Origin of the sequence: Curtobacterium flaccumfaciens (assembly GCF_013359815.1) — a bacterium.
GTDB classification, from domain to species: Bacteria; Actinomycetota; Actinomycetes; order Actinomycetales; family Microbacteriaceae; genus Curtobacterium; species Curtobacterium flaccumfaciens.
Genome location: NZ_JABMCF010000035.1, coordinates 113,035 through 227,895, shown reverse-complemented (window position 1 = coordinate 227,895; position 114,861 = coordinate 113,035). Strand labels below are relative to the sequence as shown.

Sequence of the window (114,861 nt, the reverse complement as noted above, 5' to 3'; positions counted from 1 at the left end):
CACCTCCCACGCCTCGATCGTCACCGGCGCCGAGCGACGGAGGACGGCGGGATCGACGCGGTCGCGCACGAGGCGGGCGATCCGGGCCTCGACGAGCGGTTCGTCCTGGTGCATGTGCTTCCTTTCGAGAGTGTGCCGGCGTGGACCGGCGGATCAGCCCTTGATGCCGCCGGCGAGGGCGTTGCCGCCGCCGAGGCCTCGGGACACGATCACGTAGAGGGCGATGACGGGCACGGAGTAGACGATCGAGAACGCGGCGAGCTGGCCGTACGCCACCGCCCCGTTCTGCCCGAAGAAGTTGAAGATGCTCACCGCGGCGGGCACCTTCTCGGGCGAGAGCAGCAGGACGAACGGGACGAAGAAGTTCCCCCACGCCTGGATGAACACGAAGATGAACACGACCGCGATGCCCGGACGCATGAGCGGGATCACGATGCGGGTCAGGGTCGTGAGCATCGAGGCGCCGTCGGTCCACGCCGCCTCTTCCAGCGAGATCGGCACCGAGTCCATGAAGTTCTTCGCCATCCAGATCGCCATCGGCAGCGACGTGGCGGCGAGGAAGAAGATGCAGCCCCACACGTTGTCGATCAGGTTGAGCGACACGAACAGTGCGTAGACGGGCACCATCATCGCGGTGATCGGCAGGCCGGTGCCGAACAGGATGCTGTACAGGAACGGCTTGTTGACGCGCATCTTGTACCGGGACAGCGGGTACGCGGCGAGCAGGGCGAACACCACGGTGACGACCGCGGTGCCGCCGGAGAGCAGCAGGCTGTTCGCGAGCGGGATGAACGACAGCTCGGGGGTGAGCACCTTCGCGAAGTTGTCGAGCGTGAACTGCGAGGGCAGCTTCACCGACAGCGACGCCTGGGTGTCGAACGAGGCGAGCACGAGCCAGAGCAGCGGCACCGCGAAGCACACCGCGATGACGAGCAGCACGACGTTCGACACCCACCGCATGGTGCGGCCGCGCGGGGACGTCATGTGCATCGACCCCGGTGCGGTCACCGAGCGGGTCGTGGTCTGGTCGAGGGACGGGGCTGTCATGGTCATCAGTCCACCTCCGGCTTGAGTGCCCGGATGTAGATGATCGAGAAGACCGCCCCCACCACGAGCAGGATGGTCGCGATCGCCGTCCCGAAGCCGAGCTGCGAGAACTTGAACGCCTCCTGGTACGCCAGGATCGGCAGGGTCGACGAGTTCGTGCCCGGGCCGCCGCCGGTCATCACGAAGATCAGCGTGAAGACCGACAGGGTCTGCAGCGTCGTGAGCATGAGGTTCGTCGAGATGCTCCGGCGGATCACCGGGAGCGTGATGTAGACGAGCCGCTGCCAGCCGGTGGCCCCGTCGACCTCGGCGGACTCGGTGATCTCCTCGGGGACCTCCTGCACGGCGGCCGAGTAGACGAGCATCGAGAACGCGGTGCCGCGCCAGATGTTCGCCAGGATCACGGCGAGCATCGGGTACGTGTAGAGCCAGTTCGCGCCGGTGATCCCGATCGACGCGAGGAACGTGTTGAGCGTCCCCTCGTCGTTGAAGAACGCGTACGCCGCGAACGACGCCACGATCTCGGGCAGGACCCACGCGGCCACCACGAAGGTGCCGACGATCGCCCGGACGGCTTTGTTCGCCGAGCGCATGAGCAGGGCCAGTCCGAGGCCGAGCACGTTCTGTCCCACCACGGCCGAGGCCAGCAGGAAGACGACGGTCAGGATGACGGACTTCGGGAAGTCCGGGTCCTGGAACAGCTCGACGTAGTTCTGGAAGCCGACGAACTGCTGGTCGGCCGCGCTGGCACCGGTCAGGGCCGAGTTGGTGAACGACCCGTAGAACGACGAGATGACGGGGCCGAGCAGGAAGATGACGAGGAGGACCAGGGCGGGCAGGAGCGGGACCGCTCGTCCGACGTTCCGCAGTGGTCGCCGCTTGCGCGGCACGGGTGGATCGGTGCGCTTCGGCGCACCGGGCGCCGACAGCGTCGGCGCGAGGGGGGTGCTGGACACGATGGGTGCCTTCCGGGTGCGGAGGGGTTCCGAAGGTGGGGAAGAGCGGACGGGAGGCGCGGTGCGGGACCGCCCCGCGCCTCCAGTCCGTCAGTGGGTGACGTCCGTCAACCAGCGGAGACGGTGTTCTCCTTGCCGACCACCTGCGTGACGGCCTTGTCGTAGGCGGCAGCCGCGTCCTTCGGCGACTGCTGACCGGTCATGACCGCTTCCATCGCGACCTGGATCGCGTTGGACACCTGCGAGTAGTCACTCGTCGCCGGGCGGAAGTTGGTGTTCTCCACCAGCCCCGAGAAGAACTTGAACGTCGGGTTCGCCGCCGTGTAGGCCGGGTCGTCCGCGACGTCCTTGCGGACGGCGATCTGGCTGTTCTCGGTGTCGTACTTCAGCGAACCGTCCTTGTCGAGGAAGCTCGTGATGAAGTCGAACGCCGCCTGCGGGTTCTTCGACTTCGCGCCGACCGCCAGGGTCCAGCCGCCCGACATCGAGTTGTAGCCGGGAGCCTGCCCGTTCTGGGTCGGCATGGGTGCCTGGCCCATCACGTCGTTCCACTCGGGCCACGGCGCGGTGCCGGACTTCAGCCACGTGCCGGACTGCCACGAACCGTCCAGGTCGATCGCGAGCTTGCCCTTCGGCAGCCACGTCTGGGCGATGGTCGTGCCGACGTTCGTGTCGAGCGCCTGCTGCGGTGTCGGGCCGAGGCCGCCCTGGTAGACGTCCTTCACGAACTTGAGCGAGTCCTCGAACTGCTTCGAGCCGGTGACCCACTTCTTGTCCTTGTACAGGGTGTTGCCGGAGCCGTCGGCGCCGTACAGGAGCATCTCGAAGCCCTGCATGGTCGAGGCTTCGCCCTGCGCCTTGCCCGAGTAGATGTTGAACGGGATGACGTCGGGCTGCTTCTCCTTGATGGTCTTCGCCGCCGCGAGCACGTCGTCCCACGTCTTCGGCTTCCACGGGACGTCGAGCCCGGCCTTCTTGAAGATGTCCTTGTTGTACCAGAGGGCTCGGGTGTCGGTGCCCATCGGGACGCCGTAGATCTTGCCGTCGTCACCCTGCCCGGCCTGCTTGGCGTTGTCGAAGAACTGGTCCCACTCGTCCCACTTGTCCGTGTACTTGTCGAGTGGCAGCAGGTAGCCCGCCTCGGCATCGGCCTTGACGAGGAACGTGTCCTCGTACATGACGTCCGGGGCGGTGGCCGGCGCCTTGTTCATGAGCGCGAGCTTGGTGTAGTAGTCGTTGCCCTGTGCCTGGATGGGCACGAGGGTGACCTTCTTGCCGGGATTGTCCTTCTCGTACTGCTTCTTGACGACCTTCATCTGGGCGTCGAGCTGCTGGAAGGCACCGAACTTCTGGTACGCGATCTTGATCGTGTCGCTCGAGGCGGACCCCGAGCTCGAGCAGCCAGCCAGACCGACTGCGGCCACGGCCACAGCTGCGAGTCCGGCGATGATGCGGGTGCGTTTCATCGGTGCTCCTTTGCACGGGTGATGTCCGCGGGCACCATCGCCCGCGCGCAGGATTAGTCCACCGTATTGACTTAACCCTGTCAAGGAGTTTCTCGCGCGGATTCGGGCGTACCGGGTCGAATCGGGCGTACCGGGTGGAATCGGGCGTACCGGGCGGAATCGGGCGTACCGGGTCGGAAGTTTCGACCAGGTACGCCCGATTCCACTTCCCATCGCGTGCGTTCTGGGAAGGAACGTCCGTCAGGAGATCGGCGTCGCGCTCCCCGTCACCGTGATCCCGCCGGCCTCGGGCACGTCCACGAGCAGCAGACTCGGACGCCCGACGTGCCGCCCCTGCCGGATCGTGATGCGGTCGCCCGGCTGCACTGCACCGATCTGCCGCAGGTACGCCCCGGTGGACGCCGCTGCCGATCCCGTCGCCGGGTCCTCGGTGATGCGCCCGGCGGGGAACAGGTTGCGGGCCTCGTACTCCCGGTCGCCGGTGCGGTGCAGCACCGTGACCGTCCCCGCCCATCCGGCCTCGCGCTTGAGCTCGGCCAGGGCCCCCGGCGCGAACCGGAACTGGTGGAAGAGCTCAGGGTCGTGCAGCACGAGCACCGGGTGCCAGTTGCCGGCGAAGGACTCCAGCACCGGGAACCCCGGAGCGATGTCCGCCGCCTCGAGCCCGAGCAGGTCGAACAGCCGCACCAGCAGACCCGGCTCGATGTCCCGTGTCGCCGGCTCGACGCTCGTCATCGCGACCTGCACCGCTCCGTCCGCACCGACGGTCGCATCGAGCGCGACCTCGCCGGCCAGGGTCGTGAACACCCGGCGGCCCGGTCCCTCGCGCTCGGCCAGCGCGACGGCCAGGGCGACGGTGGCGTGCCCGCAGAACGGGACCTCGGCGCTCGGCGAGAAGTAGCGGACCCGCGGCCCGGTCGACGTCGCACCCACGACGAATGCGGTCTCGGGGTACCCGACCTGCCGGGCGACCGCGAGCATCTGGTCGTCGGACAGTCCGGCCGCGTCGAGCACGAGCCCGGCGGGGTTGCCACCGCCCGGCTCGGCGGCGAACGCGGTGTACCGGAGGATCTCCTGCTGCATGCCCCGACGCTACTGCGGTGTCACGACCGGGTGCGCGGGCCGATCACCGACGGGTGGCCCGGACTGCTGCGGCGCTGCGGGCGGCTCCGAGGGCAGCGCGAGGAACACGGCGAGCACGATGTAGCCGGCGGGCACGAAGGAGAGCAGGACCCACCACCCGGAGCGGTTCGTGTCGTGGAGCCGCCGCATCGCGATGGCGATCCAGGGCAGCAGCGACGCGAGCCCGACGACCACGAAGACGCCCAGTGCGACCTTGGCGAAGACCGGCAGCGACGTGAGCAGGAACCACCAGACCGGGAACGGGTTGAAGGACTGCATCGCCTGGTCGATGACGCGTGCCTCGTCCGGGCTCGGCATCGGCGGCGGCGTGGTGAAGAGTCCGACGCCGTACACGATGTTGATCGCAGCGGAGATGATCGCCCACCACAGCGCCCACCACCAGAACTCGGCACGAGCGGCACGACCGCGGAACACGACGTACCCCCGCCAGAACCGCGAGAACGAGGCGGGGAAGGTGGCCTGGTGCCAGGGGACCCCGACCGGTGGCTGCTGCGTCTGGTGCACCGAACCTGCTTACCGGGGCGACCTGGGCACTCCTGAGCACTCCTCGGCAGGCCCGGCGTACTGCGGTCCCCGGGTGGGGGTAACCCCCGACCACTTCCGGGTGCGCACGTGATGTTTCAGCGTCGCCTCCGTCGTGAGACTGGATCCATGAGCACCGACACGCGCCCCACCACCGCCCGCCGCACCCTCCGGATCGCCCTCGCCTCCACCGCCGCGGTGTCCGCCCTGCTGCTGACCGCCGGCTGCAGCGCGATTCAGGACATCGTGCCGAACAAGACCCCGCAGAAGCACTTCGACGCGTACTCCGACGCCCCGCGCTCCGGGGAGTCCGAGGACCTGGCCTTCTTCATGCCGAAGTGGGTGCCGGAGGACGCGAAGGACATCGACGTCCGCCTCCACGTCTCGCAGCCCGGGTACGTCATCGGGTTCGCGTCGAAGGACGGCGTCGACGTGGACGACTGCACCCCGCTCGACGAGTCGTACGGCGGCACGGCGATGACCGCCGACTTCCTGCCCGAGGAGCTCCCGACCAAGGGCCTCGTCACCTGCGGCGACGGCCGCGCGGTCACCGAGATCGACGGCCGCTGGTACGGCTGGACCACGAAGGACGCCATCCCCGGTCAGGACGACACCCAGACCATGCACGGGTCGGCGGACTGACCGCAGCCACCCACCGGCCTGGAGGCGCGTGGCGGCCCCGCCCCGCGCCTCCCGTCCGTCGCGCGGTCGCGCCCACCGCGCATGGTGAGCAGCAATGGTCGGGTCCGCTGTGCGAACCCGACCATTCCTGCTCACGAAGTGCGCCCGGGGGGCGTGGGGACTACTCCGCAGCGGCCGCGGTCCTGCGGCGACGCACGATCAGCACACCCGCACCCGCCGCGAGCAACAGGAACGCCACCAACGCACCGGCACCGAGGCCCACAGCGCCCGTGAATGCCAACTGCCCATCCGTGGTGATCGTGATCGGGGTCCACCCGATCAGCCTCCCGTCCGCAGCCGTCACCGCCAGACGATGCGCACCAGCCACCGTGTCCGCCGGGATCGTCACACGAACCGTCCCGTCAGCAGCAACCACGGCCGTGCCGATCAGCGTCGGCTCCGAGAACAACCACACGTTCACCGTGTCACCGGCCGAAGCAGTGCCGACCGTCACCGTGATCGTCTCCCCCGCACGAGCGGTCGCCGGAGCCGACACCCCACCACGGTTCGCCTCCGTCAACAACGACTCCGACGGCGCCACCGGAGCAACCGGGGCAGCCGAGGGACCCGGGGTCGGGACCGCGGTGGGCGTCCCACCCGGGTTCGGAACCGGGGTCGGCGTCGTGCCGCCGTCGCCCGGGGTCGGGGTCGGCGTGGGCTCCGTGCCCGGGCCGGTGTCGCCGCCCTCGCACGGGTACGTCCCCGTGCGGAGCGAGAACCCGTCCGTGTCGTTGTCGTCGGCGTAGAAGGTCGCGCGCTCCCCGTCGGTGCAGACGCCCGAGATCGCGAAGCCCTCGTTGGCGAGCGTGCGGTCGGTGGCCGAGGGCGCCTCGTACAGCGTCGAGGCGGTGAATGCCCCGTCGGTCACCTCGTACAGCGCGGTCCGACCCGAGCACACCTCGTCGCAGACCACCCAGAGCGCGTCGAGCGTCGGGTCGAACTGCACGTCGGCGACGACGGCGAGCGAGGTCGCGATCGTGGCGACCCGCGCCGAGGACCCGTCGTCCATCAGGGCGTAGGCGTACACGCTCGCGGTGCCCTCGACCCCGACGAAGAAGAGCCCCTCGCCGTGTCCGGCGTAGCTCGACGGTGCGTAGGCGGCGCCGGTGCGCTCGTCGGTGAAGCCGTGCGCGGTGAGCCAGGTGTCCGGGATCCAGGTGACGCCCTCGAGCCCGGCGTTCGCGCCGAGCCCGGGGAAGTCGGCGGCGAGGTTCCACTCGTCCGTGGCCCGCAGGGTGCCCTCGGAGCCGTCGGTCGTGGCGTAGCGCAGGACCGACGGGCGGCTCGTGCTCGACACGTCGTTGTTCCGCTCGGTCGACACGTAGACGGCACCGGGGTCGTCGCTCGTGACGGTCACGCCCTCGGCGTCCGGGGTGCCCGTGCCGTCGGCGTAGCGCAGGTCGGTGCCCTCGGCGTTCGAGGGCGCCCAGCCGCCCGCGCCGGCCGAGGTCAGGTGGTAGAGCAGGCCGTCGCCGTTCTGCACGGCCCAGAGCTGCCCGTCCCGCGAGCTCCCCGAGGTCGTCCAGTCGAGGCCGCTCAGGTCACCGGTGAAGGTGTCCTCGTCGTCGAGCACGGTCTCGTCCGGGCCGCCGGGCCAGGCCTCGGCGGTGACGACGCCGGCGAACCGGTTCGCCGCGCCCTTCGTGGGTGCTGCCGTCTCGGCGAAGTCGCCGGTGCCGTCGGGGTTGCGGCCGTACGTCGTGGCGGCGTGCGCCGTCCACGAGGTCGAGTCGACGACCGCACCGCGGGCGTCGAACAGCCGCGCGGAGTCCGCCTTGCCGAGTCCGAAGCCGAACGCCGCCTCGTCGAGGACGGTGAAGCCCCCGGCCGCGACGGTCGTGCCCGCGGGGATCGCGTACGTGTGGTCGTCCTCGCTGTCCCGCAGCACGTACCCGCCCAGGTCGACGGTGGTGCTGCCGGTGTTGGTCAGCTCCACCCAGTCGCCGGGGGTGCCGTCCTGCGACTCGACCTCGTTGATGCGCACGGGTGAGGAGCAGTCGTTCGCAGCGCCCTTGGTCGAGGCCGTGGTGTCCACGAGCGGTCCGACGCCGTCGGCGCAGCGACCGTAGGTGACACCCGCGTGGGTCGTCCAGGCGTACCGGAGCACCAGGTCGCCGGCGGGGTCGTACAGGCGCGCGGTGTCCGCACCGCCGAGCCCGAAGTCGAAGCCGGGGGCGGTCGCGGACAGCTGGTCGACGACGAAGTACCCGCCGGCGGCGATCGTCGAGCCGCTGGGCAGCACGTACGCGTCGTGCGAGTTGTCGGAGTCGAGGAACGCGTACCCGGTCAGGTCGATCGCGGTGCCCGAGGTGTTCTTGAGCTCGACCCAGTCGGTGTCGTCGGCGTTCGACTCGACCTCGTTGACGACGAGGCCGTTCGCCGCGACGGCACCGACGGCCGGGTCGTCGTCACCGACGGCGGCGAGGGCCGGGCTGGCGGTGACGACACCGGCGACGACGACCAGGGCGGTCGCGACGGCGGCGCCGATGCGGAGTGTTGGCGGGCGCAGGGTGGGCGGGCGCAGGACGGGAGCGCGCATGCAGGGTCCTTCTCGGGGGAGCGAGCGGGCGGAGACCTGCACGACTGTTCAGCATCCACGCGACCGGCCGGTGGCCGCGGGGTGAACGCACGGTGTCCCGGGTCGCGCCCGGCGCCCTGGACCCGCCGCGTGCGGACGGGAGGCGCGGGGCGGCCCCGCACCGCGCCTCCCGTCCGCCCTGCGGTCGCGCTCACCGCATCCGGTGCGCAGAAGACGTCGGGTCCGCACTGCGAACCCGACGTCTTCTGCACACTCGTTGCTCGAGGTGTCAGCGCTCGGTGACCTCCGAGAAGTCCGGCGTCCCGTCGGGCAGCGCGGGCAGGGGCGTGCCGTCGACGTAGCGGGGCCAGGCCAGGGCGCGGGAGGCCGACGGACGGGACGCGTAGCGACGCCCGTCGGACGCGACGACCGTCTCGGGCGCGGGACCGGGGGTGGAGGCGCGAGCGGGAGCGGGCGCAGGAGCGGGCGGCAGCGGCAGATCGGGTGCAGGAGCGGGTGCGGGAGCCGCGGGCGTCGGCGTCGCGCTCCACGCCGGCTGCTGCTCGGGAACCGGCCACGTCGCCGACGGCAGCGTGGCTCGCGGACGGAACAGGGCGTTGCTCAGGGGCACCACGACGGTCCCGAGCAGGTCGAGGATCACCACCACCCAGACGAGCCGCCAGTAGCCGCGGGCGTAGTCGACGTCCGGCGCGAGCAGCGGGATCGAGAGCAGCAGTGTGAGCAGGGCGATGACGCCGACGGTGGCCTTCGCGACGACCTGCAGGACGGGCGTCGGGTACCGCCGGTGGATCACGAGGAGCAGGTGGACGTGCAGGAGCGCCACCCGGGCGACGCCGACGAGCCAGATCCAGTGCCAGAAGTGCTCCAGGACGAACCAGATGCCGTCACCGGAGATGCCCGTCGGCACGATCCACACCTTGTACAGACCGGCGACGAGCAGGTACATCGACGTGGCGATGCTCGCGAACGCGAAGATCCCCGACCGCCTGGACGACACGTCGGCGTCGTACCAGGACAGCAGCGCGAAGACGACCACGACGACGATCGTCAGGAGCAGCTGGACCGCGACCATGCCGAAGTCGCCGAGGAGCACCGCGGCGATGCCGACCAGGCCCGCGGCGACGACCGCGCCGATGATCGTCCGGAACACGAGTGGACGCACCCTCGCCCACCGCGGGTCCATCGTGCCGTCCGTGCCGTCCTTGCCGCCCGCGCTGTCCGTGCTGTCCGTCATGTGTCCCCCGTCGATCCCGCACACCTGGCGGCTGCGTCGGATCGCAGCGTAGCGGGCCGGGGCGGAGTGCTCCGGCCGGGCAGGGCGCCGGGCGACGGCGCCGTGCCGTCAGCGCCGGATGAGCAGGGTGCTGGCCCGCGGCGAGAGCGCGGCGTCGAGTACCAGGCAGGCGGCACCCACGGCGGCGACGTCGGCACCGCGGTCGCTCTCCACCACCTGCACGGCGTGCTTCGGCACGAGCAGCGGCGACCCGACGATGGCGGTCCGCGCAGCCGGCAGGGCAGCGCTCGCGATGCGTGACCAGAACGGGCCGCCGAACACCACGCGGTCGATGTCGAGCAGGTTCACGATGAGGACGACGGCGTTGCCCATGACCGTACCGGCATCGGCCGCGAGCGTGACGGCGGTGTCGTCCCCGTCCGCGATGGCCGCGGCGAGCTCGTCCCACGCGGCGTTCACGGCGTCGACGTCGGCGGCGTCGGCGGCGTCCGTGGCATCGGCGGCGTCGGTGGCACCCGCGGCGTCTGCACCAGCATCTGCGTCGGCGACCGCGCCGCCGCCCGACAACGCCAGACCCCGCGACCGCGCGACCCGCACCAGCCGGTCCGGCGCGACGGCTGCACCGACCTCGCCGCGCGTGCCCGAGCCGTCCGGGGTGCCCGCGAGCGACCCCTGGTCGACCATGATGTGCCCGGCGTCACCCGCGTTCGACCCCACCCCGCGCACGGGTTCGTGGTCGACGACGAGCCCGACGCCGAACCCGGTGCCGAAGTACACGAACGCGAAGTTCCGGGCCGAGGACTCCCCCGCCAGGAACATCTCGCCGACCGCGGCTGCCGTGACGTCCTTCTCGAGCAGGACCGGGTAGCCGGTGGCCTCGGCGAGCGCATCGCGCAGCGGCACGTCCCGCCACCGGGGCAGGAACGGCGGGTCGACCACGATGCCGGCCTCGACGTCGATGGGTCCGGGGCTCGCGATCCCGACGCCGAGCACGCTGTCGACGGCCACCCCGGCGTCGGCGACGAGCCCGTCGACGGCCGAGGCGATGGTGCGCACCACCTCGGACGGGTCGTCGGCGGTGGGGGTCGAGGTGGTGGACGCGGCGACGACGGTGCCGGCGAGGTCGAGCAGCACGTAGGTGACGACGGCCGGGTCGACGTGCACGCCGACCGCGTACCGGCTGCCCGGTTCGAGCCGCAGGATGGTGCGGGGCTTGCCGCGGCCGGACACGACGGTGCCGGACTCGACGATCATGCCGGCCTCGATCAGGAACCGGGTGACGTTCGACACCGTCTGCGCGCTCAGTCCGGTGCGGGCGGCGAGTTCGACGCGACTCAGGCCGTCGGGCGAGCGGCGGACGGCGTCGAGGACCACGGTGCGGTTGAACCCGCCGATCGACGGGAGGTTCGCTCCGCGTCGATGCTCTGCCATGCCGCGACCATACCGCGACGCCGCTCGGGCACCCGCTCGCGTGGTCCGGTCAGAGCGCCCTGTCCTGGATCAGCCCGCCGGACGTCCGGTCGACGACCGCACCACGAGCGAGACCGGGAGCGTCGCGCCCTGCAGTGCCCCGTCGCCGATCGCCGCGAGCAGCCGCTCCACGGCCACGGTGCCCATCAGCGCGGTCGGTGAGTGCACGGTCGTCATGGGCGTGGGCAGCTGCGCCACGACCGAGATGTCGTTGTAGCCGACGATCGACAGGTCGTCGGGCACGCGGAGGCCGCGTTGCCGTGCGGCGCCCATCACGCCGATCGCCGCGGTGTCGTTGACGGCGAAGATCGCGGTCGGCGGGTCCGACAGCGAGAGCAGCGTGTGCGCGCCGACCACGCCTCCCTCGACCTCGAAGTCGCTGTGGACGACGAGCGCGTCGTCCACGGCGAGGTCCCGCTGCTCGTGCGCCAGGCGGAACCCGGCCACCCGCTCCACGGCGGTGCTGGCGTGGCGCGGACCCGCGATGACGCCGATGCGGCGGTGCCCCAGCGCGAGCAGGTGTTCCGTCGCCATCCGGCCGCCCTCGACGTCGTCACCGACCACGGCGGGCATCCAGTCCCCGGGGTGGCGGTTCGTCGCGATGACCGGCACGGGGAGGTCCATCAGCCGAGGGTTCGGGGACGACAGGTGGAGCGAGCTGACGATGAGGCCGTCGACCTGTCGGGAGAGCAGGAAGTCGACCGCGTCCAGTTGCGCTCCCATGTCGTCCGGGGGCGTCGTGAGCAACAGCTGGTACCCGGCAGATCGGGCGGCCGACTCGACGGACTGGCAGATCGTCGCGATGACCGTGTCGGCGAGCCGTGGCATCACGACGCCGATGGTGTTCGACCGCCGGGTCCGGAGCGATGCTGCGAGTCGGTTGGGGCGGTACCCGAGCTCGGCCGCCGCCGCGATCACCCGCTGCGCCGAGGCGCTCCACCCCTTGGTCGGCTCCGCCTGTCGGAGCACGCGCGACGCCGTCGAGATGTGCACGCCGGCGAGCGCGGCGATGGCCTGGAGGTTCACGTCACCACGACGATCCTGCTGACCGTGTCCGGCCGGGTCGTCGCTCGTACTGCCCATCCGTCGAGTCTAGGTGACAGATCGTCGTCACACCGGACGGCGCGAACGTTTGCGGGCGCCTCGCCCGACGACAGCCCGGACGAGCCGAAACACACTGGTTACACGGTTGGACGTCGATCGAAACAGTCGACTGTCAGGATTCCGGTCAATGCAAACGATTGCACGAATTGCAGCAACGACGAGAGACGGTGTCCCATGGTGAAAGAGATCTTCGTGTCCTTCGGCGTCGACATCGACGCGGTCGCAGGCTGGCTCGGCTCCTACGGAGGGGCGGATTCCCCCTCGGACATCCAGCGCGGGATCTTCGCCGGACGGACCGGCGTCCCCCGTCTGCAGAAGGTGTTCGACCGCGCCGACATCGCGGCGACCTGGTTCATCCCCGGCCACTCGCTCGAGACCTTCCCGGACCAGTGCAAGGCCCTGTTCGACGCCGGCCACGAGATCGGTGCGCACGGGTACAGCCACGAGAACCCCGTGGCGATGACCGAAGCGCAGGAGGACGCGGTGATGGAGCGCTCGGTCGAGCTGATCACGCGACTCACGGGTCAGCAGCCGACGGGCTACGTCGCGCCGTGGTGGGAACTGAGCAGCTACACGCCCACGCTCCTGGAGAAGTTCGGGTTCAGCTACGACCACAGTCAGCAGCACAAGGACTTCGTCCCCTACTACTCGATCGTCGGCGACCAGTGGACACCGATCGACTACTCGCAGGACCCGCACACGTGGATGACGCCGCTCGTCCACGGGAGCGAGATCGACCTCGTCGAGATCGCGGCGAACTGGTACGTCGACGACCTGCCCCCGATGATGTTCATCAAGTCGAGCCCGAACAGCCACGGCTTCGTCAACCCGCGCGACGTCGAGCAGATGTGGAAGGACCAGTTCGACTGGGTGTACCGCGAACTCGACTACGCCGTCTTCCCGATCACGATCCACCCCGACGTCTCCGGGCGGCCGCAGGTCCTGCTCATGATCGAGCGGCTCATCGAGTACATCGGGGGCCACGAGGGCGTCCGGTTCGTCACGATGAACGAGATCGCCGACGACTTCCGCGTCCGCTTCCCGTTCGCGCAGCCCGAGCGCCCACGCGAGTACTGATGTGCGGCGGATGTGGCGGCAACGGCGGGCACCGTGACTGGTACGCCGCCGGTGTCGAGGACACCCCCGCGGCGCGCAAGCGGGCGCAGCTCCGGCTGGCCGCCTGGGCGACCCGGCTCTTCGCGGACGATCGGATCCGCGTCCACGAGGTCCCGGGCACCGTCCGGCTCGTGATCGTCGGGCCGACCGGCAAGCGCGTCGTGGCCCAGGGCGTCGACGGGGTCCTGGACGCGGTCGAACAGGTCGGCGCCGGGCGCACGGACTGGACGGCCGTCGCCACCCGCGTCCGCAGGGCCGACCCGCGTGACGACACCGACTGGGAACACCACAGCCTCGCCCGCGCGGTCGATCGACGAAGGGACACCCTGCCGTGACGGACCCCACGCTCCCCCGGATCGTGTACCTCGCCCTCGGCGGGACCATCGCGAGCGCCACCTCGGGCGATCCGCGCGACTGCGGCGCCGTTCCGCGGATCGCAGCCCGCGACCTCCTCGCCGGCGTGCCGGCCATCGCGCAGGTCGCACGGGTCGAGGCCCGCCAGCTCGGCATGGTGCCCTCGCCCTCGCTCGACTTCGACGACGTGCAGCGGGCGCTCGACGCCGCTCGGGACGCCGTCGGCTCCGGAGCCTCGGGCGTCGTGCTGTCGCAGGGCACGGACACCATCGAGGAGACCGCGTACCTGCTCGACCTCGCCTGGGACCGCCCCGAGCCCCTCGTGGTGACCGGAGCGATGCGCCACGCCTCCTCGCCCGGTGCGGACGGCCCGGCGAACCTGTTGGCGGCCGTGTGCGTGGCCGCGGCACCGGCAGCAGTGGGACGTGGCGTCCTCGTCGTGCTCGACGACGAGGTGCACGCCGCCGGGACGGTCCGCAAGACGCACACCTCGTCGACCGGTGCCTTCGCCTCACCGGGTTCCGGTCCGCTCGGACGGGTCACCGAGGGCTCGCCCGTCTTCCACGCTCCGGCGTCCCGAGCGCCCGCGCTCACCACACGCGTCGCACCGCTGCCTCCGGTGGCCCTGCACCGGGTCACCCTCGCCGACGACGGCCGGGTCCTGTCGACCCTGGACGGACTCGGGTACCGCGGCGCGGTCATCGAGGGCTTCGGCGGCGGGCACGTCGCCGAGCGCACGGTCGACGCCGTCCGCGCCCTCGCCGCGCAGATGCCGGTCGTGCTGGCGTCGCGGACCGGCGCCGGTGCGACGCTCACGACGACGTACGGCTTCGCGGGCGGCGAGATCGACCTGCTCGGCGCCGGACTCGTCCCCGCCGGCAACCTCGACGGCCTCAAGGCGCGTCTCCTGCTGGCCGCGCTGCTCGCCCTCGACGCCCCGGACGACCGCATCCACGCGGCGTTCGCCGCCCACGGCCGGGGCTCTCCCCCGACCGGCCACCCCTGACCGCACCGACGCTCCGCCTCCGCCCGTCAGCCCGCGCCGCGACACCGTCGCAGCGCCGCACCGCCGTACCGAGAGGAAGACCATGTCCACCACGACCATCCACGAGCCCGAGGACCTCGAGCTCGCCACCGGGACGTTCCCGACGATCGGGCCGAAGGAGACCAAGCGCGGCGCGACCCTGGCGTTCTTCGCCTGGACCCTCGCCGTCTACGACTTCATCATGTTCGGCACGCTCCTCCCCCGCATCGCCGAGGACTTCGGGTGGAACGAACAGACCGCCCTGCTGGCGAACACCCTCGTGAGCGTCGGTGTCTTCGTCGTCGTCGTCCTCGTCGGTCTGTTCGTGGACCGACTCGGCCGGCGCCGCGGCATGATGATCACGATCGGCGGCGCGGCCCTGTCGTCGCTGCTGACGGCGGCGTCGACGGGGGTCGCCTCGCTCGTCGGCTTCCGGGCCCTGAGCGGCTTCGGGATGGCCGAGCAGTCGGTCAACTCCACCTACCTCAACGAGGTCTTCGCGCTCACCGAGCTCGAGGGCGTCAAGAAGCGTCGCGGCTTCTTCTACAGCCTCGTCCAGACCGGGTGGCCGATCGGTGCGCTCCTCGCCGCCGCGTTCATCGCCGGCATCAACGGGCTCTTCGGACAGGAGTCCTGGCGGCTCGCGTTCCTCATCGCCACCGTTCCGGCGCTGTTCGTGCTGTTCCTGCGCAAGGGCATCAAGGAGACGCCGCAGCACCGTCTGAACACGTACCTGCGGCAGCTGCGGAAGTCCGGTCGCACCGAGGAAGCCACCGAGGTCGCCGCCCGCTTCGGCATCGTCGACGAGGGTCCGAACCCGCTGCGGGCGATCTTCGGCCGACGGTACGCACGCAACACCGTCGTGCTCTCGATCGCGTGGATCGTGAACTACTTCGGCATCACCACCACGAGCGTGCTCGGGACGACGATGCTCGAGGGCGTCAAGGGTGTCGACGCGAGCATGTCGCTGCTCATCATCGTGCTGTCGAACGTGGTCGGCGCCGCCGGCTACCTGTTCCACGGCTGGCTCGGCGACATCATCGGCCGCAAGACCACGATCGTCGTGGGCTGGGTGCTCGCGGGTGTCTGCTGGACCCTCTTCGTGCTCGGTCCGGACGACTTCGGCTACGTCCTGGTCACGTACATGCTGACGCTGTTCTTCCTGCTCGGACCGTACGCGTCGCTGCTCTTCCTGCAGGCGGAGTGCTTCGACTCGAGCTGCCGCGCCACCGGGTCCGCGTTCGTCACCGCGATGGGACAGCCCGGCACCATCATCGGCTCGGCTGTGCTGACGGCCCTCGTCGCCGGGAGCATCGGGCTCGGCCCGGCCGCCCTCATCGTCGGTGCGGGCGGCATGGTCCTCTCCGGTCTGATCATGCTCGGGACGAAGCGCGTGGCGGTGATCGACCATTGAGCGCCACGACACCGACCGGCGTGTACTCCGAGTTCTCGGGGAGCGTGGTCGTCATCACCGGCGCCGCGAGCGGGATCGGCGCGGCCCTCGCGGTGCAGCTCGCCGAGTACGGCGCGAACATCGTCATCCCCGTGTTCGCGGGTGACCCGCACGATCCCGCACCCGTCGTCGACGCCGTCGAGGCGGCCGGGGGCAGTGCGCTGACGGTCACCGCGGACGTCCGCAGCACCGAGGACGTCGACGCCGTGTTCCAGGCGGCCGTCGACCGCTGGGGTCGCGTCGACCACGTGGTGGCGGGAGCGGGGGTCCTCCGTCGGCAGCCGCTCGACACCATGACCGACGCGGCGTGGGACGACATCCTGCAGGTGGACCTGCACGGTGTGATGCGCACGCTCCGGGCCGGTGCCCGGCACCTCGACCGGGGCGGGTCGATGGTGGCCGTCTCCTCGATCGCGGGCGGCGTGTACGGCTGGGTCGCACACAGCCACTACGCCGCGTGCAAGGCGGCGGTGATCGGCCTCGCCCGGAGTGCGGCAGCCGAGCTGGCACCGCGCGGGATCCGGGTGAACACCATCGTCCCGGGGCTCATCGAGACCCCGCAGTCCTCGGACGCGCAGAACTCGCTCGGTCCGGCGGGCCTCGCCGCCGCGGGTGCGCGGATCCCGTGGGGTCGTGTCGGCCACGCCGACGAAGCCGCCGCGGCCATCCGGTTCCTGCTCAGCCACGAGGCGCGCTACGTCACCGGGCAGGAACTCGTCGTCGACGGCGGCCTGACCATCCTGATGGCCGACTGATGCCCGACGGGACGGTGTTCGACCTCGCCGGGACGACCGCCCTGGTGACGGGTGGCGCGAGCGGCATCGGTCTCGCGATCGTGGAGACCTTCGTCGCCGCCGGAGCGCGGGTCGTCGCCGCGGACCTCGACGCCGACGGCCTGGCGGGCCTCGCCGAGCGGCTGGGCGTCCGGACCATCGTGCTCGACGTCACGGACGAGGACGGGGTCGAGGCCGCCGTGGCATCGGTCGACGAGGAGTCCGGCGGGATCCAGGTCCTGGTGAACGCCGCCGGCGTGCTCACGCAGGCACCGCTCGAGGAGCTCACCACGGCGGACTGGGCGCGCGTCATGGCGATCGACCTGACCGGGGTCTTCCTGGTGATGCGAGCAGTCGGTCGGCGGATGCTCCGCGACGGGCACGGGCGCATCATCAACCTCGCCTCCCAGCTGGCGATCAAGGGCGGCTCCGAGGTCGCGCACTACGCGGCCGCGAAGGCCGGCGTCATCGCGCTGACGAAGAGCGCCGCGATCGAGTGGAGCGGACGAGGCGTGCTCGTCAACGCGATCGCACCCGGCCCGATCGTGTCCCCGATGACGGACCGGATGACGGCGCAGTGGCGGACGGACAAGGCCGCCGAGCTCCCGATCGGACGTTTCGGGGTCCCCGCCGAGGTCGCTCCGACCGCGCTGCTGCTCGCGTCGTCGCCAGCGGGTGACCTGTACACCGGGCAGACGCTCGGCCCGAACTCGGGTGACGTCATGCCGTGAGCACCACACGCCGGTCGGCCGCCCGGTTCCGCCGCGGCAACGGTGCGGTCTCGGTCTGCCGTCGTCACTGGCTTCCGCAGGGTCTGCACCGTTAGCCTGGCCGCATGTCCGACCTGCGCCTGGAAGAACTCTCCGCGAAGACCGCTGCCGCGGCCAACTCCCTGACGCTCAAGCCGGGCCAGGAACAGTTCGTGCAGCCGACCACCTACGGGGTCGCCGAGTCCGACGTCAAGCCGAGCTCCGCGTGGACCCGTGTCGTCCTCGACGACGACGAGGTCCTCGGCCTGATCATCGGTTCGTTCGACGCCGACAACGCGCAGGAAGAGCTGCGCAGCTGCATCTGGCGCGTCAACGTGGCGGCGAGCGCGCAGGGCCGGGGCGTCGGTCGCTTCGCCGTGCACGGTCTGGCGGACGAGGCACGCAGCCGTGGGTTCGAGCGGCTGACGGTCGTGTACGAGCCGGGCGGCGACGACAGCCCCGAGGCGTTCTTCCGCGCCGTGGGCTTCGAGGTCGTGCGCGAGACCCAGTACGGCGACCACTTCGCGGTCCTGACGCTCTAGCGCGCTCCGACGACGTGCCCTCCGACGATGCCGCTGTCGACTTCGGCGCCGCCGTCGCCGAGGTTGTGCGGATGATCCCGCCGGGTCACGTCATGACGTACGGCGACGTCGCCGCAGCCCTCGGGTCGCGGGCATCGCGTGCCGTCGGCAAGGTGATGGCGCACGAGGGCGCCGACCTACCGTGGTGGCGCGTGGTGCGCGCGGGTGGGCACCCGCCGCTCCACCACGAGGCCCGAGCACTCGAGCACTACCGCGTCGAGGGGACGCCGCTCGTGCAGGGGACGACGGCCTGGAGGCTCGACATGCGTCGTGCCCGCTGGTCACCCGCCACGGACGCGGACGACCCGTTCTGATCCCCGGCCGCGCAGGTCGGCCCGCCAGGGTGCACCGCCAGGGTGCACCGTCAGCGGTCGAAGCGCGCACCCTTCGGGTTCGCGGGCAGCAGGCACAGCACGTACACGATGAGCGAGCCGAGGCCCGGCAGCACGTGCAGGAACTGCCAGAAGCCGGACAGGTTCGCGTCGTGCAGCCGTCGGGCGCCGAGCGCGAGGGAGCCGATGAGCGTCGCGAGCACCCACAGCATGAACAGGTAGGAGCCGACGGGGTTCTCGAGCACCGGGGTGTCCGGCGTGAACACCTGCGGCACGAGCTGCAGCACGAGCCCGATCGCGAACGACGTCAGCCACCACCACCAGAACTCGGCGCGCGATGCCCGTCCGGTGAACACGGTGTACTTCCGCCAGAACCGTCGGACGGCCTCGGTGAAGGGGGCACCGTAGAAGGGGTCGTGCAGGGCGACGCCGCCGGGCTGCACCACGCTGTCGTTGCTCATGGAGCAAGCCAACCACGTGGTGCAGCCCGACCGGGGCCTAGACGAGCGAGTCGCGCCAGGCCGCGTGCAGCTGGGCGAACCGCCCGGTGCCGGCGATGAGGTCGGCGGGGGTGCCGTCCTCGACGATCCGGCCGTGCTCCATCACGAGCACCCGGTGGGCGATCGCGACGGTGGACAGCCGGTGCGCGATGATCACCGCGGTGCGGTCGGCGAGCAGGGTCTCCAGGCCCTCCTGCACGAGTCGCTCCGAGGGGATGTCGAGCGACGCCGTGGCCTCGTCGAGGATGAGCACCTTCGGGTCCGCGATGAACGCCCGCGCGAACGAGAGCAGCTGCCGCTGACCCGCCGAGACACGGCCACCGCGCTTGTTCACGTCGGTGTCGTACCCGTCGGGCAGCGCCATGATGAACTCGTGCGCGCCGACGGCCTTGGCCGACGCCTCGATCTCCTCACGCGACGCACCGGGCTTGCCGAGCGCGATGTTGTCCGCGACGGTGCCGGAGAACAGGTAGGCCTCCTGCGTGACCATGACGATCGCGCGACGCATGTCCTTCGTGTCGAGGTCGCGCAGGTCCACACCGTCGAGCTTGACCGAGCCCTGGGTCGGGTCGTAGAAGCGCGCCATGAGCTTGGCGAGCGTCGACTTGCCGGCACCGGTGGACCCGACGAGGGCGATGGTCTGCCCCGACGGGATGTGCAGGTCGAACTCCGGCAGCACGACCTTGCCCTTGTTGTAGGCGAAGACGACGTCGTCGAAGTCCATCTTCCCGGTGGCGTCCGCCAGACGGGTGGGCTTCACGGGGTCCGGCACGCTCGGCCGTTCCTCGAGGACACCGGAGATCTTCTCCATCGCCGCCGACGCCGACTGGTACCCGTTGTAGAACATCGCGAGTTCCTGCGCCGGGTCGAAGAAGCGCTTGGCGTACAGCGCGACCGCGAGCAGGGCACCGACCTCGAGCGTCCCGCCGACGATCCGGAAGCCACCGACGATGACGACCGCGGCGAGCGTGGCGTTGCCGATGAGCACGAGCACGGGGTCGAAGGTCCCGAACAGGTTGAACACCTTCGTGTTCGCCACCCGGTAGTCCTCGACGTAGCCGCCGTACTCGTCACGGTTGCGGGACTCCTTGCGGAACGCCTGCACCGCGCGGATGCCCGTCATCGTCTCGACGAAGTGCACGATGACGCGCGCAGAGGTGACACGGGTGGAGCGGAACAGCGTCTGCGAGTTCGTCTGGAACCAGCGGATCAGGAACCAGAGCGGCACGAGCGACACCGCGAGCACGAGCCCCGACGTCGGGTCGAGCAGCACCAGGGCCACAGCGGTGAACGCCATGTACAGCACGCCCTGGATGAGCTGGTTCAACCCGGAGTCGAGCAGCTCGCGGATCGAGTCGAGGTCACTCGTCTGGCGCGAGATGATCCGGCCGGACGTGTAGGTCTCGTGGAACTCGAGCGAGAGCCGCTGCGTGTGCAGGAACACCCGCTTGCGCAGGTCGAACAGGATCGCCTGGCTGATCCGTGCCGCGAGCACCGTGTACCAGGCGGTGAGCACCGCACCGAGGACGGCCACGACGATGTACGTCGCGACGACGCCGAACGCCGGCACCCAGTCGTTCTGGTCCATCACCGCGGGCAGGGCGTTGTCGATGCCCCACGCGATGAGCGCCGGACCCGCGACGGTGCCGGCGGTCGAGACCACGACCACGATGCCGAGCAGCACCAGCCGGAGCTTCAGCGGTGCGGCGAGGGACCCGAGCAGGGCGAGGGACCGGCGCCGCAGGCGCTTGCTCTCGGCCTTCGTGAAGTCCTCACGCTCCTCGCCGCGCACGCCCATGGTGGTGATCGAGGCGGTGACGGGGGCGGCAGACTGCTCGTCCGGAGCTTCCTGCGGGACGGACGCCGTTCCTCCCGGCAGGTTCTGGTCGGTCTGCTGGCTCATGCCATCGCCTCCTGTCGTGCGGTCGCGTCGTCGTCGTCGAGCGACGAGATGACGTAGCGGTAGTGCTCGTTGGTGGCCATCAGGTCGTGGTGGGTCCCGACGGCCGTGACGACGCCGTTCTCCATCAGGGCGACCCGGTCGGCCAGCGTCACCGTCGACGGACGGTGCGCCACGATGAGCGACGTGGTGTCGGCGAGCACACGTCGCAGGCCCGCCTCGACCCGCGCCTCGGTGTCGACGTCGAGCGCCGACAGCGGGTCGTCGAGCACCAGCACCGACGGCCGCGCGGCGATCGCGCGGGCGAGTGCCAGGCGCTGGCGCTGCCCACCGGACAGCGACAGCCCCTCTTCACCGACCCGGGTGTCGACGCCGTCGGGCAGGTCGTCCACGAAGGACGCCTGCGCGATGTCGAGCGCCTCGCGCATGAGCGCCTCGGCCTCGGCACCCTGCACGTCCGGTCGACCGAGCAGCACGTTCTCACGCACGGTCGACGAGAACAGGGTGGCGTCCTCGAAGGCGACGCCGACGTGCCGGCGCAGCTCTTCGCGGGTGAGGTCGCGGATGTCGACCCCGTCGATCGTCACCGAACCGCCGGTCACGTCGTACAGGCGCGGCACGAGCGAGAGCAGCGTCGTCTTGCCGCAGCCGGTGAGCCCGACGAGCGCCATGGTCTCGCCCGGCTGCAGCTGGAGTTCGACGCCGTTGATCAGGTCCGGGTACTGCGGTGCGGAGTCCTGGTACCGGAAGTGCACGCCGTTGAACGACAGGGCACCGTGCGGCTCCGCGATCGTCTTCGGGTGCTCCGGGTCCGTGATGGTGTTCTCGGAGTCCATGACCTCGAAGAAGCGGTCGACCGCCGTGCGGGTGTCGAACGTCATCGAGAGCAGGAAGCCGATCGACTCGATCGGGAACCGCAGCACCGTCGCCGTCGCGAAGAACGCGAACAGCTGTCCGACGCTGAGCTGCCCCTGCGACGCCAGCCAGATGCCGGCGAGCAGGCACAGCGCGAACGCGACGTCCGGCACGAGCAGCAGCCACAGCCAGATGCCCGCGATGGCCTTCGCCTTCTTGATCTCGGTGCCGCGCAGCGCCTCGGCCTGCTCGCTGAACTCCTCGAGCTTGGCGCCGCCGCGACCGAACGCCTTGAGCACGCGGATGCCGTGCACCGACTGCTCGACGCTCGTGGCGAGGTCACCGACCTGGTCCTGGCTGCGGCGTGCGACAGCGGAGTACCGGCGCTCGAACAGCAGGCCGTTGATCCACAGCGGGATCGACGCGATCAGGAAGATCAGCCCGAGGATCCACCCGAAGGTGAACAGCACGACGAAGCCGACGACGATCGTCACGATGTTGACGACGAGCAGGACGACGCCGAAGGCCAGCCAGCGCCGGATCAGCGACAGGTCCGACACGGAGCGGGAGAGCAGCTGCCCGGACTCCCAGCGGTCGTGGAACGCGACCGGCAGGTCCTGCAGCTTCGCGTAGAGCGAGTTGCGCATGCTGGTCTCGATGCGGGTCGAGGGGCGCATCACCAGCCGGCGGCGCGAGGCGATGAAGAACGCCTCGAGCACACCGAGGGCGAGCACCCCGAGCCCGGCGGGCCAGATCTGTGCCGAGTCGCGCGACGACAGCGGACCGTCGACGAGCCACTGCAGCACGTAGGGGATTGCGAGCGCCACCAGGGAGGCTCCCATCGCTGCGGCCATGCCGCCGATGAGGCGCCCCTGGTAGGGCTTCACGTAGGGGTAGATCCGCGCGATCGCGCGGAAGGTGGACGGGCGCGCCGTGGTGGGCGACTTGGACATGCGTTGCGTCCTCATGCGTCTGCCGGGTCCCCGGGTCGCGCTGCGCGGTGCGTGCTCGCTGCTTGCTGCTTGCTGCTTGCTGCTTGCTTGCTGCTTGCTTGCTCGCGTCGCGCGGCTTCGGCCTGGAGGCTCGGTGTGGCGTTGCGTGGTGATCATCGGCCGGGCGCGTGGTCGCGTCTCCGCCGTCACTCGCGTGACGTCGGTCGGGCCGGAGGCACCGAGGGACAGTCGTCCCCCGGGTTCAGGCGGGTGGTTCGCGGACGCCGGTGGTGCTGCGCCGCGGGGCCGTGGGAACGGCCCGACTAGACGGCGGCCGCGGCGCGGGGCCGCGGTGCGATCAGGGATCGCCGTGCGGGAGTGGTCCCCACGACGGACACGAGACCTGCACGGGCGGCCGTCGCCACGGTTCCGGTCATGTTGTCCATCGTCACTCCAGTCGTCGTCTTCGTCACCGTTGTGTCCGCGGTGCCGCCGGTCCCGAGGGATCGTCGGCTGCCTGCCGCGGAGCCTTACAGACTATTCACAGTGACTCACGGCGCGCAATGGTTCGCCACCGATTGTTCACATCAGTGGAAGAAGTGGCGCTCGCTCGTGAAGTACATCGTGACGCCGGCGGCCTTCGCCGCGGCGATGACCTCGTCGTCGCGGACGCTGCCACCGGGCTGCGCCACCGCACGGACACCGGCGTCGAGCAGCACCTGCAGGCCGTCGGCGAACGGGAAGAACGCGTCCGACGCCGCGACGCTGCCGGTCGCACGGTCACCGGCACGGTTCACCGCGAGGTGGCAGGAGTCGACCCGGTTGACCTGGCCCATGCCGACACCGACGCTCGCGCCCTGGTTCGCCAGCAGGATGGCGTTCGACTTGACCGAACGGCTCGCCTTCCACGCGAAGGCCAGGTCGGCGAGGGTCTGCTCGTCGGCGGGCTCGCCGGCGACGAGGGTCCACGTGGACTGGTCGAAGCCCGTGAAGCGGTCGGCGTCCTGCACCAGGAACCCGCCGGAGATCTGCTTGACCTCGCGGTCGGCGAGCGCGAAGTCGGCCGGGAGCGTGAGCAGGCGGATGTTCTTCTTGCGCGACAGGATCTCGAGCGCCTCGGGGTCGAACCCGGGGGCGACGACGACCTCGGTGAAGATGTCCTTCACGGTCTCGGCCATGGCCACGGTGACCGGGCGGTTCGCGGCGATGACCCCGCCGAACGCCGAGAGCGGGTCGCAGGCGTGCGCGGCGGCGTGGGCCGAGGCGATCGGGTCGGCGGATTCGGCCGGGGCGATCGCGATGCCGCACGGGTTGGCGTGCTTGATGATCGCGACGGCGGGCTCGTCGAAGTCGAACGCTGCACGGACCGCTGCGTCGGCGTCGACGTAGTTGTTGTACGACATCTCCTTGCCGTGCAGCTGCGTCGCCTGCGCGATGCCGGTGCCGTCCGACGTCGTGTAGAGCGCCGCGGCCTGGTGCGCGTTCTCGCCGTAGCGCAGGGTCGCCGACAGCTCGGCCTCGACCGCCAGGTGCTCGTCGAACGCACCGGGGGTCCGGATGTCGCCGGTGGTCGTCGGGGCCGCAGCGGCGGTGACGACATCGCTCGCGAAGTACGACGCCACCGCGGTGTCGTAGGCGGCGGTGTGCGCGAACGCCTGGGCGGCGAGGCGCTTCCGGAGCTCGAGCGTGGTGCCGCCGGCACGGACGGCCTCGACGACCTCGGGGTAGGACGCCGGGGACACGACGATCGCCACGTTCGGGTGGTTCTTCGCCGAGGCCCGGACCATCGCGGGGCCGCCGATGTCGACGTTCTCGACCACGGTCGCGGTGTCGGCACCCGACGCCACGGTCTCGACGAACGGGTAGAGGTTCACGACGACGAGCTCGAACGGCGCGATGTCGAGGTCGGCGAGCTGCTGCTCGTGCGACTCGAGCCGCAGGTCGGCGAGCAGGCCGGCGTGCACCGACGGGTGCAGGGTCTTCACCCGGCCGTCGAGCGACTCGGGGAACCCGGTGACGCTCGCGACGTCGGTGACGGCGTAGCCGGCGTCACGGATGGTCTGCGCGGTGGAGCCGGTCGACACGATCTCGACCCCGGAGTCGGCCAGTGCGCCGACGAGCTCGAGCAGGCCGGACTTGTCGCTCACCGAGACGAGTGCACGGCGGACCGGGACCACGTCACGGTCGCGGTAGAGGCTGGGGTCGGCTGCGTGCACGCTCATGCGCTCGGGGTGCCCTTCAGGTCGGTGGTGCCGTTGGCGATGTCGAGGATGGTCTGGATGAGCAGGCGGCGCTCGACCGGCTTGATGCGGTCGTGCAGCGTCGACTCGGTGTCCCCCGGCAGCACCGGGATGCGCTCCTGCGCGAGGATCGGCCCCGTGTCGACGCCGTCGTCGACCGCGATGACGCTCGCACCGGTCTCGGTGACCCCGGCGGCCAGGGCGTCCCGCACGCCGTGGGCGCCGGGGAACTCCGGCAGGTACGCCGGGTGGGTGTTGATGATCCCCGGGGCGAACTCGGACACCACGGCCGGGGGCAGCAGGCGCATCAGGCCGGAGAGGACGAGCAGGTCGGGCGACCACGGGCGGATCTGCTCCGCCAGGGCCTGGCCCCACTCGGCGCGGGAGTCGTAGCGGGTGAACGGCACCGTGAAGGTCGGGATCGAGAACTCCTCGCCCAGGCCGAGACCCTCGGCGTCACGGTCGGCACCGATGGCGACGACACGGGCGGGGTACTCGGCGTCGAAGGTCGCTTCGAGCAGGGCTCGGAGGTTCGACCCGGTACCGGAGATCAGGACGACCAGTTCGAGCACGGCACCAACCCTACCGGCAGGCACGCACCCGACGGGCGCTGTTACCGGTCGTCCTTCGGCTGCCGCCACCAGGGCAGCTCGTCCTCGGGGATCTGGTCGGTGACGTCCCACTTCGCCGGGCGGGACGGCTCCGCCGGCTTCGAGGCGGGCGCTCGGGTGTCGAGCGCGACGTCCACGCGGTCCGCCTCGGCCGTCTCGTCCACGTCGTCGCGGCTGGCCACGAACTCCTCGGTGCTCCACGGGAACGCCGGCTGGGCGTCGGTCGGCACCGGGGCGGGTGCGGGGCGGGACGCGGCTGTCTGGGCTGCAGGCCGCTCAGAGCCGGGCTGCTCCGGCTCGGCGTCGGAGCCGGTCACGCGGTCGCGGAGTGCACCGGCTCGTCCCCGGACGCCCTCGGCCGCACCGGCCAGGCGGTCGCGGAGGCCACCCAGGGCTGCTCGTCCGGCACTGCGGCGCTCCGGTTCGGGCTCGGCGGCCAGGCGGTCGGCGGCCACCGCGTCGGTCTTCGCCCAGTCGGGGAGCTCGACGTCGTGGTCGGTGTCGCCGGCGCGCGGTGCGACGGGCGCGGGTGTGACGGGCGTGGGTGCGGAGGCGGGCCGTGCGGGTGCGGAGGCGGGCTCGCTGCCGATCGGCGCGCTGCTGACCGGCTCACTGCTGACCGGCTCGGTCACGTGTTCGGTCGTCGCACGGGGCCGTGCAGCGGTCGACCCGTCGTGGGACTCCTCGACCACGAAGCGGTGCACGTCGGTGGTGCGCCCGGCGCCGGCCTGGTCGAGCGCGGCGAGCAGGGACCCCTCGCCGACGTCGACACCGGCGCGCGCCGTGTCGTGGGCATCGTCGGGTTCGTCGGCCTCGGTCCAGCGCTCCCGCGTCCACCCGCGGTCCGGCAGCCGGACCAGGTCACTGCCCGCGGCGAGGGCGATGATCGCCGGCAGGCCGATCTCGAGTGCGGCGAACCCGCCGACCGCGAGGGCGTTCGGGCCGACGTCGGCAAGGCGCCCGGGGCCGAACGAACCGGAGGACACCCAGGCGATGAGCCCCGTGAGCACCCCGGCCACGAGTCCCGCGACGACACCGCCGAGCGCACGGTGCAGCGCGGAGTCGGCGGCGCCAAGGACCCGCACCAACCGCGGCCGCATCGAGCCGCCGATCGCGAACCCGGCGATGACCGGCACGAGGATCCAGACGAGTCCGAAGGTGTGACCAGAGGTCGGCAGCGCGCCGAAGACCGGCAGCCCGGGGATCGGGCCCAGGGTCGTGGCGATCGGGGACACGCTCGACCCGGTGCCGATCGCGAACCCGGGGCCGACCAGCCACGAGGTGGCCCACCCGACGAAGTCCGGCAGGAACGCGAGCTGCCCGACGGTGAGTGCGACGCCACCGATGACCCCGGCGTGCGACTGCTCGTACAGGGTGATGACCTCGGCGAACGAGGTGAAGAGGAGCAGGCCGACCAGCACCGCGGCCACGCCGACGACCACGGCGGTCGCGGCGGTCCCGGCGCGCAGGCCGAACCCGGCGACGGACCGCCAGACGGCGGGGATGCGGTCGACCAGGTCGATGATGCGCTGGGTGCCGGCGTCGGCGGGCAGGTCACGGCGACGACGGCAGACCTCGGAGGCGGCGAGTGCGGGGATCCCGAACCAGAGCGCCGGCAGCACCACGGCCTGCCAGAGCGTGGGGCGGGTGGCAGCCGAGGTCGACGACAGGGCGACGGCCAGACCGAGGAGCGCGACGACGGCGGTCCCGACCAGCAGCCCGGTGGTGCGGTGCTCGGTCTCCGCGAACCGACGTCCGGCGCGGGCGCCGAGCCAGGCCGTCACGACCGCGAACCCGAGGGCCGCCAGGGTCACGTGGATGGGGTCGGCTGCGCCGCTGACCCCGGTGCTCTTGGCGAGTGCGGACCCGAGCAGGAACGAGACGTCGACGCCGTGCCCGACGAGCCAGACGCTGCCGGTGGCCTTCCAGAACACGTCCCAGTCGACCTGCAGGCGGTACTCGAACCCCCAGAGCAGCGTCAGGGGCACGAGGGCGATCCCGATGCCGACGCCGACCGTCACGACCGCCTCGATCGCGGCGAGCAGAGCGGTTCCCAGGCGGTTCATCGCAGCGAGGATACGTGAGCCGCAGCCGGAACGACGGGAGGCTCGGCGCGGAACCCGCACCGAGCCTCCCGGCTTCGTCCCGACCGTCTGTCGGGCGCTGGCCGTTAGCGAGCGGCGACGACCTCGCGCAGCAGCGCGGCGGTCTCGGACGGCGTCTTGCCGACCTTGACGCCGGCGGCCTCGAGCGCCTGCTTCTTCGCCTCGGCGGTACCGGCCGAACCGGACACGATCGCGCCGGCGTGACCCATCGTCTTGCCCTCGGGGGCGGTGAAGCCCGCGACGTAGCCGACGACCGGCTTCGTGACGTGCGCCTTGATGAACTCGGCGGCACGCTCTTCGGCGTCGCCGCCGATCTCGCCGATCATCACGATGGCCTCGGTCTCGGGGTCGGCCTCGAACGCGGCGAGCGCGTCGATGTGCGTGGTGCCGATGACCGGGTCGCCGCCGATGCCGATGGCGGTCGAGAAGCCCAGGTCCCGGAGCTCGTACATCATCTGGTAGGTCAGGGTGCCGGACTTCGAGACGAGCCCGATCGGGCCCTTGCCGGTGATCGTCGCCGGGGTGATACCGACGAGGGACTCCCCCGGGGTGATGATGCCGGGGCAGTTCGGCCCGATGATCCGGGTCGTGCCGCCCTTCGCCTTGGCGTGCGCCCAGAACTCGGCCGAGTCCTGCACGGGGATGCCCTCGGTGATGACGACGACGAGCGGGATCTCGGCGTCGATGGCCTCCATCACCGCGTCCTTCGCGAACGCCGGCGGGACGAAGACGATCGAGACATCGGCACCGGTGGTGTCGATGGCCTCGCGCACCGAGCCGAAGACCGGCAGCGACACGTCGCCGTGGGTGACGGTGGTGCCGGCCTTGCGGGCGTTCACGCCGCCGACGACGTTCGTACCGGCCTTGAGCATCAGGGCGGTGTGCTTCGTGCCCTCGCCACCGGTGATGCCCTGGACGATGACCTTGGAGTCCTTGTTGAGGAAGATCGACATGGTCAGTCCCTTCAGGCCGCTGCGGCGGCGAGTTCGGCGGCCTTCTCGGCCGCATCGTCCATGGTCGCGGCGACGGTGACGAGCGGGTGCGCTGCCTCCGCCAGGATCCGGCGACCCTCTTCCACGTTGTTGCCGTCGAGGCGCACGACGAGCGGCTTGGTGGCCGCGTCACCGAGGATGCCGAGCGCGGCGACGATGCCGTTCGCGACGGCGTCGCAGGCGGTGATGCCGCCGAAGACGTTCACGAACACGCTCTTCACCTGCGGGTCGCCGAGGATGACGTCGAGGCCGTTGGCCATGACCTCGGCCGAGGCGCCGCCGCCGATGTCGAGGAAGTTGGCGGGCTTCACGCCGCCGTGGCGCTCACCGGCGTAGGCGACGACGTCGAGCGTCGACATGACGAGCCCCGCGCCGTTGCCGATGACGCCGACCTGGCCGTCGAGCTTGACGTAGTTCAGGCCGTGGGCCTTCGCCTCGGCCTCGAGCGGGTCCTCGCTGGCGGTGTCCTCGAGCTCCTTGTGGCCCTCGTGGCGGAAGTCGGCGTTCTCGTCGAGCGAGACCTTGCCGTCGAGTGCCAGGATCTGGCCGTCGCCGGTGCGGACGAGCGGGTTCACCTCGACGAGGGTCGCGTCCTCACCCTTGTAGACGTCGTAGAGCTTGACGAAGACGTCGGCGACGGCGTCCTGCAGCTCAGAGGGGAAGTTCGCCTGCCGAGCGATCTCGAGCGCGGCGGCCTTGTCGATGCCGGTCAGCGGGTCGACCTCGACCCGGGCGAGCGCCTCGGGCTTCTCGACGGCGAGCTGCTCGATCTCCATGCCGCCCTCGACGCTGGTGAGCGAGAGGTAGGAGCGGTTGGCCCGGTCGAGCAGCACGGAGAAGTAGAACTCCTCGGCGATGTCGGCACCCTGGGCGACCATGACGCGCTGGACGGTGTGGCCCTTGATGTCGAGGCCGAGGATGGCCTGCGCGTGCTCGAACGCCTCGTCCGGGGTCTTCGCGACCTTCACGCCGCCGGCCTTGCCGCGACCGCCGACCTTCACCTGCGCCTTGACGACCACGACGCCACCGATCTTCTCGGCCGCCGCCTTCGCCTGCTCGGGGGTGTCGGCGATGATCCCCTGCAACACGGGGACGCCGTAGGACTCGAAGAGGTCCCTGGCCTGATACTCGAAAAGATCCACGCTGTTCTTCTTCCCGCACGGTTCGTGCGATCGGCATCGGTTTCCCGGTCGCGCACTCCACATCGAGGGTCGCTCGATGTCGAGACAACGGCCGCCACGCAGCCTAGCGCTGCTCGGTGGACGGCCGGTGCACGGATGCCAGGCCCCGGTCCGCTCCGACGCGCATGAGCCGCTGCGCGCACCGCTGGGACCGGCCCGAGCTGGCGCTCGGCACTGTGGATCGGTGCACCCCGAACTCCGTACCCGCGCCACCGAGGTCTTCGGCTGGAAGCTCCGCCCCGACCAGGAGTCCGTCATCGACGCGGTGCTCGAACACCGCGACGCCCTGGCGGTCATGCCCACCGGATCGGGGAAGTCCGCGATCTACCAGGTCGCCGGCCTCGGGCTGGACGGCCTCGTCGTGGTCGTCTCCCCGCTCGTGGCGCTGCAGGAGGACCAGGTGGTCGGGCTCGAGCACCATCCCGACGCGCCCCGCGCCGTCGCCCTGAACGCCACGAAGAAGGCACGGGACGTCGCCGACGCGTGGGACGCCGTCGCCGCGGGCGAGGTCGGCTACGTGTTCCTGGCCCCCGAGCAGCTGGTGAAGGACGACGTGCTCGAGCGACTCCGCGACGCCGGGGTCGCGCTGGTCGCCGTCGACGAGGCGCACTGCATCTCGTCGTGGGGTCATGACTTCCGACCGGACTACCTGGCGCTCGGTGAGGTCGCGGAGCGCCTGGGCCGACCGCCGGTGCTCGCCCTGACCGCGACGGGCTCCGCTCCGGTCCGGGACGACATCGTCGAGCGGCTCGGCATGCGCGACCCGTTCGTGCTCGCCTCGGGGTTCGACCGTCCCGGCATCCGGCTCGAGGTGGTGCGGCATGCCGAGGACGCCGAGAAGCGCCAGGCCGTGGTCGACCAGGTCGCCGAGCTCGACGGGCCGACCGTCGTCTACGTCGCCACCCGCGCGGCGACGACGGAGTACGCCGACGCCCTCGCCGCCCGCGGTCGCCGCGCGCAGCCGTACCACGCCGGCATGCGGGTGGCGGAGCGCGAGGCCGTGCACACCGGGTTCCTGGACGGCGACGTCGACGTGGTGGTCGCGACGAGTGCCTTCGGCATGGGCATCGACAAGCCCGACGTCCGGTACGTCGTGCACGCCGACGTCCCCGAGTCGATCGACGCCTACTACCAGGAGATCGGGCGGGCCGGGCGGGATGCCGAACCGGCCGGCGCCACCCTGCACTACCGCGCCGAGGACTTCGGCCTGCGCACGTTCTTCGCGTCCGGCTCGCCGCGACCCGCCTCGGTCCGGGCCGTGTTCGACGCCGTCCCGGCGACCGGCTCGATCGCCCGCTCCGCACTGGTGGACGCCGCTGGCCTGTCGGCCCGCACCGCCGGTCGCGCACTGAACGCCCTGCTCGACGCCGGCGCCCTGCGCGACGACGTCGACGGTGTCTCCCGGGTGCCGGACGGCCCGCAGGACGCCGACCGTGCGGCACGTGCGACAGCCGACCGTGCCGCCGAACGGGAACGGGTCGAGGAGTCCCGCATCGCGATGATGCGCCAGCTCGCCGAGACGACCGGGTGCCGCCGGCAGTTCCTGCTCGGCTACTTCGGCGACGAGCTGCCGGAGCCGTGCGGCAACTGCGACACCTGCTCGTCCGGCACGGCCCGTGAGGCCTCCGCCCACGTCGCCGACGGCGCGAACGACGCCGCCTGGCCGCCGGATGCCCGCGTCGAGCACGCCGAGTGGGGCACGGGCGTGGTGATGAGCACGGAAGAGGACCGCATCACGGTGTTCTTCGAGTCCGCCGGGTACCGCACCCTCGCACTCGCCGACGTCGAGCAACGCGACCTGCTCGAACGCGTCTGACAGCGGCACGGACGAAGCGCACTGGCGCCCGGCGCACGGCCCCGGACAGCCCGGACGACCCGGGCGGGGAAGGCGCGGTCGCTCGACCACCCGTCGGCGACCGCGCTCCACTCCCCCGAGCATCGGCGATGCTGCCGTGGCGGTGTGACCGGAAGGTGACGCCCGGGTGAACACGACACGAAACCGGACGGCCGCCAAGCGCCGGCGGGTAGGCAGGAAGCCCGCAACGGAAAGGAACCACCATGAGCGACCCCGGCATCAGCCCCGTCGACGACTTCGAGTCCCAGCAGCGTCGCGACGACGACATCGACCGTGAGCACGTCGGCCCGTACGAGGTGGACGAGGCCGAGGAGTCCCTCGAGACGGTGACGAACGACGCGGTCGCCGGCGAGACGGTGGAGCCGCAGCCCGGTGACGGCTCCGACGACGGTCCGACCGGTGGCTCCCCGCGCGAGGGCTCGCCCGACCTGTGGGAGCACGAGAACGAGCAGGACGAGGACCGCGCCGACCTCGGCAACGACCTCGGCACGAAGCCGCTCTGAGCGCTGACCTGATCAGGCTCTCCCGGAACACGGCTCGGTAGCATCGGGCCGTGTTCCGACGAGTCCGCTCCAGCGTCCACAGCATGCCCTCGGCAGCGCGGTTGCTGGCGGTCGCGGCGCTGCTGCTGGTCGCCGCCGCGGCACACCTCGCCGCCCGCTCGGAGCCCGGTGGCCGCTGGGTCCCGCTCCTCGTCGTCGGCGTCGTCGGTGCGGTCGTCACCGGATCACCGACCCGCCTCTGGCCGCTCCCCGCGATCTGGCTCGTCGCGACGCTCCTCGCCCTGACCGGTGACGCGCCCGTCGGTGCCTCGTCCGCACTGGTCGCCCTGGTCGTCGGCGCGGTCGCGCTCCTGGCGGCGATCGCCGCGGACCTGTGGCCCGTCCTGCGGGCGCGACGCCGACGGGGTGCGGCGTGACCACCCCACGGCCTGGAGGCGCGACACACGACCCGCACCGTGCCTCCCGTCCGCCTGCTGGTCGCGCGCACGACCGTCACCTGCGTCGGTTCCTCGCCGACAGCACCCCCGTGGCCGCGGGCGGCCGCGCCATCCTGCTGCAGATCGCCGACCCGGTCGTCGCGGCCGGTGTCCGGCGGCACTCGGACTTCGCCCGGCGACCCCAGCAGCGGCTCGCCCACACCCTGATGTTCGTCTACGCCGTCGTCATCGGCACGGAGACCGACTCGGCGACCGCAGCGGGCTTCGTCAACCGTGCGCACCGGCCCGTCGCCGGCGCCGACGACGTCGACCGGCAGCTCTGGGTGGCCGCGACCCTGTTCGACTCCGCGCGGCGGGCGCACGACCTGTTCGGCACACGCGTCTCCGCGGCCCGCGCCGAGCAGGTCCTCGCCGCCTACGCTCCGATCGCCACCGCACTGCGGGTGCCGCCGGAGCGTTGGCCGACCTCGGTGGCGGCGTTCGACCGGTACTGGCAGCGGACGTTGGAGGGGCTCGAGGTCACCGAGGACGCCCGTGGGGTCGTCCGTGACCTGCTGCACCCGCGGTTCGCGCCGCTGTGGGTGCGGGCGGCGATGCCCCTCGTCCGCATCGTGACCGTGGGGATGCTGCCGGAACGGGTGCGCACGGCGTACGGCTTCGCGTGGGGGCCGCGAGAGGAACGGCGCTTCCGGCGCACCGTCCGGGTGGTGGCCGGGGTGCGGGCGCTCGTGCCGAGGGTGCTGCTGCGGCTGCCGGGTCCGCTGCTGCTGCGGGCGATGCGGCGGACCGCGAGGCGACACGCCACGGTACGGTAGCGGGCATGTCGGTCGACCACTTCGCCATCACGGTCCCGCGGTCCTGGTTCGAGCTCCCGGTCGAACCGGAACGCCGTGACGACCGGATCAGCGCCCTCGTGCAGGAACGCATCGAGGACCACCGGGAACTGTGGGACCACCGCACCGAGATCATCCGGGTGCTCCGCCGGTTCGCCCGCTCGGCGTGGGACAGCGGCGCGCGGTACTGCGCCGCGTTCGCCGAGCCGAGCGAGGACGGCATCGTCTCCGGTGCCCTCACCGTGACGGTCCTGCCCGCGCCCGAGGCCGGCGGCGACCCGCTCGCCGCGCTCACCGACCACGTCGCCGCACTCGGCGGGGACGACGACGGCATGCACGTCGACGTGCACGAGGTCCCCCGCGTCGGCCGGGTGCCGCGCGTCTGGGGTGTCTCGACGGTGCAGGCACCGGACGGCCGCGGGTCGTTCGACGTCGTGCTCATGCAGACGTTCGTGCCCGCCGGCGACCAGGTCGCCCTGGTCAGCGTCTCGTCGCCCGCGACCGACCTGGCCGAGCCCCTGTACGAACTGTTCGAGACCGTGACCGACACCTTCGAGCTCATCGACTCCGCCGCGGTCGGCAGCGAGGCGTCCTGATGCGCCTCTGGCCGTTCCGGAAGAAGCGCAAGGTCGTCGAACCCGTCGTCGAGCGGGTCGACGAGCGTGACCTGGCACAGATGGCCCAGCGCGGCGAGCTCGCCCGGTCGGTCACCACACCGCCCCCGGCTCCGCGTGCGAGTGCCGACCGGGTCCGGGCGACCGTGGCGCAGCTGCCCGGCCGACCGCTCGGGTCGTCCGGCGGATCCACCGCCCGTCGTGACGCCGCCCCCGCCCGCCAGGCAGCGGCTGCCGTGCTCGTCCTCGACGGCGCCCAGCGGGTGACCGTGTCGGGCGGCGGGCTGATCGGCCGTGACCCCGCGAGCGCCCACCCGGACGGCGGACACGCCCACATGATCGCTCTGGAGGACCCGGAGCGGCTGCTCAGCCGCACCCACCTGGAGTTCGGGTTCGGCGCCGAGGGCTCCCTCTGGGTGCTCGACACCGCGTCGGCGAACGGCGTCGAGCTGCAGCGTCCGGGGTTCCCCGCGGCGATGCTCGTGCCGTCGCAGCGCACGACCGTGCAGCCCGGCGACACCGTGGTGTTCGGCGGGCACACGCTCCGCGCCGAACCCGCCGTCGGACTCGTCAGCGAGACGCCGCTGGGCTGAGCAGGCCCCGGACCGGGCCGGCTCCGGGGTGCGCAGGCTCCGTGCTGCGACCCCGCGGCCGGCGCCCCGCGGCCGGCGCTAGTCGCCCGCCGGTACCTGCACGAGTCGGAGCGCCTGGTCGGCGTCGTTCAGCAGCGCCCGACCCGCGACGCGGTCCTGGGTGACCAGGCTCTTCGACAGCTTCGTGCCGATCAGGTCGCCGTCGACGGTGCTGAGCGGCGCGAGGAGCATGCCCCGACGGGCCTTCTTCGCGTCGACCTGCCAGCCGCGGAACCCACTCGCCACGCCCTCGACGTCACCGGCCAGGACGAGCCCGACCGAACGACCCCGGTCGGAGTCCATGATCGCCCGGAACACCGGTTCGGCCGGCGACTCCTTCAGGGCCTCGGCGTCGTCGACCAGCACGAGCGTGAAGCCGTCTGAGCCGGTGTCGATCGCGGCGGACAGCCCCTCGGCGCCGATGCCGCCGTCGGTCACGACCGTGACGCGAGGGGCTCCGTCGAGTGCTCGGAGCGGGGACTCCCGCGGTGTCACCGCGACGACCGACCCACCTGCCGACAGCACGTGGCGGGCCATCGCGACGAGCGCGGTGCTCTTGCCCGAGCGGGGGCTGCCGCCGACGATGAAGACCGGGGTGTCCTGCACGAAGTCGTGCGTGAACAGCCGGAGCTCGTCGCCGCCGACGCCGAGTGCGACCCGGCCGACCGATGCCTCGGCCGACGGCAGGTACCGCACGGCGTCCGCGAAGGTGATGGAGCGCGGGAGCACGTCGATCCGGAACGGCTTCGGGGCGTCGGCCGGCACGTGCGCACGGACCTCGTCACCGATGCCCCGCAGCGCGGCGGCCTGGTCTCGGCCCCCGAGTCCGCCGGGCAGCACGGCGACCTGGGTCTCCGTCGCCGTGGCGTTGCGGAACCCGCGCCCCGGTGGGATCGACTCCGGCAGCTTCTTGCCGTTGATGCCCTCGTAGTTGTAGTCGCCGCGGTCGGCCAGGGCGAGCAGCAGCTTCCGCTCCACCTGGCTCGACATCCGGCCGGACGTCAGGGTGCGGTCGCCGGAGACGACCAGGTGCACGCCGACGCCGACGCCCTCGCGCAGCAGGGTCTGGACGGCGTCGTGCAGCGCACCGTTCTCCGCGTCCGCCAGGGTCGCCATGAAGCTCTCCCACTGGTCGAGGAACACGACGATGTGCGGCATCGGCACGGTGCCCGCGTCGGTCCGCTGTTCGGCGATCGACGAGTACCCGCCGGCGGCGAACGCGGCCTGGCGCTCCTGCACCGTGCGGAGCAGGATGCCGAGCAGCCGCGAGACCCGGTCGGGTTCGTGCCGCTGCACCACGGCACCGCAGTGCGGCAGCGCCCCGAGGGCCAGCAGCGCGCCGTTGCCGCAGTCGATCCCGTACATGTGGACGTCGCCGACGCCGAGCCGCAGGGCCATCGCCCCCGCCAGGGTGCGGAGCGTCTGGCTGCGGCCCGAGCGCGGCGAGCCGATGACGAACAGGTGACCGTCCGCGTCGAGGTCGAACACCGCCGGGCGCTGCCGCTGGTCACCCGGGTGGTCCTCGACGCCCCAGGCGACCGCCAGTGGTGCCAGGTCGCCGGTGCCGGTCGCCTCGACGTCGTCGAGCCCGACGACCTCGCCGAGCGGCGGCAACCAGGGCTTCCGCTGCTCGGGGGTGCCGAGGGCGCGGGTGGCGTCGTCGATCGACGCGACGAGGACGCTCAGGTCGGTGACCTCCACGTCGCTGGCCGCGGCCTCGACGGCAGCCGGGCGGGGGGCTGGATCGCTGTACGAGGCGAACGTGAGCTCGCGGACCAGGGCGGGGCGGGCCTCCTGGTCGTCCGAGCCGGGCCGGCGCCCACCCACACGACCGGACTGGAACGGCAGCAGCGAGGCAGCGCCGAGCCGCACGTAGGCGCGCCCCGGGGTCGACTTGGCGATCCGCGCGGCGTCGTTCGCGCCGATGACGTCCTGGCTCTCCGACTGGTCGGTGACGCGCAGCGCGATCCGGAGGTTCGTGTTCGCGCGGATCTCGGGCGACACGACGCCGCCCGGACGCTGCGTGGCGAGGATCAAGTGGATGCCGAGCGAGCGACCGCGCTGGGCGATGTTCACCAGGCCCTTGACGAAGTCGGGCAGCTCGCGGGCGAGCGAGGCGAACTCGTCGATGACGATGAGCAGCCGCGGCAGGCTCGGGATCGTGTCCCCGTTCGCCGCGCGCTTGGCCTGCAGGTCCTGGTAGTCCTCCAGGTCCTTCGCCCCGACCTCGGCGAGGGCGTGCTCCCGGGTGCGGAGCTCGGCGCCGAGCGACTCGAGCGCGCGCTCGACCTGGTGCGTGTCGAGGTCGGTGACCATGCCGACCGTGTGCGGCAGGTCGACGCAGTCCTTGAAGGCCGCGCCGCCCTTGTAGTCGACGAGCACGAAGTTCATCTCGTCCGGACGGTTCGCCACGGCGAGGGACGCCACGATCGTCTGCAGCAGCTCGGACTTGCCGGAACCGGTGGTCCCGGCGACCAGGCCGTGCGGGCCGTCGTTCCGCAGGTCGATCGCGAACGGCCCGTCGATCGACGCCCCCACCACGGCGGTGGTGCTGCGGCCGCCGAGCAGCCAGCGTGCCTGCACGGCCTCGGACGTCGGCGGTTCGAGCTGGAGCACGTCGAGCAGCCGGGCGGACGACGGGATGGCGCCGTCCTGCACGTCCGGGCTGGCGTCGACGATCGGCGACAGCGACCGGGCGACCCACTCGAGCCAGTCCTGGTCGACCAGGTCCGGGCGTGCGTCGTCGATGCGCTCACTGCGCTGCTGGGTGACCCGCACCCGGTCGTCGCGGACGACCACCACGGCGTCGCACTCCTCGGGCAGGAGCCGCTCGTCCAGGTCGAGGCAGATGCTGAACACCCCGACCGACGGCCCCTCCTTGAGCACCTGCACGAGCGAGGGCATCGCGCGGAGCCGGCGCGCGCCGTCCATCACGACGACGATCTCGTCGGCCGGCGGGGTCTTCTTGCCGATCCCGGCTTCCTTGCGGGCGTCGATGATCGCGGCGAGCTCGGCGATCGCCCGCGCGGTCGACGCGGCGTTCGAGGCGATGCTCGTCATCGGCTGGTCCGCACCGTCGCGGCGGACGTGCGGCAGCCAGGACATCCACTCCCACAGCGACGTGCGTGTGGTGTCGGTGAGCAGCGTGAAGGTGACGTCCTTCGGGCTCTGTAGCGTCGCGAGCTGCGCGACCACCCAGTTCGCGAGTCGTCGGGCGTCGTCGTCCGGGCCGGCGATGCCGATCACGCCGCGCTCGGCCAGGCGGATGCGCACCGGCACGTCCGTCGCGTCCCACGCGACGGTCCGCTTGTGGGACAGCTGCTCCGGGTCCTCGATGGTGACCTCGGAGCGCTGCGTCGCCGTGCCGACGCGGACCAGCAGGTGGTCCGGGTCCGTCCGGCGCCGCTCCCACAGGCGCGGCAGGGGCGTGACCGCCGTCTCGTAGACGGCGGCGGGGTCCGGCGCGCTCGCGATCCAGCGTGCACGTTCGGACTGGAGGCTCTCGGTCGCGTCCGCCTCGATCCGCGCCTTGGTGTCCTCGTACTCCACGACGCGTTGCCGGTACGTCTTCTTGCCCTGCCGGCGGCCCTGGAGGCCCGTGATGATCATCAGGATCGGCGACAGCAGGGCGATGAGCAGGTAGATCCAACGCCCGGTGGTCGACACGAACATGACCGCCATGCCCATCGGCGCCAGCGCCATCAGGATGGGGAGCGCACGGGCCGGGGGCTCGGTCGGCGGCGGGGGCAGCTGGTAGCGGGTGTGCTCGTCCGGCGGCAGGATGCGCGGGGGCCGGTTGTACTCGAGCGACATGCCGTCGTCCGCCAGGGACAGGTGGGCACCGCGGTTCGGGGCGCGGCCGAAGCCGAGCAGGACCCCGCCGACCGCGAGCTGTGCGGTCTCGGGCCAGTCGGTCTCCTCGGTGACCGGCTCGCCGTCCAGCAGCGCGCCGGAGTAGCCGTTCGCCGGGCGCACCTTCGCGCCGTCGGCCGTCACCGTGACGAGCAGTGCGATGTCCGGCACCGTGTCGGACCCCGACGCCTCGGCCTCGACCTCGTCCGTGGTGCTCACCGGTACCCGCACGTGCGCGGACGGCGCCGTGCCGATGGTCACCGTGCCGGTGCTCACCCGCACGATCGTCCCCGCGTGCAGCCCGGACACGATCCGGACCTCGGCGTCGGTCAGCGGGCGGAGCGGCGGCGGTGGCACCTGTTCGAGGCTCCGGCGCACCACCACGCCCTCGCGGACGCCCGACTCGGCGACCGACGCCGAGAGGTCGAGCGGCTGCTCCCCGACGAAGTACACGGGGGTCCGGCCGGAGGCGACGACGTCCGTCGCGATGAGGCGCTCGGCCTCGGCCACCAGCTCGCGCACCGCCCGGGAGTCGTCGCCGTCCACGTAGACGTTCGCGGTCTGGCCGCTCTCGCGGTCGACCATCGTGAACGTGAAGGTCATGGCATTCCCCCGTAGCGTTGACTTCGTGTCGCAGGACGATGGTAGTGTCCCCTGCAACACGCCCCGTTGGGGGGACAAACGAAACTCCGGGGAAAGGGAGTCACACCGTGGCGAACATCAACGTCTCGTACGCAGACCTCGAGGCAGCAGCCTCCGACCTCAAGGCGGGCCAGGCAGACATCGAGGACCGTCTGTCGGCACTGCAGCGCAAGATCCAGCAGCTCATCTCGGACGGCTACGTCACCGACAAGTCGTCGGTCGCGTTCGGCGAGTCCTACGACGAGTTCAACCGTGGCGTGACCCAGACGGTCCAGGGGCTCGAAGGCCTCTCCACGTTCCTCTCCAAGGCCTCGCAGACCCTGTCCGAGACGGACGAGTCGCTGGCCTCCGGCCTCAAGGGCTGACACCGTCGTCGACCCCGTGCCCCGCGATCGCGTGGGGCACGGGGTCGTCGCGGTTCCTGTGGCGCCGTCCTGACGGCGCCGGTTCGTGATCGGGGAGGGATTGTTCCGTGGCAGGCAAACTGCTGGTTGACCTGATGGGGCTCGGGGAGCTCCAGAACGACCTGACGACCGTGCACAGCACGCTCGAGCAGGCACACAAGCGTGTCGACGCGTCCGACGACGAGATCGGTTCGGGGACGGTGCAGAACGCTCTGCACGACTTCGACCACCGCTGGGGCGACAAGCGGGACAAGATCAGCGAGTCGACGAAGGCGTTGGCGGACATGCTGAGCTCGTCCATCGAGACCTACACCGAGACCGACGAGCAGCTGGCACAGGCCCTGCAGGTCAACGACGAGAACGGCGGCGGCGGACCCGCTGCCTCGAGGGCGCAGTAGTCGTGGGGCGGCCGTCGGGGTGGGACGTCGTCGATCAGGGTGATGATCCGGTCAAGGGTGATCCGTCGACGTTGCGGATGATGGCGCGGGAGTACCAGCGCATCTCCGACGCGGCCGATGACGCCTCGACCAGGCTGAAGTCGGTGAAGGGGTCCGGGTGGCTGACCGACTGGGAGGGTGAGGCCGCTGACGTGTTCGTCGACGCGATCGAGGACACCCCGTCGGACCTGACCAAGCTCGTCGATTCGTACGAACTCGCCGCGACGGCGTTGTCGGGGTGGGCTGACACGGTCGATGACACCCAGTACCGGGCCGATGGTGCGTTGGCGGACGCGAAGGACGCCACCGGGGACCTCGCCGCAGCGCAGGACCGGTTGGCGGATGCGCAGTCGACGCTGTCGCACTACGAGTCCGCGTCGAAGGACCTGTCGAAGGTCGCCGACGAGTACCCGGCAGGCTCCGACGTGCCGGACGGGGTGGATGTTCCCTCGCCGGCGCAGTTGCGGGCAGCGTCCGACAACGCTTCCGTCGCACAGGGGTCCGTGAGCTCGGCGCAGGGAGACATCTCGGCGGCGCAGTCGCGGATCGATGCGGCGAAGCGGCTCGTGGCGGACGCGAAGGGTGACTGGCAGGACGCGGAGCAGCGGACTGCGACGAAGATCGGTGAAGCTGCTGACGCGGGCCTCGGGAAGCAGTCCACGTGGGACAAGATCTTCGGGTCCGAGGCGTGGGAGACCATCGTGTCGGTGGCGAAGGTCGTCGTGGCGGTGGGTGGGATCATCGCGATGATCATCCCGGGGCCGTGGACGTTGATCATCGCGGCGATCGCGCTCGTGGTGTTGGCGGACACGTTGTACAAGATGAGCAAGGGTGAAGCCGACGGGTGGGACCTCGCGTTCTCCCTGCTCGACTGCGTCCCCGCAGGCGGCGCGGTCGCCGCTGCAGCTCGAACCGCGCGTCTTGCTGAGGGAGCGACCAAGCTCGCAGCACTCTCCAACACTGCTGCGCGCGTCGTTGGAGCGGGGCAGAGAGCGATCACGGGCATCCGAGGTCTGAACACGGCGCTGAAGACCAAGGCATCCGTCGTGATCGAGCGCATGACTCAGGCGTTCCAGAAGGGCGAGCGCGAGCGTGCGTCAGTCCAGGGGATGGGGCACTCCTACTTCGACGCAACGAGCTACCACGCCTACTACGAAGCCGGCGACAGCACCATCGGCGCTCCCGGCGGGCCTTTCTTCCTCATGCCAGAAGAGGACGCTCTGCAGTACGTGCACAACCCCATCGATGCCATGGTGCAGACAGGCTTGGCCCCCTCTGTACGCCAGGCTGTGATGCACAATGAGCCTGTGTACGGGATTCGGTTCCCTCTGGAAGGAACCTCCCCCCGGCTCCCTTCGGCAGCGGATGCTGGTGGGAACCTCAACTACACGCCCGGGGGGCACACCGCCGTGGCGTTCGAGGAAGGGCACATGATCAACGAGACACGCGAGTTCGTGATCGACGGTGGTCGCCCAGTTCCGGCAGGGTCTGAGGTGTTCCAGCTCATGGACAACGGAGAACGAATGGTGGTCCGCCGCTTTGGATGAAGCTGCCCAGGTAGAACCCCGCAACCGGTTGGAACAGCTGATCCTTGAGGGACGGGCCGGGCGAGCGGACCAGTTTGTCGTGGCGGACGCGGTATGGAACACGCCGATTGCGGTGTCGTCAGCGACTCCCGCCAAGGGTTTCGAGGATCTCGCACCCGTGCTGTTCGACCGTGACGGAACCCCGATGGTGGCGGCGTTCTCCGATCCACGCCGGATCGGTGAGGTCGGGGAGAAGGCCGGCTACTTCTTGCTCATGACGGGCGGGGAGCTTTTCCGCCGACTGCGCCCCGAGTTCGGCGTCGTCCTGAATCCTCGGACGTTCGAACTCGGCATGGAATTCCTGCCTACCTCCATTGCTGACTACATCCGGCGGCTGGGTTGAGGCCAGCGGCCGGACTCATCGAGCCAGGGTGCTCCGTCTGCACCGCGGCGACGCAACGTCACGGCCGCGTCGAGCTCTCCATCGGGGTGAGTCGGGTGCAGCAGAGTGAGTACTTCCGCTGCGTGGCTTGCGATACCTACTGGAGCCTGTACGACCGATCACTCGTCGTCGTTGGGGAAGAAGACATCCCTGACGACCTCCAGACATCCTGGCGCGATGACGACGGTAACCTCCGCGAAGCACCGCTCCCGCCCTACGTTCCTTTCGCGCGACACGCCGAACTACCTGCGGAGATCACCACCAGTACCCCGGTCCATGTCAAGAACTCGGGCGGCACTACCGATCTCCCCTTCACGCACGACCTCGTCCGCGAGATCCCGGCCGGACCACTTGCGTCCCGGATCGCCCTCTGCCTAGTACTTGCTCGCTTGGCGGATGTCTTGTCTTCCCCCAGCGATACTGCCCAGGTGCCGCGGACCTTCCAGCGAGTCGAGTACGTCGACACTCTTGGTCACCTGCATGTTGGATACGGGGCTCGTCTGGATGGGAGAGCTCGATTCGAAGACGTTGCGCCGCGAGTTCGCTTCCCGACGTTCGGGCGGAACGTTTACTCCGCGACACCTCGCAATCATGTGAGCGACCCCGATTCCGGAATGCTGGTGAGGATCGGGCCAGGGGCGGACCTCGATCTCCCCGGAAGCCCGTTCAACGCCCTGCTCCTGAGCGGCGAATCGTGACCGCAAGTCCCGTTGCTGATGCCGATGCCGATGCCGATGCCGATGCGCATCGACACCCATCGTGCACCGCCACGCGCGACAGCAGGTCCTCGACCGATCGCGGGGAGTGCCAGATGATCCGCGAGTGCCTGCCGAACGTGCTCGTGGTGGGGTATGCCGTGAATCGAGAGTTCGCCGACGACGGACGACTGGTCGTCGACATTGTGCTCAGCCGATCACGACCCCAGGAGGCGCGCTCGTGCACCCGGGCATCCCCTTCGTCCATGCCCTGCGGCTCGGTGAGTGACATGACGACCTACGAATTGACGGAGTCGATGCAAAGCGAAACGCGCCCGTTCTACACGGATCACTGATCTTGGAACGTATCCCCGCGGTAGCTGTCCCCGACACGCTCCACCTCGCAGTGGGCTCAAGCGGCGAGCGCGTCACCGAACCGTACGACCGGGGCGTCATGGTGGAGTTCGCCTACTCCATTGCAGGCGATCGGCCCGCTGGGCGGGGCACGTCCGCTCGGCAGGTGAGCCGTCAATCACTCATCGACGATGAGACCAGCGGTCGGTACATCGTCCAAGTCGACGCAGCAGCAGATCGTTTCGAGGGGCTCCCAGTCGTGGACAGACCCGTTCGTCATCATGGGCTCCTGCCGATCCCGACCCGCGCAGTTCATGCACTGCCGATCACAGCGATCCAGGGGATCTGGGCCGAGATCGTCCGCAACACGGCACGACCGCAGTCGGCCTGGCGGTTGTTCGAATCTGCTTCCCGTCCGACGCTGAACCTGGTGATCGACCGCGATCCTGCCGAGTGGCGGGCGCGGGCGACCACGGCGCTGGGGCGGAGGCCACACCCGGAGATAACGGTCGTCGAGGACCTCGACGAAGTTCCGCGAATCTGGCGCAATGCCGCCCGTCATCTCCTGGCCGCCGAGGTGAGCGCTTGACGCCCTCCACATTCGACCGCCGACGACGCGCAGGCTGGAGACGAGTTGTCGATCTCGGTTTGTGGGTGCTCGGGACGGAAGACGGTGTGCGCGCCATGGCCTCGCTGCGGCTCGGTGCGTGACATGACGACCTACGAACGAACCGCTCACCGGAACGGCACGAGCGCGCCGTCGACCGTGATCGTCGAGATGGACCTGACGAACCCCGATCATCAGGTGCGCTACACCGTGACCGTGTTGCTGCTGGGCACAGAGCACGCGGCCACGGCGTACGACGCCTTCGAGGCGCTGAGCCTGGTGCGCGAAGCGCTCGACGACGAGGGCTGGCTCCTGGGCGTGCAGGGGGCGCGCGTGGACGTGTGGCCGAGTGGGATGGCGCGACAGCAGGGCGGTGGCATGCGGGCGTACCGACTCCGCCGCGGTCGTCGTCCTCGGTCCAAGGACCTCGTCGATGTTTTCGCCCCGGCCGACGAACACCTCGGCACCGTGCAGGCGCAACGCGCGTTCGTCGAAGCGAAGTTCCCCGACGCCTGACCGGCTGCCGGCGACGACCGTCCGTGACTCCCTGAACACCGAGCCCCCGCGCACGGTTGGGTGGGTACATGTCCTCTGCCCCGCTCTCCGGTGACGACTCCCTGCACCTGCCCGAGTTCGACAACCCGCCAGCGTCTCCGCTCGACCTCGCTCGCGAGTGGCTGTCCGCGGCGAAGGACCGGGAGGTCTCCGAGCCACTCTCGATGACCCTCGCCACGGCCGGTTCCGACGGCCGCGTGTCCGCTCGCACCGTCGACGTGAAGCGCATCGAGGCGGGCGGACTGGTCTTCGGCACGTCGGAGGACAGCCCGAAGGGCCGGCAGCTCGCCGAGAACCCGCACGCAGCCCTGCAGGCGTACTGGCGCGAGACGATGCAGCAGCTCCGGTTCGAAGGCCACGTCGTCCGACTGTCGGACGCCGAGTCCGACGCCCTGTTCGCGGACCGCTCCCCGAAGTCACGGGCCGCGACGGCGATCGCCGATCAGTCCGCCGTGCTCGAACCTCGCACCCTGCAGGACCTGATCGACGACGCGAACGACCTGCTCGACGACTCCGGCGACGACGTCCCCCGACCTGCACGATGGGTTGCCTGGCGGCTCGAGCCCGACATCGTGGAGTTCTGGCACGGCAGCCGTGACCGGATGCACCGAAGAGTGCAGTACGCACTCACCGAGGGCGCCTGGACGGCCACACGCCTCCAGCCCTGAGGCCGACGGTCGGCGTTCAGTCCCTGGACCACCACGCAGGCTGAGCGGGTTCGACTCGGACCGTGAGCGATCGAGCATCGTTCGATCGTTCCGCGATGACGAAGCGGCTCTCCGCTCGGTCGACGGTACCGATCCGCCACACCGGCCACGAGTGCGGCCCGAGTTTGGGATCGAACCACGGCGCGGGCCCGTTGTCGTCCTCGCGCAACGCGCGCCGGACGCTCTTCGGATCGAGCTCCGGGAACCCTCCGGCGCGTCCCGCCAGGAGCATGCGCTCTGCTGCGGCGTCGACGGCGGCGGACCGTTCCGCCCGTGGGTTCCGGGTGATCCAGTAGGCGGCGAGGTACCCGATCACCACGAGGCCGATCGCCGCAAGGGTCACGACCCACGGTCCAGCGTCGGGATCGACCGTGGGGATGCGATCGATGCCGGAGACCCCGACGATGAACCCCAGGACGCCGAGCACCCATCCGAAACCCGCGACGCGTTCGGCGCGTTGCGACGCTCGAGCGAGGACGCAGCGTGCCTCGGCGACGTCCTCGATCGCAACCGAGATCGCCCCCGCACCCGCGCCCGCACCGGTCTCCATCGGACCAGTCTCGCTCACGGCGCACGCCCCTACCGCCCGATCGGGTTCACCATCGCTCCCGCCCGGATAAGCGACGCGGACTGGTCCGCCAGGTCCACCATCGACAGGGTGTTCCGCAGCTGCAACCGGTTCAGGCACGAGTGCTCGAACGTCGGCACCCGCAGGTCCAGGGGACGCCGGCGGTCCGGGTGCGCGGCGGCGTGGGCGTCGATGCACTCCCCCACGACCTGCCAGAAGCGGGACTCCGGCAGCACCGCGTCGTCGTCGAGGATCGCGGCGACGAACCGCAGCACCCCGTCGAACACGTCGGTGAACACCGCGAGCGCGGCCTCGTCGTCGGTCACCGGGTGCACGATCCGGTCGATGTCGGCGGGCACCGGGCGGTCGTCGTGCCGACCGAGCACGGCGGCCTCCTCGCCGATGTCCTTCATCACGGCGCGGACCACGACGCCGTCGCGCACCACGAGCACCAGGTTCTCGCCGTGCGGCATGAACACCAGGTCGTGCACGGTCAGGCAGTGCACGACGGGCAGCAGGTAGGCGTCGAGCCAGCGCCGGACCCAGACGTCGGCGGGCAGACCGGAGGCCTCGATCAGCGCCGAGACCACGGCGTTCCCCGAGGCGTCGCGGTGCAGCAGCGCCGCCATCGTCAGCAGTCGCTCACCGTCCGCCAGCCGCGGCAGCGGACTCTCCCGCCACAGTGCCGCGAGCATCTTGCGCTGCGGCGAGGACACGTCGACCCGGTGGTAGGCGTCTCCCGTGTAGCCGATGGCGGCGTGTTCCCGGAGGACCGAGAACCCGGCGGCGGCGAGCGTGGGGTCGGCGGAGACGATCGACTCGACCCAGTCGTTCACGGCCGGGGTGTTCCGCATGTACGCGGGCGACATCCCCCGCAGGAACCCCATGTTCTGCACGGCGAGCGCCGTCTTCACGTACGAGCGTGCCGGCTCGGTGCGGTTGAACGCGGTGCGGATGGACTGCTGCGGCTGGTACTCGTCGGGTCCCTCGCCCAGGTCGACCAGGTCCTGTCGGCCCAGGTCGGGTGCGAAGGTCACGGCGATCCGGTGCTGCCACTGCCACGGGTGCACGGGCAGCCACACGTAGTCGTCGGGGTCGAGCCCGCGACGTTCCAGCGTGGCACGGAACCCGGCCACGACCGCCGCCGACAGCTCCGACTCCCAGTGCGCCTGCTCGGTCCGGTCCGCGGCGAGCGCCAGGTGCGTGTGCTCGCGTCGGGCGGCGAGCCACCGGTACCGGAACCGTCCGCCGGACTCGGGCGCGAACGCCCGGTACTCGTCGAGCCCGAACCCGATCCGCCCGTTGGCGGCGACGAACGCCGGGTGCCCCTCGGTCATCGCCGCCTCGACGTCCTGGAACGACGCGACGACGTCCTCGACGGACCCGGTCGAACCGGACGAACCAGCCGAATCGGTCGCACCGGACGCCCCGGACGCCCCGCCCGACCCGGCCCCGCCCCGCCCCCGCGCCAGCTGCCCAGCCGACGGCCCGCCCCGCCGGTGCTTCGCCGCGGCACTCGCCAGCGTCGACGAGATCTCCTCCAGGTACGTGCCGAGCAACTCGTCGGGGATCCCGAGCACCTCGTGCAGTTCGAGCACGAGCTCCTGCGCGCTGAGCGGCGCCGGCGCCCCCGCACGGGTCCGCGTCAGCGAGGCCTCGTCCATCGACCAGTGCTCGAGCACGTGCTGCCGCGCCCGGAACCGGTAGGTCGACTCCCCCGCCTCGAGCCGCCAGCCGTCCCCGTCGGGCACGGGTGCGATCAGCCGTTCGTGGGTGAACTCCGCGATCGCCTTCGCGACGAGGTGCCGTTCGGCGGGCTCCAGGTGCTCGGGCCGGAGGTGCACGGCCGGCCCGTCGTCATCGGGGACGCCGATGCGATCGGTGTCGAGCACCGACAACAGGGCCCGCTTGCCGTCGACGTCCACCTGTCGCAGGGCGCGGAACCCGACCTCGGCGTTCTTCGCCTGCACGGCGGTGTTCCGCACGTCCGGTTCGACGACGACCCGGCGCGCGCCGAGGGCGTCCCGGCAGTGCTCGACGACGGCACGCATCACCGCGCTGGTCAGGCCGTGGACACGACGGTCAGCGGGCGCCGGCGCGACGAGCAGGTGCATGCCGACGTCGCCGGGTTCGGCCGCCCACACGTCGGTGAGCAGGACGGCGGAGGGGTCGTAGGTCTCCGCCAGGAAGCACGGCTCGCCGTTCCGGCGGCCGAGCCACGCTGCCTGCGCGGGGTCCGCCTGCACGCCGGCCAGGTAGGCACGCACGCCGTCCACGTCGAGGTCACCCATCTCCCACCACGACGACGCCGGGTGGGCGAGCCACGACTGCACGACGGCGGCGTCGCGTTCCGGGTCCACGGGTTCGACGGTCAGGAGGCCCGGCTCGGCTCCCCCAGGCGCGGTCGCGTCCGGTGCCGTGGTGGTCACGGTCGTGCTCATGCGGAGACCTCCGTGCGCTCGGTCGCGGGGCGGGCCGGCGCGCACTCCGCGGCGCCGGGGTGCGCCGTGGACGGCGCTGCTGTTGACTGCCCCGAGGCGGGCAGGCCGAACTCCTGGAAGGCGATCCGAGCCTCCAGGCCGTACACGGGGCGACCCGTGACGGACCGGATGATCGACGCGTTCCGCCACGCACCCATGCCGAGGTCGGGCGCGGTCAGGCCGTGCGTGTGCTCCTCGGCGTTCTGCACCCAGATGCGTCCGCCCAGGGTGTCGACGTGGTGGTCGCGGGCGACGGCCAGGCGCCCGCGGGAGTCGCGGGCGACGAGGTGCTCGACCGGGTCGAGGAACCGCGGGGCCCGCGGGGTGTACCCGGTGGCCAGCACCAGCTGCTCGACCTCGTGCTCGTACGTCTGGTCGAGCTGCTCGTGCCGGAGCGTCAGCCGGTACGTGCCACGGTCGGCGAGCCAGGCGGCGTCGACGACGCTCGTCTCGGTCCGGAGCGTCGTCGGGACTGGGCCGCGCGCACTTATCCGGTAGAGCTGGTCGTACAGGTCGTCGACCAGGTCGGCGCTGATGCCCTTGTACAGACCGCGCTGTTCCCGCCCCAGGCGGTCGCGGACGGCCTCGGGCAGCCCGTGGAAGTGGTCCGTGTACTCCGGGCTCGTCATCTCGAGGGTGAGCTTGGTGTCCTCCATCGGGAAGAACCGGGGCGACCGCGTGATCCAGTCGAGGCGGTAGCCGTCCCGCCGGATGTCCTCGAGCAGTTCGCGGTAGACCTCGGCGGCGGACTGCCCGCTGCCGACGACGGCGATCGACCCGGCGTCGCGCAGGGCATCGCGGTTCGGCAGGAACTCGGCGGAGTGGACCGCCGGTCCGCCGATCCCGCGCAGCGGGGCGGGGACGGACGGCTCGGTGCCGATGCCCACGACGACGTGGTGTGCGCGGTACGTCTCGGGACCCTGATCGGTCTCGGCGTGCACCGTGAACGTGTCGGTGACCCGGTCGTGCTCGACGGTGGTCACCCGGCGGCCCCACCGCAGGGTGTCGAGCCGGTCGGCGGCCCAGCGGCAGTAGGCGTCGTACTCGCTGCGCAGGGGGTGGAAGTCCTCGCGGATGTAGAACGGGTACAGGCGCCCGGTCTCCTTGAGCCACGCGAGGAACGAGAACCGCGAGGTCGGGTCGGCCATCGTCACCAGGTCGGCGAGGAACGGCACCTGGATCGTGGCGTCGTCGAGCATCATGCCGTGGTGCCAGGCGAAGCCGTCGGCCGCGTCGAGGAACACCGCGTCGAGGTCGGCGATCGGGTCGGTCAGGCAGGCGAGGCCGAGGTTGAACGGGCCGATGCCGATGCCGACGACGTCGTGCACGGGCTGCTCATCGCGGTTCATCGGTTCGCTCCCTCGGTCTTGGTGGTCGTGGCTCGGACGCGCGCGGCCGTCGCGACGACGTGCTCCAGCGACGCGCGCATCTGCTCCGGCGTCGTCTCCGGGTTGAGCAGCGTGAGCTTGTTGCACGGCCGGCCGTCGATGACCGTCTTGGCGATGAGCACCCGGCCCTCGGCGAGCAGGCCCGAGCGGATCGGGGCGACCAGCGCGTCGGCGGCCTCGTCGGTCATGCCGGCGGGCTGCCAGCGGAACAGCACCGTGCTGAGCTGCGTCGGCGCGACGAGCACCAGGTCCGGGTGCTCCTCGACGATCCGGTGGGTGGCCGCGGCGAGGTCGATGACGGCGTCGAACGCCGCACCGATCGCGTCGGCACCGGTCGCCCGCAGCGTGGCCCAGAGCTTCAGGGCGTCGAACCGGCGGGTGGTCTGCAGCGACTTGTCGACCTGGTTCGGCTCGGCGGCGTCCTCCGGGTTCAGGTAGTCGGCGTACCACGCGGTGCGCCGCAGGTCCTCCGGGCGCTGCACGAGCAGGGCGCTCGACGACACCGGCTGGAAGAACGACTTGTGCAGGTCGGCGGTCACGCTCCGGGCCCGTTCGACGCCGTCGAGCAGGTGCCGCCGGGCCGGGGACACGAGCAGCCCGCAGCCGTACGCGGCGTCGACGTGCAGCCACACTCCCTCCAGATCACAGACGTCCGCGATCGGCTCGAGCGGGTCGATGACCCCGCGGTCGGTGGTGCCGGCGGTGGCGACGACGGCCATCGGCGTCTGCCCGGCTGCGCGGGCGGCGGCGATCGCCTCGGCGAGGGCGGCGGGCACCATCCGGCCGGCGTGGTCGGTGGCGACGGTGACCACGGCCTCGAGCCCGAGCAGCCGCGCCGACTTCGCGATGCTGAAGTGGGTCTCCGCGGTCGTGAACACGGTGCCGCTGCTGCCGAGGGCCTCGCGCGCCAGCAGCAGGGCCTGCAGGTTCGACTGCGAGCCGCCCGAGGTGAAGATGCCGTCCCCCGCGGCGAACCCGATCCGACCGGCGAGCCAGGCGACGACGTGCCGCTCGATCTCGGTGCCGATGCGGGACTGGTCCCAGGTGTCGACCGACGGGTTCACGGCGGCCAGGACCGACTCGGCGGCGACCGCGGGCAGCGCGACCGGGCAGTTCAGGTGCGCGAGGTACGCCGGGTCGTGGAACCACACGGCCTCGCGGACGAACAGCTCGTCGAGTTCGGCGAGTGCGCGGTCCGTCCCGAGGGGTTCGGCGTCGAGGTCGACGTCCTGCACCCGGGCCCGGAGGACCTCGGGAGCGGTGTCGGTCGTCGGACGGTCGGCGGCGGCGAAGCGGTCGGCCAGACGGTCCACCGTGGACGTCACGGCGGAGCGGTAGCGCTCGGCGGTGGCGGTGGTCAGGAGTTCGATGGGAGGTGTCACGTTAGGTAAGGCTAACCTCACAAAGCGTGATCGTGCCACCCGAACGAGGGGCGCGCCGAGCGGCCGGGCGTGTCAGACGCACGTCTGCCGGGCAGCCCGAGCCCCCACCCACCGCGCGGGTCAGGCGTCCGCCGCCGGACGTCAGGCGTTCATGAACTCGCTCGGCTGCAGGGCCCGGCCGACGACGCGCACGTCGCCGATCGACCCGACGAACACGTTGTCGAGCTTGTCGCCGTAGCGGTACCCACCGAGCAGCCACGGCTTGCCGACCGTGCTGAGACCGCGGTTCGGGGTGGATGGGTTGCGCACGACCGGGCACCCGTCGACGTACAGCACGGTGTGCGTCCCGTCGTTCACCACGGCCACGTGCCACCAGGCGCCGAGCGGCAACTCGTGTCCCCAGTTCGTCAGTGATCCGTCCTGGCTCGCCGGGTACACGCACCACTGCAGTTCGCGGTCCCCCGACAGGCTCAGCGTCACCGCGGGTTCGTCCGGGTCACCGTCGGCTCCGGTCGCTTTCCCCACCTGGCCGGCGCTCGAGTACTGCGACAGCAGGGCACTGAACCCGTTCGCGCTCGGGTCGAAGGTGGTCGGCAGCGCGAAGAACGCCTCGACCGTGTAGCCGCGGGGGAAGTGGGTCCGGTTGAGCGGTGCCGTGTCGACGGTCTGCAGGTGGTCGCCGCCGGTCTTGCCGCCCTGCAGCGCGAGGCTGCCGGCGCCCGGCTGGTCGGGGTGGTGCGCCGCCGTCCAGCGCAGCGCCCCTGCGACGGCACCGGTCCGCCGGGCGACCACCAGGTCGTTGCCCTTGCCGCTCTGGTCGCGCACCCGCGTCGTCGGCGCGAGCGCCGCCCCGTCCGGGTTGCCGTCGAACCGCCAGTACGCCAGCGTCCCCGGCACCAGCATGCGTGCCGCCGGCCGGGAGGCCCGTGGTGCGACCGGCGCGAACCCCGCGAAGCGCGCGTCGAAGTCCACTGCCATGGTGAAGCGGTCGACGTCGCCGCTGAGCGCGGTCTCCTGCGCTGCGAGCTCGTTCGCGTCGCCGAGTCCGCCGGCGAGCAGGAAGGGCGACAGCGTCTCGACGTCGATGACGTTCCGCTCGAGGTCGACGTGGTACAGCCGGATCATGGCCGCCCCGCCGTAGTAGCGGTTCTGGTAGTTGGTCAGGTGCAGGGCGACGTCGTGCCCCACGGCGTTCTTCACCGTCATGCGTCCCGGCCCCCAGTAGTGCCCGTTGAGCGTCAGGAACACCTGGTCGTGCTTCGAGATGAAGGAGTCCCAGAGCTGCTGGCCGTAGGGGTCGAACGCCGCCCCGCCGCTGGCGTCCGAGTCGACGAGGGCGTGCGTCGTGAGGATGACCGGAGCGTGCGGCCGGGCGGCGAGCACGGAGCTGGCCCAGGCGAGCCCGCTCGCGCTCGTCCGCCAGTCGAGCGCCAGGACGACCCACTCGCGGCCGGCTGCGGTGAACCGGTGGGCGGTGTTGTAGCCGTCGGGGCTCGAACCGATCCAGCCCGGGGCCTTCCGGAACCGCTGCGGACCGAACACGTCGAGGTACGGGGTGCGGCCGCGCTGGTCGTCGGTCGAGGAGTCGACGTCGTGGTTGCCGGCGAGCACGCTGTAGGGCGCCCCGGCTCGGTCGAGCACGTCGAAGACCGCACCGGATGCGCGCATCTCGGACGCCGCACCGTTCTGGGTCAGGTCGCCGAGGTGCACGAGGAACACGGTGTTGTGCCGGGCCTGCTCGCGGACGACGTACTCGAGCGAGGCCCGCATCGGCGCGGGGTCGACCGCGGCGCCGTCGAACATGTACTGCGTGTCCGGCATGACCGCGACGGTGAAGCGTGGCGAGGTCGTGTCCGGGCGCCACCGTCCGGTGTGGCCGCGCACCACCGCTGCCTGCGCGACCGCGGCCGATCCGCCCAGCGCCGCCGGGGCCACGGCGGGTGCCGCGGTCAGCGCATCGGCGACAGCCGGGGCGCTGCCGAAGCCGTTCGACGCCACGAGTCCGGCGGCACCGGCGAGTCCGGATCCGACCAGGAAGCCCCGGCGGGAGACCGGGATGCGCTTGCTGCGGTCTCCGGCGTGGTCGTGGGCGTCGTCGCGGTCGTCAGGGCTGTTCTGCACAGCACCGCACCGTACGGATCGCGGGGGAACGCCCCGGGTCCGTTCCGTGAACTCCAGACCGGCCGCGGCTGCCGGTTCGGTGTGGACCGGTGAGGGCTCCTACAGCTTCTCGATCGGGGCGATCTTGATGAGGAGCTTCTTGCGGCCCGCGGAGTCGAACGCGATCTCGGCGATGCGCTTGGCGCCCTGCCCCGTCACCGCGGACACCGTGCCCTCGCCGAAGTCGACGTGCTTGATGCGGTCGCCGGCGACGAGTTCCATGTCGCCGTTGTCGCGCACCTGCCCGGACACCCGGTTCGCCCACTCGGTCTTCGGACGGGTCTTCGAGGCCGCCGCTGCGCGGTCGTACGAGCCGCCGCCCCAGCCACCACCACCGCGGTAGCCACCGCCGCCGCCACCTCCACCGCCACCGCCACCGCCACCGAAGCCGCCGTCGCGCTTGGCGTTCAGGGCGCGGGGCTGCGTGCCACCACGGCTGTTCGCCATGCCCGGGGACTGCTTCCACTCGATGAGCCCCTCGGGGATCTCCTGCAGGAAGCGCGAGGGCATCGCCACGTTCACGTCGCCGAACTGGGCACGGGTCATCGCGAGGGACAGGAACAGGACCTTCTTGGCGCGGGTGATGCCCACGTAGAACAGCCGGCGCTCTTCCGACGGCCCGCCGGGTTCGTTGGCGGACATCCGGTGCGGGAGCAGGTCTTCCTCGACGCCGGTCAGGAACACCGCGTCGTACTCCAGGCCCTTCGCGGTGTGCAGGGTCATCAGCGAGACCGTGCCCGAGGAGTCGTCGAGCTCGTCCGCCGCGGCGACCAGCGAGACCTCGGTCAGGAAGTCCGACAGCGTGCCCTCGGGGTTGTTCTTCTGGAACTCACGCGTGACGGCCACGAGCTCGTCGATGTTGTCGGCACGGGCGGCGTCCTGCGCGTCGGGCGACTTCCGCAGGTTGTCGAGCAACCCGGAGCCGTCGAGCAGCTGCGTCAGGGTGTCGACCACCGGCTGCGTCGGGGCCTTCTCGGACACGGCGTCGAGCAGCGCCGCGAACTCCGTGATGGCGTTGCGCACCTTCGGCCCGAACCCGAGCTCGCCCGCGTGGCGCAGGGCGTCGCGCATGGTGGTCTCGTGCTCGTCGGCGTAGCGCTGCAGCGTGGTCTCGGTGACCGAGCCGATGCCGCGCTTGGGCACGTTGAGGATTCGGCGCAGGGCCATCGGGTCGGCCGGGTTGGCGACCGTGATCAGGTACGCCATGGCGTCCTTGATCTCGGCACGCTCGTAGAACTTGGTGCCACCGAGCACCCGGTACGGGATCGCCGCACGGATGAAGATCTCCTCCAACGCACGTGTCTGCGAGTTGGTCCGGTAGAACACCGCCATGTCGCGGTAGTCCATGCCGTCTTCACGCAGGCGCTGGATCTCGTCGGCGACGAACTGCGCCTCGTCGTGGCCGGTGTACCCGGTGAAGCCGACGATCTTCTCGCCGGCGCCGACGTCGGTGAACAGGCTCTTCGCCTGGCGGTCGAAGTTGTTCGCGATGACGGCGTTCGCCGCGTCGAGGATGTTCTGCGTCGAGCGGTAGTTCTGCTCGAGCAGGATCGTCTTGGAGTTCGGGAAGTCCCGCTCGAACTCGACGATGTTGCGGATGTCCGCCCCGCGGAAGGCGTAGATGGACTGGTCGGAGTCACCGACCACCGTCAGGGACGCGGGGGCGATCGAGCCGTCGGTCTCGCGCATCCGGGCGACGTGCTGGCCGGAGTCCTCGAGCTTGTCGACCTGTTCGACCGGCACCGGGCGGGTGAGCTCGCGGATCAGGGCGTACTGGGCGTGGTTCGTGTCCTGGTACTCGTCGACCAGGATGTACCGGAAGCGGCGCTGGTACAGGGCGGCGACGTCCGGGAATGCCCGGAACAGGAACACCGTCTGCCCGATGAGGTCGTCGAAGTCGAACGCGTTCGCCCGGCGGAGTTCGTTCGTGTAGCGCCGGAACACCTCGGTGAACATGACCTCTTGCGGGTCGTTCACGTTGATGTTGCGCGCGTAGGTGTCGATGTCCTGCAGCTCGTTCTTGAGCTTCGAGATCTTCGACGCCGCGGCGCCGACGGTCAGCCCGAGGGAGTCGGCCTCGAGCTCCTTGATGATCCGCTTCAGCAGCGCCTTGGAGTCGGCGGAGTCGTAGATCGTGAACGACTGCGGGAACCCGAACCGCTCGGCTTCGCGTCGCAGGATGCGCACGCACGCCGAGTGGAACGTGGAGATCCACATCCCCTCGGCCTCGCCCCCGACCAGGGCCCGGACGCGCTCGCGCATCTCGGCAGCGGCCTTGTTCGTGAACGTGATCGCCAGGATCTGCGACGGCCACGCTTCGCGGTTGGCGAGCAGCAGCGCGATGCGGCGGGTGAGCACGCTCGTCTTGCCGGAACCGGCGCCGGCAACGATCAGCAGGGACTCGCCGCGGTACTCGACGGCTTCCTTCTGCTGGGGGTTCAGACCCGCGGTGAACGGGTCTTCGTACGCGCGGGCACCGGCGCCCGGCTCGGGCGTCGATTCGAAGGGGTCGAGCACGATCGTCATGTTCGGGACATTCTAGGCGAGACCCCCGACAGCGACCTCGTGCGGCAGGATGGCGCCGTGGCGATCACACCGGACCGACCTGACGTCTTCGTGCTCCCTGCGATGTCGGCCGCGGTTCCCACCACCCAGGACGTCCTCTGCATCCTGCCTCCGGACGGGCGCGACGACCCCGCCGCGATCGTCGAGAGCCACCGTCGGGCCCGTGCTCAGCGGTCTCGACAGGACACGGCGGGGTGCCTGGTCCCGCTGTCGGTCGGCCTGGTCACCGCTGGGCTGTGCTTGGCCGTACTCGGGGCCCTCGCTGCGTCGACGTTCCCGAGGAGTGCCCGGCTCCTCGTCGCCGTCGTGGTGTTCCTCGTCGTCTCGTCCGCCGTCGCGGTCCTCGTCGATCGACGGCGGCGCCGACAGCCACCGGTGCAGGCCCTCCCGGTGACACCGATCGACCCTCGGGTCGCCCGTCTCGCGCCCGGGGACCTGCCCGCGGCCGAGGTCATCCGTGCCTCGGCAGTCCTGCAGGCGCTCGACCGTGCGCGTGCCGACCTCCGGAAGGGCGAACACGACGCCGACCTGACGGACGCGCAACGGACGGTCTCGCCCGGCGATCGGAGCTCGTGGTTCTACCGGCCCGAGGACCTGGCCGGGCTCCGCGCCGCTGCCACGTCCGCACGCGATGAGGCCGCCGAGGTCCTCCGGTCAACCGGCATCCCGCTCGAGGCGCTCGAGGACTGACCGGGCACGCACCGCCAGGTCGGGGTGATCGGCGAACACCCCGTCGAGTCCGGTGCGGATCACGGACGTGAACCACCGCTCCCAGTCGCCGAACGCCGCGACGTCGCCACCACGACGCAACGGCGACGGCAGGAACCGGTTCTCCGGCCGGAGGGTCCACGTGTACACCGCGAGCCCCACGGCGTGGGCCCGGTCGACGATCGCGCTGCGCACCGGCGTCGGATCGTCGAGCGCGACGCTGTCGACGCCGGCCATCAGGGTGCCGAGGTCGACGCTGATGCCGTGGAACTCGGTCGCGAACGACGCGAGCGCGTCCTCGGAGCGCTCGGCGGCGTAGGTGGGGGCGAGCGACCCGTGGGACGCGACCTCGTCCGCGGCGCTGCCACGGGCCTCCTGGAGGTATACGAGCCGACCACCGGTCCCCCGCTCGCGCAGGTCCCGCAGCACGCCCTTCTCGAAGCTCTCCACCGTGAGCCGCTCGTCCTGCCGCCACCCGGCCTCGCCGAGCGCGGCGTCGACGAGTGCGCCCATCGGGAACCCGGCGCGGTCGAAGGACGCGGCGTGCTTGACCTCGGCGACGAGCCCCACCGGGCGGGGCGCCGCGTCGAGGATCGCGAGCAGGTCGACGAGCCGCAGGATCGGCTGCGCACCGTCGTGCTCGGCAGATCGCGGACGCAGCACCGGCAGGCGCTCGCGGGTGCGGAGCGTCTGCAGCTCGGCCCACGTGAAGTCCTCGGTGAACCAGCCGGTCAGGGTTTGGCCGTCGACGGTCTTCGTCGTGCGCAGGTGCCGGAACTCGGGGTGGTCGGCGACGTCCGTGGTGCCCGAGACCTCGTTCTCGTGCCGGAGCACCAGCACGCCGTCCTTCGTGGGCACCAGGTCCGGTTCGATCGCGTCGGCGCCGAGTTCGATCGCGAGCTCGTACGCGCTCCGCGAGTGCTCGGGACGGTAGCCGGACGCACCGCGGTGGGCGATCACGAGGGTCATGGCGCGACCCTACTTGCCGCGGGTGACCAGCGGGGCGCCTGTGTCGCGGGACACACGCGTCGCTCCCGCGACCATCGTTCCCAGCGACGACGCCGAGCATCACCGCATGACCGTCCGTTCGCTCTCCACCGCCGTCGAGGCCCGGATCGACCGCGCCGCACGCCGCGTGCTCGACGCCGGGCACCAACCGCACCGACCCGTCCGGGTGTTCGCCACCGAGTTCCTGGTGTTCGGCGCGAAGCAGGCCTGGGCGTGCGCGTTCGGGGCGCTGCTGCTCGCGACCATGGCCGTGGTGCACCTGACCGTGCCGGCGGCGATGCGGAACGACCTCCTGACGATCGCGGCCGTGCTGCTGCAGGTCGGGATGCTCGTGTTCGGGCTCGAGACCGTGCGGGAGCTCCGGGTCGTCCTGCTGTTCCACGTCGTCGGGACCGCGATGGAGGTGTTCAAGACCCACATGGGCTCGTGGACCTACGAGCCGGGTGGGCTGTTCGTCGTCGCCGGGGTGCCGCTGTTCTCGGGGTTCATGTACGGCGCCGTCGGGTCGTACATGGTGCGGGTCTACCGGCTGTTCGACCTGCGGTTCGACCGGTACCCGCGGCAGTGGCTGCTGGCGGTCGTGGCGGGCGGGATCTACCTGAACTTCTTCGGCCACCACTTCGTCGCCGACGCCCGGTACGTGCTGCTCGCGCTCGTGCTGCTGCTCTTCGCCCGCACGACCATGCACGTCCGGATCCACCGGGCGACGCTGCGGATGCCCGTGCTCGTCGCGATGGGACTCGTCGCGGTGTTCATCTGGGCGGCCGAGAACGTCGCGACCTGGGCCGGGGCGTGGAGCTACCCGGCGCAGCTCGCGGTGTGGCAGCCGGTGGCGCCGACGAAGATCGTGGCGTGGTTCCTGCTCATGACGATCTCGGTCGCGCTCGTCACCTGGCTCTACCCGGCGCTGCCGTCGGGACGGGCGCGCTCGACGGGCTCGACGGGCTCGACGGCGGACTCTCGACGTCCTCGGGGCGCGCGTGCAGCGGGCGACCCTAGGCTTCCCTCGACGGGGCCCGCTGGGCCCGCGTCCGCTCGCCGCGAATCCTCAGCCTTCCGCGACCGAGCGCCCCTAGGCTGAGAGGACTCGAATCTCCTAGGAAGAGGACACCATGGCCTTCAAGCCCGGTTTCGACCAGTCCCCCGCCTTCAACGCACAGGGGGCAAACACCTGGGGCGGGCGCGGTGCTGGTCAGCAGCAGGCCGGCTGGGGACAGACCCCGCAGCAGGCCCAGGGCGGCATGACCCCCGAGCAGCTGCAGTACATGTACGACCGTCCGACCGCGTCCCCGGTGGACACCGACCGCATGTCGTACGAAGACACCATCGTCAAGACGCTGCTCGCGTTCGGCGTGCTCGTCGTCGGCGCGGTGGCCGGTTGGAACCTGCCGCCGGTCGTCTGGATCGTCGGCGCGCTCGTCGGGTTCGTCCTGGCGCTCGTGAACACCTTCAAGAAGAAGCCGTCGCCGGGTCTGATCCTGACGTACGCGTTCTTCGAGGGGCTGTTCGTCGGCGGTATCTCGAACTACTTCCAGACAGCGTTCCCCAAGGCCGACGGCATCGTCGCGCAGGCGGTGTTCGGCACGCTCGGTGTGTTCTTCGTCACCCTGCTCCTGTTCCGCTCGGGCAAGGTCCGCGCGACCCCGAAGGCCACGCGCTTCTTCCTGATCGCCATGGTCGGGTACATGGCGTTCTCCCTCGTCAACCTGGTCCTCATGTGGACCGGCGTGACGCAGAGCGCGTTCGGCCTGATGGGCGTGACGCTCTTCGGCATCCCGCTCGGTGTGCTCATCGGCATCTTCGTGGTCGTCATGGCGGCGTACTCGCTGATCCTCGACTTCGACCAGATCAAGACGGGTGTCGAGCGCGGGGCACCCCGCATCTACGCCTGGACCGCGGCGTTCGGCCTGATCGTGACGCTCGTCTGGCTGTACCTCGAGATCCTGCGCATCCTCGCCATCATCGCGAGCAGCTCGCGCAACTAGTACCACCGCACACACGAAGGGCCCCGGCGCTGCCGGGGCCCTTCGTCGTTCCCGGGCCGGTGGACGCGCGAGCGGCAGCCGGCGGTCCCGGCGGCGGCCCCAGCGGTCACAACACCCCGCCGGTCGCCCGCCGAGTGGTCACGAAGTGTCGCCCGGGCCGGGGCCAGCCGACAGTTCGTGACCCCTCGGCGTCGGGCCCGCGGGGTGTCGTGACCACTCGACAGCCCCGGCATCGCCCACGCCCCCGACTCCAGCCGCCCGAGGTCGCCCAACACGCCGCACGCGCAGCGCCCGGGTCGCGCGGACTGCCGTCACACGTCCCGGCCGACGGCAGTTCGTGCGACTCCGGCACCGTCCCCGGCACCGACTCGCGCGCCGCCCACGGACGCACGAAGGCCCAGCACGCGTGACGCGTACCGGGCCTTCGTGACTCAGGGGAGCCCTACTCCCACTCGATCGTCCCCGGCGGCTTCGACGTGACGTCGAGCACGACCCGGTTGACGTCGGGCACCTCGTTCGTGATGCGGTTCGAGATCTTCGCGAGGGTGTCGTACGGCAGACGCGTCCAGTCGGCGGTCATGGCGTCCTCGGACGAGACCGGACGGAGCACGATCGGGTGCCCGTAGGTCCGGCCGTCGCCCTGCACGCCCACGGAGCGGACGTCGGCGAGCAGCACGACCGGGCACTGCCAGATCTCCTGGTCGAGGCCGGCCGCGGTGAGCTCTTCGCGCGCGATCTTGTCGGCCGAGCGGAGCAGTTCGAGCCGCTCCTTCGTGACCTCGCCGACGATGCGGATGCCCAGGCCCGGGCCGGGGAACGGCTGGCGACCGACGATGACCTCGGGCAGCCCGAGCTCGCGGCCGACCGCACGGACCTCGTCCTTGAACAGGGTGCGCAGCGGCTCGACGAGCTCGAACGTCATGTCCTCGGGCAGGCCGCCGACGTTGTGGTGCGACTTGATGTTGGCGGTGCCTGCTCCTCCGCCGGACTCGACGACGTCGGGGTAGAGCGTGCCCTGCACGAGGAACTTGACCTCGGCATCGGAGTCGGAAGCCTTGGCCTCGAGCACGAGTGCCTCGGCCGCGCCCTCGAACGTGCGGATGAACTCGCGCCCGATGATCTTGCGCTTCTGCTCGGGGTCGCTCACGCCGGCGAGGGCGTCGAGGAACTGCTGCTCGGCGTCGATCGTGATGAGCCGGACACCGGTGGAGGCGACGTAGTCCTCTTCCACCTGCTTCCGCTCGTCGGCACGCAGGAGCCCGTGGTCGACGAAGACGCAGGTCAGCTGGTCGCCGACGGCCTTGTGCACCAGGGCTGCGGCGACGGCGGAGTCCACACCACCGGAGAGCCCGGCGATGACCCGCGCGGAGCCGACCTGATCGCGGATGCGGGCGACCTGCTCCTCGATGACGTTGCTGGAGTTCCAGTCGCCGGGCAGGCCCGCGGCACGGTGCAGGAAGTTCTCGAGCACGGCCTGGCCGTACACGGAGTGCTTGACCTCGGGGTGCCACTGCACGCCGTAGAGCTTGCGCTCGTCGGACGCGAACGCCGCGACGGGCGTCGATGCGCTCGAGGCGAGCACCTCGAACCCGGCCGGTGCCTTGGCCACGGAGTCGCCGTGTGACATCCAGGTCACCTGGTCCGCCGGCTGGTCGCCGAGCAGGGTGCTGGTGCCGGGGGCGAGGGTCACGTCGGTGGCGCCGTACTCGCGCAGACCGGTGTTCGCGACCTCGCCACCGAGGGCGGTCGCCATGGCCTGGAAGCCGTAGCAGATGCCGAGCACAGGGACGCCGAGGTCGAGGATGTCACCGTCGAGGGACGGCGCGCCTTCTTCGTACACGGACGACGGACCACCGGACAGCACGATGGCTGCCGGGTCCTTGGCGCGGACCTCGTCCGCGGTGATGGAGTGCGGCACGATCTCGCTGTAGACGTTCGCTTCACGGACCCGACGCGCGATGAGCTGCGCGTACTGGGCCCCGAAGTCGACGACGAGGACGGGACGCTGTTCGGTCTCGCTCACCGAGCGGCCTCCTTCTCACGCTGCTGGGCAGCGATCAGCTCGTGGTAGGTGTCCATGGCCCGCTGCTGCATGCGGTGCTCGACCACGAAGGACATGAACGGGATGATGCCCCCGAGGGCGATGAGCAGGAAGCGTGACGGCCTCCAGCGCATGATGCTCCACAGACGGAAGTCCGTGAAGAGGTAGAGCACGTACAGCCAGCCGTGGGCGATGAGGATCGCGATCGACAGGTTGAACGTGCCCGGGGTTTCGCCCGCCGTGCCGTTGGGCACGAAGAACGGGCCGTTGCCGAGCTGCATCTCGAGCTGCAGCGGCGTGTACTTGATGATGACCTCGACCACCAGGGCGAGCAGCAGCACACCGGTGATGTACGCCGAGACGCGGTACCACTTCACCGCCCCCGGGATCTTGGGGATGTCACGGGTTCGGACGGTCAGGGCCATGCCGGCAATCCTACCGTCGGAGCGCGTCGGCTTCGGTGGCGAGGGCTACCTCGCGCTCCTCTTCCTGCTCGCGCTCCCAGGCGTCCTTCACGAACCGGTACCAGAGGAACACGGCGAAGCCGGCGAAGACGACCCACTCGATCGCGTAGAAGAGGTTGAGCCAGTCGAACTGGACCTCGCGCGACGGTGCCCGGTCGGCGATGGTGCCGAGGTCGGCGGCCTTCGCAGTGGTGCCGTCGGCGACCACGTACCCGAGGTACATGCGGTCGTCGAAGGCCTGCCAGGTGTTCACGAACCGGGCGGGGGCGACGGCTGAGTACTCGCCCTTCTTGTAGGCGTCCTGGTCGGGCGACTCCGCCGGGTAGTAGCGGCCCTGGATCGTGAGCGTCTGGCCGTCCGCCAGGCGCTCGCCCCCGTCGACGGCGGCCGACCGCTGGTCGGACCACCCGATGACGACCGGGAGGCTCGCCCCACCGTCCGAGTCCACCAGGTGTCCGACGGTCTGGTACTTCCCACCCCCGGTGCGGCCGGTCAGGACGGTGGTGTCGTCGGCGACGAAGGTGCCGGTGACGGTGACCTTCTGCCCGGCGAGACTCTCGCTGACGGGGCGCTCGGGGGTGGTGACCGCCTCGAGCGTGCGGCGGGTCTCGGTGGTCGCCGGCAGGGGCTTGCCGTTGGCGATCGACCGCTCGAGCTGCCACTTGCCCAGCCCGGCGAACACCGCCGCCAGCACGAGCGCCAGCAACAGCAGCGCGATCCACCTCGGTCGTCGGGCAACGGCCCACATCTGTATCAGTACTCCGGATCGCGCTGTCGGACCGGGCGCTCGGGGCGCTCGGCGGGGATCTCGACCGGCGACGTCACGGGTGCGGACGTCGGCTCGGACCCCTCATTGTCTCGCTCGTCCCTGCCAGCCGCCTCGACGAGCGCGAACTCCTCGGCGAACTGGCGGTCCCGCTCGGCCTTCCGCGCCGCGGCGGTGGCGTCCGCCTCGGCCTCGGCCGCTTCGGCGCTCTCGGCAGCGGCTGCGGCGGCGACGGCACGTCGACCGCCCAGGCGTCCGCGCAGGCGGATGAGCCGGCCCGGGCGCACCACGAGGCGGCCGATCCGGTCCGAGTTCACCGCGAGCAGCGGCCCGAGGACGGCCATGCAGAGGACGTAGAGGCCCGCGAAGGCGGTGATCCGCGCCTCCAGCCCGGCGGCGGCCGACAGCGTCGCGAGGATCAGCGCGAACTCGCCACGGTTCACCAGGATGACGGCGGTGTTGATGCCCTGCTGGACGTTGAAGCCGTTCATGCGCGCGACGATCTGGCCGGCGACCGCGTTGAGCACGACCGTCATGCCGATGGCGCCGAGGACGGGCCAGAGCACCTCGCCGAAGGTCGACAGGTCGAGGCTGAGCCCGAAGTTCACGAAGAAGAACGCGGCGAAGACGTCGCGCATCGGCAGGGCGAGCTGTTCGATGCGATCGCGGTACCGGGTCGCTCCGCAGAGCAGGCCGATGACGAAGGCACCGATGGCGTCGGTCACGCCGAGCAGATCGCCGATGCCACCGAACATGACCGCGAGTCCGAAGAACAGCACCGTGAACAGCTCGTCGTCACGGGTGGCGAAGATCTTCGAGACCCACTTGCCCGCGAAGCGCGCGAGCGTGAACATCACGATGAGGAACCCGAACGCCAGTGCCAGCTTGCCGACGACGGCCCAGACGTTGGTGTCGCCGGACAGCACGACCGAGACGATCGCCAGGTAGACGGCGATGAAGACGTCCTCGATCACGGTGACGCCGAGGATCATCGGGGTCTCGTCGTTCGCCAGGCGCCGGAGCTCGATGAGGAGCTTCGTCACGATGGCGCTCGAGGACGTCGCCGTCATGCCGGCGATGATCAGGGCTTCGCGGGTGCCCCAACCGAGCGAGAACCCGAAGGCGAACCCCACGCCCATGTTGATGACGACGTAGGTGCCGCCGGACACCAGGAGCTTGCCGGCGTTGCCGTAGAACTCCTCTTGGTCGAACTCGAGCCCGAGGTTGAACAGCAGCAGGATGAGCCCGAACGTCGCGATGAGCTCGATCGTGTGGGACTCGACGCTCAGCCCGAACCACGGGGTGTTCGGACTCGCGACGAGTCCGACCACCATGTAGATCGGGATGGCCGGCAGACCGATGGTCTTGCCGAGCCGGCCCAGGACGTAGGCGATGACGAAGAGCACACCGATGGTGAGCAGCTCACCACCCAGGTGCATGCGCTAGCTCTTCCGCGGGGCCTCGGCCGAGGCGGCCGCAAGCTCTCCGCTGCGGTAGAAGGAGAACGCCTTGGCGACCTTCTCGGGGGATCCGGCGACGACGATCGTGTCTCCGGGGAAGACGACGAAGTCCGACGAGGGCGCCGGGTTGGCGCTGTCGCCCCGGACCACGGCGACGACGGTCAGGCCGATGAAGCCCGAGTCGTGCAGGTCGCCGAGGGGCTTGCCCGCGATGGCGTCGTCGTAGTCGACGGAGAACCAGTCGATGGACAATCCAGGGATCTCGTCGAGCTTGTCGAGGCCCTCGGTGATCCGGGTGCCGCCGAGGAGTTCGGCGAGCGTGTGCGCTTCGTCCTCGCTGAGACGCAGCGAGACCTTCTCGGACTTGTCCGCGCCGTCGGAGACGTCGGCGAACGAGATGAGGTCGGAGTGCCCCGACCGGTGCGTGATGACACCGCACTTGCCACCGTCGTCGGTGTAGAAGCTGTGCAGCACGCCGACTCCGGGGAGTTTGACGCGATGGACGTCGACCATGATGGCTCCCTCTTCGAGTACCCCCATGCTAACCACCCGGTGACCCCGCGCATTCCTCCCGCTACTGTTCTGTGGATGGGGAGAACACGGATCGTCGTGGCCGTCGTCGGGGTGCTGGTCGTGACGCTGTACGCGGCCTTGCTCGCGGTGCAGCAACTCGTGCTGGATCCGCTCGCGGCGGTGCCGGGCACCTCGCTGGACGCGATCCACGCGCACCTCGAGGGGCAGGGGTTCGACGTCCGCGGTGACGTCGTCGCCGTCCTCGTCACCGCGGCGATCGGTGTCGCGCTGGCGCTCGTGGTCGCGACGGTGACGCTCTGGCGGCGCGTGGAACCGCACTTCGTCGTCGCCTGGATGCTCGGGATCATCGCGGCGGGTGCGGTCCCGTTCTTCGTCGCCGGCTTCCAACTCGGCATGGACGTCGCCGACGGCTACGGGGTCAGCGGCGGCGCCCACACCGCCTGGGCCGGCGTCCTGTACGCCACGAGCCTGATCGCGTTGGTCGCGATCCCGGTGGTGATCGTGTTCGGCGAGCGGCGACGCGCCCTCCGGGCCACGTCGGGACCGCAGGTCGCCTGACGGACGCAGGTCGCGCCTCCAGTCCGTTCGTCAGCCTGGAGGCGCGACACCCGTATCGACGCCGGTCGCGTCCGACCCGGGGTCGGTCCTACTCCGGCTCGCTCGTCTTCTCCCCCACCACCTGCTCGTCGGACGCCTTCGCGCCCTCGGCGCCGTCCGAGCGACCGCCGCCCACGACCACGTCGTCCTCGTCGAAGCCGAACGCGATGTCCGGGGCTTCGAGCCGCACGCGGTCCGCGCTCTCGTCGTCGGGCTGCAGCTGCGACTCCCGCTCGGCGGCGACGCGCTTCAGGTAGTTCGCGACCTCGTGCTCGGTCGTCTCCTGGTCCCAGCCGAGCACGTCCGCCATGAGCTTCGCGGCGACGGGCGCTGCTGACTCGCCGCGGTCCCAGGCCTCGATGGAGATGCGGGTGCGGCGGGCGAGGACGTCCTCCAGGTGCAGGGCGCCCTCGTGCGAGGCGGCGTAGACGACCTCGGCGCCGATGTAGTCGTCGGCCCCCGGCAGCGGTTCGGCGAGTGCCGGGTCCTGCTCGACGAGCTGCAGCACCTCGGTCGCGAGGGTCCCGTAGCGGTTGAGCAGGTGCTCGATGCGGACCTTGTGCACGTTGAAGCTCCGTGCGGTGCGGGCGCGTCGGTTCCACGCGGCGGGGTACCCCTCGGCGCCGAGGAGCGGGATGTCCTCGGTCGTCGACTCGGGGATCCTGCCGTCCATGGCCGCGACGGCCTCGTCGATGGCGTCCTTGCCCATCACGCGGTACGTCGTCCACTTGCCGCCGGCGACCACGACGAGCCCGGGCACGGTGTGCGCGACGACGTGCTCGCGGCTGAGCTGCGAGGTCTGGTCGGACTCCCCCGCCAGCAGCGGGCGGAGGCCGGCGTAGACGCCCTCGACGTCCTCGCGGGTGAGCGGGACGGCGAGCACCTTGTTGACGTGCTCGAGGATGTAGTCGATGTCCGCCGCGGTCGCTGCCGGGTGCGCCTTGTCGAGGTACCAGTCGGTGTCGGTCGTGCCGACGAGCCAGTGCCGGCCCCACGGGATGACGAAGAGCACGCTCTTCTCGGTGCGCAGGATCATGCCCGTGTTCGACTGGAACCGGTCACGGGGGATGACGAGGTGGACGCCCTTCGACGCCCGCACCTTGAACTGTCCGCGGGTGCCGATCATCGCCTGGGTGTCGTCGGTCCAGACCCCGGTGGCGTTGACGACCTGCTTCGCGCGGATCTCGAACCGTTCACCGGTCTGGATGTCGTGGGCCTGCGCGCCGACCACGCGCTCCCCGACCTTGATGAACCCCTCGATGCGGACGCGACTCGCTGCCTCGGCGCCGTACGAGGCCGCGGTGCGCACGAGCGACGCGACGTAGCGGGCGTCGTCGACCTGGGCGTCGTAGTACGTCATGCCGCCGACGAAGGCGTCCTTCTTGAGCCCGGGCATGTTCCTGAGCACCTGCTTCCGGCTGAGGTGCCGGTGGTGCGGGACGCCGGGCGGACGGCCGCCGGACCAGCTGAACACGTCGTACATCGCCATGCCGATGCCGATGTAGAAGCGCTCCCAGACCCGGTGGTTGAGCGGGTAGAGGAAGCGCACGGGCTTCACCAGGTGCGGGGCGATGCGCTGGAGCAGCAGGCCACGCTCGATGAGGGCCTCGCGGACGAGGGCGAAGTTGAGCTGCTCGAGGTAGCGGATGCCGCCGTGCACGAGCTTGGACGACCGGCTCGACGTCCCCGAGCCCCAGTCGCGGGCCTCGACGATGCCGACGCTCAGGCCGCGGGTCACGGCGTCGAGCGCACTGCCCGCACCGACGATCCCGCCGCCGATGACCAGGACGTCGAGCTCCTTGGTCTTCAGCGTCTCGATCGCGGCCGCACGTTCGTCCGGGCCGAGCTTCGCCGCGGGGTCGAACCCCACGCCGGGCGCGACGTCACGCGGACGTCCGGCCGTGCTGGTCTGCTTCGTCGTGCTGGACTTGGCCATCGTCGCCTCCGGGTCACGGTCGGCGCCGTGGCGTCACCCGCGTTCGTGCCCGGGTGCCACCGTCACTGGTGGTACGGCGCCACGACCACTTCTACTCGCTGGAACTCCTTGGCGTCGGAGTATCCCGTCGTCGCCATCGAGCGGCGGAGCGCACCGACCAGGTTGGCGCGGCCGTCGTGGGTCGGCGTCGGACCGTTCAGGACGTTCTCGAGCGGGGCGATCGTGCCCACCTCGACCCGGCGGCCGCGCGGTAGCTCGGGGTGGTGCGCCTCGGCACCCCAGTGGTAGCCGCCCCCCGGGGCCTCGGTCGCGCGGGCGAGCGCGGTGCCGAGCATGACGGCGTCGGCGCCCACGGCGATGGCCTTGACGATGTCGCCCGCGGTGTCGAGCCCGCCGTCGGCGATGACGTGCACGTACCGGCCGCCCGACTCGTCGAGGTAGTCGCGACGGGCACCGGCGACGTCCGCGACGGCGGTGGCCATCGGGGCGTGGATGCCGAGCGCGGCGCGGGTGGTCGACGCTGCGCCGCCGCCGAAGCCGACGAGCACACCGGCGGCACCGGTGCGCATGAGGTGCAGCGCCGACGTGTACGTCGAGGCACCGCCCACGATCACCGGGACGTCGAGCTCGTAGATGAACTTCTTGAGGTTGAGGGGTTCCTCGGTCTGGGAGACGTGCTCGGCGGAGACCGTGGTGCCGCGGATGACGAACAGGTCGACACCGGCGTCGACGACCGTCTTCGAGAACTCCTGGGTGCGCTGCGGGCTGAGCGAACCGGCGACCGGTACCCCGGCTGCCCGGATCTCGGCAAGGCGTGCGGTGATCAGCTCGGCCTTGATCGGCTCGGAGTAGATCTCCTGCATGCGCTTCGTGACGTTGCCGTCGGTGAGCGACTTGATCTCGTCGTAGTACGGGGTCGGGTCCTCGTAGCGGGTCCACAGACCTTCGAGGTCGAGCACACCGAGGATGCCGAGCTTGCCCATCTGGATGACCGTCGCCGGCGAGGACACGGAGTCCATCGGCGCCGACAGGATCGGCGACGCGAACGTGAACGCGTCGATCGACCACTGCACGCTGACGTCGCGCGGGTCACGCGTCCGCCTGGAGGGGACCACCGCGATGTCGTCGAACGCGTACGCCCGACGTCCGCGCTTGCCTGCACCGATCTCGACTTCGCTCACTCGGACAGCCTACCGGGCGGGCTCTGCGGCGTGCACGGGCCGGACGGTGCGGGCGCCGGGCGCCCTCGCACCGTGCGAGGCCTGCCGCGTACGGTGCGAGGTTCCGTGTTCGGTGCGAGGTCGCGAGGGTCGCACGACGTGCGGCACCTCGCACCACGCAGCCGTCAGCGCGGGTGGCGCGGGTGGCGCGGGTGGCGCGGGGCCCGCCGGCGCTTCCGGAGCGCCCGCAGCACGAAGCCGAGCAGGAGGGCGAGCACCACCAGGACGACGAGCAGCACGGCCGCGACCTTGACGAGCAGCGCCGCCCCGACGAAGAGCGCGATGAACACGAGCCAGACGAGGGCGTCGAGCACGAGGGGTCCGGAGGTGCGCACCCGCGGAACGATACCGACCCGCGCGGGGCGAGCCGCGCCTCCTGGCCGGGTGCGACGGAAGACGCCGTCGTCAGCGCAAGACGCCGTCGTCAACGCAAGACGCCGTCGTCAGCGCAGGACACCGCCACGCCGACCAGACACCGCCGAATTCCGAGGCGTCTCGACGGGACCGCGGCGTCAACGGAACACGACGGCGTCATGCGACCACAGTCATGCGACCACAGCCATGCAACCAGGGGCGAGCCGCGCCTCCAGGCCGGGTACAGGAGCGGGGCCGTGCGGCGCGAAGCGACCACGCACGGCCCCACCCGTCACGGATACCACCCCCACAGCGGTACCCGTAGTCGACGACAGCGCTAGCGCTGTGCGTCGACGTCCTTGGCGAGCGTCCCCAGGTAGAGCTCGATGACCTTGGGGTCGTCAGCGAGTTCCTTCCCGGTGCCCGAGTACGCGTTCTTCCCCTGGTCGAGCACGTACCCACGATCGCAGATCTGCAGACAGCGTCGCGCGTTCTGCTCCACCATGATGATCGACACACCGGCCTTGTTGATCCGGCGGGTCCGCAGGAAGGTCTCGTCCTGGCGCACGGGGGACAGTCCGGCGCTCGGCTCGTCGAGCAGGAGCACCTTCGGGTCCATCATCAGCGCACGGGCCATCGCGACGGACTGCCGCTCACCACCCGAGAGCGATCCGGCCCGCTGGTTGCGTCGCTGCGCGAGGACCGGGAACAGGTCGTAGATGACCTCGAGCCGCTCGGCGAACTTCCGGGGCCGCAGGTACAGACCCATCTGCAGGTTCTCCTCGATGGACAGTGATGGGAACACGTTGTTCGTCTGCGGCACGAAGCCGACACCGGCCTGCACGAGCTTGTTCGCCTTGAGGTTCGTGATGTCGTCCCCCTGCAGGGTCACCGAACCCTCGCGGATGGACACGAGCCCGAACAGGGCCTTCAGGAGCGTCGACTTGCCCGCACCGTTCGGCCCGATGATGCCGATGAGCTCGCCCGGGTAGCAGTCCAGGTCGCAGCCGTTCAGGATGTTCACGCCCGGCAGATAGCCGGCGACGAGGTTCTTCGCGCTGAGCACCGGCTCGCGTTCCAGCGTGGCCGCCGGGGACGGACTGGAGGCACTGCTCGCGTTCGTGGGGTCCGTTGCGTCCGTCATCGGGTCGTCTCCTCTGCTGCGTCCTCTTCGGCGACTTCCTCCGCCAGTTCCTCGAAGGTCTCCTCGGTGAGGAGCGAGTCGTCACCCAGGTCGGTGTCGTGGTGCGCACCGAGGTAGGCGTCGATCACGGCCTGGTCGTCCATCACCGTGTCCGCCGGGCCCTCGGCCACGACCTTGCCCTCGGCCATCACGACCACCCAGTCCGAGATGTGCCGGACCATGTGCATGTCGTGCTCGACGAACAGCACGGTCATGCCGTCGTCGCGCAGGGACTGGATGTGCCCGAGGAGCGACTGGGTGAGCGCGGGGTTCACGCCGGCCATCGGCTCGTCGAGCATGATCATCGTCGGGTCGGACATCAGCGCCCGCGCCATCTCGAGCAGCTTGCGCTGCCCGCCGGACAACGAACCGGCGTAGTCGTCTGCCTTGGTGTCGAGCTTGAACCGGGCGAGGAGGTCCTCGGCCTTGGCCGTGATCTCGCGCTCTCTCTTCGCCCACACCGGCTTGACCAGGGCGGCGAAGAAGTTTTCGCCGGGCTGGTCGCGGGCACCGAGGAGCATGTTCTGCATCACGGTGAGCCGCGACAGCGCCTTGGTCAGCTGGAAGGTGCGGACCATGCCCTTGTTCGCGATGTGCGTCGCGCTCGTCTTCTGCAGCGTGGCGCCGTTGAACTGCGTCTTCGCACCCGGGCTCGGCTTGTCGAACCCGGTGAGCAGGTTGAAGAACGTGGTCTTGCCGGCGCCGTTCGGGCCGATCAAGGCCGTGATGGAGCCGCGCTGGACCTCGAGGTGGTCGACGTCCACGGCGGTCATGCCCCCGAAGCGGCGGGTGACGTCGTCGACGGTGAGGATCGGGTCGGCCTTGGGGTGGCCGTAGGTCTCAGACACTGAACGTCAGCTCCTTCTTGTTGCCGAGCAACCCCTGTGGACGGAACACGATGAGCAGCATGAGCGCGACGCCGACGAGCACGTACGAGAACTGCTCGGCCTGCTGCGCGTTCATGATCGAGTCGGGGATGAAGTCGCCGGCCAGCGTGCGGATGAAGAGCCGGACGACGAAGAAGAGCACGGCTCCGAGCACCGGTCCGAACACCGTCGCCGCACCACCGAGGATGAGCGCCGTCCAGATGAAGAACGTCATCGAGCGGCCCATGGCGTCCGGTTGCACCGAACTCGGCAGCACGTAGATGATGCCCGCGATCGCACCGAGCGCCCCACCGAACACGAGCGCCTGCATCTTGTACGAGTAGACGTTCTTGCCGAGCGAGCGGACGGCGTCCTCGTCCTCGCGGATGGCCTTCACCACGCGGCCCCACGGGCTGCGCATGAGCAGGAAGAGCACCAGGGTGAACAGGGCGACCATGGCCCACGCCGCGATGCGGATCCACCAGCCGTTGACGCCGTTGTTCGCGTACGTGAACCACAGGATCGTGGTGGTGCCGTCGGGCAGCGGGCTGAGGGCGGTGAACGGGTCGCGGTAGCTCGACCCGGTGATGCCGTTCGAGCCGCCCGTGGTCGAGGTGAGGAGGCTCGAGCGGCCCACCATGCGGATGATCTCGGCGCCGGAGATCGTGACGATCGCCAGGTAGTCGCCGCGCAACCGCAGCGTCGGGATGCCGAGGATGATCGCGAACACGATCGCGACGAGCAGGGCGATGAGGACCGCCATCACGAACGGCAGTCCGTTCGTGATCGAGATCGCGAAGCCGTAGGCACCGAGCAGCAGGAACGCCGCCTGGCCCATGTTCACGAGGCCGGTGAGCCCGAAGTGCACGTTCAGGCCGATCGCGGCCAGCGCGAACGCCGCCGTGGTCGGGGCGAGTGCCTCCTGGGTGAGCGAGGACAGCAGGTTGAGGATGTAGTCCATGCGCGTGCTCCCTTAGCCGATCCGCTCGGCGCGGCCGAAGATGCCCTGCGGCCGGAACAGCAGGATGAGGATGAGGATGACGAGGGCGGTGGCGTACTTGAAGTCACCGGGGAGCACCAGGTTCGTGAGCTCCACGACGACGCCGATGATCATCGAGCCGACCAGGGCGCCGTACGCGGTGCCGAGGCCACCGAGCGTGACCGAGGCGAACATGAGCAGGAGCAGCTGGAGCCCGGTCTGCCAGTTCACGCCGTTCAGGACGAGTCCGAGCATCACACCGGAGAGCCCCGCGAGGCCGGCGGCGAGCGTCCACACGAAGCGGATCACCCGGTCGACGTCGATGCCGGAAGCCGCGGCGAGCGCCGGGTTGTCGGACACGGCCCGGGTCGCCCGGCCGAAGCGCGTCTTCGCCAGGAAGAGCCCGGTCGCGACGAGGACCACGAGCGCGATCCCCATGGCGACGTACGACTGCACCGTCAGGGTCACGCCGGCGAACCGCACGGTCTCCGGGTTGCCCTGCTGGATGCGGACCGTCGAGGCACCGAAGAAGTACTGGAACGCGTACTGGGCGGCGATCGACAGACCGATCGTCACGATCATGAGCTGCGTGAGGCTGATGCGCCGTCGCCGGAGTGGGCGCCAGATCGCGGCGTCCTGCAGGTACCCGGTCGCGGCGCACAACAGCGTGACGACGATCCCGGTGACCCAGATGTTCCAGCCGAGCTGGTTGGCGAACACGTACGCCAGCAGACCGCCGAGGGTGACCTGCTCACCGTGCGAGAAGCTCGACAGCCCGGTCGTGCCGTAGATGAGCGAGAGCCCGATCGACGCCAGTGCGATGAGCAGCCCGAGCCGGAGACCCGAGGCGAACTGCTGCCAGGCCCGCTGGATGCTCACGCCCGACGAGTCCGTCGAGGTCGTCGCGCCCTTCTGGTCGGACAGCTGGAAGATCTGCCCGACGTTGGCGTTCAGGGTGGCCTGCACCTTGCGGTCGGCGTCGGCGGCGTTCGTCAGGTACTGGCCCTTCGGCAGGGTGCCCTGGTCGACGCTCACCGTGTATTCGCCGGCCGTGTCGACGCTGACGGACCAGCGGCCGTCGCCGTTGGTCGTGGCCGTCTGGTCGAAGCCGCTCGGGCCGGTCACGTCGACGTCGACGCCCTCGGCCGGTTCACGCTCGGAGTCGGTGATCGTGCCCTGGATGCACCCGTTGTCGGGGCTGACGGTGCACGCCTGGCTGGTGGCCGGTGCCGAGGTGGCACTGAAGGCCGGCAGGGTGACCGCCCAGTCGATCAGGAAGGTCGCCAGGAACGCGGCGACGAGCACGGCCGCGAGGACCGGTCGTCGTCGTGCGTGGCGGAGGCGGAACAGGCGCGGCTGCGCCCGTCCCGGAGGAGTGATGGATCCCACGGAAGAGCCTCTCGTTCGGATGACGAGGAACCTATGGGGATTTTGTGACACCCGTGTTTCCAACACGTTCCCTGTGTGATTCGTACCCGAACTGTGACGTTGTGGAGGAATGCTCCGAGGCGGGCGCGATCCGTGCCTCCAGGCGGAATGCGGCGACAGCCGCTCGCGTTACCATGTCCTATCCGGAACCCGTCGTCGTGTTCCCGGTGTCTCGACACTTCACTCGCCCACGAAGGGGACCCATGGACCAGCCGGATCCGTTCGGATTCATCGGACTCACGTACGACGACGTCATGCTGCTGCCCGGGCACACCGACGTCATCCCGAGCGAGGCGTCCACGGCGTCCCGGCTCACCAAGCGGATCTCCGTCAACGTCCCGCTGCTCTCCGCCGCGATGGACACCGTCACCGAAGCCCGCATGGCCATCGCCATGGCGCGCCAGGGCGGCATCGGGATCCTGCACCGCAACCTGTCCATCGAGGACCAGGCTGCCTACGTCGACAAGGTCAAGCGCTCCGAGTCGGGCATGATCACCAACCCGGTGACCACCACCCCGGACGCCACCGTGGCCGAGGTCGACGCGCTCTGCGGCCAGTTCCGTGTGTCCGGCCTGCCGGTCGTCGAGCAGGACGGCACCCTCGTCGGCATCATCACGAACCGCGACATGCGCTTCGTGGCCACGTTCGAGCAGGCCACCACGTACGTGCGCGACGTGATGACGAAGGCCCCGCTGATCACCGCGATGGAGGGCATCGACCCCGAAGAGGCGATCGCCATCTTCGCGCAGCACAAGATCGAGAAGCTGCCGCTGGTCGACGCCGACGGCAAGCTCCGCGGCCTCATCACCGTCAAGGACTTCGACAAGAGCGAGCAGTACCCGGACGCCACGAAGGACGACGAGGGCCGACTCCGCGTCGGTGCCGCGATCGGCTTCTTCGGCGATGCCTGGCAGCGTGCCGAGGCCCTGCGTGACGCCGGCGTCGACGTGCTCGTCGTCGACACCGCCAACGGCGAGAGCGAAGGCGTGCTCGACATGGTCCGCCGTCTCAAGGCCGACCCGACGTTCGACGCGATCGACGTCATCGGCGGCAACGTCGCCACCCGCGCTGGTGCCCAGGCGCTCATCGACGCGGGTGTGGACGCCGTCAAGGTCGGCGTCGGCCCGGGCTCCATCTGCACCACACGCGTCGTCGCCGGTGTCGGTGTGCCGCAGGTGACCGCCGTGTACGAGGCCTCCCTCGCCGCACGCGAAGCCGGGGTCCCGATCATCGCCGACGGTGGCCTGCAGTACTCGGGCGACATCGCGAAGGCCCTGGTGGCCGGCGCCGACACCGTCATGCTCGGCTCGCTGCTCGCCGGCACCGACGAGTCCCCCGGTGACCTGGTGTTCGTGGGCGGCAAGCAGTTCAAGGCCTACCGCGGCATGGGGTCCCTCGGGGCCCTGCAGACCCGTGGCAAGAAGACCTCGTACTCGAAGGACCGCTACTTCCAGGCGGACGTGCCGAACGACGACAAGCTCATCCCCGAGGGCATCGAGGGCCAGGTGCCCTACCGCGGTTCGGTCGGCAACGTCGTCTACCAGCTCACCGGTGGGCTCCGGCAGTCGATGTTCTACGTCGGCGGTCGCACGATCCCCGAGCTGAAGGCCCGTGGCAAGTTCGTCCGCATCACGGCGGCGGGGCTCAAGGAGTCCCACCCGCACGACGTCCAGATGGTCGTCGAGGCGCCGAACTACCGCAGCTAGCAGCACTGCTCGACCAGACGCCCCCGCTCCGGACGGAGCGGGGGCGTCTGGCGTTCGTACGCGGACGCGTCAGGCCGAACGCCAGTCGTTCGACGTGATGTGCGAGCCACCGTGCGGGCCCATCTGCAGCATCCCGCCGTCCACCGGCAGGGACACCCCGGTGATGTACGACGACGCACGCGAGGCCAGGAACGCCACGGCGGCCGCGATCTCCCACGCGTTGCCCGGACGGCCGAGCGGCACACCGGGGCGGTCGATGGTGTGCGGGTCCTCGTCCTCTGCGCCGGTCATCCGGGTGGCGATCTCGCCGGGGGCGACGGCGTTCACGGTGATGCCGTGTTCGGCGAGCTCGATCGCCATGGTCTTCAGCAGGCCGCCGAGCCCGTGCTTCGCGGCGTCGTAGGCGCTCGAGCCGTAGCGGGGCTGGTGCTCGTGCACGCTCGTGATGCCGATGATCCGGCCGCCGGTGCCCGCCTGCACCATGTGCTTCGCGGCGGCCTGCATCGTGACGAAGGCGCCGTCGAGGTCGGTCGACACCGTGTGGCGCCACTGGTCGAGGGTCATCTCGAGGAACGGGGCGTTGTCGCCGGTGCCGGCGTCGGCCACGAAGACGTCGACGCCACCCAGCTGCGAGACGAGGCGGTCGACGACGGCGGCCGCCCCGGCGAGGTCGGAGACGTCGATCTGCTCGACGAAGGCCCGACGGCCGGTCTTCCGGACCTCCTCCGCGGTCTCCTCGGCACGGTCGGGTTCGGACAGGTAGGTGATGCCGACGTCCATGCCGGCTTCGGCGAGCGCGACGGCGGTCGCACGGCCGATCCCGGATTCGGAGCCGGTGACGATGGCTGTGGTGGGCTGGAAGTCGCTCATGCGGCGGACCGTACGCCGGGCCTCCCGGGCGCCCTGCCGGACCATCCGCCTGGCGCAGGTCGGGTCGCCGCACCGGCACCGTCGCTGCTGCACCGACCCCTGTCCCTGCGCACAGGAACGTCACGGCTCGGTAACGAAACACCTTTGCGTACCGCCCCGTCACACGGGCGAAACACATGGACCCTACGTTTCTCGACATCCAGTGGAGGCGTCGCATTCACCCGAAGCGGCACAGCCTCCGCGCAGAGAAAGGGCTCCACGGATGATCAGAACCACCCGTGCCACCGCGGCACTGGCGTTGGCGGGCGCAGCAGCCGTCCTCCTCGCCGCGTGTTCCACCACCGGCAGTGCTTCCCCCTCGAGCTCGGCGTCGAGCGATGCGAAGAAGGATCCCGCCGCCAGCTGCAAGGCCCCGGACACCCCCGGTACGGACGCGCTGAAGATCGGCACGATCCTGCCCCTGACCGGTTCGCTGGCCTACCTCAACCCGCCGGCGGAGTCCGGTGTCGGCCTGGCCGTCAAGGACATCAACGCCGCGGGCGGCGTCCTCGACAAGGACGTCACGATCGACCCGGCGACCGACTCCGGCGACAGCAACGACATGACCGTGTCGAGTTCCGCCGCGACGAAGCTGGTCAACGCGAAGGTGCCGGTCGCGATCGGCGCCGAGTCCTCGTCCGTCACGCTGAACGTCATCGACCAGCTGACGAGCAACTGCATCGTCGAGATCTCGCCCGCGAACACCGCGACCGACCTCTCCGGCTACTCGTCGTACTACTACCGGACCGCACCGCCGGACTCGGTGCAGGGTTCCGCGCTCGGCCAGCTCGTGACCGGTGACGGCAACGCGAAGGTCGCCTTCCTGGTCTTCAACGACACGTACGGCACCGGCCTCCGCAACTCGGTGCAGGCTGCGGTCGAGGCGTCGGGTGGCCAGGTCGTCTACGGCGGCAAGGGTGAGGGCCAGGAGTTCCCGCCCGGCCAGACCACGTTCTCGTCCGAGGTGACCGCGGCCCTGGCCGCGAAGCCCGACGCGATCGTCGTCCTCGCCTTCGACGAGACGAAGTCGATCATCCCGGAGCTCGTGTCGCAGGGCAACGAGGCGAAGATCTACATGTCCGACGGCAACACGGCGGACTACTCGAAGGACTTCGACAAGGGCACCCTGACCGGCGCCCAGGGCACCATCCCCGGTGCCTCGCCGAAGGACGACTTCAAGAAGCAGCTCGCTGCGTTCTACAAGGACTCGTCGGGCAAGACGCTCGCCGACTACTCGTACGCGGCAGAGTCCTACGACGCCACCGTCCTCGCCGCCCTCGCCGCGGTGAAGGGCAAGGGCACCGACTCCGGCACCATCCAGGCCAACATGGCTGCGGTGTCGGGTGCCGACGGCGGCACCGAGTGCGCCACGTTCAAGGAGTGCAAGACGCTCCTGGACGACGGCAAGGACATCCACTACACCGGCCCGTCCGGCATCGGTCCGTTCGACGAGAACAACGACCCGTCGGCCGCCTACATCGGCATCTACAAGTTCGACGGCGACAACAAGCCCGTCTACCAGAGCGCCATCCAGGGTGCGGTGAAGAAGTAGGGCTCAGCCCAGCACCGCTCGCGAAAGCGACAGGCCCCCACGGAACTTCCGTGGGGGCCTGTCGCTTTCGCGACGGCCTGGAGGCCCGTGGGGCGTCCGTCAGACCGGCTCGGCCTGGGTGGGTGCGAGCGCCCGGCGACGGGACGCCCGCGCTGCGGCGAACGAGTCCGCCGTCAGCACCACGAGCGCGAGCCACACGATGCCGAAGCCGAACCAGCGCCCGGCGGACATCTCCTCGTGCTGCACGAGCACCCCGACGAGCAGCTGCATCACGGGCGCCAGGTACTGCGTCAGCCCGAGCGTCGACAGGCTCACCCGGCGTGCCGACGACGCGAAGAGCAGCAGCGGCACCGCGGTCGCCGGCCCGGTCAGCACGGTGATGACCGCGTGCCCCCAGCCCTCGCTCGTGAACGTCACGCCACCACCGAGCCCGGTCACGCCGAGCACGATGAGTGCCACGACCGCGATCGGCAGCAGCCACACGGTCTCGATCGTCAGGCCGCTCAGGGCGTCCACGGTGCCGCCGACCCGCTTCTTCACCAGGCCGTACAGTCCGAACGAGAACGCCAGGGCCAGCGAGATCCACGGCATCTGCCCGTAGCCGATCGCGATGACGACGACCGCCACGACGCTCAGCCCGACGGCTGCCCACTGCGCCGGACGCAGGCGTTCGCGCAGGACCACGACGCCGAGCGCGATCGTGACGAGCGGGTTGATGAAGTAGCCGAGCGCCGCCTCGACGGTGTGGCCGGTGGTCGTCGCGAGGACGTAGACGGTCCAGTTGACCAGGATCAGGACGGCGGCGAGCCCCATCACGAGCATCACACGGCGCTGGGCCATCAGGGTGCGGGTTCGGAGCCACGACCGGGTCACCGCGATCGCCACCGCGCAGAACACCAGGCCGAAGACGATCCGCCACGACACGATCTCGAACGCCGCCGCGGGGGCCATGGCCGCGAAGAGCAGGGGCATCAGCCCCCAGAGCCCGTAGGCCACGATGGCCTGCACCACGCCGACGGATGCCTCGCTGCGGACGGGTCGCGCCGGACTCGGTTCACTCACGGAACCATCCTAGGAACGACCGCCGACCCGTGGGACCCGCACCGGGCCTCCAGGCGGGGTGAGCGGGCTGATCAGGACCGGCGCACCCGGGTGACCGGCCCCGGACGCACGAACGCCCCGTCGGCCCGAAGGCCGGACGGGGCGTCCGTGGTGAGTACTCGACTCAGTGAACGATGACCGCGAGGACATCGCGGGCCGACAGGACCAGCAGGTCCTCGCCCGAGTACTTGACCTCGGTTCCGCCGTACTTGGAGTAGATGACCTTGTCACCCACGGCGACGTCGAGCGGGACGCGGTTGCCGTTGTCGTCGATGCGACCCGGACCCACGGCGACGACCTCGCCCTCCTGGGGCTTCTCCTTCGCGGTGTCGGGGATGACCAGACCGGAAGCGGTGGTCTGCTCCGCCTCGACCTGGCGGATGACGATGCGATCCTCGAGCGGCTTGATGCTGACGGCCACGGTGACCTCTTCTTTCTCGGTACGGACTCGGTACAGATGAAAACCGGGTTGGCACTTCGCACAGGAGAGTGCCAACGCCAACTCTAGGGGGCCTCTGGCACTCGGTCAATCCGAGTGCCAGCACATCCGGAGAACACGCAGCACCTGCGAGGATCGACGCATGGACGCCGCCGAACTCACCGCACTGCTGACCCCCGACGGGATGGCCCTGCTCGACCGTACCCCGGGCGTCTCCGACGGCGGCGAGATCGTCCGTGTGGTGTCCCGGCTGCGCGCCGAGGGGCACGATCCCCGGCTGGTCGCCGCGGTGCTGACCCAGGCGAAACTGCGGCTGAAGGCCCGCGGCAAGTTCGGCGACTTCGCCTCCCGCATGCTATTCACCGAGGCCGGGCTCGAGCAGGCCACCCGGCTGCAGGTCGCGGCCCAGCACGCCGGACGCTTCGCCGCGGCCGGGCTGACCCGTGTCGCCGACCTCGGCTGCGGCATCGGCGGGGACGCCATGGCGATGGCGGCGCTCGACCTCGACGTCACCGCCGTCGACCGCGACGAGGTGACGGCGGCCGTCGCGACCCACAACCTCGCGGTGTGGCCGAACGCGCGGGTGGAGCTCGGTGATGCCGCGTCCTTCGACCTGTCCGCGGTGGACGGCGTGTGGATGGACCCCGCACGCCGCACCTCCGGGCACTCGGACACCCGCCGCCTCGCCGACCCGGACGACTGGTCCCCCTCGCTCGACACCGTGTTCGCCGCGGCGACGACGACGCCGACCGGTGTGAAGCTCGGACCGGGCATCGACCGCGACCTAATCCCGGACACCGCCGAGGCGCAGTGGACCTCCGTCGACCGCGAGGTCGTGGAGCTCGCCCTGTGGTTCGGCCCCCTCGCCCGCCCCGGGATCCGCCGCGCTGCCACCGTCATCGGCGCACACGGCATCGCCGAGATGACCGGAGCGGCCGACGCCGACGATGCCGAGGTCGGACCGCTCGGTGCCTACCTGTACGAGCCCGACGGCGCCGTGATCCGCGCACGGCTGATCGGCGACCTGGCGCGGGGCCTCGACGGGCACATGCTGTCCGAGGGCATCGCCTACGTCACGTCCGACCGCGCCGCCACGACGCCCTTCGCGCAGGGCTTCCGGGTGCTCGACACGATGCCGCTCGACGTCAAGCGCCTGGCCGCACGGCTCGCCGCCGACGGCATCGGCACCGTCGAGATCAAGAAGCGCGGCGTCGACGTCGACCCGGCGCAGTTCCGCAAGCGGCTGCGGTTGCGCGGGTCGGGTCGCGTCACGCTCGTGCTCACCCGCCTGGAGGGACGCCACACGGCGATCCTGTGCGAGCGGCTCTCCGACACGGTCGGCTGACGGCCGGGGGCCGCGTGCGGTGCTGCGGGCGCGTCGGCGTCAGTTGACGAAGGCGCCGGAGTTCGAGCTGTAGTCGGAGTAGTCCGAGTAGTCCGACGCGTTCGCGATCGAGATCCACACCAGGGCGACGATCAGGATGAACAGGCCCGTCAGGATCCAGCCACCGATGATGCCGGCGAGCGCCAGGCCGCGGCCACCCTCGCCGGTCTGCTTGATCTTGCCGAGGGCGATGTGGCCCATGATCGCGCCGGCCGGGCTCGTCAGGATGATGATCGGCCAGATGATGATGCCGCCGAACGCGAAGACGATCGACAGGATCGACAGGACGTTCGTCTTCGGGCGCTGCGCGTAGGGCTGGTACGTGTACGGGTTCGACGCGTAGGGCTGCTGCTGCTGCGCGTACGGGTTCTGCTGCTGGCCGTACGGGTTCTGCGGGGCGCCGTACGCGTTCTGCTGCTGCTGCGGAGCCGCGTACGGGTTCTGCTGCTGCGGGGCCGCGTACGGGTTCGACGAGGCCTGCGGTGCCGCGTAGGGGTTCTGCTGCTGCCCGTACGGGTTCGACTGCTGCTGCTGACCGTACGGGTTCTGCGGCTGCTGCGGAGCGCCGTACGGGTTCTGCTGCTGTGGGGCCGCGTACGGGTCCTGCTGCTGGCCGTACGGGTTCTGGGGCGCTTCCGGGGCCGACGGCGCCTGCGGTGCGTCAGGAGCCTGCGGGGCGTCCGGGGCGGGCGTGCCGTCGGGCTGTCCGTTCGCCGGGCCGTTCGGCGTCTCGCCCGGCTTCGGCCACTCGTTCTGATCGGACACCGTCCACCCCTCTCGGGCGTCCGGTCTCTCCGACGCCCGTGTGAATCCTCCCACAGGCTCCCGAAGAAGGACCGGGGCCGAACTGGTCAGACCTGGACGGTCGTCACCGGCAGGGTCGAGTCCGCCGCGATGCCGAGGTCGCTCGGCGCGTGCCCCTCGGCCACGAGTCGGGCGCCGACGGCGGCGATCATCGCGCCGTTGTCCGTGCACAGGTCGAACGGTGGGATCCGGAGCCGCACACCCGCGGCCGCGCAGCGCTCCTCGGCGACCTGTCGCAGTCGGGCGTTCGCGACGACCCCGCCACCGAGCAGCAGCCGGTCGACGCCGGTGTCGCGGCACGCGTTCAGGGCCTTGGTCAGCAGGACGTCGACGACGGCCTCGCGGAAGCTCGCGGCGACGTCGGCCACCGGCACCTCGCGGCCCTCGTCGCGGCAGCGCTCGACCCACCGTGCGACGGCGGTCTTGAGCCCCGAGAACGAGAAGTCGTACCGGTGCGCGGCCATGTCCTTCGGCAGCGTCAGCCCCCGGGGGAACCGGATCGCCGTCGGGTCGCCGTCGGCCGCCGCACGGTCGATCTGCGGGCCACCGGGGTAGGGCAGCCCGAGCAGCCGCGCGACCTTGTCGAACGCCTCGCCCGCCGCGTCGTCGATCGTCTCGCCGAGCAGTTCGACGTCGCCGACCAGGTCCCGCACCAGCAGCAGCGACGTGTGGCCACCGGAGACCAGCAGCGCGATCGTCGGCAGCTCGATCTCACTGCCGTCCTCGCGCAGCACGTCGGCGCCGACGTGCCCGACCAGGTGGTTCACGCCGTACAGGGGCTTGCCCGTGGCCACGGCGAGTGCCTTCGCGGCCCCCACCCCGACCATGAGCGCCCCCGCCAGGCCCGGCCCGGCGGTCACTGCGACGGCGTCGAGTTCGTCGAGGGTGACACCGGCGCGGTCGAGCGCCTCGTGCAGCGTCGGGGTCATCGCCTCCAGGTGGGCCCGTGCGGCGACCTCGGGCACGACCCCGCCGTAGCGCGCGTGCTCGTCCATGCTCGAGGCGATCACGTTCGCCAGCAGGGTGCTCCCCCGCACGATGCCGACGCCGGTCTCGTCGCAGCTCGTCTCGATGCCGAGCACCAGTGGTTCAGTCGCGCTCACCGAGGGCCTCCTGTCCGATGGGTCCGACGCCGGACGACCGCTCGGCGTCCGGGCCGGGGAGTTCCGCCCGCATCACCCACGCGTCGACGCCGTCCGGTTGGTAGTAGCGCGGCCGGGTGGCGATGTGCTCGAACCCGAACGCCGTGTACATCGCCTGCGCGACGGGGTTGTCCGCGCGCACCTCGAGGAACACCTCGCGCACGCCGCGCCGCCGGGCCTCGTCGACCAGTTCCGTGAACAGGACCCGCCCGAGCCCCTTGCCGCGCTGGTCCGCGGCGACGGCGATGGTCTGCACGTCGGCGACCGGGTTGCCCGCGAGCGACGAGAGCCCGGCGTACCCGACGACCAGCGGCGCGGACGTGTCGTCGGCCGTCTCGATCACGACGTAGTACCCGTGCGGTGAGTACAGCTCGCCGGACATCTGCGACGCCGACCAGGCGTCCGTCGGGAACGAGACGTGCTCGAGCCACATGATGTCGTCGAGGTCCTGCGGGTGTGCTCGCCGCAGGCGGAGCCCGTCCGGCAGGGTCACTGCTTCACCCGCTTGGGCGCACCCGGCACCGTGACGTCGGGCTCGCGCAGGTACAGGGGCGTGTCCTGGTCGAACGCCGCACCGGACGCGAGCCGGTCCGCGGCGAGCGAGCCGAGCCTCCAGGCCGGGATGGACGCGACCGTCACGCGGTCCCAGCCCACCGCTGCGGGCCGGGAGGCGCGGATCGCGTCGTCGAGATCGGCGGGCTTGGCGAGTCCGGGGCCGGCCACGCGGACGCCGTCGGCGTCGTAGGCGCTCCAGTAGACCTCGCGGCGGCGGGCGTCCGTGAGGACGACGAACGGACCGGCGGCGCCCGAATCGCGCTGGTCGAGGGCGACGGCGTCGTGGCTGACGAGGGGCAGGACGGGGACGCCGCGGGCTGCGGCGAAGGTGCGGGCGGCAGCGATGCCGACGCGCAGGCCGGTGAAGGGGCCGGGGCCCATGCCGGCGACGACCCCGGTGACGTCGGCTCCGGTGATGCCGGCCTCGGCGAGGGTCTCGGCGAGGAACGGGCCGATCACCTCGGCGTGCCGGCGGCTGTCCTCGGTGTCGCGCGTCGCGAGGGCCCGGCCGGTGGCCGGGTCGACGACGGCGACGGAGGTCCCGGCGGAGGTGTCGATCGCGAGCAGCACCCGTCCATCGTAGGCGGGGCGGGGCAAGGCGTCAGTCCTCGTCGAGACTGCCAGCGACCGCGTTCCAGATCTCGTCGGCACGCCAGCGCTCGCGACCGCCTCTGCCCGCTCGCCCGAGTGACCGGAGCCAGCCGTACTCCTCGGCTCGACGGAGCAACGCGGATGCCGTCGGCTGTGACACGCCGAGCGCCCTCCGGACCGACGCCACCGTGAGGACGGGGTTCTTGAAGATCACGTCGACGAGCCCGGGGAGCGCCGAACGCTCCGTCCGCGCAGCGAGGCGGTATCGCTCGCGGATCTCCACGAGCTTCCGGATCCGCTCGGCGCTGTCATTCGCTCGGACGGTCACCGCCTCGGCGAAGAACTGGATCCACTCGTTGACCTCTCCGCGCTCCCGAACGGCCTGCAACCGCTCGTAGTACTCGGTTCGGTGTTGTTCGAAGTACCCCGAGATGTGCAAGATCGGCGCGGGCAGGATGCCGTCTGCGATCAGCGAGAACCCGATCAGGAGGCGCCCGATCCGACCATTGCCGTCGAGGAACGGGTGGATCGTCTCGAACTGGTAGTGCATCAGGGCGCACTTCACCGTGACCGACATCGAGTCCAGTGGTGCGTTGACGAAACGCTCCCAGTCGTCAAGGGTCTCGGGAAGGTGGTCCTGGTGCGGCGGGATGAACCGGGCAGTCTCCGGTCGAGCGTTCGGAGATCCGATCCACACTGGTGAGCGACGAAGCTCACCGGGCGACTTCTCGTCCCCACGGACGTCCCGCATCAGGGTCTCGTGGAGCGAACAGATGAACCGTTGGGTGATGGGGAGATCTGCGAGGAGCGCCACTCCTTCGCGGGCGGCCCGGAGGTAGTTGTCCACCTCGCGGAGATCCTCGTCGAGGATCTCGTCGTCGTTCTCGACGCTGAGCACATCGCTCAGTGACGCCTGGGTTCCCTCGATGCGCGAACTCGCCAGCGCCTCCTGCGCCATGGACGGGCCGAGCAGGAGTTCTGGTTCCTGGATGAGCTGCCCGAGCCCGGCGAGCCGACCGATCGCGATGTCCGCGCGGGAAACTGCGGCGTTCGTCATCGGCTCGAGGACGAGCTCACGTGGTAACGGCGCGGGCAAGAAGTAGGCGTGCGGCCACTCGGACAACGGACGCGTGGCGAGTGTGCCGAAGCGTTCTGATCGGAAGTCTTCTCGGCGCATCTCCTCATCATAAGCAAAGTGCCCTCTGCCCTATAACTTCAGATCGAACTTCCAAGCACCTGCACGTCGGGACGCGGGGACGTTCGATCCGTCATGCAAGTCAGGGGGCCGCGGCTAGTCGAAACGGACCGTGCTGGTGGGCGACGTCGCGCCCGTACCCGTCGCGGCCTCGTCCGCTGCTCCTCGAAGGTGCCGCAGCCGGGACCGCACACCGCCGTCCTGGCGACGCAGGACGATCGCAACGTCCGCCACGGACATCCCCGCGGCCGTCATTGCCTCGAGCCCGGTGTCCTCTTGCTGCGTCCACGGCGCGTAGGCGGCGGGCCGGTCGAGCCGAGCAGCGTCGACCTGCGGGTTGCCGGTCGGTGCAGCCCGGACCACCAGCGGGGACGACGGGTCGTCCGCTCCGGACGTCGTGGCGACGGCCGGCACCGGCGCCGACGCTGACCGCGGGCCGGTCGCCCGGACGTCCAGGCAGACGACGGCGGTCACCGGATGGCGTGCCACGACCGCTCCTGCGGGCGACCGGAACACCAACTCGGTGTCGTCACGGTCCACCGTGCCGACCTCCACGTCGCTGAAGCCGCCGGTGTCGAGGACGATGCGCATGGTTCCCCCGTTCGCGCTGACCAGATCTGCTGCGAGGCTACCGGTCGCCGGCCGGGGCACGGTCGACGACCGCCCGACGGACACCCTCCACCGCCGCGGCGACCGCGCGCTCGCGGGCCTCGGCGTCCTCGGTCTCGGAGTCGTGCACGAACACGGTGGCGCCCCGCCGGGCACCGCAGAAGTCGACAATGCCGTGCTCGACCTGCGTCCGGAGCCCCTCGGCGTACCCGTGCCGTTCGTACACGCCGGCGTCGTCGCCCGCGATCGGCACCAGGTGGACAGTGAGCCGTTCGAGCGCCCGACGGATGCCGCCGTCCGGATCGACGTCGAACGCCCAGCCGTTCACGAACACGCGGTCGATCCACCCCTTGAGCACCGCGGGCACGGACCACCACCAGACCGGGAACACGAGGACGAGGTCGGTGGCGCGGTCGATGCGCTGCTGCTCGGCGACGACGTCGGCCAGCGCGTCCGTGCCGGTCCGGTAGGTCTGCCGGTCGGCGAGGGTGAAGCGCGGGTCGAACCCCTCGGCCGCCAGGTCGGCGGTCTCGACCGTCCCCGCGGGCAGGGCGTCCCGCAGGCGAGCCGCGAGGTGGTGGGTGAGGGAGTCGGGGTCCGGGTGGGCGGTCACGATGAGCGTCGGCACACCGCATCCTCCCGGAGCCGGCTGGGTGGTACCGGGACACCCGCTGTCGCCCGGCCGCGCCGGCTCACACCGCGGTCAGGTCGAGGGACCAGGCGACCTCGCGCGCGAGCTGCCCGGTCCGCCGGAACGACCGGACCTGGTGGGTGGCGGCCAGGGCGGCCGCCAGGTCGTCGCGGCCGGCGAGGGTGAACCCGAGCGACTGCCAGAACGGACCGGAGCGCCGCGAGAACAGCCACGCCCGTCGCGCGCCCGTGACCGCGGCGTGGTCGACGGCGAAGCGCGCGAGCCGGGTGCCGTGGCCGAGCCCCCGGAGCTGCGGCGCGACCGCCACGCTGCGGACGAGCACGTGGACGCCGTCGGCGCTCGTCTCGTACCCGGTGCTGCCGACCACGCGGCCGTCCTCGGCACGGTCGACCCACAGCCGGACGGTCGGCTCGAGACCGGCACGGTCGTGGCCAGCACGGTCGAGCCCGGCGACGGTCAGGTCGGCACCGACGAGGAAGGTGCGGAGGTCGTCGACCGCACCGGTGTCCACGCGCTGCAGGGTCAGAGGTCGACGCCCGTCCAGCGCGGCCCCGTCGCGGTGACGACGACCCGGCGCGGCTCGTCGGGCACGTCGTCCGGATCGAGGTCGTCGTCGACACCGTGGTCGGCCGCGTCGGTGCCGGTGGCCCGGGTGATCTCGACGTCGAGCACGCTGTCGCTGATGCCGTCGACCATGCCGCGCCCCCACTCGACGACGACGATGGCGGCGTCCCAGTCGAGGTCGAGGTCGTCCAGCTCGACCGGGTCGGACAGACGGTAGGCGTCGACGTGCACCAGGTCGGGGCCGGCGGTCGTCGGGTGCGTCCGGGCGAGGACGAAGGTCGGGCTGGACACCTGGCCGCGCGCACCGAGTGCGGCGCCGAGCCCGCGCGTCAGGGTCGTCTTGCCGGCACCGAGCGGCCCGGTCAGCACGACGAGGTCCCCCGCGCGCAGCACGGCGGCCAGCCGGGCGCCGAGCTCCCCCATCGCGTCGGTGCCGTCGACGGTGGTGTCGAGCAGGACGCGCGCCGACTCGGTCACGGCCGCTCGCCCCGCAGGTACTCCCCGACCCGTCCCTCGATGTCGTGGCCCTCGTAGAACCGGGGCACGCGGCTGCCGATGCGGCAGACGATCTCCTCGCCGATGGTCTCGAGCGCCGCGCCCCACTCGAGCACGGTCATCTCGTCGTGCTCGCCGGTGCCGAACAGCACGACGGTGTCGCCGGTCTGCACGTCGTCCTCGCCGACGTCCACCAGGAACTGGTCCATCGCGACGCGGCCGGCGATCGGGTAGCGCTTGCCGCCGATCGCGACCTCGATGCGGCCCTGCGCCAGACGCGGGACCCCGTCGGCGTACCCGACGGGCACGAGCGCCAGGGTCGTCTCGGTCGCCGTGCGGTACGTGTAGTCGTAGGAGACGCCGGTGTCGACGGGGACGCGCTTCGTCTTCGCGACCGACGCGGTCAGGGTCATCACCGGCTCGAGTCCGAGGTCGGCCGCCGAGACCCCGTCGGCTCCGGGGATGCCGAACAGGTTCGCGCCCATCCGGACCATGTCCTTGCGGAACTCCTTGCGCTCCAGCCCCGCGAGCGACGCGGCGACGTGCTCCATCGGGACATCGAGTCCCAGGTCCTCGGCGATCTCGATCGCGGCGTCGAACACGGCGACCGCGGCGCTGTCCTCGTGGTCGGACGCCTCGGCCAGGTGCGTGTACGCGGCGACGACCTCGATGCGGCCGTTCCGCTGGGCGTCACGGGCGAGCTCGACGAGCGCCGGCCAGTCCGCCGGGGTCGCGCCGTCGCGGTGCAGGCCGGAGTCGACGCCGAGGTGCACTCGGGCCGGGCGCTGGTCGACGGCGTCGATGATGCGCTGCAGCTCGGCGACGTTCGAGACGCCGAGGTCGACGGCCGAGTCGATGGCGTCACGGAAGTCCAGGTCGGGGTCGTGCTGCCAGGTGAACAGGTGGACGTCCTCGCCGACGCCGATCGAGCGTAGGCGCAGCGCTGCGGGCACCGTCAGCACACCGATCCAGCGGATGCCGGCGTCGACCGCGGCGAGCGCGATCGGCTCGAGGCCGTGCCCGTACGCGTCGGCCTTCATGATCGCCATGACGGCGACCGGGTCCATCCACTCGCGGACACGGTCGAGGTTGGCCCGGTAGGCGTCGAGGTCGATGCGCGCCTGACGCAGCGGTGCGGAGCTCACGTCGTCCTCCGTTCCACGCTGCGGCCGATCCGGGCGACCACCTCGTAGTTGATCGTGCCGATGGCGTCGGCCCAGTCCTCGACGGCGGGGTCGCCGTTCGCGGGGTCGCCCCACAGCACCGCCTCGTCGCCGACCTGCACGTCGGCGTCGCCGATGTCGACGTGCATGGCGTTCATCGCGACGCGTCCGACCACCGGGAACGTCCGGTCTCCGATCCGCACCGAGACCCGGTTGCCGAAGTCGCGGTCGAAGCCGTCCGCGTAGCCGAGGCCGATCACGGCGAGACGGGTGTCCGTCTCGGCGCGCCAGGTGTAGCCGTAGGAGACACCGTCGCCCGCAGCGACCGGCACGGTGCGGAGCACGGCGGCGGTGACCCGCATCGCCGGGCGCAGCCCCAGGTCGGCAGAGGTGCGACCGTCGAAGGGGCTCAGCCCGTACAGGGCGAGTCCGACGCGGGACAGGTCGTGGCGGGTCTCCGGCACGGCGATGCTCGCGGCACTCGCGGCGAGGTGCACCACGTCCGGCACGATGCCGTTCGCGGCGAGGCCGTCCAGCGCCCGCTGCAGTGCGGCGTCCTGGTCGAGGTCGTCGGTGCGCGACGCGTTCGACAGGTGGGACATGAGCCCCTCGACCCGGGTGCGGTTGCCGCCGCGGGCCAGGGCGCCGGCGGTCGCGAAGAGCTCGGCCCACTCGGATTCGACCGCACCGTTGCGGCTCAGGCCGGTGTCGACGCACAGGTGCACGGCGCGGACGTCGGAGTCGGCTGCTGCGGAGAGCTGCTCGACGCTCGACACCGCGGGCGTGACGTCGAACTGCGCGGCGCGACGGAAGTCCTCGTCGGGGGCGTGCAGCCACGCGAGGATCCGGACCCCCTCGTCGATGCCGCCCTGACGGAGCGCGACGGCCTCGTCGATGTCGGCGACCCCGAGCCACTCGGCTCCGGCGTCCACGAAGGCCTGCGCGGCGTCGAGGGCCCCGTGGCCGTAGGCGTTCGCCTTGACGACGGCGATGACCCCGGCCGGTGCGACCCGGTCGGCGATCGTCGCGTAGTTCTCGATCAGGGCTCCGCGATCGACGGTGATGCCGGTGAACGCACTCACCGGACCGTTCCTTCCAGGACCACGTCTGTTCCTTCCAGGACCACGAACGCGGTCGCGATCCCTCCATCATGCGAGAGCGACAGGTGCACGCTCGTCACGCCACGCGCGTCCGCCACCTGCCGGGCGCCCTGGTGCAGGGTGAGCGACGGGTTCCGCTGGTCGTCGGACACGACCTCGAGGTCCTGCCAGCTCAGCCCGGCACTCGACCCGAAGGCCTTGATCAGGGCTTCCTTGGCAGCGAACCGTGCGGCGAGGGACGCGATCGGCCGGGGTTCGCCGTCACGGACCTGCTCGGACGGCGTGAACAGCCGCGCCCGCATCGCCGGTGTGCGCTCCAGCACCCGTTCGAACCGCTCCAGGTCGACCACGTCGACCCCGATCCCGATGATCACCGTCGCGACTACTCGACGGTGACCGACTTCGCGAGGTTGCGTGGCTGGTCGACGTCGAGGCCCTTGGCCGCGGCGAGCTCCATGCCGAACATGTGCAGCGGTGCCACGGCGAGCAGCGGCTCGAACAGCGGGGTCGCCAGCGGGATCCGCAGGACCTCGTCGGCGAACGGCAGCACCGCGGCGTCGCCCTCTTCGGCGATCGCGATCACCCGGGCACCGCGTGCGCGGATCTCCTGGATGTTCGAGACGACCTTCGGGTGCAGCGATCGGGGGTCGCGCGGCGAGGGCACGATGACGAAGACGATCTGGCCCGGCTCGATCAGTGCGATCGGGCCGTGCTTCAGCTCACCGGCGGCGAAGCCCTCTGCGTGGATGTACGCGAGCTCCTTGAGCTTGAGGGCACCCTCGAGCGCGATCGGGTAGCCGACGTGGCGGCCGAGGAACAGCACGCTCCGGGTGTCCGCCATCCAGCGCGCCAGGTCCTTGATGCCGGCGGCATCCTCGATGGTCTGCTGCAGCTTCGGGGCGAGCCCCTCGAGCTCGGCCACCTGCTCGGCGATCTGCTCGGTGGTGAGCGTGCCGCGCAGCGTCGCCAGGTGCAACCCGAGCAGGTAGAGCGCGACGCCCTGGGCGATGAAGGCCTTGGTCGACGCGACGGCGACCTCGGGCCCGGCGTGCGTGTAGATCACGGCGTCGGACTCACGCGGGATCGTGGCGCCCTGGGTGTTGCAGATCGACAGGACCTGCGCGCCCTGCTCGCGGGCGTACTTGACCGCCATGAGCGTGTCCATGGTCTCGCCGGACTGGCTGATCGAGACGACCAGGGTGCGCTCGTTCAGCACCGGGTCGCGGTAGCGGAACTCGTGCGCGAGCTCGACCTCGACCGGGATGCGGGCCCACTGTTCGATGGCGTACTTGCCGAGGATGCCGGCGTAGGCGGCGGTACCGCAGGCGATCACGATGACGCGGTCGACCGTCGCCAGGCGCTCGGCGATCGGGTCGAGGTCGGTCAGCGTGACGGCGCCGTCGTGGACGCGACCGAGGATCGTCTTCGCGACGGCCTCGGGCTCCTCGCTGATCTCCTTCGCCATGAACGAGCTCCAGCCGCCCTTGTCGGCGGCGGAGGCGTCCCAGTTGACCTCGAACTCGGTCGGTGTGGCCGGGGTGCCGTCGAAGTGGACGACGTCCACGCCGTCGGGGCGGATCGTGGCGATCTCGTCCTGCCCGATCGACAGCGCGCGCTGCGTGTGGGCGACGAAGGCGGCGACGTCCGAGCCCATGAAGTTCTCACCGTCGCCGAGCCCGACCACCAGGGGCGAGTTGCGACGGGCACCGACGACGACGCCGGGCTGGTCGGCGTGCACGACGAGGAGCGTGAAGGCCCCTTCGAGCCGCTGCACGGCCTGCTGCATGGCTGCGGTCAGGTCACCGGTGTCGCGGAAGGCCCGTCCGACCAGGTGCGCGGCGACCTCGGAGTCGGTCTCGCTGCGGAACTCGATGCCCTCGGCCTGCAGTTCGGCGCGGAGCTCGGAGAAGTTCTCGATGATGCCGTTGTGGATGAGGGCGAGCTTGTCGCCGTCGGCCAGGTGCGGGTGGGCGTTGCCGTCGGTCGGGCCACCGTGGGTCGCCCAGCGGGTGTGCCCGATGCCCGTCGTGCCGTCCGGGATGGGCGACGACTCGAGCTCGTCGACCAGGGCCTGGAGCTTGCCGGCCTTCTTGGCCGACACGAGGTCTCCGGCTGGGTCGACGACGGCGATGCCCGCCGAGTCGTAGCCGCGGTACTCGAGGCGACGGAGGCCACCGAGGAGGACGTCCTGGCTGCTGTTGCTGCCGACGTAGCCGACGATTCCACACATGGAACCGATCCTACGGTCTGCCTGGACGCCGACCCTGCGAAGCGACCGAGGGGAGCGAATCGAGCACAATCGGTGCCATTCTGCGGAAACCGTTAGACACGCGTAGAGTCTCCTCGATGCACGCCGCACTCAACCCGTACTCGCCAGGCGCCGGCCTGCGCCCCCCGGAGCTGGTCGGACGCGACGCCGAGATCGAGGCGTTCGACCTCGTCGTGGCACGGTCGCGGCGCGCGCTCGGAACGCGCAGCATGATCCTCCACGGGCTGCGTGGGGTCGGGAAGACCGTCCTCCTCAACCAGTTCCGCATGCAGGCTGACGCCGCGGAGTGGTTGGTGGTCGACGTCGAAGGGCAGACGAGCGTGTCCGGCCGAGAGGGTGCTCGACGGAGGCTCGCGCGGGAGATCGCGCTCGCAGCACGTCGCCTCGCCCGCGGCCACTCGGTCAGCGCAGCCGTGCAGCGCGCGCTCGGCACGGTCACGTCGTTCGGTGTGCACTTCGGGAACATCGGCTTCGACCTGGGGTTCTCCGCCGTCGAGGGTCGCGCGGACTCCGGCGTCATCGAGATCGACCTCGAGGAACTGGTCGAGGACCTCGCCCCCGCGCTGCGGGAGCAGAACCGGGCGCTCGCACTCTTCATCGACGAGGTCCAGGACCTCGACCTCGAGTTGCTCTCTGCGCTGCTGTCCGTCCAGCACCGGGCCGGACAACGTGGGTGGCCCTTCGTGATGGTGGGGGCCGGTCTGCCGAACGTGCCGGCCAAGCTCACTGCGGCGCGGTCCTACGCCGAGCGCCTCTTCGACTACCGGGAGATCGGGTCACTGCCGTCGGGAGCAGCCGCTGACGCACTCACCGTTCCGGCCGCCCGCTCCGGGGTGACTTTCGACGCCGCGGCGCTCGATCTCCTCATCGATGCCTCGGGCGGGTACCCGTACTACCTCCAGACCTACGGGGCGGCGGCGTGGGACCTCGCGGCCGACCGACGGATCACCCACGATGACGCAGCAGCTGCCGTCGACCGCGGCAACGCAGAACTCGACAGCGGTTTCTTCCCGGCCCGCTGGGACCGTGCCACACCCGCCGAGCGGCAGTACCTCGTGGCGATGTCGGACGACCCGGCCGGCGTCTCCGGGACTGCCGTCGTGGCATCGCGCCTCGGTGCGGAACCGAAGGGGACCAGCCCGGCACGACAGGGACTGATCGAGAAGGGCATCATCTACGCGCCCGAGCGCGGCAAGGTGGCGTTCACGGTGCCGAACATGGGCGAGTTCGTCCGCCGTCAGGCCGATCTCGACATCGTGGACTAGCGTCCGGGCCATGGGACGCTTCGACGACATCGCCATCACCACGCTGCACGGCGAGGACACCACGTTCGGCGCCTACGCCGACAAGGCCGTACTGGTCGTGAACGTCGCCTCCCGGTGCGGCCTCGCCCCGCAGTACGAGCAGCTCGAGGCCCTGCAGAAGCAGTACGGCCCCCGCGGGTTCACGGTGCTGGGCTTCCCGAGCAACCAGTTCCTGCAGGAGCTCGGCTCGTCCGAGGCGATCGACGAGTACTGCTCCACCACCTGGGGCGTCACGTTCCCGATGTCCGAGAAGGTCAAGGTCAACGGCAAGAGCGCCCACCCGCTCTACCAGGCCCTCAAGGAGACCCCGGACGCCGACGGCAAGGCCGGCCGGGTCGCCTGGAACTTCGAGAAGTTCCTCGTCGCCCCCGACGGCACCGTCACGCGCTTCCGCCCCACCACGAAGCCGGACGCCCCAGAGGTCGTCGCCGCCATCGAGGCGGCCCTCCCCGCCTGACGCGTCGCGTCCTGCGGACGCGCACCGAGCACTGGACGGGAGGCCCGGGGCGCGTGAGCCGGTCGGCTCACGTGCCCCGGGCCTCCCGTCTGTACGCTCGATCCCATGCCGTTCTCGGAGACCGCCGTCGCGCACCCGACCCCGTTCGTGGAGATCCCGCGTGACGAGTGGTCCCAGCTCGCCCCGAAGGAGCACCTGTCGCTCACCGAGACCGAGATCGTGCAGCTGCGCGGTCTCGGCGACCGGTTGGACATGCAGGAGGTGCAGGAGGTCTACCTGCCGTTGTCCCGCCTGCTCACGCTCTACGCCGCCGGCGCGCGGAACCTGCACGCCGAGACGAGCCGGTTCCTCGGGGAGCGCGCCGGGCGCACGCCGTTCGTCATCGGCGTCGCGGGTTCCGTCGCGGTCGGCAAGTCCACCGTCGCCCGTCTGCTGCGCGAGCTGACGAAGCGTTGGCCGGACACCCCTCGTGTGGAGCTCGTGACGACCGACGGCTTCCTGTACCCGAACGCCGAGCTCGAGCGCCGCGGGATCATGGACCGCAAGGGCTTCCCGGAGTCGTACGACCGCCGCTCCCTGCTGCGCTTCGTGAGCCAGGTGAAGAGCGGGGCGACCGAGGTCCGCGCGCCGTACTACTCGCACCTGGTCTACGACATCGTGCCCGATGCCGAGATCGTCGTCCGGCAGCCCGACGTGCTCATCGTCGAGGGCCTCAACGTGCTGGCGCCCCCGGTGCACGGGCGGCTCGCGCTGTCCGACCTGTTCGACTTCACGATCTACGTGGACGCGAAGACGAAGGACATCGAGTCCTGGTACGTCGACCGCTTCCTCGCCCTGCAGGAAGAGGCGTTCTCGAGCCCCGACTCGTTCTTCCACCGGTTCGCCTCGCTCTCGCGTGAGGACGCGGTCCGGACGGCGACCGAGGTCTGGCGGGCGATCAACGAGCCGAACCTGATCGAGAACGTGCTGCCCACGCGCTCCCGCGCCACCCTGGTGCTGAAGAAGGGCGCGAACCACAAGGTGAACTCGGTTCTGCTCCGCAAGATCTGAGCGGAGACGCCCGGAACCAGGTTCCGGACACCACACCACGGAAGAACGCGGTGCTGTGTCCGGAACCTGGTTCCGTGAGCGGCGGAGGGGAACCTACGCGGCGTCGAGCGCCAGGCGGTCCTGCACGACGGCGGCGAGCTCCTCGGCGATGCGCTGGGCGTCGTCCTGCGAAGCGGCCTCGACCATCACGCGAACGACCGGCTCGGTGCCCGACGGACGGAGCAGCACACGGCCGCTGTCCCCGAGCGCCTCACTGGCGGCGGCGATGGCGTCCTGCACACCCTGGTCGGCGAGCCCGTGACGATCGACGCCCCGGACGTTGAGCAGCACCTGCGGGAACACCGTCATGCACGAGGCGAGCTCCTGCAGGGTCTTGCCCGTGCGCGCCATCTCGGCGACCAGGTGCAGCCCGGTCAGGATGCCGTCACCCGTGGTGGCGAACTCGTTGAAGATGATGTGACCGGACTGCTCGCCACCGATGGAGTAGTCGCCCTCGGTCATCTTCTCGAGCACGTAGCGGTCGCCCACGCCGGCCTCGATCACGGTGATGCCCGCGTCGGCCATGGCGCGCTTCAGCCCGAGGTTCGACATGACCGTCGCGACGAGGGTGTCGTCCTTCAGCCGTCCGCGCTCCTGCAGGGACAGCGCGAGGATCGCCATGATCTGGTCACCGTCGATCGCGTTGCCCGCGGCGTCGACCGCCAGGCAGCGGTCCGCGTCCCCGTCGTGCGCGATGCCGACGTCGGCACCGTGCTCGAGCACCGCGCGGGCGAGGTTGTCGATGTGGGTCGAACCGACGCCGTCGTTGATGTTCCAGCCGTCGGGGTCGGCACCGATGAGCGTCACGCGGGCACCCGCGTTGACGAAGACCTCGGGGGAGACGCCGGCGGCGGCACCGTTGGCGCAGTCGAGCACGACGTGGATGCCGTCGAGCCGGTGCGGCAACGTACCGAGCAGGTGCACCACGTAGCGGTCCTCGGCGTCGGCGAACCGCGAGATGCGCCCGACGTCGATGCCGGTGGGGGTGGGTGCGGAGTGGTCGTGCATGGCCGCTTCGATGCGGTCCTCGACCTCGTCCGGCAGCTTGCGGCCACCCGTGGCGAAGAACTTGATCCCGTTGTCGGGAGCGGGGTTGTGCGATGCGGAGATCATCACGCCGAAGTCGGCGTCGATGTCCGCGACGAGGAACGCCGCGGCGGGGGTGGGGATGACCCCGGCGTCGAGCACGTCGACGCCGGCCGAGGCGAGCCCGGCCGCGACGGCGGCACCGAGGAACTCGCCGGAGACGCGCGGGTCACGCGCGAGGACCGCGCGCGGGCGCGGTCGGCCCGACGCCCGGCGGGCGTCGGCATGGTGTCCGTGTGTGAGGACGGCCGCGCTCGCCTGGGCAAGACCCAGTGCGAGCGCGGCCGTCAGCTCGCCGTTGGCGAGACCACGAACCCCGTCGGTACCGAACAGACGCGGCATTGCGATCTTCAGCCGGTGACGACTAGCGCTTCGAGAACTGCGAAGCCTTGCGGGCCTTCTTGAGACCGGCCTTCTTGCGCTCGATGACGCGGGCGTCACGGGTGAGGAAGCCGGCCTTCTTGAGGGTCGCGCGGTTGTTCTCGCGGTCGATCTCGTTCAGGGTGCGGGCGATGGCGAGGCGGAGCGCGCCGGCCTGACCCGAGGGGCCACCACCGGTGATGCGGGCGACGACGTCGTACGAGCCGAGGAGCTCGAGCACCTTGAAGGGGTCGTTGATGAGCTGCTGGTGCAGCTTGTTCGGGAAGTAGTCCTCGAGCGTGCGGCCGTTCACGACGAACGTGCCGGAGCCCGGGACGAGCCGGACGCGCGCGATGGCCTCCTTGCGGCGCCCGACGGCACCGCCGGAGACGTTGAGGATCTGACGGGGAGCGGCCTCGGCAGCGGCGGGTGCGCTCTCCGTGGTGAAGCTCTCCGGGGTCTGGTCGAGGGAATCAGCGATCTGAGCCATGAGTTTTCTGTGTCCTTGAAGTCGTCGTGGCCGGAACTACTGTGCGACCTGGTCGAAGATGTACGGCTTGGGCTGCTGCGCGGCGTGCGGGTGCTCCGCGCCGGCGTAGACCTTCAGCTTCTTGAGCTGCTCGCGGCCGAGGGTGTTCTTCGGCAGCATGCCGCGGATCGCCTTCTCGACGGCGCGGGTGGGGTGCTTCTCGAGCATCTCCGGGTAGGAGGTCGCCGTCAGGCCGCCCGGGTAACCCGAGTGACGGTAGTAGACCTTCTTCGCGAGCTTCGAACCGGTCAGGGCGACCTTGTCGGCGTTCACGATGATGACGAAGTCACCCATGTCCATGTGCTGGGCGAAGGTGGCCTTGTGCTTGCCGCGCAGGAGCGCCGCGGCGTGGGTGGCGAGACGGCCGAGGACGACGTCGGTGGCGTCGATGACGATCCAGTCGTGCTGGACGTCTGCCGGCTTCGGTGAGAACGTGCGAGTCACAGGAGTGCTGCTTTCGTGTCGAGGTGAGGAGTCCGTGAATCCCACTCCGGTCGGGAGTTCCACGGGCAGAAGCACGGGGAACACCTCGGTTGGAGGGCTCATCTGACTGTCCGCGCGCGGGGCGCACAGACCAAGGTGAGAGCCTAGCCGACGCGGGGTACGTCGGTCAAACGCGGCTGCCTGCCGGCCTGGAGGCGCGGGGCAGCCCCGCACCGCGCCTCCCGTCCGCCGCGCGGTCGCGCCCACCGCCCATCGTGAGCAGAAACGGTCGGGTCCGCTGTGCGAACCCGACCATTCCTGCTCACGAAGTGCCCCCGTGGGACGTGGGGACTACTCCGTAGCCGCGGTCCGACGGCGGCGACGCACGATCAGCACGCCCGCACCCGCCGCGAGCAGCAGGAACGCCACCATCGCACCGGCACCCAGCCCTGCGGCACCCGTGAACGCGAGCTGCCCGTCCGCGGTGATCGTGATCGGGGTCCACCCGATCAGACTCCCGTCCGCAGCCGTCACCGCCAGACGGTGCACGCCGGCCATCGTGTTCGCCGGGATCGTCACCCGCACCGTCCCGTCCGCAGCCACCACGGCCGTGCCGATCAGCGTCGGCTCCGAGAACAGCCACACGTTCACCGTGTCGCCGGCAGACGCGGTGCCGACCGTCACCGTGATCGTCTCCCCCGCACGAGCGGTCGCCGGAGCAGACACCCCGCCACGGTTCACCTCCGTCAACAACGACTCCGACGGTGCCACCGGAGCAACCGGCGGGGTGATCCCGTCGACCGGCGGCACCGGAGTCGGGGTCGGGGTCGGCGTCGGGTTCGGCACCGGGGTCGGCGTCGGGGTCGGCACCGGCGTCGGGTCCGTGCCCGGGTCGGTGCCCGCGGCGTCCAGGTCGAAGCCGACCAGGATCGGGTCGTGGTCGCTCGCCCGGTACACGTCGTCGGTGTACAGGTTCGTCGCGTTGTAGTTGTAGCGGCTGTACTCCAGGCCCACCGACTCGACCGAGTTGATGTTCCAGATGTCCACGCCCGTGACCGTCTCGAGCGCGGCCTTCGACGCGAAGACGTGGTCGAGCGAGCCGCTCAGGCCGGAGAACACGTACGAGTACTCGGTGCTGTCGAGCGCCGGGCCGAGGTCGGTGTAGCCGGCCTCGTCGAGGACCACCACCGGGTCCTCCTTGCTGTAGGCGTTGAAGTCGCCGAGCATGAACACCTTGTCGGTGCCGTACTGCTCCTGCATGTCGGTGGAGAAGGTCACGAGGGCCTTCGCCTGCTCGACGCGGTCGGCGTTCGACGCACCCTGTCCGTCGCCCTGGTCGGCGTTCTCGCCGGTGCCGGAGCCCTTGGACTTGAAGTGGTTCGCGATCACCAGGAAGTCGTCGTCCGCGGTGCCCCCGACCGGGCGGAACGCGTCCGCGACGGGCTGGCGGGCGTTCGTGAACGCGTCGTCGAGCAGGATCGTCGACTCACCGACGGGCTCGACGCGGTCCTTCTTGTAGATGAGGGCGAGGCGGATGACGTCCTCGCTCGCGGGCACGACGGCCGGTGACTTCGCGTAGGCCCAGGTGTCCTGGCCGGTGGCGGCGTTGAGCGCGTCGACCAGGGTGGCCACGGCGGCGTCGCGGTCCTGACCGAAGCGGACCGAGTTCTCGATCTCCTCGAGCGAGACGACGTCGGCGTCCAGGCCGTTGATCGCCTTGACGATCTTGACCTGCTGGCGCAGGAAGTCCTCCTGCTCGGCGGCACCGCGGGCGTCGCAGCCGGAGTTCACCGTGACGGGGTCACCGGCACGGTCGGTGTAGTACTTGCAGCCGGTGAGCTCGTCGCCCGTGGTCGGGAAGTAGTTGAGCACGTTGAAGCCGGCGAGCTTCAGGTCGCCACCGACGTCCTGCGGTGCCGGCTGGCGCACCTTCGAGAACGACGCCGGCAGCTCGGCGGCCGGGGTCGCACCCGTGATCGGGGCGGTCGGCTGGAACTTCCACCCGTTGTTGCGGTAGTCGAGGACGACCGGCTCGGTGAAGGTGGCGGCGGCCCCGACCGTGACCGGGCCCTGGGTGAGCCACGACACCGGGATGCCCTGGTTCGCCTGGGTCAGGAAGTTGGTGCTCGCACCGTCGTCGAGCGTGACCTTGCGCGCGGCGTTGTCGGCCTCGACGGCCTTCGCCTCGGCGCTGCCCGGTCGGCCGACCTCCGTCGGCTGGACCAGGCGCTTCGTGCCGCTGGCGAGCACGACCTCGCCGTACTGGTTCGTCGTGTAGTTGTCGGCGACCGTGTACGCGCCCTGGGGAGCGACGAGCATGCTCTCGAGCGACTCCCGCTGGGCGTCGGACGACGGGAACGCGACCGCTGCGGGCTGTGGCGCCGCGACGGTGTCGTCCAGCTGCTGCAGCGACGAGGCCCCGGACACCGTGAGCTCGGTCAGGCCGAAGTACTCGGACACGGCACCGGTGACCCGCACGTGGTCGCCCTCGTGCACCAGGCCGGCGGTGGCGGACGAGAAGACGAACACCGCGTCGGACGCGGTGTGGGCGCCGAGGTCGATCGCACCGCCGGTGCCGGGGGTCTGGATCGTGTAGCCGTTGAAGCCACCGGTGCCGTAGACCGCGGTGACGACGCCGTCGGTCGTGACGTTCTTGCCGGCGTACGGCGAGGTGTCCGTGGTGCCCTGCAGCTGGGCGATGGTCACCGTCTCGGCGGGGGTGCCGGGCGTCGGGGTCCCGCCGTCACCCGGGTCGGTCGGGTCCGTGGGCTCGGTCGGTGCCGTCGTCTCGCCCGCGGCGTTCCGTGGGGTGAGCGTCGTCGTCACGGAGAAGTCCGCACCGTTGACGTCGGTGTCCGTGGTGCCCTGGCGGACCAGGCCGTTCGGCACGGAGTTGTCCCCGGTCACGGTGCGCACGGCCGACTCGAACGTGTTCGAGGCGCCGTAGCCGAGCAGGTCGACCACGCCGTCGGTGCCGGTGGTGACGGGTCCGGCGGCGAGCGCCAGGGGTGCGGTGGCGTCGGACAGCACGAGCGTGCCCGTGGTGCCCGAGGGGTTGAGCGTCGCGGTGTCGTCGGCGGCGGGCAGGTCCTCGCCGGCCGGGGTGGCCCCGCCGTTGCCCGCCATCGACACCAGGAAGGTGCCCTTCGCCGGCACGGTGCCCTGGAGTGCACTGGCCGAGAACGTGCCGGTACCCGTGGCGGAGCGGTACTGCAGCGACCACCCGTCGAGCGACACGGCGGCGTCGGTCGGGTTGCCGATCTCGACGAACTTCTCGTTGTAGAACGCGCCCTTGCTCCCCGCCTTCAGGTAGGCCTCCTCGATGACGAGGTCGGTCCCCTCGGGGTTCGCGGTCGCTGCGGTGACGGTGACGAGTGGAGCCGCGAGGAGCGTCGCGGCCGCCGTGGCGCACAGCAGAGTGCGCCCGAGGGTGTTGGCCATGCCCGCACGCTACCGACCTGCGGGGTCGTTCAGGTTGCGTCGAGGTAAATGATTGCGTTCGGCAACATCAGCGGTGCGGCGGCACGAGCCGATCGCGCGGCATCAGCCGCTCGCGTTCGGTGGAATCAGCCGATCGGCAGCCAGGTCCCGCCCACGCGTCGGACGGCCGGTCCGTGTCCCGGCAGCACGAGCGCCGGGAACGGCAGCGCCCGTGCCGACTCGAGCGCGCGGTCCTGGTCGGCGGTGAAGAACGGCGTGATCATCCGCGGCCGCGGGGCCCACGACCCCGGCTGGGTGTCGTGCCGACTGACGACCGCGTCGCCTGTGACGATCGCGTCCGCCGCGGGCAGCAGGTACGCGGTCGAGCCGTCGGTGTGGCCGACGGCCGGGAACGGTGCGATCGCCCGACCGGTGAAGTCCGCACCGGTGAACGCGCGAGCGGAGGGGACGGTGGTGGGTCGGAGGGCGTCGGAGCGGATCGCCCGTGCCAGCCAGGCGAGCACGCGGGGGCTGGCGAGCCGGCCGCCGATCTCCGCCGGGGTGACCTGCTGCCGCTCGGGTCCGCGCACGTTGGCGAGCTCGTCGGCGTGGGCGAGCACCTCGACGTCGGGGTACCGCTCGAGGATCCCGGGGATGCCGCCGACGTGGTCGACGTGTCCGTGCGTGACGTAGACGCGACGCAGGTCGGCGGGGTCGTGTCCGGCGGCGCGCACGGTGTCGAGCACGAGGTCGGTGTCGGCCGGGTAGCCGGCGTCGATCAGCGCGACGCCGTCCTCCTCGACCAGCACCACCCAGTTGGACACGGGGCCCTCGACGAAGACGACTCCGGGGGCGACGGACACGACGGAACGGGGTTCGCGCGGGCTCATCCCTCGACGGTACCGTCCGCCGACCGGCGGGCCCGGGTCTGCTCCGCCCGCTCCGCGAGCTCCGCGTCTGCCGGGTAGCCCACCTCGGTCAGCGTCAGTCCCTTCGCCGGCGCCGTCTTGAAGGCGCTCGTGCGTTCCTCGGCGATGCGCAGTTCCTCGAGGCGGTCCGGGCCGAAGCGGCCCTCGCCCACGGCGATGGTCGCGCCGACCATGGCCCGCACCATCGAGTGGCAGAAGGCGTCGGCCTGGAGGCGCGCCACCAGCACGCCGTCCGGCTCGCGGACCCAGCGGAACTGCTGCAACGTCCGGATGGTCGTCGCCCCCTCGCGCGGCTTGCAGAACGTCGCGAAGTCGTGCAGCCCGAGCAACGTCAGCGCACCGCGCTCCATCGCTGCCGGATCGAGCCGTGCCGCGTGCCAGACCGTGTGCCCACGACGACGTGGATCGCGCGGGGCGTCGGCGTCCGCGATCCGGTACTCGTACCGGCGCCAGAGCGGGGAGAACCGGGCGTCGAACCCGTCGGGCGCCACCGAAGCTCCGGTGACGACGACGTCCCCCTCGGGTGCTGCGATGCCGTTGACCCGCTTGAGCAGCCCGTCGAGCGGTGACCGGCCCGTCCCGCGCTTGGCGGTGAGCGCTGCCCACTGTTCCGCCGACAGGTCCAGGTGCGCGACCTGCCCCGTGGCGTGCACCCCGGCGTCGGTGCGTCCGGCGACGGTGAGCAACGGCGGTTCGCCCCAGCGGGTGAACACGGTGCCGAGTGCGGCCTCGAGGGCGCCCTGGACGGTCCGGAGCCCGGGCTGCCGGGCCCACCCGGAGAACGCCGCACCGTCGTAGGCGATGTCCAGCCGGAGCCGCACCTCACCCGTGCTGTCGGGGTCCTGGAAGCCGACCGTCTCGTCCACGTGACCACCGTAGCGGGGATGATCCGTGCCTCCCGGCCCGCGATCCGTCTGCCGGACGGCGGCCGCCCGTACCCGCTCAGCCGCGCGGACGGCCGAACGCCGACGGACCGGTCCGGGTGTCGAGGTCGTCGGTGGCGCGTCGCTCGGACTCGACGATCCCGCGCAGGGCGACGAGCGCGGCCGAGGTGACCGCGACGTGCGAGGGGTTCTCGCGCGATGCGTCGAGCGCGCTCTCGAGTCGTGCGATGGCCTCTTCGGCCTGGTCCTCCGGGGAGTCGCCGCGGATCGTGCTGGCGATCTTCCGCAGTGCCTCGGCGATGGGGGTGGCGAACGCCGGGTCCGGACGCCCGACGCCCTCGGACACCGGGCCGGAGCGTGCCACGAGCTCGGTGAGGTCGGTCGTGTACCAGGCGACCCGCTCCAGTGCGCGGAAGCGTCCGCCGTCCTTCTGGAGCCGTGCTCGCGACCCGCGCAGGGCACCGCGGGGGTTGAGTCGACGGCTCTCGTGCGCGATCGCCACCCGTGACCGGACGTCCGCGATCGCACGGTCCAGGCGGTCCTGCTGGTGGTCCCACGCCTTCTCGTCGCGCTTGCCCTCCTCGAGCACGGCTGCCAGCCCGTCGAGGTGGTCCGCCAGCACGCCGTTCACCGCGTCGATGCGGTGTTCTGCGTCCCAGAAGTGCAGCGGCGGGAACACCAGGAAGTTGACCAGCAGCCCGATCACGACGCCCACCGCCATCTGCACGAGGTACCCGAGCGAGTACCCCTCGGCGTTGGCACCGCCGACGAGCAGGACGAAGAGCGCCGCGGTGGACACCCACGAGCTGCCCTCGCCCAGCACGCGGAACCCGCCGACCAGCACCCCGACGCCGACCGCGAGCGCGATCGCGAGGAAGCCGGGATCGCCGACCCACATCGTGAACGCGGCGATGATGATGCCGAGGGCGATCCCGACCAGGGTCTGCACACCGCTCCGGATGCCCGCGAACACCGTCGTCTGCATCGCGACGACGGCACCGAGTGGCGCGTAGTACGGGTACTCGGCCGCGACGCCCGGGATGTGCCGCGCCACGAACCAGGCGATCACCGCGGCGGCGGCGGCCTTGCCGGCGTGCAGCAGGCGCGGCTGTGTGCCCGAGGTCCGGCTCCACCGCCAGACCCGGGTCCCCAGACCCGTAACGTGCTGGAACGCCATGACTTCCTTCCGTCGCACCCGGCACGTGACGGTACGCCGAGCAGTCGGTGTGCACGACCAGCCTCGGACGCGAGGAAGCCCCCGCGACCTGGGTCGCGGGGGCTTCCTCGTGGTGGTGCAGCGCCCCGGAGGGCACCGGACTACTTGGTGTCGGCGTCGTCCGACTTCTCGGCGGCGTCGGCCTCGACCTCGGCAGCAGCCTCGGTCTCGGACTCGGTCTCGACCGGGGCGGACTCCTCGGTGGTCTCGGTCTCCTCGACCGGGGCCTCCTCGGTGGTCTCGTCGGCGGCGGGCTCGTCGACCGGGGCGGCAGCAGCGGCCGGAGCCGAGTTGCGCTTGACCGGAGCGGGCGTGCTCGAGACGGGCTCGAGGACGAGCTCGATCGACGCCAGCGGGGCGTTGTCGCCCTTGCGGAAGCCGAGCTTCGTGATGCGGGTGTAACCGCCCTGGCGGTCCTCGACCTGGGGGGCGATCTCGGTGAACAGCGTGTGCACGACGGACTTGTCGCGCAGGATGCTGATCACACGACGACGCGCGTGCAGGTCGCCGCGCTTCGCGAACGTGATGAGACGCTCGGCGACCGGGCGGAGGCGCTTGGCCTTCGTCTCGGTGGTCGTGATGCGACCGTGCGTGAAGAGGGCGTTGGCGAGGTTGCTCAGGAGCAGGCGCTCGTGGGCGGGACCGCCACCGAGGCGGGGGCCCTTGGTGGGCTTCGGCATGTCAGTTCTCCAGTGGTGAAAGTGGTGCGCGCGGTGTCAGCGCGCTTGCGCGTGAGCGCGAGGTCAGTTGTTGGACTCGTCCTCGTCGTACCCGCTGTAGAAGTGGGCGCCGTCGAATCCGGGGACGGTGTCCTTGAGGGACAGGCCGAGCTCGGTGAGCTTGTCCTTGACCTCGTCCACCGACTTCTGACCGAAGTTGCGGATGTTCATGAGCTGCGTCTCCGACAGGGCGACGAGCTCGGACACCGTGTTGATGCCCTCCCGCTTCAGGCAGTTGTAGCTGCGGACCGACAGGTCGAGGTCCTCGATCGGGGTCTGCAGTTCGTTCGAGAGCACGGCGTCGACCGGCGCGGGGCCGATCTCGATGCCCTCTGCCGCCGTGTTGAGCTCGCGAGCGAGCCCGAACAGCTCGACCAGCGTGCGACCAGCCGACGCGATGGCGTCGCGCGGCGTGATGGCCGGCTTCGCTTCGACGTCGACGACCAGGCGGTCGAAGTCCGTGCGCTCACCGGCACGCGTCGCCTCGACGCGGTAGGTGACCTTCAGGACGGGCGAGTAGATCGAGTCGATCGGGATCTGACCGGCTTCGCTGAACTCGGAACGGTTCTGCGTCGCCGAGACGTAGCCACGGCCACGCTCGATCGTGAGCTCGAGCTCGAAGCGCGCGGTGTCGTTCAGGGTCGCGATGACGAGTTCCGGGTTGTGGATCTCGACGCCGGCCGGAGCGGAGATGTCCGCCGCGGTGACCTGACCGGCACCCTGCTTGCGCAGGTACGCCGTGATGGGCTCGTCGTGCTCGCTGGAGACGACCAGGCTCTTGATGTTGAGGATGATCTCGGTGACGTCTTCCTTGACACCGGGAACGGTGCTGAACTCGTGGAGGACGCCGTCGATGCGGATGCTGGTGACAGCCGCGCCGGGGATCGAGGAGAGGAGCGTGCGGCGCAGCGAGTTGCCGAGGGTGTAACCGAAGCCCGGCTCGAGCGGCTCGATGACGAAGCGCGAGCGGTGCTCGGAGATCGGCTCCTCGGTCAGGGTGGGGCGCTGTGCAATGAGCACTGTGGGATTCCTTTCGGCGAAGTGTCCGCTATATGACACTTGGCGGTACGACGGGGCCGCATGGGCCCCGACGGGTCTGTTGAGTTGTGATCACGCGCACACACGTGCGCGATCGAACGACCAGGAATGGCCGCGGGCCCTGCCCGCCCTCGCCGGAACGGATCCGGTCAGGGGACGAGCAGGGCGCGGCCGGTTGCTCCTCGCGTCAGACGCGACGGCGCTTGGGCGGGCGGCACCCGTTGTGCGCCTGCGGCGTGACGTCGTTGATCGAGCCGACCTCGAGGCCAGCGGCCTGGAGGGAGCGGATCGCGGTCTCGCGACCCGAACCCGGGCCCTTCACGAAGACGTCGACCTTCTTGACGCCGTGCTCCTGCGCCTGACGCGCAGCGGACTCGGCAGCGAGCTGCGCCGCGAACGGCGTCGACTTGCGCGAACCCTTGAAGCCCACGGCACCCGAGGACGCCCAGCTGAGGACGGCACCCGACGGGTCGGTGATGCTGACGATCGTGTTGTTGAACGTGCTCTTGATGTGGGCCTGGCCCACAGCGACGTTCTTCTTCTCCTTGCGGCGCGGCTTGCGCGCGGCAGTCTTGGGGGTAGCCATCGGGGTCTCCTATCGAGCCTTCTTCTTGCCTGCCACGGTGCGCTTCGGTCCCTTGCGGGTACGAGCGTTGGTCTTGGTGCGCTGACCGCGCACCGGGAGACCACGACGGTGGCGAAGACCCTCGTAGCTGCCGATCTCGACCTTGCGGCGGATGTCGGCGGCGACCTCACGGCGGAGGTCACCCTCGACCTTGAAGTTGCCCTCGATGAAGTCACGGAGGGCGACGAGCTGGTCGTCGGTCAGGTCCTTGACGCGGATGTCACCGGAGATACCGGTCTCCGTCAGTGCCTGGACGGCGCGGGTACGGCCGACGCCGTAGATGTACGTGAGTGCGATCTCCACGCGCTTCTCGCGCGGGATGTCGACGCCTGCTAGACGTGCCATGTGATGGCTGCTCCTGTTGTCGATGGAGGTGTGGCGCAGTACCGGTGCTCGGGCCTCCGCCCCGAGGTGTCCCCCGGTCGTCGTGCGACCGGGTTCTGGTACTGCGTTGTCGATCTTCAGTTGTGGGTCGTGCTCGAGCAGCCTGGTGTCCGAGGGACACCGTCGGCGCCGGTCACGCGCCCGGGACTAGCCCTGGCGCTGCTTGTGACGCGGGTTGCTCTTGCAGATCACCATGACGCGGCCCTTGCGGCGAATCACACGGCAGTGTTCGCAGATGGGCTTGACGCTGGGGTTGACCTTCATGGTTCTTTCCTCGTGCTCGCTGGCTTCGTGCTCGGCAGGATTGCCGTGCCGTTCCTTTCCAGCTCGCGGATCACTTGTAGCGGTAGACGATCCGGCCGCGGGTCAGGTCGTACGGGCTCAGCTCCACGATCACGCGGTCCTCGGGGAGGATGCGGATGTAGTGCTGGCGCATCTTCCCGGAGATGTGCGCGAGGACCTTGTGTCCGTTCGTCAGCTCAACGCGGAACATCGCGTTGGGCAGAGCTTCGAGCACCGAGCCTTCGATCTCGATGACGCCGTCTTTCTTGGCCATAGCCTCACTGTCGCTTGGTTGTGGAACAGGTGTGATCCCCGAACCGGTCTGCGGGTCGGTCGCCACACCCGAGCGGGCATGACACACCAAAGATCGATCTTATGTGGTAAACCCGCAATTGCCAAGTGGGGACGCGGAACACCCCACGTCTGGGGCTTCCGGGGCCGTGCCTGAGCGTTGCACAGTGGTTTGACGGCGCGCTCCGGGCGCACACATGCGCGCGAACCGTAGTTTTGCTCCGCAGCCACGTCCGTCGCACCAGCAGCTCGCGCCGGACCACCGAACGGAGAACACGTGCCCGACGCCACCCGACGCCCCTTCGCCAGCCACGGCAAGCAGGCCCGTCGCCGGGGTTGGGGCACGCTCGTCACCGTCGTCGCGTCCGCCGTCGCCGTCCTGCTCGTGAGCGGCACGAGCGTCGCCGCGATCGCCGGGGCACAGCTCGCCACCGCGCCGCAGACCGTCGCGCTGAGCACCGACGACCAGAGCACCGCGAAGACCGCGGACATCTCGGCGATCAAGGGCGGGGCGAACATCCTGCTCATCGGGAGCGACACCCGGGTCGGCCAGTTCGACTCCGACGAGGACGTCGAGGGCGCCCGCAACGACGTCACGATGCTCATCCACATCTCGGCGGACCACCAGCAGCTCACCGCCGTCAGCTTCCCCCGTGACCTGATGGTCCCCATCCCGGCCTGCACGAACCCCGCGACCGGCACGACCTACCCGGCGTCCACCTCGGCGATGTTCAACACCGCGCTCGGCAACGGCGGTGTCTCCTGCGTCGTGGACACGGTCGAGAACCTCACCGGTCTGAGCATCCCCTACGCCGGGCTCATCACGTTCGACGGCGTGATCGAGATGTCGAACGCCCTCGGCGGTGTGGACGTCTGCGTCGCCGAGCCGATCGACGACACGTTCACCGGCCTGCACCTCACGACGGGCTCGCACTCCCTCGAGGGCTCGGACGCCCTGGCCTTCCTGCGCACCCGCCACGGGGTCGGCGACGGCAGCGACCTCGCCCGCATCAGCTCGCAGCAGGTGTTCCTGTCGGCGCTCCTCCGCAAGGTCACCTCGGACGGCACGCTCTCGAACCCGATCACGCTCTACAAGCTGGCCGGCGCCGCCCTGTCCAACATGACGTTGTCCGACGGCCTGGCCCAGACCGGCACCCTCGTCAAGCTCGCGGCCGCCCTGCGCGGGATGAGCACGGCCAACATGCTCTTCGTGCAGTACCCGGTGGCCGACGACCCCGCCGACAGCGCCCGCGTGATCGTCGACCAGGAGACGGCCCACACCCTGAACGTGGCGCTGCAGAACGACGTCCGGTCGTCGCTGAGCGACTCGAGCACCGGTCGCGCCTCCGAGGAGTCGCCGTCGAGCGGCGGGACGTCGAGCAGCACCGGGTCGTCCGGCTCCTCGGGGCCGTCCGGCACCGCGGGTTCGTCCGGACCCTCGTCGTCCGCCGGCACACCGTCGGCGACGTCGAGCGCGACCGCCACGCGGACGCCGACCGCGTCGGCGACGCCGCTGCCCTCGTCGATCACCGGGCAGAGCGCCTCCGAGGAGACCTGCTCCGTCGGCAACTGACGCGATGCCACGGCGCGTGCGCCCGGCGGTGGTCGGGTGGGTCCACGCGACGTCGTCGACGCGGCGGACGCCAGCCGGACCTCCTGGCCGTCGCATCGTGCGGAGACACCCAGCGTGGGCACCGCGTGCGGACTGGAGGCCCGTCCTACGGGATCGGGACGGGCGTCACACCCAGCGGGGCCAGGCCCCGAGCGCCGCCGTCGGCGGCCGTGAGCACCCAGATGCCGGCCGCGTGCACCGCGACGCTGTGCTCCCAGTGCGCGGCGTCCGAGCCGTCGAGCGTCCGGACCGTCCACTCGTCGTCGTCCGTCGAGCTGTCGATCGCGCCGGCCGTGACCATCGGCTCGATGGCGACCACCAGCCCCGGCTTGACGGCAGGTCCGGCACCGCGCACGCGGTAGTTGAAGACCGGCGGATCCTCGTGCATCGACCGGCCGATGCCGTGGCCGGTGTAGTCCTCGACGATGCCCCACGCGCCGGTCTCGTCGATCGCGTCCTCCACGGCCGAGCCGACCTCGTGCAGGTTCTTCGCGTGGGCGAGCGCGGCGATGCCGTGCCAGAGCGACCGCTCGGTCGTGTCGCAGAGCATCTGACGGGCTGCGGCGACCGCTGCGTCGCCGCCGGGCACGACGGTCGTGAACGCGCTGTCGCCGTTCCAGCCGTCGACCTCGGCGCCGGCGTCCACCGACACGATGTCGCCGGGCGCGAGGACGCGCTCACCGGGGATCCCGTGCACGATCTCGTCGTTCACCGACACGCACAGCGTGTGGCGGTAGCCGGGCACGAGCTGGAAGTTCGGGACTCCACCGCCGTCACGGATGGTGCGCTCGGCGATCGCATCGAGTTCACCGGTGGTGATCCCCGGACGGATCGCTGCACGGACGGCGTCGAGCGCCTCGGCGGTCAGCAGACCCGGCCGGACCATCACCCGGAGCTCGTCCGGGGTCTTGTAGATCGAGGGCTTCTTGAACCGCACCACGCTGGTCAGACGGTCGCGGAGAGCCCGCGGCCCGCCAGTGCCGTCTGGATGCGGTCGCCGACCTCGTCGATGGCACCGAGGCCGTCGACGTCGACCACGAGGCCACGCTCGCCGTACGCCGCCACGATGGGCGCCGTCTGCTCGGCGTAGACCTGCTGGCGACGACGGATCGTCTCCTCGTTGTCGTCGCTGCGGCCCTGGTCCTCGGCGCGCTTGAGCAGGCGACCGACGAGCTCGTCCTGGTCGGCGACGAGCTGCACGACGGCGTCGATCCCGGTGCCCTGCTCAGCGAGCAGCGCGTCGAGGTACTCGACCTGACCGACCGTTCGCGGGTAGCCGTCCAACAGGAAGCCGTGCTCGGCGTCGGGCTCCTGCAGGCGGGACTTCACGAGCTCGTTCGTCAGGGAGTCCGGCACGTAGTCGCCGGCGTCCATGATCGCCTTCGCCTGCACACCGAGGGGCGTGCCCTCTGCCACGTTCTTGCGGAAGATGTCCCCGGTCGAGATCGCGGGGATCCCGAAGGAGTCGGCGATGCGGCCGGCCTGGGTGCCCTTCCCGGCTCCGGGAGGTCCGACGATGATGAGACGTGCGCTCAACGGAGAAGCCCTTCGTAGTGACGCTGCTGCAGTTGCGAGTCGATCTGCTTCACGGTCTCGAGACCGACACCTACGATGATGAGGATGCTCGCGCCACCGAACGGGAAGTTCTGGTTCGCGCCGAACAGCGCCAGTGCTGCCAGCGGGATGAGCGCGATGAGACCGAGGTAGAGCGAACCGGGCAGCGTCACCCGGGTGAGGACGTAGTCGAGGTACTCGGCGGTCGGACGACCGGCACGGATGCCGGGGATGAACCCGCCGTACTTCTTCATGTTGTCGGCGACCTCTTCGGGGTTGAAGGTGATCGCCACGTAGAAGTACGTGAACCCGACGATGAGCAGGAAGTACAGGACCATGTAGAACCAGTTGTCACCCGAGGTCAGGTTGTTCTGGATCCAGGTCACCCACGCGGCCGGCTCGGAACCGTCCGAGGGCTGGTTGAACTGCGCGATCAGGGCCGGCAGGTACAGCAGCGACGAGGCGAAGATGACGGGCACGACGCCGGCCATGTTCACCTTGATCGGGATGTAGGTGTTGTTGCCGCCGTACGTCCGCCGCCCGACCATGCGCTTGGCGTACTGCACGGGGATCCGCCGCTGTGACTGCTCGACGAACACGACGGCCATCATGATCACGAGTCCGACCAGGATCACGAACAGGAAGAGCTCGAACGACTGCGATTGCTCGATCGCCCAGAGCGCCGACGGGAACTGCGCCGCGATCGACGTGAAGATCAGGAGCGACATGCCGTTGCCGATGCCGCGCTCGGTGACGAGCTCGCCCATCCACATGATGAGGCCGGTACCCGCGGTCAGCGTGACGACCATCAGCATGATGGCGTACCAGCTGTCGTTCGAGATGATCGACGTGCAGGACGCGGAGGCGTTGGTGCCGAACAGGGCGCCGGAGCGGGCGACCGTGATCAGGGTCGTGGACTGCAGCACACCGAGCGCGATGGTGAGGTAGCGCGTGTACTGCGTCAGCTTCGCCTGGCCCGACTGGCCCTCCTTGTAGAGGGTGTCGAAGTGCGGGATGACCACACGCAGGAGCTGCACGATGATCGACGACGTGATGTACGGCATGATGCCGAGCGCGAAGACCGAGAGCTTCAGCAGCGCGCCGCCGGAGAAGAGGTTGATGAGGTCGTAGAGACCGCCGGAGGACGACGCGCTGGCGAGACAGCTCTGCACGGCGGCGTAGTCGACGAACGGTGCCGGGATGTACGACCCGAGACGGAACAGCGCGATGATCGCGAGGGTGAAGCCGATCTTCTTGCGAAGATCAGGGGTGCGCATGATGCGCGCGACCGCTCTGAACACGATGACTCCGAACTTGTGGGACCGGGGCCGTCGATCGCGGCCGGACCGGTTTCGGTCGGCAGGGCCGACCCGGCTGGCGGATGCCGGCCACTGTCAAGGAAACCGTAACGGCGGCCCGTGCGCAAACGCACGGGCCGCCGACGGGGGTTACTGGGAGACGGTGCCGCCAGCAGCCACGATCTTCTCGGCGGCGGACGCCGAGACCTTGTCGACCGTGACCGTGATCTTCACGGTGATGTCACCCTGACCGAGAACCTTGACCTTCTCGTTCTTGCGGACGGCGCCCTTGGCGACCAGGCCCGCAACGGTGACGTCGCCACCATCGGGGTAGAGCTCCGAGATCTTGTCCAGGTTCACGACCTGGTACTCGACCCGGAACGGGTTCTTGAACCCGCGGAGCTTCGGGGTGCGCATGTGCAGCGGCATCTGCCCACCCTCGAAGCCGACCCGGACCTGGTAACGGGCCTTCGTGCCCTTGGTACCACGCCCAGCGGTCTTGCCCTTCGAGCCCTCACCGCGACCCACACGGGTGCGGTCCTTCTTGGCGCCCTCTGCAGGACGGAGGTGGTGCAGCTTCAGCACCTGCACGCGCTCGTTCTTCTCGTCGCTCATGCGTCGACCTCCTCGACCTTCACGAGGTGCGCCACCGTCGCGATGTACCCACGGTTCTGGGAGTTGTCCTCACGCTCGACCGAACGGCCGATGCGCTTGAGGCCCAGGCTGCGCAGGGTGTCGCGCTGGTACTGCTTCTCGCTGATAACGGACTTGATCTGCGTGATCTTCAGCATCGCCATCACGCACCTGCCTTCTCGGTCGCGGCACGCAGGGCTGCGGCCTCGGCCTGGAGCAGACGGGCCGGGACGACCCGCTCGACGTCGAGGCCACGACGGCTCGCGACGGCGCGGGGCTCCTCGAGCTGCTTCAGGGCCTCGACGGTCGCGTGCACGATGTTGATGGTGTTCGACGAGCCGAGCGACTTGCTCAGGACGTCGTGGATGCCGGCGCACTCGAGCACGGCGCGGACCGGACCACCGGCGATGACACCGGTACCGGGGCCGGCCGGACGCAGGAGGACGACGCCAGCGGCGGCTTCACCCTGCACCGGGTGCGGGATCGTGTTGCCGACGCGGGGTACGCGGAAGAAGTTCTTCTTCGCCTCTTCGACACCCTTGGAGATCGCCGTGGGGACCTCCTTGGCCTTGCCGTAGCCGACGCCGACGAGGCCGTTGCCGTCACCGACGACGACGAGCGCCGTGAAGCTGAAGCGACGACCACCCTTGACGACCTTCGAGACGCGGTTGATGGTCACCACGCGCTCGAGGAACTGGCTGTCGCCACCGCGGTTGTTGCGGTCGCGGCCCTGCTGACGGTCACGACCGCCACCACGACGGCCACGGTTGTCAGCGGAGTCGCGGTTGTTCGACGCGGAGCCCGCGGCGGTCTCGACCGGACGCTCGGCGACGGCAGGTGCCTCCGCCTCCTTACCGGTCTTGGCGCCCTCGGTGGTCGCCTCGGCAGTTGCGTCGGTGGCCGTGGCCTCCGTGCTCGCCTCGGTGGTCTCCGTGGTCTCGACAGCCTCGGTCTCCGTGGCCTCGACGGCCTCGGTCTTGGCGTCTTCGTTGGTGTTCGCGTTGTCGCTCACAGGTTCAGCCCTCCTTCACGGGCACCATCGGCGATCGCGGCGACGCGACCGGCGTACTTGCTGCCACCGCGGTCGAAGACCACGGCCTCGACGCCAGCCGACTTCGCGCGCTCGGCGAGGAGCTCACCGACGCGACGGGCCTTGGCGGTCTTGTCGCCGTCGAACGAGCGGAGGTCTGCCTCCATCGTCGAGGCGCTTGCGAGGGTGTGACCCTTCGAGTCGTCGATGACCTGCACGAACACGTGACGCGACGAGCGGGTGACGGCGAGACGGGGACGAGCCTCGGTGCCGGTGATCTTCTTGCGGAGACGGTTGTGACGACGCGCCTTGGCGGCCGCCTTGCTCTTGCCTCGTGTCTTGAGGAGTCCCATGATCACTTACCTGACTTTCCGGCCTTGCGGCGCACGTTCTCGCCGGCGTAACGGACACCCTTGCCCTTGTAGGGCTCGGGCTTCCGGAGCTTCCGGATGTTCGCGGCGACCTCGCCGACAGCCTGCTTGTCGATACCGGCGACGGTGACCTTGTTGTTGCCCTCCACCGCGAAGCTGATGCCCGCCGGCGGCTCGACCGTGATCGAGTGGGAGTACCCGAGGGCGAACTCGAGGTTCGAGCCCTTGGCCGCGACACGGTAACCCGTACCGACGACCTCGAGGCCCTTGGTGTAGCCCTGGGTCACGCCGATGATGTTGTTGGCGATGAGGGTCCGGGTCAGTCCGTGGAGCGAACGCGACTCGCGCTCGTCGTCCGGACGGGTGACGAGGACCTGGTTCTCCTCGACCTTGGCCTGGATGGGCTCCGCGATGACGAGCGCGAGCTCGCCCTTCGGGCCCTTGACCGCCACGTTCTGACCGTCAACGGAGACGGTGACGCCGGCGGGGATGTCGATGGGGAGACGTCCGATTCGTGACATTGTCGATCACCACACGTAGGCGAGGACTTCCCCACCCACGCCCTTCTGCTCGGCTTCGCGGTCGGTCAGGAGGCCGGAGGAGGTCGAGAGGATCGCCACGCCGAGGCCACCGAGGACCTGGGGGATCTCCGTCGACTTCGCGTAGACCCGGAGGCCCGGCTTCGAGACGCGCTTGATGCCGGCGATCGAACGCTCGCGCTCGGGGCCGTACTTCAGGTCGATGGTGAGGGTCTGCCCGACTCGGGCGTCCTCCACCTTCCACTCGCTGATGTAGCCCTCACGCTTGAGGATGTCGGCGATGTTCTTCTTGAGCTTGGAGCTCGGGAGCGCGACTGCGTCGTGGTGCGCGGAGTTCGCGTTCCGCAATCTGGTCAGCATGTCTGCGACCGGATCGGTCATCGTCATGATGTTCGTCCATTTCTCGCCTGGTTTCGACACCCGTTCCACGAATGCCGACCTGAGCGATCGAGTGATCCCGGGGCGGTTCCCCGAGATCGGTGTGTTCGTGCGTGCGGGCCGGAGGACGTGAATCCTCCGGCCCGCACCGCCCGAAGTAGTTTAGACCGTCTGCTCGTTGGAGCGGAACGGGAAGCCGAGCTGGCGGAGCAGCGCGCGTCCCTCGTCGTCCGTCTTCGCGGTGGTGACGACAGTGATGTCGAAGCCGCGGACACGGTCGATGCGGTCCTGGTCGATCTCGTGGAACACGGACTGCTCCGTGAGACCGAACGTGTAGTTGCCGTTGCCGTCGAACTGCTTGTCGCTGAGACCGCGGAAGTCGCGGATGCGGGGCAGTGCGAGCGTCACCAGGCGGTCCAGGAACTCCCACGCGCGGTCACCACGGAGGGTGACGTGCGCGCCGATGGCCTGACCCTCGCGCAGCTTGAACTGTGCGATGGACTTGCGGGCGATGTTGACCTGGGGCTTCTGACCCGTGATCGCCGTGAGGTCCTTGATGGCCCCCTCGATGATCTTGGAGTCACGAGCGGCCTCGCCGACACCGGTGTTCACGACGACCTTGACCAGGCCGGGGACCTGGTTGACGTTCGCGTAACCGAACTGCTCGGTGAGGGCCGTCTTGATCTCGGCCAGGTACTTCTGCTTGAGGCGCGGCTGGATCTTGCCAGCGGGCGCAGCAGTCGTGTCAGTCATCAGAGCTTCTCACCAGACTTCTTCGCGTAGCGGACACGGACGGTCTTCTTGACGCCGTCCTTCTCCACCTCTTCGGTGCGGAAGCCGACACGCGTCGGCTTCTTCGTCTTCGGGTCGACGAGTGCGACGTTCGAGACGTGGATCGAGGCTTCGTGCTGCTCGATGCCACCGGTCTTCGAACCACGCTGCGTCTGACCGACGCGGACGTGCTTCGTGACGAAGTTCACGCCCTCGACGACGACGCGGTTCTTGTCCTTGAGGACCTCGATGACCTTGCCCTGCTTGCCACGGTCGCCGCCACGCTCCTGCGTCGCGCCCGTGATGACCTGGACGAGGTCACCCTTCTTGATGTTCGCCATGGCTTACAGCACCTCCGGCGCGAGCGAGATGATCTTCATGA

The 114,861-nt window shown here is 70.5% G+C and carries 113 protein-coding genes (2 of these 113 cut by a window edge); 34 read left to right on the top strand and 79 right to left on the bottom strand.

The window, feature by feature from the left end:
• The 6 genes from HP445_RS07225 to HP445_RS07200 all read right to left on the bottom strand — a co-directional run.
• On the bottom strand, positions 1-114 hold the beginning of the coding sequence (locus tag HP445_RS07225; protein ID WP_128780505.1) for an alpha-mannosidase. Its footprint begins 2,934 nt before the window's first position; the window shows 114 of its 3,048 coding nt (coding positions 1-114); the start codon lies at positions 112-114; the stop codon falls past the left edge of the window.
• A 39-nt stretch (positions 115-153) separates the two neighbouring features.
• Positions 154-1,047 carry a carbohydrate ABC transporter permease gene (locus tag HP445_RS07220; protein ID WP_371830315.1) on the bottom strand — a complete coding sequence of 298 codons (894 nt, stop codon included), beginning with the start codon at positions 1,045-1,047 and terminating at the stop codon, positions 154-156.
• Between the two features lie 5 nt (positions 1,048-1,052).
• Positions 1,053-2,003 (bottom strand): carbohydrate ABC transporter permease, encoded by a 951-nt coding sequence (locus tag HP445_RS07215; protein ID WP_110894824.1) that lies wholly within the window; start codon positions 2,001-2,003, stop codon positions 1,053-1,055.
• A 107-nt stretch (positions 2,004-2,110) separates the two neighbouring features.
• Entirely contained in the window at positions 2,111-3,469 is a 1,359-nt protein-coding gene (locus HP445_RS07210) for an extracellular solute-binding protein (protein WP_071404684.1), read from the bottom strand.
• Between the two features lie 240 nt (positions 3,470-3,709).
• Positions 3,710-4,552 carry a PhzF family phenazine biosynthesis protein gene (locus HP445_RS07205; RefSeq protein WP_128780504.1) on the bottom strand — a complete coding sequence of 281 codons (843 nt, stop codon included), beginning with the start codon at positions 4,550-4,552 and terminating at the stop codon, positions 3,710-3,712.
• 9 nt (positions 4,553-4,561) lie between these two features.
• Positions 4,562-5,116 (bottom strand): DUF805 domain-containing protein, encoded by a 555-nt coding sequence (locus tag HP445_RS07200; protein WP_128780503.1) that lies wholly within the window; start codon positions 5,114-5,116, stop codon positions 4,562-4,564.
• Positions 5,117-5,263: 147 nt separating this feature from the next.
• Between HP445_RS07200 and HP445_RS07195 the strand changes: the two genes are divergently transcribed.
• Positions 5,264-5,776 carry a hypothetical protein gene (locus HP445_RS07195; RefSeq protein ID WP_111024089.1) on the top strand — a complete coding sequence of 171 codons (513 nt, stop codon included), beginning with the start codon at positions 5,264-5,266 and terminating at the stop codon, positions 5,774-5,776.
• A 160-nt stretch (positions 5,777-5,936) separates the two neighbouring features.
• Here HP445_RS07195 and HP445_RS18900 read toward each other — a convergent pair whose 3' ends face one another.
• The 4 genes from HP445_RS18900 to HP445_RS07175 all read right to left on the bottom strand — a co-directional run bounded on the left by HP445_RS18900 (position 5,937) and on the right by HP445_RS07175 (position 12,141).
• A complete protein-coding gene (locus tag HP445_RS18900; RefSeq protein WP_128780502.1) occupies positions 5,937-8,354 on the bottom strand; it encodes a lamin tail domain-containing protein in 2,418 nt (805 codons plus the stop codon).
• A 268-nt stretch (positions 8,355-8,622) separates the two neighbouring features.
• Positions 8,623-9,588 (bottom strand): hypothetical protein, encoded by a 966-nt coding sequence (locus tag HP445_RS07185; protein ID WP_175330794.1) that lies wholly within the window; start codon positions 9,586-9,588, stop codon positions 8,623-8,625.
• Between the two features lie 108 nt (positions 9,589-9,696).
• Positions 9,697-11,019, bottom strand: a complete 1,323-nt coding sequence (locus tag HP445_RS07180; protein ID WP_128780501.1) for an ROK family transcriptional regulator — start codon at positions 11,017-11,019, stop codon at positions 9,697-9,699.
• Between the two features lie 69 nt (positions 11,020-11,088).
• Complete coding sequence (locus tag HP445_RS07175; protein ID WP_084740744.1) at positions 11,089-12,141, bottom strand: LacI family DNA-binding transcriptional regulator; 1,053 nt, start codon at positions 12,139-12,141, stop codon at positions 11,089-11,091.
• Between the two features lie 195 nt (positions 12,142-12,336).
• Here HP445_RS07175 and HP445_RS07170 point away from each other — a divergent pair, with 195 nt between their 5' ends.
• The 8 genes from HP445_RS07170 to HP445_RS07135 all read left to right on the top strand — a co-directional run bounded on the left by HP445_RS07170 (position 12,337) and on the right by HP445_RS07135 (position 18,526).
• Positions 12,337-13,239, top strand: a complete 903-nt coding sequence (locus HP445_RS07170; RefSeq protein ID WP_111024790.1) for a polysaccharide deacetylase family protein — start codon at positions 12,337-12,339, stop codon at positions 13,237-13,239.
• Positions 13,239-13,613 carry a hypothetical protein gene (locus HP445_RS07165; RefSeq protein WP_128780500.1) on the top strand — a complete coding sequence of 125 codons (375 nt, stop codon included), beginning with the start codon at positions 13,239-13,241 and terminating at the stop codon, positions 13,611-13,613. The genes HP445_RS07170 and HP445_RS07165 overlap by 1 nt, the downstream gene beginning before the upstream one ends.
• Positions 13,610-14,638 carry an asparaginase gene (locus HP445_RS07160; RefSeq protein ID WP_111089249.1) on the top strand — a complete coding sequence of 343 codons (1,029 nt, stop codon included), beginning with the start codon at positions 13,610-13,612 and terminating at the stop codon, positions 14,636-14,638. The genes HP445_RS07165 and HP445_RS07160 overlap by 4 nt, the downstream gene beginning before the upstream one ends.
• A gap of 82 nt (positions 14,639-14,720) precedes the next feature.
• Positions 14,721-16,070, top strand: a complete 1,350-nt coding sequence (locus HP445_RS07155) for an MFS transporter (protein ID WP_175330793.1) — start codon at positions 14,721-14,723, stop codon at positions 16,068-16,070.
• Positions 16,067-16,864, top strand: coding sequence for an SDR family NAD(P)-dependent oxidoreductase (locus HP445_RS07150; protein ID WP_217499762.1), 798 nt, complete (start codon positions 16,067-16,069; stop codon positions 16,862-16,864). Before HP445_RS07155 ends, HP445_RS07150 begins: the two co-directional genes overlap by 4 nt.
• Positions 16,864-17,613, top strand: a complete 750-nt coding sequence (locus tag HP445_RS07145; RefSeq protein ID WP_128780499.1) for an SDR family NAD(P)-dependent oxidoreductase — start codon at positions 16,864-16,866, stop codon at positions 17,611-17,613. The genes HP445_RS07150 and HP445_RS07145 overlap by 1 nt, the downstream gene beginning before the upstream one ends.
• A 104-nt stretch (positions 17,614-17,717) precedes the next feature.
• Complete coding sequence (locus tag HP445_RS07140; protein ID WP_027466669.1) at positions 17,718-18,173, top strand: GNAT family N-acetyltransferase; 456 nt, start codon at positions 17,718-17,720, stop codon at positions 18,171-18,173.
• 14 nt (positions 18,174-18,187) lie between these two features.
• Positions 18,188-18,526 (top strand): MGMT family protein, encoded by a 339-nt coding sequence (locus HP445_RS07135; RefSeq protein ID WP_111029015.1) that lies wholly within the window; start codon positions 18,188-18,190, stop codon positions 18,524-18,526.
• 50 nt (positions 18,527-18,576) lie between these two features.
• On the opposite strand, the gene HP445_RS07130 is transcribed toward HP445_RS07135, so the two are convergent.
• From HP445_RS07130 to sucC, 8 genes are all read right to left on the bottom strand, one after another.
• Positions 18,577-19,005: a DUF805 domain-containing protein gene (locus tag HP445_RS07130; protein WP_110863162.1), complete on the bottom strand. Its 429-nt coding sequence runs from the start codon at positions 19,003-19,005 to the stop codon at positions 18,577-18,579.
• Positions 19,006-19,042: 37 nt separating this feature from the next.
• Positions 19,043-20,842 (bottom strand): ABC transporter ATP-binding protein, encoded by a 1,800-nt coding sequence (locus HP445_RS07125; RefSeq protein ID WP_110863292.1) that lies wholly within the window; start codon positions 20,840-20,842, stop codon positions 19,043-19,045.
• Between the two features lie 101 nt (positions 20,843-20,943).
• Positions 20,944-22,752, bottom strand: coding sequence for an ABC transporter ATP-binding protein (locus HP445_RS07120; RefSeq protein ID WP_027466673.1), 1,809 nt, complete (start codon positions 22,750-22,752; stop codon positions 20,944-20,946).
• Between the two features lie 566 nt (positions 22,753-23,318).
• Complete coding sequence (gene purH / locus HP445_RS07115; RefSeq protein WP_128780498.1) at positions 23,319-24,953, bottom strand: bifunctional phosphoribosylaminoimidazolecarboxamide formyltransferase/IMP cyclohydrolase; 1,635 nt, start codon at positions 24,951-24,953, stop codon at positions 23,319-23,321.
• Positions 24,950-25,543: a phosphoribosylglycinamide formyltransferase gene (gene purN / locus HP445_RS07110; RefSeq protein ID WP_071404669.1), complete on the bottom strand. Its 594-nt coding sequence runs from the start codon at positions 25,541-25,543 to the stop codon at positions 24,950-24,952. Before purN ends, purH begins: the two co-directional genes overlap by 4 nt.
• 41 nt (positions 25,544-25,584) lie before the next feature.
• Entirely contained in the window at positions 25,585-27,648 is a 2,064-nt protein-coding gene (locus HP445_RS07105) for a cell division protein PerM (RefSeq protein ID WP_128780497.1), read from the bottom strand.
• 104 nt (positions 27,649-27,752) lie between these two features.
• The gene (gene sucD, locus HP445_RS07100; protein WP_071404667.1) at positions 27,753-28,640 is read right to left on the bottom strand and encodes a succinate--CoA ligase subunit alpha; all 888 of its coding nucleotides are present in this window, start codon (positions 28,638-28,640) and stop codon (positions 27,753-27,755) included.
• Positions 28,641-28,651: 11 nt separating this feature from the next.
• The gene (gene sucC / locus HP445_RS07095) at positions 28,652-29,821 is read right to left on the bottom strand and encodes an ADP-forming succinate--CoA ligase subunit beta (protein ID WP_128780496.1); all 1,170 of its coding nucleotides are present in this window, start codon (positions 29,819-29,821) and stop codon (positions 28,652-28,654) included.
• 223 nt (positions 29,822-30,044) lie between these two features.
• Between sucC and HP445_RS07090 the strand changes: the two genes are divergently transcribed.
• The 6 genes from HP445_RS07090 to HP445_RS07065 all read left to right on the top strand — a co-directional run bounded on the left by HP445_RS07090 (position 30,045) and on the right by HP445_RS07065 (position 34,695).
• Positions 30,045-31,676 (top strand): RecQ family ATP-dependent DNA helicase, encoded by a 1,632-nt coding sequence (locus HP445_RS07090; protein ID WP_128780495.1) that lies wholly within the window; start codon positions 30,045-30,047, stop codon positions 31,674-31,676.
• Between the two features lie 242 nt (positions 31,677-31,918).
• Positions 31,919-32,218 (top strand): hypothetical protein, encoded by a 300-nt coding sequence (locus HP445_RS07085; RefSeq protein ID WP_035809242.1) that lies wholly within the window; start codon positions 31,919-31,921, stop codon positions 32,216-32,218.
• Between the two features lie 50 nt (positions 32,219-32,268).
• A complete protein-coding gene (locus HP445_RS07080; RefSeq protein WP_128780494.1) occupies positions 32,269-32,634 on the top strand; it encodes a hypothetical protein in 366 nt (121 codons plus the stop codon).
• The gene (locus tag HP445_RS07075; RefSeq protein ID WP_164941163.1) at positions 32,631-33,470 is read left to right on the top strand and encodes an oxygenase MpaB family protein; all 840 of its coding nucleotides are present in this window, start codon (positions 32,631-32,633) and stop codon (positions 33,468-33,470) included. The genes HP445_RS07080 and HP445_RS07075 overlap by 4 nt, the downstream gene beginning before the upstream one ends.
• A gap of 5 nt (positions 33,471-33,475) precedes the next feature.
• Positions 33,476-34,084, top strand: coding sequence for a hypothetical protein (locus tag HP445_RS07070; RefSeq protein WP_128780492.1), 609 nt, complete (start codon positions 33,476-33,478; stop codon positions 34,082-34,084).
• Positions 34,084-34,695, top strand: coding sequence for an FHA domain-containing protein (locus HP445_RS07065; RefSeq protein WP_128780491.1), 612 nt, complete (start codon positions 34,084-34,086; stop codon positions 34,693-34,695). Before HP445_RS07070 ends, HP445_RS07065 begins: the two co-directional genes overlap by 1 nt.
• Before the next feature lie 78 nt (positions 34,696-34,773).
• Here HP445_RS07065 and HP445_RS07060 read toward each other — a convergent pair whose 3' ends face one another.
• Positions 34,774-39,189, bottom strand: coding sequence for an FtsK/SpoIIIE domain-containing protein (locus HP445_RS07060; RefSeq protein WP_111040096.1), 4,416 nt, complete (start codon positions 39,187-39,189; stop codon positions 34,774-34,776).
• Between the two features lie 107 nt (positions 39,190-39,296).
• Here HP445_RS07060 and HP445_RS07055 point away from each other — a divergent pair, with 107 nt between their 5' ends.
• From HP445_RS07055 to HP445_RS07020, 8 genes are all read left to right on the top strand, one after another.
• The gene (locus HP445_RS07055) at positions 39,297-39,593 is read left to right on the top strand and encodes a WXG100 family type VII secretion target (protein WP_071404660.1); all 297 of its coding nucleotides are present in this window, start codon (positions 39,297-39,299) and stop codon (positions 39,591-39,593) included.
• Between the two features lie 107 nt (positions 39,594-39,700).
• Entirely contained in the window at positions 39,701-40,030 is a 330-nt protein-coding gene (locus HP445_RS07050; RefSeq protein WP_128780490.1) for a DUF6507 family protein, read from the top strand.
• Between the two features lie 2 nt (positions 40,031-40,032).
• The gene (locus HP445_RS07045) at positions 40,033-41,616 is read left to right on the top strand and encodes a WXG100 family type VII secretion target (RefSeq protein WP_258727899.1); all 1,584 of its coding nucleotides are present in this window, start codon (positions 40,033-40,035) and stop codon (positions 41,614-41,616) included.
• A gap of 28 nt (positions 41,617-41,644) precedes the next feature.
• On the top strand, positions 41,645-41,998 hold the full coding sequence (locus HP445_RS07040) for an SseB family protein (RefSeq protein WP_128780488.1): 354 nt from the start codon (positions 41,645-41,647) through the stop codon (positions 41,996-41,998).
• A gap of 733 nt (positions 41,999-42,731) precedes the next feature.
• Positions 42,732-43,088, top strand: coding sequence for a hypothetical protein (locus HP445_RS07035; protein WP_128780487.1), 357 nt, complete (start codon positions 42,732-42,734; stop codon positions 43,086-43,088).
• Between the two features lie 2 nt (positions 43,089-43,090).
• Positions 43,091-43,675: a hypothetical protein gene (locus tag HP445_RS07030; RefSeq protein ID WP_128780486.1), complete on the top strand. Its 585-nt coding sequence runs from the start codon at positions 43,091-43,093 to the stop codon at positions 43,673-43,675.
• 123 nt (positions 43,676-43,798) lie between these two features.
• Positions 43,799-44,209: a hypothetical protein gene (locus HP445_RS07025; RefSeq protein WP_128780485.1), complete on the top strand. Its 411-nt coding sequence runs from the start codon at positions 43,799-43,801 to the stop codon at positions 44,207-44,209.
• A gap of 68 nt (positions 44,210-44,277) precedes the next feature.
• Entirely contained in the window at positions 44,278-44,916 is a 639-nt protein-coding gene (locus tag HP445_RS07020) for a pyridoxal 5'-phosphate synthase (protein ID WP_128780484.1), read from the top strand.
• A 16-nt stretch (positions 44,917-44,932) separates the two neighbouring features.
• Here HP445_RS07020 and HP445_RS07015 read toward each other — a convergent pair whose 3' ends face one another.
• From HP445_RS07015 to HP445_RS06990, 6 genes are all read right to left on the bottom strand, one after another.
• Complete coding sequence (locus tag HP445_RS07015; protein ID WP_128780483.1) at positions 44,933-45,523, bottom strand: hypothetical protein; 591 nt, start codon at positions 45,521-45,523, stop codon at positions 44,933-44,935.
• Positions 45,524-45,534: 11 nt separating this feature from the next.
• Positions 45,535-47,964 (bottom strand): GNAT family N-acetyltransferase, encoded by a 2,430-nt coding sequence (locus HP445_RS07010; RefSeq protein WP_128780482.1) that lies wholly within the window; start codon positions 47,962-47,964, stop codon positions 45,535-45,537.
• A complete protein-coding gene (locus tag HP445_RS07005) occupies positions 47,961-49,352 on the bottom strand; it encodes a lysine N(6)-hydroxylase/L-ornithine N(5)-oxygenase family protein (protein WP_128780481.1) in 1,392 nt (463 codons plus the stop codon). The genes HP445_RS07010 and HP445_RS07005 overlap by 4 nt, the downstream gene beginning before the upstream one ends.
• Complete coding sequence (locus HP445_RS07000; RefSeq protein WP_128780480.1) at positions 49,349-50,773, bottom strand: pyridoxal phosphate-dependent decarboxylase family protein; 1,425 nt, start codon at positions 50,771-50,773, stop codon at positions 49,349-49,351. The genes HP445_RS07005 and HP445_RS07000 overlap by 4 nt, the downstream gene beginning before the upstream one ends.
• A gap of 141 nt (positions 50,774-50,914) precedes the next feature.
• The gene (locus tag HP445_RS06995; protein WP_128780479.1) at positions 50,915-52,894 is read right to left on the bottom strand and encodes a LamG-like jellyroll fold domain-containing protein; all 1,980 of its coding nucleotides are present in this window, start codon (positions 52,892-52,894) and stop codon (positions 50,915-50,917) included.
• 99 nt (positions 52,895-52,993) lie between these two features.
• A complete protein-coding gene (locus HP445_RS06990) occupies positions 52,994-55,459 on the bottom strand; it encodes an ATP-dependent helicase (protein WP_128780478.1) in 2,466 nt (821 codons plus the stop codon).
• Positions 55,460-55,516: 57 nt separating this feature from the next.
• Between HP445_RS06990 and HP445_RS06985 the strand changes: the two genes are divergently transcribed.
• Positions 55,517-56,188: a hypothetical protein gene (locus HP445_RS06985; RefSeq protein WP_111094843.1), complete on the top strand. Its 672-nt coding sequence runs from the start codon at positions 55,517-55,519 to the stop codon at positions 56,186-56,188.
• Here the strand turns inward: HP445_RS06985 and HP445_RS06980 are convergent.
• Positions 56,153-57,175, bottom strand: a complete 1,023-nt coding sequence (locus HP445_RS06980; RefSeq protein WP_128780477.1) for a glycerophosphodiester phosphodiesterase family protein — start codon at positions 57,173-57,175, stop codon at positions 56,153-56,155. The genes HP445_RS06985 and HP445_RS06980 overlap by 36 nt on opposite strands.
• A 106-nt stretch (positions 57,176-57,281) precedes the next feature.
• Between HP445_RS06980 and HP445_RS06975 the strand changes: the two genes are divergently transcribed.
• Together HP445_RS06975 and HP445_RS06970 are read left to right on the top strand one after the other, a co-directional pair.
• Positions 57,282-58,295, top strand: a complete 1,014-nt coding sequence (locus HP445_RS06975) for a DUF817 domain-containing protein (RefSeq protein ID WP_128780476.1) — start codon at positions 57,282-57,284, stop codon at positions 58,293-58,295.
• 31 nt (positions 58,296-58,326) lie between these two features.
• Positions 58,327-59,199, top strand: a complete 873-nt coding sequence (locus tag HP445_RS06970) for a Bax inhibitor-1/YccA family protein (RefSeq protein WP_111038510.1) — start codon at positions 58,327-58,329, stop codon at positions 59,197-59,199.
• Between the two features lie 442 nt (positions 59,200-59,641).
• Here HP445_RS06970 and guaA read toward each other — a convergent pair whose 3' ends face one another.
• From guaA to HP445_RS06945, 5 genes are read right to left on the bottom strand one after another with little or no spacing between them, the layout of a single operon-like run.
• Positions 59,642-61,222 (bottom strand): glutamine-hydrolyzing GMP synthase, encoded by a 1,581-nt coding sequence (guaA, locus tag HP445_RS06965; RefSeq protein WP_128780475.1) that lies wholly within the window; start codon positions 61,220-61,222, stop codon positions 59,642-59,644.
• Positions 61,219-61,665: a DUF3817 domain-containing protein gene (locus HP445_RS06960; RefSeq protein ID WP_017885467.1), complete on the bottom strand. Its 447-nt coding sequence runs from the start codon at positions 61,663-61,665 to the stop codon at positions 61,219-61,221. Before HP445_RS06960 ends, guaA begins: the two co-directional genes overlap by 4 nt.
• 10 nt (positions 61,666-61,675) lie before the next feature.
• Positions 61,676-62,410 (bottom strand): SURF1 family cytochrome oxidase biogenesis protein, encoded by a 735-nt coding sequence (locus HP445_RS06955; RefSeq protein ID WP_164941161.1) that lies wholly within the window; start codon positions 62,408-62,410, stop codon positions 61,676-61,678.
• A 47-nt stretch (positions 62,411-62,457) separates the two neighbouring features.
• Positions 62,458-63,909 (bottom strand): cation:proton antiporter, encoded by a 1,452-nt coding sequence (locus HP445_RS06950; protein WP_128780473.1) that lies wholly within the window; start codon positions 63,907-63,909, stop codon positions 62,458-62,460.
• Between the two features lie 3 nt (positions 63,910-63,912).
• A complete protein-coding gene (locus HP445_RS06945) occupies positions 63,913-64,443 on the bottom strand; it encodes a cation:proton antiporter regulatory subunit (protein ID WP_017885470.1) in 531 nt (176 codons plus the stop codon).
• A 75-nt stretch (positions 64,444-64,518) separates the two neighbouring features.
• Between HP445_RS06945 and HP445_RS06940 the strand changes: the two genes are divergently transcribed.
• A complete protein-coding gene (locus HP445_RS06940; RefSeq protein WP_128780472.1) occupies positions 64,519-65,022 on the top strand; it encodes a hypothetical protein in 504 nt (167 codons plus the stop codon).
• A gap of 88 nt (positions 65,023-65,110) precedes the next feature.
• Here the strand turns inward: HP445_RS06940 and HP445_RS06935 are convergent, their stop codons facing one another.
• The 7 genes from HP445_RS06935 to HP445_RS06905 form a co-directional block, all read right to left on the bottom strand.
• Positions 65,111-66,997 (bottom strand): glycerol-3-phosphate dehydrogenase/oxidase, encoded by a 1,887-nt coding sequence (locus tag HP445_RS06935; protein WP_128780471.1) that lies wholly within the window; start codon positions 66,995-66,997, stop codon positions 65,111-65,113.
• Positions 66,998-67,059: 62 nt separating this feature from the next.
• A complete protein-coding gene (locus tag HP445_RS06930; protein WP_027466694.1) occupies positions 67,060-68,178 on the bottom strand; it encodes a GuaB3 family IMP dehydrogenase-related protein in 1,119 nt (372 codons plus the stop codon).
• 164 nt (positions 68,179-68,342) lie between these two features.
• Entirely contained in the window at positions 68,343-68,552 is a 210-nt protein-coding gene (locus HP445_RS06925) for a hypothetical protein (protein ID WP_128780470.1), read from the bottom strand.
• 356 nt (positions 68,553-68,908) lie between these two features.
• Positions 68,909-69,715, bottom strand: a complete 807-nt coding sequence (locus HP445_RS06920; protein ID WP_027466696.1) for an ABC transporter ATP-binding protein — start codon at positions 69,713-69,715, stop codon at positions 68,909-68,911.
• Complete coding sequence (locus HP445_RS06915; RefSeq protein ID WP_027466697.1) at positions 69,712-70,602, bottom strand: ABC transporter ATP-binding protein; 891 nt, start codon at positions 70,600-70,602, stop codon at positions 69,712-69,714. Before HP445_RS06915 ends, HP445_RS06920 begins: the two co-directional genes overlap by 4 nt.
• The gene (locus HP445_RS06910) at positions 70,595-71,581 is read right to left on the bottom strand and encodes a branched-chain amino acid ABC transporter permease (protein WP_027466698.1); all 987 of its coding nucleotides are present in this window, start codon (positions 71,579-71,581) and stop codon (positions 70,595-70,597) included. Before HP445_RS06910 ends, HP445_RS06915 begins: the two co-directional genes overlap by 8 nt.
• Positions 71,582-71,593: 12 nt before the next feature.
• The gene (locus HP445_RS06905) at positions 71,594-72,904 is read right to left on the bottom strand and encodes a branched-chain amino acid ABC transporter permease (protein ID WP_084740736.1); all 1,311 of its coding nucleotides are present in this window, start codon (positions 72,902-72,904) and stop codon (positions 71,594-71,596) included.
• A 326-nt stretch (positions 72,905-73,230) separates the two neighbouring features.
• On the opposite strand from HP445_RS06905, the gene guaB reads away from it, so the two are divergent.
• On the top strand, positions 73,231-74,733 hold the full coding sequence (gene guaB, locus HP445_RS06900; RefSeq protein ID WP_071404638.1) for an IMP dehydrogenase: 1,503 nt from the start codon (positions 73,231-73,233) through the stop codon (positions 74,731-74,733).
• Between the two features lie 69 nt (positions 74,734-74,802).
• On the opposite strand, the gene HP445_RS06895 is transcribed toward guaB, so the two are convergent.
• Positions 74,803-75,603 (bottom strand): SDR family oxidoreductase, encoded by an 801-nt coding sequence (locus HP445_RS06895; protein WP_071404637.1) that lies wholly within the window; start codon positions 75,601-75,603, stop codon positions 74,803-74,805.
• Positions 75,604-75,865: 262 nt separating this feature from the next.
• On the opposite strand from HP445_RS06895, the gene HP445_RS06890 reads away from it, so the two are divergent.
• Entirely contained in the window at positions 75,866-77,194 is a 1,329-nt protein-coding gene (locus HP445_RS06890) for an ABC transporter substrate-binding protein (RefSeq protein ID WP_071404636.1), read from the top strand.
• 99 nt (positions 77,195-77,293) lie between these two features.
• Here the strand turns inward: HP445_RS06890 and rarD are convergent, their stop codons facing one another.
• Positions 77,294-78,256 (bottom strand): EamA family transporter RarD, encoded by a 963-nt coding sequence (gene rarD / locus HP445_RS06885; RefSeq protein WP_175330792.1) that lies wholly within the window; start codon positions 78,254-78,256, stop codon positions 77,294-77,296.
• 163 nt (positions 78,257-78,419) lie between these two features.
• Positions 78,420-78,716, bottom strand: coding sequence for a co-chaperone GroES (groES, locus tag HP445_RS06880; RefSeq protein WP_017885484.1), 297 nt, complete (start codon positions 78,714-78,716; stop codon positions 78,420-78,422).
• Positions 78,717-78,876: 160 nt separating this feature from the next.
• Between groES and HP445_RS06875 the strand changes: the two genes are divergently transcribed.
• On the top strand, positions 78,877-80,079 hold the full coding sequence (locus tag HP445_RS06875) for a class I SAM-dependent methyltransferase (protein ID WP_128780469.1): 1,203 nt from the start codon (positions 78,877-78,879) through the stop codon (positions 80,077-80,079).
• A gap of 39 nt (positions 80,080-80,118) precedes the next feature.
• On the opposite strand, the gene HP445_RS19135 is transcribed toward HP445_RS06875, so the two are convergent.
• The 13 genes from HP445_RS19135 to glmS all read right to left on the bottom strand — a co-directional run bounded on the left by HP445_RS19135 (position 80,119) and on the right by glmS (position 91,218).
• Positions 80,119-80,883: a DUF4190 domain-containing protein gene (locus HP445_RS19135; RefSeq protein WP_164941160.1), complete on the bottom strand. Its 765-nt coding sequence runs from the start codon at positions 80,881-80,883 to the stop codon at positions 80,119-80,121.
• Positions 80,884-80,969: 86 nt separating this feature from the next.
• A complete protein-coding gene (gene tsaD, locus HP445_RS06865; RefSeq protein WP_111191886.1) occupies positions 80,970-82,025 on the bottom strand; it encodes a tRNA (adenosine(37)-N6)-threonylcarbamoyltransferase complex transferase subunit TsaD in 1,056 nt (351 codons plus the stop codon).
• Positions 82,012-82,557, bottom strand: coding sequence for a ribosomal protein S18-alanine N-acetyltransferase (rimI, locus tag HP445_RS06860; RefSeq protein ID WP_128780468.1), 546 nt, complete (start codon positions 82,555-82,557; stop codon positions 82,012-82,014). Before rimI ends, tsaD begins: the two co-directional genes overlap by 14 nt.
• On the bottom strand, positions 82,554-83,189 hold the full coding sequence (gene tsaB / locus HP445_RS06855) for a tRNA (adenosine(37)-N6)-threonylcarbamoyltransferase complex dimerization subunit type 1 TsaB (RefSeq protein ID WP_128780467.1): 636 nt from the start codon (positions 83,187-83,189) through the stop codon (positions 82,554-82,556). Before tsaB ends, rimI begins: the two co-directional genes overlap by 4 nt.
• A 31-nt stretch (positions 83,190-83,220) precedes the next feature.
• Positions 83,221-84,387: a Fic family protein gene (locus tag HP445_RS06850; RefSeq protein WP_128780466.1), complete on the bottom strand. Its 1,167-nt coding sequence runs from the start codon at positions 84,385-84,387 to the stop codon at positions 83,221-83,223.
• Positions 84,388-84,501: 114 nt separating this feature from the next.
• A complete protein-coding gene (locus tag HP445_RS06845) occupies positions 84,502-84,996 on the bottom strand; it encodes a hypothetical protein (protein WP_128780465.1) in 495 nt (164 codons plus the stop codon).
• Positions 84,997-85,033: 37 nt separating this feature from the next.
• Positions 85,034-85,642, bottom strand: coding sequence for an NAD(P)H-dependent oxidoreductase (locus HP445_RS06840; RefSeq protein WP_111087749.1), 609 nt, complete (start codon positions 85,640-85,642; stop codon positions 85,034-85,036).
• A 64-nt stretch (positions 85,643-85,706) separates the two neighbouring features.
• Complete coding sequence (locus HP445_RS06835) at positions 85,707-86,177, bottom strand: GNAT family N-acetyltransferase (protein WP_128780464.1); 471 nt, start codon at positions 86,175-86,177, stop codon at positions 85,707-85,709.
• Between the two features lie 11 nt (positions 86,178-86,188).
• Entirely contained in the window at positions 86,189-86,707 is a 519-nt protein-coding gene (tsaE, locus tag HP445_RS06830; protein ID WP_241660399.1) for a tRNA (adenosine(37)-N6)-threonylcarbamoyltransferase complex ATPase subunit type 1 TsaE, read from the bottom strand.
• Positions 86,704-87,870, bottom strand: a complete 1,167-nt coding sequence (gene alr, locus HP445_RS06825; protein ID WP_164941159.1) for an alanine racemase — start codon at positions 87,868-87,870, stop codon at positions 86,704-86,706. Before alr (HP445_RS06825) ends, tsaE begins: the two co-directional genes overlap by 4 nt.
• A complete protein-coding gene (gene alr, locus HP445_RS06820; protein ID WP_071406148.1) occupies positions 87,867-88,970 on the bottom strand; it encodes an alanine racemase in 1,104 nt (367 codons plus the stop codon). The genes alr (HP445_RS06825) and alr (HP445_RS06820) overlap by 4 nt, the downstream gene beginning before the upstream one ends.
• Positions 88,967-89,362 (bottom strand): holo-ACP synthase, encoded by a 396-nt coding sequence (locus HP445_RS06815; protein ID WP_111038494.1) that lies wholly within the window; start codon positions 89,360-89,362, stop codon positions 88,967-88,969. Before HP445_RS06815 ends, alr (HP445_RS06820) begins: the two co-directional genes overlap by 4 nt.
• 8 nt (positions 89,363-89,370) lie before the next feature.
• A complete protein-coding gene (glmS, locus tag HP445_RS06810) occupies positions 89,371-91,218 on the bottom strand; it encodes a glutamine--fructose-6-phosphate transaminase (isomerizing) (RefSeq protein WP_128780462.1) in 1,848 nt (615 codons plus the stop codon).
• Positions 91,219-91,334: 116 nt separating this feature from the next.
• On the opposite strand from glmS, the gene HP445_RS06805 reads away from it, so the two are divergent.
• The 3 genes from HP445_RS06805 to coaA all read left to right on the top strand — a co-directional run bounded on the left by HP445_RS06805 (position 91,335) and on the right by coaA (position 94,068).
• Positions 91,335-92,522, top strand: a complete 1,188-nt coding sequence (locus HP445_RS06805; RefSeq protein ID WP_128780461.1) for an ATP-binding protein — start codon at positions 91,335-91,337, stop codon at positions 92,520-92,522.
• Between the two features lie 10 nt (positions 92,523-92,532).
• The gene (locus HP445_RS06800; RefSeq protein ID WP_071245463.1) at positions 92,533-93,018 is read left to right on the top strand and encodes a glutathione peroxidase; all 486 of its coding nucleotides are present in this window, start codon (positions 92,533-92,535) and stop codon (positions 93,016-93,018) included.
• A 105-nt stretch (positions 93,019-93,123) separates the two neighbouring features.
• On the top strand, positions 93,124-94,068 hold the full coding sequence (gene coaA, locus HP445_RS06795) for a type I pantothenate kinase (protein WP_027466714.1): 945 nt from the start codon (positions 93,124-93,126) through the stop codon (positions 94,066-94,068).
• Positions 94,069-94,161: 93 nt separating this feature from the next.
• Here the strand turns inward: coaA and glmM are convergent, their stop codons facing one another.
• The 13 genes from glmM to infA form a co-directional block, all read right to left on the bottom strand.
• The gene (gene glmM / locus HP445_RS06790) at positions 94,162-95,535 is read right to left on the bottom strand and encodes a phosphoglucosamine mutase (RefSeq protein WP_071406153.1); all 1,374 of its coding nucleotides are present in this window, start codon (positions 95,533-95,535) and stop codon (positions 94,162-94,164) included.
• A 22-nt stretch (positions 95,536-95,557) separates the two neighbouring features.
• Positions 95,558-96,043 carry a 30S ribosomal protein S9 gene (rpsI, locus tag HP445_RS06785; protein ID WP_027466716.1) on the bottom strand — a complete coding sequence of 162 codons (486 nt, stop codon included), beginning with the start codon at positions 96,041-96,043 and terminating at the stop codon, positions 95,558-95,560.
• A 36-nt stretch (positions 96,044-96,079) separates the two neighbouring features.
• Entirely contained in the window at positions 96,080-96,526 is a 447-nt protein-coding gene (gene rplM, locus HP445_RS06780) for a 50S ribosomal protein L13 (RefSeq protein WP_027466717.1), read from the bottom strand.
• 330 nt (positions 96,527-96,856) lie between these two features.
• A complete protein-coding gene (locus tag HP445_RS06775; protein ID WP_206647602.1) occupies positions 96,857-99,946 on the bottom strand; it encodes an ExeM/NucH family extracellular endonuclease in 3,090 nt (1,029 codons plus the stop codon).
• Positions 99,947-100,071: 125 nt separating this feature from the next.
• Positions 100,072-100,815: an MBL fold metallo-hydrolase gene (locus HP445_RS06770; protein ID WP_128780460.1), complete on the bottom strand. Its 744-nt coding sequence runs from the start codon at positions 100,813-100,815 to the stop codon at positions 100,072-100,074.
• On the bottom strand, positions 100,812-101,720 hold the full coding sequence (gene truA, locus HP445_RS06765; protein ID WP_128780459.1) for a tRNA pseudouridine(38-40) synthase TruA: 909 nt from the start codon (positions 101,718-101,720) through the stop codon (positions 100,812-100,814). Before truA ends, HP445_RS06770 begins: the two co-directional genes overlap by 4 nt.
• 76 nt (positions 101,721-101,796) lie before the next feature.
• The gene (locus tag HP445_RS06760) at positions 101,797-102,933 is read right to left on the bottom strand and encodes an FUSC family protein (protein WP_128780458.1); all 1,137 of its coding nucleotides are present in this window, start codon (positions 102,931-102,933) and stop codon (positions 101,797-101,799) included.
• A 122-nt stretch (positions 102,934-103,055) separates the two neighbouring features.
• Entirely contained in the window at positions 103,056-103,634 is a 579-nt protein-coding gene (gene rplQ, locus HP445_RS06755) for a 50S ribosomal protein L17 (RefSeq protein WP_071245471.1), read from the bottom strand.
• A 63-nt stretch (positions 103,635-103,697) separates the two neighbouring features.
• Positions 103,698-104,693: a DNA-directed RNA polymerase subunit alpha gene (locus tag HP445_RS06750; protein ID WP_017885506.1), complete on the bottom strand. Its 996-nt coding sequence runs from the start codon at positions 104,691-104,693 to the stop codon at positions 103,698-103,700.
• Between the two features lie 205 nt (positions 104,694-104,898).
• Positions 104,899-105,297: a 30S ribosomal protein S11 gene (rpsK, locus tag HP445_RS06745; RefSeq protein ID WP_017885507.1), complete on the bottom strand. Its 399-nt coding sequence runs from the start codon at positions 105,295-105,297 to the stop codon at positions 104,899-104,901.
• Between the two features lie 9 nt (positions 105,298-105,306).
• On the bottom strand, positions 105,307-105,681 hold the full coding sequence (gene rpsM / locus HP445_RS06740) for a 30S ribosomal protein S13 (protein WP_017885508.1): 375 nt from the start codon (positions 105,679-105,681) through the stop codon (positions 105,307-105,309).
• Between the two features lie 186 nt (positions 105,682-105,867).
• The gene (gene rpmJ / locus HP445_RS06735; RefSeq protein ID WP_022903266.1) at positions 105,868-105,984 is read right to left on the bottom strand and encodes a 50S ribosomal protein L36; all 117 of its coding nucleotides are present in this window, start codon (positions 105,982-105,984) and stop codon (positions 105,868-105,870) included.
• Positions 105,985-106,054: 70 nt separating this feature from the next.
• Positions 106,055-106,276, bottom strand: a complete 222-nt coding sequence (infA, locus tag HP445_RS06730; RefSeq protein WP_017885509.1) for a translation initiation factor IF-1 — start codon at positions 106,274-106,276, stop codon at positions 106,055-106,057.
• Between the two features lie 294 nt (positions 106,277-106,570).
• Here infA and HP445_RS06725 point away from each other — a divergent pair, with 294 nt between their 5' ends.
• The gene (locus HP445_RS06725; RefSeq protein ID WP_128780457.1) at positions 106,571-107,866 is read left to right on the top strand and encodes an LCP family protein; all 1,296 of its coding nucleotides are present in this window, start codon (positions 106,571-106,573) and stop codon (positions 107,864-107,866) included.
• 145 nt (positions 107,867-108,011) lie between these two features.
• Here HP445_RS06725 and map read toward each other — a convergent pair whose 3' ends face one another.
• From map to rplN, 12 genes are all read right to left on the bottom strand, one after another.
• Entirely contained in the window at positions 108,012-108,791 is a 780-nt protein-coding gene (gene map / locus HP445_RS06720) for a type I methionyl aminopeptidase (RefSeq protein WP_217499781.1), read from the bottom strand.
• 59 nt (positions 108,792-108,850) lie between these two features.
• Positions 108,851-109,441, bottom strand: coding sequence for an adenylate kinase (locus HP445_RS06715; RefSeq protein WP_110863215.1), 591 nt, complete (start codon positions 109,439-109,441; stop codon positions 108,851-108,853).
• Positions 109,438-110,760, bottom strand: coding sequence for a preprotein translocase subunit SecY (secY, locus tag HP445_RS06710; protein WP_027466722.1), 1,323 nt, complete (start codon positions 110,758-110,760; stop codon positions 109,438-109,440). Before secY ends, HP445_RS06715 begins: the two co-directional genes overlap by 4 nt.
• Positions 110,761-110,907: 147 nt before the next feature.
• Positions 110,908-111,372, bottom strand: coding sequence for a 50S ribosomal protein L15 (rplO, locus tag HP445_RS06705; protein ID WP_027466723.1), 465 nt, complete (start codon positions 111,370-111,372; stop codon positions 110,908-110,910).
• Positions 111,369-111,554 (bottom strand): 50S ribosomal protein L30, encoded by a 186-nt coding sequence (rpmD, locus tag HP445_RS06700; protein WP_017885515.1) that lies wholly within the window; start codon positions 111,552-111,554, stop codon positions 111,369-111,371. Before rpmD ends, rplO begins: the two co-directional genes overlap by 4 nt.
• A complete protein-coding gene (gene rpsE, locus HP445_RS18350) occupies positions 111,554-112,402 on the bottom strand; it encodes a 30S ribosomal protein S5 (RefSeq protein WP_071406161.1) in 849 nt (282 codons plus the stop codon). Before rpsE ends, rpmD begins: the two co-directional genes overlap by 1 nt.
• Complete coding sequence (gene rplR / locus HP445_RS06690; RefSeq protein ID WP_027466725.1) at positions 112,399-112,773, bottom strand: 50S ribosomal protein L18; 375 nt, start codon at positions 112,771-112,773, stop codon at positions 112,399-112,401. The genes rpsE and rplR overlap by 4 nt, the downstream gene beginning before the upstream one ends.
• Positions 112,774-112,775: 2 nt before the next feature.
• Positions 112,776-113,312: a 50S ribosomal protein L6 gene (gene rplF, locus HP445_RS06685; RefSeq protein ID WP_017885518.1), complete on the bottom strand. Its 537-nt coding sequence runs from the start codon at positions 113,310-113,312 to the stop codon at positions 112,776-112,778.
• Between the two features lie 6 nt (positions 113,313-113,318).
• Positions 113,319-113,717: a 30S ribosomal protein S8 gene (rpsH, locus tag HP445_RS06680; RefSeq protein ID WP_017885519.1), complete on the bottom strand. Its 399-nt coding sequence runs from the start codon at positions 113,715-113,717 to the stop codon at positions 113,319-113,321.
• 153 nt (positions 113,718-113,870) lie between these two features.
• Positions 113,871-114,461, bottom strand: coding sequence for a 50S ribosomal protein L5 (gene rplE / locus HP445_RS06675; protein ID WP_042537502.1), 591 nt, complete (start codon positions 114,459-114,461; stop codon positions 113,871-113,873).
• Positions 114,461-114,820, bottom strand: a complete 360-nt coding sequence (rplX, locus tag HP445_RS06670; protein WP_017885522.1) for a 50S ribosomal protein L24 — start codon at positions 114,818-114,820, stop codon at positions 114,461-114,463. The genes rplE and rplX overlap by 1 nt, the downstream gene beginning before the upstream one ends.
• Positions 114,821-114,823: 3 nt before the next feature.
• Positions 114,824-114,861 carry the end of a 50S ribosomal protein L14 gene (rplN, locus tag HP445_RS06665; RefSeq protein WP_017885523.1) on the bottom strand. It continues 331 nt past the right edge of the window, so 38 of the gene's 369 nt are visible here — the last part of the coding sequence; the start codon falls outside the window, past its right edge; its stop codon occupies positions 114,824-114,826.

Coding starts and splice junctions, on each gene's coding strand:
- HP445_RS07220 (WP_371830315.1), bottom strand. CDS start 1,047: ATGACAGCCCCGTCCCTCGACCAGACCACGACCCGCTCGGTGACCGCA.
- HP445_RS07210 (WP_071404684.1), bottom strand. CDS start 3,469: ATGAAACGCACCCGCATCATCGCCGGACTCGCAGCTGTGGCCGTGGCC.
- HP445_RS07205 (WP_128780504.1), bottom strand. CDS start 4,552: ATGCAGCAGGAGATCCTCCGGTACACCGCGTTCGCCGCCGAGCCGGGC.
- HP445_RS07195 (WP_111024089.1), top strand. CDS start 5,264: ATGAGCACCGACACGCGCCCCACCACCGCCCGCCGCACCCTCCGGATC.
- HP445_RS18900 (WP_128780502.1), bottom strand. CDS start 8,354: ATGCGCGCTCCCGTCCTGCGCCCGCCCACCCTGCGCCCGCCAACACTC.
- HP445_RS07185 (WP_175330794.1), bottom strand. CDS start 9,588: ATGACGGACAGCACGGACAGCGCGGGCGGCAAGGACGGCACGGACGGC.
- HP445_RS07180 (WP_128780501.1), bottom strand. CDS start 11,019: ATGGCAGAGCATCGACGCGGAGCGAACCTCCCGTCGATCGGCGGGTTC.
- HP445_RS07175 (WP_084740744.1), bottom strand. CDS start 12,141: ATGGGCAGTACGAGCGACGACCCGGCCGGACACGGTCAGCAGGATCGT.
- HP445_RS07170 (WP_111024790.1), top strand. CDS start 12,337: ATGGTGAAAGAGATCTTCGTGTCCTTCGGCGTCGACATCGACGCGGTC.
- HP445_RS07165 (WP_128780500.1), top strand. CDS start 13,239: ATGTGCGGCGGATGTGGCGGCAACGGCGGGCACCGTGACTGGTACGCC.
- HP445_RS07155 (WP_175330793.1), top strand. CDS start 14,721: ATGTCCACCACGACCATCCACGAGCCCGAGGACCTCGAGCTCGCCACC.
- HP445_RS07145 (WP_128780499.1), top strand. CDS start 16,864: ATGCCCGACGGGACGGTGTTCGACCTCGCCGGGACGACCGCCCTGGTG.
- HP445_RS07140 (WP_027466669.1), top strand. CDS start 17,718: ATGTCCGACCTGCGCCTGGAAGAACTCTCCGCGAAGACCGCTGCCGCG.
- HP445_RS07130 (WP_110863162.1), bottom strand. CDS start 19,005: ATGAGCAACGACAGCGTGGTGCAGCCCGGCGGCGTCGCCCTGCACGAC.
- HP445_RS07125 (WP_110863292.1), bottom strand. CDS start 20,842: ATGGGCGTGCGCGGCGAGGAGCGTGAGGACTTCACGAAGGCCGAGAGC.
- HP445_RS07120 (WP_027466673.1), bottom strand. CDS start 22,752: ATGTCCAAGTCGCCCACCACGGCGCGCCCGTCCACCTTCCGCGCGATC.
- purH (WP_128780498.1), bottom strand. CDS start 24,953: ATGAGCGTGCACGCAGCCGACCCCAGCCTCTACCGCGACCGTGACGTG.
- HP445_RS07105 (WP_128780497.1), bottom strand. CDS start 27,648: ATGAACCGCCTGGGAACCGCTCTGCTCGCCGCGATCGAGGCGGTCGTG.
- sucD (WP_071404667.1), bottom strand. CDS start 28,640: ATGTCGATCTTCCTCAACAAGGACTCCAAGGTCATCGTCCAGGGCATC.
- HP445_RS07085 (WP_035809242.1), top strand. CDS start 31,919: ATGAGCGACCCCGGCATCAGCCCCGTCGACGACTTCGAGTCCCAGCAG.
- HP445_RS07070 (WP_128780492.1), top strand. CDS start 33,476: ATGTCGGTCGACCACTTCGCCATCACGGTCCCGCGGTCCTGGTTCGAG.
- HP445_RS07065 (WP_128780491.1), top strand. CDS start 34,084: ATGCGCCTCTGGCCGTTCCGGAAGAAGCGCAAGGTCGTCGAACCCGTC.
- HP445_RS07060 (WP_111040096.1), bottom strand. CDS start 39,189: ATGACCTTCACGTTCACGATGGTCGACCGCGAGAGCGGCCAGACCGCG.
- HP445_RS07025 (WP_128780485.1), top strand. CDS start 43,799: ATGACGACCTACGAACGAACCGCTCACCGGAACGGCACGAGCGCGCCG.
- HP445_RS07020 (WP_128780484.1), top strand. CDS start 44,278: ATGTCCTCTGCCCCGCTCTCCGGTGACGACTCCCTGCACCTGCCCGAG.
- HP445_RS07010 (WP_128780482.1), bottom strand. CDS start 47,964: ATGAGCACGACCGTGACCACCACGGCACCGGACGCGACCGCGCCTGGG.
- HP445_RS07005 (WP_128780481.1), bottom strand. CDS start 49,352: ATGAACCGCGATGAGCAGCCCGTGCACGACGTCGTCGGCATCGGCATC.
- HP445_RS06990 (WP_128780478.1), bottom strand. CDS start 55,459: ATGACGATCGTGCTCGACCCCTTCGAATCGACGCCCGAGCCGGGCGCC.
- HP445_RS06980 (WP_128780477.1), bottom strand. CDS start 57,175: ATGACCCTCGTGATCGCCCACCGCGGTGCGTCCGGCTACCGTCCCGAG.
- HP445_RS06975 (WP_128780476.1), top strand. CDS start 57,282: ATGACCGTCCGTTCGCTCTCCACCGCCGTCGAGGCCCGGATCGACCGC.
- HP445_RS06970 (WP_111038510.1), top strand. CDS start 58,327: ATGGCCTTCAAGCCCGGTTTCGACCAGTCCCCCGCCTTCAACGCACAG.
- HP445_RS06960 (WP_017885467.1), bottom strand. CDS start 61,665: ATGGCCCTGACCGTCCGAACCCGTGACATCCCCAAGATCCCGGGGGCG.
- HP445_RS06950 (WP_128780473.1), bottom strand. CDS start 63,909: ATGCACCTGGGTGGTGAGCTGCTCACCATCGGTGTGCTCTTCGTCATC.
- HP445_RS06945 (WP_017885470.1), bottom strand. CDS start 64,443: ATGGTCGACGTCCATCGCGTCAAACTCCCCGGAGTCGGCGTGCTGCAC.
- HP445_RS06940 (WP_128780472.1), top strand. CDS start 64,519: ATGGGGAGAACACGGATCGTCGTGGCCGTCGTCGGGGTGCTGGTCGTG.
- HP445_RS06935 (WP_128780471.1), bottom strand. CDS start 66,997: ATGGCCAAGTCCAGCACGACGAAGCAGACCAGCACGGCCGGACGTCCG.
- HP445_RS06920 (WP_027466696.1), bottom strand. CDS start 69,715: ATGACGGACGCAACGGACCCCACGAACGCGAGCAGTGCCTCCAGTCCG.
- HP445_RS06910 (WP_027466698.1), bottom strand. CDS start 71,581: ATGGACTACATCCTCAACCTGCTGTCCTCGCTCACCCAGGAGGCACTC.
- guaB (WP_071404638.1), top strand. CDS start 73,231: ATGGACCAGCCGGATCCGTTCGGATTCATCGGACTCACGTACGACGAC.
- HP445_RS06895 (WP_071404637.1), bottom strand. CDS start 75,603: ATGAGCGACTTCCAGCCCACCACAGCCATCGTCACCGGCTCCGAATCC.
- HP445_RS06890 (WP_071404636.1), top strand. CDS start 75,866: ATGATCAGAACCACCCGTGCCACCGCGGCACTGGCGTTGGCGGGCGCA.
- HP445_RS06875 (WP_128780469.1), top strand. CDS start 78,877: ATGGACGCCGCCGAACTCACCGCACTGCTGACCCCCGACGGGATGGCC.
- HP445_RS06850 (WP_128780466.1), bottom strand. CDS start 84,387: ATGCGCCGAGAAGACTTCCGATCAGAACGCTTCGGCACACTCGCCACG.
- HP445_RS06845 (WP_128780465.1), bottom strand. CDS start 84,996: ATGCGCATCGTCCTCGACACCGGCGGCTTCAGCGACGTGGAGGTCGGC.
- glmS (WP_128780462.1), bottom strand. CDS start 91,218: ATGTGTGGAATCGTCGGCTACGTCGGCAGCAACAGCAGCCAGGACGTC.
- HP445_RS06805 (WP_128780461.1), top strand. CDS start 91,335: ATGCACGCCGCACTCAACCCGTACTCGCCAGGCGCCGGCCTGCGCCCC.
- HP445_RS06800 (WP_071245463.1), top strand. CDS start 92,533: ATGGGACGCTTCGACGACATCGCCATCACCACGCTGCACGGCGAGGAC.
- coaA (WP_027466714.1), top strand. CDS start 93,124: ATGCCGTTCTCGGAGACCGCCGTCGCGCACCCGACCCCGTTCGTGGAG.
- glmM (WP_071406153.1), bottom strand. CDS start 95,535: ATGCCGCGTCTGTTCGGTACCGACGGGGTTCGTGGTCTCGCCAACGGC.
- rpsI (WP_027466716.1), bottom strand. CDS start 96,043: ATGGCTCAGATCGCTGATTCCCTCGACCAGACCCCGGAGAGCTTCACC.
- HP445_RS06775 (WP_206647602.1), bottom strand. CDS start 99,946: ATGGCCAACACCCTCGGGCGCACTCTGCTGTGCGCCACGGCGGCCGCG.
- HP445_RS06770 (WP_128780460.1), bottom strand. CDS start 100,815: ATGAGCCCGCGCGAACCCCGTTCCGTCGTGTCCGTCGCCCCCGGAGTC.
- rplQ (WP_071245471.1), bottom strand. CDS start 103,634: ATGCCGAAGCCCACCAAGGGCCCCCGCCTCGGTGGCGGTCCCGCCCAC.
- rpsK (WP_017885507.1), bottom strand. CDS start 105,297: ATGGCTACCCCCAAGACTGCCGCGCGCAAGCCGCGCCGCAAGGAGAAG.
- rpsM (WP_017885508.1), bottom strand. CDS start 105,681: ATGGCACGTCTAGCAGGCGTCGACATCCCGCGCGAGAAGCGCGTGGAG.
- rpmJ (WP_022903266.1), bottom strand. CDS start 105,984: ATGAAGGTCAACCCCAGCGTCAAGCCCATCTGCGAACACTGCCGTGTG.
- infA (WP_017885509.1), bottom strand. CDS start 106,276: ATGGCCAAGAAAGACGGCGTCATCGAGATCGAAGGCTCGGTGCTCGAA.
- map (WP_217499781.1), bottom strand. CDS start 108,791: ATGGTCCGGCCGGGTCTGCTGACCGCCGAGGCGCTCGACGCCGTCCGT.
- rplO (WP_027466723.1), bottom strand. CDS start 111,372: ATGAGCGACGAGAAGAACGAGCGCGTGCAGGTGCTGAAGCTGCACCAC.
- rpmD (WP_017885515.1), bottom strand. CDS start 111,554: ATGGCGATGCTGAAGATCACGCAGATCAAGTCCGTTATCAGCGAGAAG.
- rplR (WP_027466725.1), bottom strand. CDS start 112,773: ATGGGACTCCTCAAGACACGAGGCAAGAGCAAGGCGGCCGCCAAGGCG.
- rplF (WP_017885518.1), bottom strand. CDS start 113,312: ATGTCACGAATCGGACGTCTCCCCATCGACATCCCCGCCGGCGTCACC.
- rpsH (WP_017885519.1), bottom strand. CDS start 113,717: ATGACGATGACCGATCCGGTCGCAGACATGCTGACCAGATTGCGGAAC.
- rplE (WP_042537502.1), bottom strand. CDS start 114,461: ATGACTGACACGACTGCTGCGCCCGCTGGCAAGATCCAGCCGCGCCTC.
- rplX (WP_017885522.1), bottom strand. CDS start 114,820: ATGGCGAACATCAAGAAGGGTGACCTCGTCCAGGTCATCACGGGCGCG.